Below are 84,561 nucleotides of genomic sequence, written 5' to 3'. Positions count from 1 at the left end.
CGAAAACACCACCTGAACGAGAAGCCCAAAAACGCAAAAACCCACCGACAAAAATCGGCGGGTTTGTCAGCAGTCTGAGCCCCGCTTGCGGGGCTTTTTGGTTGGCGTGTCATTTGCGTGGGAGGACACTTATTTCTGCGCTGACTTGCGGGACTTGGTCTTTGGTTTGGCGGCCTCGGTAGCAAGGGCCAGTTTCACATCTGCCTTTTTGCGGTGTGCTGGCTTGGTGGCCTTCGAGTTCTGCAACAGTGCATATTCCTGCTTGGCCTGCTCCCAATGGTCGGCATCACGCCCATGCTGACGCCCATCTTTTTCCCAGAGGGTGTAGGCGCGTTTGCTGATCCAATCATTTTCTGAAACCGGCATTTCTATCTCCCGTTAGAATGTCATCAGCCATGGGATGGCTGTCTGAATGCGCCGGCTGCAACGCTTAAAAAAAATGAGCGCGCCGGTATTTTACCAAAATATTACATGCCATGATTCTCAGGGGCGTCAAGTTAATTTGCTGCACTGCAAGAGCTCTGGCATTCCTGTTTGTCGAGCAATTTCAAACATTCGATTGCTTCCGGTGTTGCATACCCAACGATAAATGTTGCGTGAAGTTCCTTCGTCCTCCACATTGCTGTTGCAGCGCAATGCTTTTGAGGAGGAGACATGGTGCAGCAGAGCTCAACGACAGATGAGGTCATCGTCGAAACACGCGGTCATGCCGGTCTGATCCGCCTCAACAGACCGAAAGCCATCAACAGTCTCAACCAGGCAATGGTGTCAGGCATGAAGGCTGGGCTTGACGCTTTTGCACGCGATGCCGCCATAACATGCGTGATTTTATCCGGCGAGGGGGAGCGCGGTTTATGTGCTGGCGGCGATGTGCGCCAGATCCATGCCATGAAATCAGCTGGCGAGATGGACCGCACCCGATTCTGGCGGGATGAGTTTCCGCTGAATGACACGATCTCCCATTATCCCAAGCCCTATATCGCGCTGATGGATGGCATCGTCATGGGCGGTGGCGTCGGTATTTCGTCCCATGGCCGGTATCGGATCGTCACGGAACGCACCCGCCTCGCCATGCCGGAAACTGCCATCGGCTATTTCCCCGATGTCGGCGCGACATGGCTTTTGCCCAGGGCACCAGGCGAAGTGGGTTGCTGGCTTGGACTGACCGGGCGCGAGATCGGCGCAGCCGACGCGATCTATGCGGGTCTTGCCGATTATCATGTCGCGTCCCACCGACTGCCGGAGCTGGTGCATGCACTGGCTAAGGTCTCGTTTGCCGCTGATATCGGTGCCGTCATCGAAGGTTTTTCCAGCAGGCCGGAAGAAAACGGTTTTCTGTGTTTTCACCGGAGCGAGATCGATACGGCGTTCGGCTTCGACACGGTTGACGATATCATCGATGCCTTGGCATCGACCAAGAGTGATTTCGCACGAGAGACGCTCAAAGCCCTGCACTCGCGCTCGCCGACCAGCCTCAAGCTGACCTTGCTCCTTTTGCGGCTGGGACGGGAGAGTTCTGGTCTGGTCGAGTGTCTGGAACGTGAATTCGTTGCGGGTTGCGCGGTGTTGCGCAACCATGATTTTTACGAGGGCGTGCGTGCGGCGCTCATCGACAAGGATCGCCAGCCCTCATGGCGTCCCGACACCTTGGCGCAGGTCAGTGATGCGCAGCTTGATCGATATTTTGTTGCCACAGAACCGCCCCTGTTTCGCGATCATCGCCTGTGATTTTTGCGGCGCGAAACATATGTTCGACTTCGACTGTCGCTGCAGCAAAACATTCTAAAATCCACTTGCGGTGCGTAGCGCCATTCCTCGCAGCTTGAATAGCGCTTCCTTATCTTGCCGGTACAATTTGTGCTGTGGGGAATTCCATGAAACGGATCATGCTTATCGGTGCTGCTGTCGCAGCGCTTCTGTCGACCTCTGCCTCGGCGCAGGAGCCGAAAACGCTTCTCAACGCGTCCTATGACGTGGCGCGTGAGGTTTTTGCCGCCGAAAACGAAGCCTTCGTCAAGGTGCATCCGGGCGTAACCGTCGATCAGTCGCATGCGGGAACATCCAAGCAGGCGCGCGCCATCGTCGAGGGTCTGGAAGCCGACGTCGTGACCTTCAACCAGGTGACGGATATCGATTTTCTGGTGAAGCAGGGCTTCGTTTCTGCCGATTGGAAGAAGAGTTTCGCGAATGATGCATCGCCCTTCTACTCGTTTCCGTCCTTCCTCGTTCGTGCTGGAAACCCCAAGAACATCAAGGATTGGGACGATCTTGTCCGGGACGATGTGAAGCTCGTTTTCCCCAACCCCAAGACATCTGGTAACGCCCGTTACACGTACTTGGCAGCGACGGCGTTCGCGAAGGAAAAGTTCAACAACGACGAAGCCAAGGTTGAGGACTTCATCAAGAAGATCTTTGCCAACACGCCTGTCTTCGACACCGGAGGCCGCGCTGCCACCACAACCTTTGTCGAGCGTGAAGTGGGCGACGTGCTGATCACTTTCGAGGCTGAAACACGTGGTATCGCCAAGCAATATGGCAAGGACAAAGTCGAAAGTGTCGTTCCATCGGTGAGCCTTCTCGCGGAATTCCCCGTGGCCGTCGTGGACAAGGTGGTCGACAAGCGGGGTTCGCGTGAACTGGCAAAGACCTATCTCGATTTCCTCTACACCGAGGAAGGCCAGCGCATTGCCGCGCAGTTCGGTCACCGCGTCCACAATGAAAAGGTCGCGGGCGAATTCAAGGATCAGTTTCCACAGATACGCCTCGTCAATGTCAACGATGTCTTTGGCGGTTGGGACAAGATCCAGACAGAGCACTTCGCATCCGGTGCCGTGCTTGATACGCTTTACGGCAGCCGTTAATTGCTGATTTTGGGTTCGCTTGACCCGGTGGGCCTCCCGCCGGGTCGCTTTTGCATGATAGGGGACGGGTTTGAGACGCAATGTTTTGCCGGGGCTGCGATTGTCGCTCGGCGTGACCCTTCTCTATGTCGGCATCATCGTCGTCCTGCCGCTGGCCGCACTGGTGTTCAAGGCGGCCAGTCTGGGCCCTGCCGAATATTGGGCCATCATCTCGTCACCGCGCGCCGTCGCAAGCTACCGCGTCACCGTGCTGTGCGCTCTTGTGGCCACGCTGTTCAATGTCGTCTTCGGCCTCGCATTGGCATGGGTGCTGACCCGCTACCGCTTTCCGGGCTACCGTATCGTCGATGCGATCGTTGATCTGCCGTTTGCGCTGCCCACCGCTGTCGCGGGCATCGCACTGACGGCCCTGTTTGCCGGAAACGGCTGGTTCGGCTCGATCCTTGCCCATGCCGGTATCAAGGTGGCTTACACCCCGCTTGGCATCATCATCGCCATGGCCTTTACCAGCCTTCCTTTCATCGTGCGTACGGTGCAGCCTGTGCTGGAAGATTTGGACCCGGCGCTGGAAGAGGCGGCGCAGTCTCTGGGTGGCTCGGATTTCGAGATTTTCCGAAAGGTTATTCTACCCCTGCTGACACCTGCCATTCTGGCTGGCCTGTCGCTGTCCTTTGCCCGTAGCCTTGGCGAGTTCGGCGCGATCATCTTCATCGCCGGCAATCAGCCGTTTTCAACCGAGATCACGTCGCTTCTCGTCTTCATCCGGCTGGAGGAATATGATTATCAGGCTGCAGCCGCGATCGCCTCGGTGCTGCTGCTCACGGCCTTCGTCATGCTCGCCGTCACCAATGTTCTGCAAACGCGTGCCATGCGTTATACGGGGAGGAGCTAACCCATGAGTGCTCATTCCCTTCGCCGTAAGCCGCCTCGCGTGGGTGACGCACCTCTCGTGCGCCGCTCGCTGATTGCTTTCGTTCTGATCATGGGTGCCTTGCTTGTCGTCGCGCCCTTGCTGATCATCGGCGTCGAAGCCTTCTCTCAGGGGTGGAAGACCTATACGGCGACCATCAATCACCCCGATACGCGCCACGCCATCATGCTGACGGTGATCACGGCGCTGATTGCGGTGCCGGTCAATACCGCCTTCGGCATTGCCGCCGCTTGGGCGATAACCAAATTCGATTTCAGAGGCCGTCGCTTTCTCCTCGTCCTCATCGAAATTCCCTTTTCCATCTCGCCCATCGTGGCAGGCGTCGCCTATCTCTTCGTCTACGGTTTGCAAGGCCTGCTTGGTCCGTTCTTCGCGGCCTATGACATCAAGGTGCTGTTTGCCCTGCCTGGTATCGTGCTGGCCTCCATGTTCGTGACCGCCCCCTTTGTGGCACGCGAACTGATCCCGCTGATGCAGGCGCAGGGACGTGATCTTGAGGAAGCGGCGACATCGCTTGGTGCATCCGGCTGGCGCACCTTCTGGTCTGTTACCCTGCCCAACATCAAATGGGCGCTGCTCTACGGCGTCGTGCTGTGCAACGCGCGTGTGATGGGTGAGTTCGGTGCAGTGTCGATCGTATCCGGCAATATTCGCGGCCAGACCAACACGCTGCCTTTGCATATCGAGCTGCTCTATCACGATTATCAGGCCGCTGGCGCCTTCGCCTCGGCATCCATCCTCGCGGCTCTCGCCGTCGTCACGATCATTGCCAAGGTCGCGCTGGAAAAGCGCGGGGCAGGCCGTGGCGCGAGGAAAACCGCTGCCGCACCGGAGATTAGCGCATGAAAATCCGTCTCGAAAATGTGGTGAAGACCTTCGATCGTTTTCGTGCGGTGCGCGATGTCTCGCTGGATATCGAAAGCGGCGAGTTGCTGGCGCTCCTCGGTCCGTCCGGATCGGGCAAGACGACGATCCTGCGCATGGTCGCCGGGCTCGAATATACCGATGGTGGCCATATCTATTTCGGCGATGAGGACGCCACCAACATTCCGGTGCGCGACCGTGGCGTCGGTTTCGTGTTCCAGCATTACGCGCTCTTCCCGCATATGACGCTCCACGAAAACATCGCCTTCGGGATGAAGGTCTCCAAGGTCAAGCGCGACAGGGCCGCCATCGATGCGCGCGTTGACGAGTTGCTGCGGCTGGTCAAGCTGGATGGGTTGGGTGAACGGTTCCCTTCGCAGATTTCCGGCGGTCAACGCCAGCGCGTCGCACTGGCTCGTGCTCTTTCCGTCGATCCAAAGGTGCTGCTGCTGGATGAACCCTTCGGCGCGCTGGATGCCAATGTGCGGCGCGATCTTCGCCGCTGGCTGCGCGAAATCCACAGAGAACTCGGCATCACCACCATCTTCGTCACCCATGATCAGGAAGAGGCGCTGGATCTGGCCGACCGCGTGGTCATTCTCAACCAGGGAGAGATCGTGCAGCAGGGCACACCGAAAGAGGTCTGCCGCCAGCCGAACTCGTCCTTCGTCATGCGTTTCCTGGGCGATGCCAACCGCATCTCCGGCACCGCCCGCGCGGGCAAGGTTTTCGTCGGTTCAGCCGAAGTGCCCTTCGCCTATAGCCAGGGCGACGGCCCGGTCGACATCTACGCCCGCCCCAATGATCTGGAGTGGGGAAACCTGCATGATGGCATTCCGGCGCAGGTGACCCGCGTGCTGGACCGCGCAGGCGACCGGCGCGTCATCGCCTCGACGACGGAGGGCGATCTGCTGGAATTCGATGTTCCCCCGGAAACGACCGTTGAAGCAGGTGACCACGGCCACATCGTCATTCGCCGCGCCAAGATTTTTCCGGCGGGTTAAGCGCTGAGTTCGAACGTCGTTTCGGCCAACGCCTCGCCATTCACTATCAGCTGTATCAGGTGCAGGCCAGGATAATGCTTGCGGGTTGTGAAATCCCGGATGGCGCGGCTGATGGAGAGTGTGCAACACTCTTCCGGTTGAAGGCTCAGCTCTTTCCATTTGAAAATCTTGGGTGAGGTGCCGCCGCCTTTCTTCACGTAGTGAACGGCGTAGTCGATCACCAGTTTCTGTGGCTGTCCGGATTTCGAGCGAAGCGATGCCGAAATCCGGACAGCGCCGCCAAGTGGTAATGCATCTGGCGTCACCTGAAACGCCTCTATCGCAATCTCCGCTTTTTCATGCGCGCCAAGATGCGCGAGCGCCGAAACGTCGCCCTTCTTCACCAAGGTTCGCAACGCCTGCCGGATGATCCATGCGGTATGCTTGTTGTCCTTGGGCCACGTGGAGATGCGCTCCAGAACCCATTGCGGATTATCCTTGGTGATATCGTTCAGATGGTTGGCCACGGATTTGCGCACATAGAGCGCATCGTCGCTTTTGAGGTTTTCAAGAATGGTGGCGACAGGCGAAGGATCTTCGATCAGCGCCTTGATCTGAAATGACCATGGCAGACGCGGGCGGCAGCCTTCGCTGGCCAATCTCCGCACATGTTCGTTTTCATCTCGCGACCACTCCTCCATGGTCGCCAGCGCACGGGGCATATCGGCGAGGATAAAGTGACGTATAGCGAATTCCGACGAGCCAAAGCGCGTGAAAAATTTCAGCGCTGTCATGGAGGCATCAAAATGCTCCAGGCCGTAGAGTGCCACATATTCCGACAGGGAAATCGAGGTAAAGCCGTGGTTGATGCGCGGTGCCAGTGATGCGAGGATTTCGAGGTTGCGCACATAGTCGCCGCGCAGAGTGGCATGAAGGCTGGTGGCCACCTGGCGCATGCGCTTCATGATACCGAGTGTATCGAGGTTGGCTTCGGCTAGTGCCAGAAACGCCTCTTCATCAAAGGCTGGATAAACGGCTTTTGTTTCAGAAGCGATAGATCGCAGTCGCTCGCGGTTGAAGATTTCCTTCAGTGCTGGCGCTGCCGTATCATTTGCCGCTGCCATGTATCCTCCCCCGAAGTTCCTTCTTTGTTCTTAGTGATATGCGTGAAATTTTGCAAATGAAAAGCCCGGCGTCGTGAAACGCCGGACTTTAAAATTTCAGCTCAAGGCGGCCGAAAATCAGTTCATCTGACTGACGAAGCGTGTTTCCAGATAGGCGCCAACGGCCTCTGAACCACCTTCGGTGCCGTAGCCCGAATCCTTGATGCCGCCGAAGGGGACTTCGGGCAGGGCAAGGCCATTGTGGTTGATGGTCAGCATGCCAGCCTCGACCTGACGGCCAAGCTCGTGGGCAGTCTTGACCGAGCCTGTGAAGGCGAAGGAAGCAAGGCCGAAGGGCAGACGGTTGGCTTCCGAGATCGCGTCATCGAAGGACTTGAACGTGTTGACGATGGCAACAGGACCAAACGGCTCATCGTTCATGATCTTGGCAGATGTCGGAACGTTGGCCAGCACGGTTGGTTCGAAGAAGTTGCCCTTGTTGCCGATGCGCTTGCCGCCGGTCTTCAGTTCCGCGCCATTGGTGACGGCGTCCTGAATGAGCGCTTCCATCGCCGGGATGCGACGCTCGTTGGCGAGGGGGCCCATGGTGACGCCATCTTCCAGACCGTTGCCGACTTTGACAGCTTCAGCGGCTTTGACAAAGCCGTCAAGGAACTGGCTGGCAACGCCCACCTGTACGAGGAAGCGTGTCGGTGCAACGCAGACCTGACCGGCATTGCGAAACTTCGACATCGCCATGATTTCGACGGCCTTTTCAATGTTGGCATCATCGAAGATCATGACAGGCGCGTGGCCGCCCAGTTCCATCGTGGCGCGCTTCATGTGCGTGCCGGCGAGCGCTGCGAGATGCTTGCCGATTGGCGTGGAGCCCGTGAAGGAAATCTTGCGAATGACCGGATGCGGGATCAGGTATTCGGAGATTTCCGAGGGTACGCCATAGACCAGGTTGATAACGCCAGCGGGAACGCCTGCATCCACGAAGGCGCGGATGAGTTCAGCAGGCGATGCCGGTGTTTCCTCAGGAGCCTTGACGATGATCGAGCAACCGGCGGCGAGCGCTGCGGACAGCTTGCGCACGATCTGGTTGATCGGGAAGTTCCACGGTGTAAACGCGGCAACAGGTCCAACCGGAACCTTGATGGCGAGCTGCGAAACGCCGGTTGCGCGGGCAGGAATCACCTGACCATAGGTGCGGCGGGCTTCTTCGGCAAACCAGTCGATCGTGTCGGCGGCGCCCATGACTTCCATGGCGGACTGGGCCAGCGGCTTGCCCTGTTCGCGGGTCATCAGCCAGGCAATCGTGTCCTTGCGCTCACGCAGCAGGTCGGCTGCCTTGCGCATGATCTTGGACCGCTCATAGGCCGATGTTTCGCGCCAGACCTTGAAGCCCTTGTCGGCAGCATCCAGCGCCAGATCAAGATCGGCCTTTTCAGCGTGTGCAATGTTGCCGAGGATTTCGTCTGTCGCCGGGTCGGACACGGCAATGGTCTTGCCGGAAAGCGCGTCGCGCCATTCGCCGTTGATGAGAAGCTTGATGTCGGGATAGCTGTGCATGAGAAATACCTTCGTAACTTGACCCACCGGCAACGTGCCGATGCTTGGCGTTGAACTGCGGTCTCGGAATTTACCGGCGCTGCATGACATGTCTTCCGTGGCGGGACAATCGAAGGCAACGATACCGGATATGGCAAATGGATTTGCCAGAGACGATGAATGACACCCCTATATTAATTCACACGACGGCGGTTTCAACCGTCTAGGGCGGGAAAAGTATGATTTTATCTTCGCAATGCAGCAAAAAACCGGCGATGGGTATCGCCGGTTTGCGTTTTGTCGTCAAATCTCAGAAAAAAGCCTGAATGCCGGTCTGGGCGCGGCCGAGGATCAGCGCATGCACATCATGCGTCCCCTCATAGGTGTTGACCGTTTCCAGATTCTGGGCGTGGCGCATGACGTGGTATTCGATCTGAATGCCATTGCCGCCGTGCATATCACGGGCCTGGCGGGCGATATCCAGTGCCTTGCCGCAATTGTTGCGCTTGACGATAGAGATCATTTCCGGCGCCATCTTATGCTCGTCGAACAGACGACCGACGCGCAGCGACGCCTGTAGCCCGAGCGTGATTTCCGTCTGCATGTCGGCCAGCTTCTTCTGATAAAGCTGCATGCCGGCCAGCGGCTTGCCGAACTGTTTGCGGTCCATGCCGTACTGATGAGCGCGGAACCAGCAATCTTCTGCGGCACCCAGCACGCCCCAGGAAATGCCGTAACGGGCGCGGTTGAGGCAGCCGAACGGACCCTTGAGGCCGGAAACATTCGGCAGCAACGCGTCTTCACCCACTTCGACGCCATCCATGACGATCTCGCCGGTGATCGATGCACGCAGAGACAGCTTGCCGCCGATCTTGGGCGCAGACAGTCCCTTCATGCCCTTCTCCAGCACGAAGCCACGGATCTGGTTGTCATGTGCTTCGGATTTCGCCCAGACAACGAAGACGTCTGCGATGGGCGAATTGGAAATCCACATCTTGGAGCCGCGCAGGCGATATCCGCCTTCGATCTTTTCGGCGCGTGTCTTCATGCCGTTCGGGTCAGAACCGGCGTCGGGCTCGGTCAGGCCAAAGCAGCCGATCAATTCGCCGGACACGAGGCCGGGCAGATATTTGTCCTTCTGCTCTTCCGAGCCATAGGCAAAGATCGGGTAGATGACGAGGGAGGACTGCACGCTCATCATCGAGCGATAGCCGCTATCGATGCGCTCGACTTCGCGGGCCACGAGGCCGTAGGCCACATAGCTTGCTTCGGCAGCACCGTATTTCTCAGGAAGCGTCACGCCCAGAAGACCGGTCTGGCCCATCAGACGGAACAGCTCAGGCTCAGAACTTTCAGAGAGATAGGCTTCGTTGATGCGTGGCAGAAGCTCCGATTGAGCAAAGGCGGCTGCCGTATCGCGGATCATCCGCTCGTCTTCGGTCAGTTGGTCCTCGAGAAGAAACGGGTCCTGCCAATTGAATGCTGTGCGTTCGCTCACGGTAAATCTCCAAAATTGCTGTCGGGATTATTGGCATTTGGCAGCGTCGCGGCAAGCCATGTTTACTCATTTTGCTATTACCGTTAGGAATGCGGCATGACCTCGCTCAGCCGCAAACTTCTACCTTCCACCAGCGCTCTTGCCGCCTTCGATTCCGTGGCGCGGCTGGGCAGTTTTTCGCTGGCGGCTGATGAGTTGTCATTGACGCAAGGGGCGATCAGCAGGCAGGTTCTGTCGCTGGAAGACCAACTTGGCGTGCGTCTGTTCGAGCGTGGCGCGCGCGGCGTTTCGTTGACGGCCGAGGGCCAGACCTATGCCAAGGCCATTAGCACGGCGCTGGGCGATATCCGTTCCGCATCCTTGCAGATTATGACCAAAACGCATGGCAACAGGCTGAACCTTGCCATGCTGCCCACTTTCGGCACGCGGTGGCTTTTGCCACGTATTCCCAAATTTGTGGCGGCGCACCCGGAAATCACGCTCAATTTCGCCACCCGTATCGGCCAATTCGATTTCGAGAAGGAAGGTCTGGATATGGCCATCCATATCGGTCAGCCGGATTGGCCAGCGGCGGAAAGCACGTTTTTGATGGATGAGATGGTGGCGCCGGTGTGCAGCCCGTCCTTTCTGGCGGCGCACCCCATTGTCAAGGCGCAGGATATCTCCACCCTGCCGCTCCTGCATATGGCATCGCGCCCCGGCGCCTGGGATCACTGGTTTCAGAGCCTTGGCCTCGGGGCGCAAAACGCACCCGCCATGCGGTTCGAACAGTTCTCCAGCGTCGCCCAAGGCTGCATCGCCGGGTTGGGCGTGGCGCTCATGCCGCTGTTTCTGATCGATATCGAGCTGAAAGCCGGGCAACTGGTCGCCGCCTTTGATCATCAGGTCAAAAGCCCCAGCTCCTATTATGCCGTCGCGCCGCTTTCCCGCATCAATCACGCGCCCGTCGTGTTGTTCAAACAGTGGCTGCTGGCGGAAGTCGAGGCGTTTCGTGCGCAAGGCGAATTTTAATTTCGCACTCGTTTCCTCGACTTAAGTCTCCAGCCCAAAAATCCCAAGCTTGACGACTCGACAAAAACGCCAATTCAAATTAGCTTGATTAAACGTTTAATCATGGGGATAATCATGACCTCGGGTCGTGCAGGGGCAAATCTGGCGGCAATCGCGTCGGCACTCGGTGTATCAGCGGCGACCGTGTCCAATGCGCTCTCCGGCAAGGGGCGGGTCTCCACAGAGCTTTCCGAGAAAATCCGCGTCAAGGCCGAGGAGCTGGGTTATGTGCCCAGCATCGCCGGTCGCGCGCTTCGCACCGGCAGAAGCGGTGTTGTCGGTCTCGTCCTGCCCGATATTGCCAATCCGCTTTTCCCGCAAATCGCTCAGGCCATCGAAAAGGCCGCCGACGCCGCCGGTTATGGCGTATTGATTGCGGACTCTCATGGTAACGTTGCTAAACAGACACAAGCGATCAACCGTCTGATCGAGCGCGGCGTCGAGGGTATGGTTGTCGTGCCACGACGCGGCACCCGCATCGGCAATGTCGATTGCCCGGTGGCGGTCATCGATTCGCCCTCTACACCCGGGAACACTGTTTCGGCTGATCATTGGGATGGTGGTTTTCAGATCGGCCGTCACCTAGCGGAACTCGGCCACCGCAACGTGGTCATCATTGGCAACAATCCGGATTCCAACGTTCAGAATGACCGTATCGGCGGCATCAGGTCCGGCCTCGGCAGCAGTGCACAGACGCAAACCCTGTGGATCGCGTCTCTGGAAAAGCGGAACGGGGCAGGGTGCCCGCTCGGCGTCGCCCAAAAGGTGATGCAGGGCTCTACCGCCTTTGCGGCTGTGTCGGATCTTCATGCGTTGCGCGCGCTCACCGAATTGCAGCGTGATGGTATCAATGTGCCGGAACAGGCCAGCGTTACGGGCTTTGACGACCTCATCTGGGCACCCGTCGTTACACCAGCTTTGACCACGGTCCGCATGGATATGGCGAAGATCGCCGATCTGGCGATTACGGCGCTGGTGCGCAGTATCGACGCGGAAGATCGCCCCCTGTCAGGAGGCGTTGTCGCCGATATCTCGAAAGTCGCAATGGAGCTCATTGTCAGACGCTCTTGCGGTCCAAACAACAAGAAGCAGGCCGCCAACACAACCTCGACAGCAGGAGAACTCGCATCATGAAAAAGATCATTCTGGCATCCGGCACCGCCCTGATGCTGTCCATGGGCGCGGCCCAGGGGCAGGACAAGACGCTGACCATTTCGGTCTATGCCTTTGCGCAGGACGAATTCAAGGAACTGGTCTATACGCCGTTCGAAGCCAAATGCGGTTGCAAGCTGGTGGTCGAAACCGGCAACAGTGTCGAGCGTCTGGCCAAGATGGAAGCCAACAAGACCAATCCGGTCGTTGATCTCGCTATCGTTTCCATGGCCGATGCGCTGTCCGCTACCCGCAAGGATTTGATCCAGAAGATCGACACGTCCAAGGTGCCGAATGTCGAGAAGCTCTATGACATCGCCAAGGACCCGAATGGCGATGGCATGAGCGTTGGTGTCAATTTCTACGCCACCTCCATCGTCTACCGCACCGACAAGATGAAGATCGAGTCATGGGCCGATCTGTTGAAGGACGGTGTTGTCGACCACGTCGCCTTCCCGAATGTCACCACCAATCAGGGGCCGCCAGCGCTCTACATGCTCGGCAAGGCCATCGGCAAGGACACGCCGGATCTGTCGGGTGCCATCGAAGCCGTGGGGAACAAGAAGGACGAGATCGTCACCTTCTATGTCAAGTCCTCGCAACTCGTGCAGCTTATGCAGCAGGAAGAAATCTGGGCAGCACCCATCGGCCGTTTCTCCTGGGCGCCCTTCACCAAACTTGACCTGCCGCTGGCATGGGCAACGCCGAAGGAAGGCCAGACCGGCGGCATGAATGTGCTTGTTGTTCCGAAGAACGGCAAAAACGAAGATCTGGCGCTCCAGTTCATGGACTTCTGGCTGTCGACGGACGTGCAGAAGGCGCTGGCTGAAAAGCTGGTCGATAGCCCGACCAACAAGGAGGTCAAGGTTTCCGACGAGGTCGCCAACAACATCACCTATGGCGAGGAAACGGCGAAGAGCCTGCAACTCATTCCGTCCGCAACGACGCTGGATAACCGCGACAAGTGGCTGTCGGAGTGGAACGCGAAGGTCGGTCAGTAAGGACGGTTTCAGGTGTGGGGACTACGTGCTGGCGCACGTCGCCCCCCCTCTGTCCTGCCGGACATCTCCCCCACAAGGGGGGAGATCAGCAGGATGCACCGACATCCATCCTGTCTCAACGTATGAGATGGCCTAAACGTGTGCCGCTATCCAATCTCCCCACCTGTGGGGGAGATGCCCGGCAGGGCAGAGGGGGCTGGCACCCGCTGCCGCTCAACGACAAATCCTCTGCCGAGCGAAGGCGGAGACATTTCAACACCGGAGAAGACTCCATGTTTCAAAACCGGGCTGAAGCCCTGGCGCTGGCCTTGCCGGCCGCGATCTTCGCGGCGGTGGTATTCCTTGTGCCCGTGTTCATTCTTCTGTCGGAAGGGTTTCGAACTGCAGACGGATGGACGTTTCAGGCCTATGTGGATTTCTTTTTCGATCCGCTAAACCGTGCTGTCTTTCTGCGCACACTGAAGCTCGGGGCTATCGTGACGGTGGTTTCCGCCATCATTGGTTATGCGGCTGCTTTTTCTATCGTCAACCTGTCGGCCAGCACCAAGGGGCACATGATCAACCTTGTCATTCTGCCGTTGATGATTTCGCCCGTGGCCCGCACCTATGCGTGGATCGTCATTCTCGGGCGCACCGGCATGGTCAACGAGGTGCTGAAACTGGTGGGGCTGACCGATGCGCCGATCCGCATCCTGTTTTCCGAAACGGCGGTCTTCATCGGCCTTTTGCAACTGTTCCTGCCGTTGATGATCATCTCCCTCATCAGCGCGCTGGAAAACATGCCGAAAGATGTCATCGCCGCCTCGCGGGTTCTGGGCGCCAACTGGTTGCAGGTATTCTGGAAGGTCATTCTGCCCTTGACCAGGGAAGGTCTCGTCGTGGGTGGCACATTGGTCTTCACCGGCTCGCTGACGGCCTATATCACGCCCGCCATTCTGGGCGGTTCCAAGGTTCTGATGCTGGAAACGCTGCTCTACCAGCAGGTGACGGTGTCCAACAACTTCGTCGCCGCGAGTGTCATCGCCTTCATTCTGATCGTCATGAGCTTTGCGGCCAACATCCTGCTCAAGCGCATCGCCACGGCAAGGAACAAGACATGACCCGGAACCTCTTCATTCCGCTCACGCTCGCGCTGGTCATCGGCTTTCTGATCGGCCCGTTCCTCATCATCGTCGCGGCCTCGTTTTCGGCAGGCGACACGCTGGCATTCCCGCCGCAGGGCTTTTCGCTGAAATGGATCGCCAAGGTCTTCACCGTCGAAAGTTTTCGCGAAAGCTTTGCCATGTCGATGTTCCTTGCCATTGGCGGCACAGTCGCCGCGCTGATCCTCGGCGTCCCCGCATCCTACGCCATGTCGCGCTACAAGCTGCCGTTTTCGGAAACCATCCGAACCATCGTTTCGGCCCCCATCATCGTTCCCGGCATCATCGTTGGCCTGGCGTTGCTGCGCTACTTCGTCGTGCCCTTTGGCATCGGCATCACGCTGGCGCTGTTTCTGGCTCACACCGCGCTGATCCTGCCCTATGCGGTGCGCGTGGTCTCGGCCAGCCTTACCAATCTGCGCTCCGATATCGAGGAGGCAGCTATTCTCCTCGGCTCATCTCGAACAGGCGCATTCTTCCGTGTCGTGCTGCCGAATATCAGGGGTGGCATTCTCTCGGCCTTCATTCTGGGATTCGTGACCAGCTTCAACCAGGTGCCGGTCTCGCTGTTCCTGTCCGGTCCCGGTGTGCGCACCCTGCCTATCGATATGCTCGGCTACATGGAAATCGTCTTCGACCCATCCGTTGCAGCTCTGTCTTCGCTGCTCGCCTTCCTGTCCATCGGCATTGTTTTCATGGCCGAACGTTTTCTGGGGTTCTCCCGTTATGTCTGACGCAAATTATCTGTCGCTCCAGAACCTGTCGCTGGCCTATGGCAACTCCGTTGCCGTGAAGGACCTCAATCTCGACATCCGCAAGGGTGAGTTGCTGGCGTTGCTCGGCCCGTCCGGCTGCGGCAAGACCACGACGATGCGGGCCATTGCCGGGCTGATGCCGGTGGCTGGTGGCCGGATCGATCTCGATGGTGTCGATATCACCCGCGTGTCCGCCAACAAACGGGCGGTTGGCCTGGTGTTCCAGTCCTACGCGCTGTTTCCGCACCTGACGGTCTATGAGAATGTCGCCTTCGGTTTGAAGCTGAAGGGCATGAGGGGCTCGGCTCTTGAGGGCAAGGTCGCGTCCGGCCTCAAATCCGTCGGTCTTTCGAGCTTTTCTTCCCGCAAACCGGCGGAATTGTCCGGCGGTCAGCAGCAGCGCGTGGCGCTTGCCCGTTCCATGGTCATGGACCCGAAGGTCCTGCTTCTGGACGAGCCGCTGTCCAACCTTGATGCAAGGCTGCGGCTTGACATGCGCACCGAGCTTCAACGCGTGCAGAAGGAAACCGGCGTCACCATGATTTTCGTCACCCATGACCAGATCGAGGCCTTGGCGCTGGCCGATCGGATCGTTGTCATGAAAAACGGCGCCATCGAGCAGATCGGCACGCCGGAGGATATCTACAACGCGCCGATCTCGTCCTTCGTGGCCGATTTCGTCGGCTTTGAAAACATCTTCCGTCTGGAGGCTGGCTTGCTCAAGACCGATAACGGAAGCGTCCCCCTTTCTGGCGCGGTTCCAAATGTGGCCGGACTGGCCTGGAGGCCGCGGATGGTCACCCTCGGGTCAGGACCCTTCGAGGGAACCGTGCGCGGCACATCTTTTGCGGGCAACACCCGGGAGTATCTGCTGGATACGCCCCTCGGGGCCATCAAGGCAGAGGTCGATGCCGCGCTGCCGGTGCAAGATATCGGCACGGCGCTCGCATTCGATCTGCCTGTCAAGAAAGCAGCAAGTTTGAAGGTGTTTCGTTGAGCATGGGTATCTGGATCGATTGCGATATGGGGTTTGATGACATCGCCGCCATCATGGTGGTCACGTCTCATGGGCTTCAGATCGATGGCGTGTCGCTGGTGTTCGGCAATGCCCCGCTTGAGCAGGTCAGCAAAAACGCAGCCGGTGCCGCCGCTGCCTTCGGTTGGCGCTTTCCCATTCACTCAGGTCGGGAGCGACCCGTGCTCGGACAGCTCGAAACCGCGCAAACGATCCTTGGGGATACCGGAATTCCCACTATTGGCGCAGGCTTACCCGACGCCGCCGATCTGCCCTACAGCGATGCTTTCACGGCCCTGTGCACCTGGCTGGCCGACGGTCAAGCCGACAAACGCGCTCTCGCGCTTGGACCGCTCACCAATATCGCCGCCGTCTGTCTTGCAAGACCCGATCTTGCCGCTCGCATCACGCAGCTCGTATGGATGGGTGGTGGCGTGACGGCTGGCAATCATACCGCCTCTGCCGAGTTCAACGCTTTTGCCGATCCCGAAGCGCTTTCTATCGTCATCGCACACGGTCTTCCCTTGCGGATGGTCGATCTCGATCTCTGCCGCAAAGTGACGGCGGATATGTCCGATATCGCGCCCATTCGCGCAGCGGCTGGCCGCAATGTCGGTTTGATCGCCGATATGCTGGAAGGCTTCATCGCCATCGCAACAAGCCGTGGGCGCGATGCGATGGCGCTGTACGATCCCTGTGCGGCGGTGGCTCTTGTGGCGCCCGATTGCATCGGCTGGAAAAATGCGCGCATCAATGTCGAGGTTCACGGCGCATTGACGCGTGGCCGAACCGTGGTCGAAGCGCGCGCCGCCCATGCGTCACGATTCAATGCGCAATACGCAGAGACGGTCGATGCAATCCGTGCGAAATCCATTATTCTTGATGCCCTGCTTCAGGAGGCTAGCCGATGAGAGAGCAAGCCATCATCGTTGATCGTGACGGGATGATCGAAAATACGTTGCGCGCCCGTGCCGTGGCGGCAGCACGCGGCGACCAGCCTTTCGATATATTGATCAGCGGCGGCATACTTGTCGATGTCGTGACGGGCGAGCGTCGCCCCGCTGATATCGGCATTGTCGGGCCGCTGATCGCGAGCGTTCATGAGGCGGGCACCCGCACGGATGCTGCAAAGGTTCTCGATGCGACGGGTGCCTATGTTTCGCCAGGCCTGATCGACACCCATATGCACGTGGAAAGCTCCATGGTGACACCGGCGGCCTATGCCGGTGCCGTCGTGCCGCGTGGCGTCACCACCATCGTCTGGGACCCGCACGAATTCGGCAATGTCCACGGCATCGATGGCGTACGCTGGGCGGCGGAGGCTGCCAAGGGTCTGCCGCTGAGGGCTGTTCTCCTCGCCCCGTCGTCCGTGCCGTCCGCACCGGGGCTGGAGCAGGCAGGTGCGGATTTCGATGCCTCTGCGATGGTCGAAATGCTGTTCTGGCCGGAAATTGGCGGCGTGGCCGAAGTCATGAACATGCGCGGCGTTATCGAACGAGATCCGCGCATGAGCGCCATTCTCCAGGAAGGCCTGTTTTCCGACAAACTGATCTGCGGCCATGCGCGAGGGCTTGAGGGCGCTGATCTCAACGCCTTCATGGCAGCAGGCATCACCTCCGATCACGAGCTGACATCGGCTGCCGATCTGATCGTCAAGCTGCGGGCGGGGCTGGCGATAGAGCTGCGCGGTTCGCACGACCATCTCCTGCCGGAATTCGTGGAAGCCCTGAACGCGCTCGGCCATTTGCCGCAAACCATCACATTGTGCACCGATGATGTTTTTCCGGATGACCTTCTGAAAAGCGGCGGCCTTGATGATGTGGTGCGGCGGCTGGTGCGATATGGCCTGAAGCCCGAATGGGCACTGCGCGCCGCTACGCTCAATGCGGCCACGCGTCTGCAGCGCAACGATCTCGGCCTCATCGCTGCTGGGCGTCGGGCGGATATCGCCGTCTTCGAAGACTTGTCGCAATTCTCCGCACGACATGTGCTGGCCAGCGGTACTCTTGTTGCAGAAGCTGGCAAGATGCTGGTCGATCTCATCGAGATGGACGCCGCACCCCTCCAGCATTCTGTGAAACTGACACCGCGCTCGCCGTCTGATTTCAAGGTCAAATCCGAGGGCAACAGGGTCAGGCTGGCCACCATCGACAAACCGCGTTTCACCCAATGGGGGGAGGCGGAAGCCGCCGTTGAAAATGGTTTCGTGGTGCCGCCCGAGAGCACAACGATGATTTCGGTCACCCACCGCCACGGCAAGGCCGATCCCGTCACCAGAACCGGTTTTCTGACCGGTTGGGGCAAATGGGACGGTGCTTTCGCTACCACGGTTTCCCATGACAGCCACAATCTCACGGTCTTCGGGGGCAATGTGGATGATATGACGGTTGCGGCCAACGCCGTCATCAAGGCAGGCGGTGGCATGGCCGTTGCGTCCGGCGGCAAGGTTACAGCGATGCTGCCGCTACCGCTCTCTGGCCTCGTCTCCGGCGCACCCCTTAGCGACATCGCCGCCGGTTTCGAAACCGTGCGCGACGCGGTTGGCCAGATCGTGGAATGGCAGCCACCCTATCTCGTCTTCAAAGCCTGCTTCGGCGCTACACTCGCCTGCAACATAGGCCCGCACCAGACGGACATGGGCATTGCCGACGTGCTGACGGGGAGGGTGATGGAAACCCCGGTGATCGAGGTTATGGAGTAAGGGCAGTCATTCAGCCGCCAGTTCCTGCTCCACCAATGTGGTCCAGAACGCGACGCCAGACGCAATCGCATCGTCGTTGAAATCATAGGACGTGTTGTGGTGCAGCGCGCCGTCCACGGCGGGGCCGTTGCCAAGCCAGACGTAGCAGCCCGGCACGTGTGCTGCGAAAAACGAGAAGTCGTCGCCGGCGGTGGAAGGCGGAAACGTGGTTCGCGTCCTTTCACCGAAAACACTCTGCGCAGCCTTCAACGCCCGCCGCGTCGTATCGGCATCATTGATAACAGGCGGAATGCGGCGGATGAAGTGGTAATTTGCCTCTATGCCGAACATGGCGGCGGTACCCGTTGCCAACCTGCCGATTTCCTCTTCCAGCTGGTCGCGAACATGTGCCGAATAGGCCCTTGCCGTGCCACCGATTTCGACGAGATCGGGGATGACATTCAGCGCTTTCGGATCACCCGCCTGCACCGAACAGGCACTGACGACGGCCGGTTGCAACGGATCGACCACCCGTCCGACAATGCTTTGCAGGGCTGCCAGAAAGCTTCCCGCTGCTGTAATCGGGTCGCGCCCCAGATGCGGCTTTGCGCCATGGGTGCCCACACCTTGGAACATCACGCGCCAGCTATCGGACGAGGCCAGTTGCGGCCCTTCGACGACGGCCATTTCATCCACATCCAGCCCTGGCATATTGTGCAGGCCGTAGACGGCATCACAGGGGAAAAGATCAAACAGCCCGTCCTCAACCATCCGTTTTGCGCCGCCGCGTCCTTCTTCGGCGGGTTGAAAGATGAAATGCACCGTGCCGGAGAAATCGCGGGTTTCGGCCAGATGGCGGGCGGCACCCAGGAGCATCACCGTGTGGCCATCATGGCCACAGGCATGCATTTTTCCGGGCACGGTCGATTGATAGGGACGGTCAGCGATCTCAGGCATGGCCAGCGCATCCATATCGGCGCGCAGGCCAATGCGGCGCGTGCCATTGCCGACCTGAAGCGTGCCGACGACGCCGGTTTTGCCCAGGCCGCGATGAACCGTTATACCCGCCTCTTCCAGGTGCCTGACGACCAGCGCGCTTGTGCGCTCTTCCTCAAAGCCAAGCTCCGGGTGGGCGTGCAGGTCTCGCCGCAGAGTGGTCAGAAAGGGCAGGTCGTTACCGAACCGGGCAAGCGGGGTCATGGGCGGCATATCCTTGCAATATCGAAACACGCATCTTTTTCTAGTGCAGAAGTCTCTGAAAATTAATAGGAAGCAGCCTGGAAAACAGGAATATTATTGCCGCGAAAGGAATGGTCATGAAGCCGCACGAATTCTGGCAGGATATCCATCCGCCCGGCAGTTTCGACGTTACCAGTCCCCATCCCGGCTTTTTCCCGGTCACGCTCGACGATGGCAGGCAGTTGCGCCTGCCAATCCGTCCGCTGGCGGATGGGGAACACGCGCTTGCATCCCTCATCGTCAATCAGGCGTCGTTTGCCATTGTCGAAGCCTTGGCCGACGATCTGGCGCAAAAGCTTGAAAACTTCGACATCGATGTCGTGGTTGGCCTTCCCACACTCGGTCTAACGCTTGCGGCCGAGGTGGCAAAGCGCCTTGGCCATAGCCGCTATGTGCCGCTCGGAACGTCGCGCAAATTCTGGTATCTGGACGCGCTGTCGGTGCCGATGTCATCTATCACCACACAGCAAGAGAAGCGGCTTTATATCGATCCACGCATGCTGCCGCTTCTGGAGGGCAGGCGGGTTGCGCTGGTGGATGATGTGATTTCCAGCGGCACCTCTATTGTCGCGGGTCTTTCGCTTCTGGCCGCTTCCAGCATCGAGCCCGTGGTCATCGGCGCGGCCATGCTGCAATCCGACAGGTGGGTGGAAAAACTGGCCAGTGCCGACACCCGCTGGCCTGATAAAGTGCGGGGCGTTTTCCGAACGCCGATGCTCAAAAAGACAGGTGACGGGTGGCATTTCTGACTGTTACCAATCGCCGGTAGGCAGCGAATGTTCATTTTTTCATCCTGCATATTTTTTGACTTGCGAAGCCGTGAAGGATGGGCCTAGGATCATCGCCAACCATTTGATACGGCATCAAGCATCCCGCTAAGCCCATGGCTTCAAATATAAAAATACGAACTTTCTGTTTGGAATTCTTGCATGCAACGTGTGTTCGACGGTCATAACGATGTGCTCTTGCGGTTATGGCGCAATGCCAAATCGGGAAGCGATCCCGTCGCGGAATTCGTGCAGGGCACCGTTGAAGGCCATATCGATGCGCCGCGCGCCAAGGCAGGCGGATTGGCGGGTGGCATCTGTGCCATCTACATTCCCTCCGGTGATCTGATCCTCAAGGCGCCAGACGCGTCAGGGCATTATATCACTCCGCTTGCAGCCCCGCTGGAACGTCAGCCATCGCTGGATATCGCATTGGAGAAGGCAGCGATCGCGCTGCGTCTCGATCAGGCCGGCGCCTGGAAGCTTTGCCGGTCAACGACCGAGATCAGCAAAGCCATGGATGACGGCATCTTCGCCGCCGTCTTGCACATGGAAGGCTGTGAGCCGATCGCCGCCGATCTCGATGCGCTGGATGTGTTTTATGCCGCAGGCCTGCGTTCGCTCGGTCCCGTCTGGAGCCGTCACAATATTTTCGGCCACGGCGTGCCCTTCGCCTATCCCATGTCGCCCGATACTGCACCGGGCTTGACCGATGCCGGTTTCGAGCTGGTGAAACGCTGCAACCAGCTCGGCATCCTCATCGATCTCGCGCATATCACCGAAAAGGGTTTCTGGGACGTGGCAAAGACCACCGACCAGCCTTTGATCGCCAGCCACTCCAACGCGCATGCGCTGACGCCGGTCGCGCGCAATCTCACCGATAAGCAGATGGACGCCATCAAGGAGAGCAACGGACTTGTTGGTCTCAACTACGCTGTCACCATGCTGCGCCCGGATGCGCGTGAGGATGCCGATACCCCGCTTTCCGCCATGGTCCAGCATATCGATTATATGGTCGAACGCATGGGCATCGATTGTGTGGCGCTTGGTTCCGACTTCGATGGTGCGACCATTCCAGCGGAAATCCGGGATGCCAAGGGCAACAATAATCTTGTTGCGGCGCTGAAATCTGCGGGCTACGCTGATCAAGACCTTGCTAAAATTTGCCGGGAAAACTGGCTGCGCGTTTTGGCTCAGGCCTGGCACGAACCGGCCTAAGACCGAGTAGACATAAAGATACAAACAGGGGAAGACGATGAACAAATCGCTCAACAAAGCCGCCCGCATTCTTGCCACAAGCGTGGCTCTTTCGATGCTTTCTCTTGCCGCCCCGCAGGCCTTTGCGGCAACGCCTGCCGACACGCTGGTCGAGGGTTTCGCCATTGATGACATCATCTCGCTTGATCCGGGCGAGGCGTTTGAAATCACGACTGCGGAGGTTACCGGCAATACCTATAGCAAGCTCGTCTCCATCGATATCACTGATACGTCGAAGGTGAAGGGCGATCTGGCCGAAAGCTGGACGACGTCCGAAGACGGCCTGACCTATACGTTCAAGCTGAAGCCCGACCTCAAATTTGCCTCCGGCAATCCCGTCACGGCAGACGATGTCGCCTTCTCCATCGAACGCGCCGTCAAGCTGGATAAATCTCCGGCATTTCTTTTGACCCAGTTCGGTCTCACGGGCGATAACGTCACGGAAAAGGCCAAGGCTACGGATGCCAATACCTTCGTTTTGACGGTGGACAAGGCCTATGCGCCCAGCTTCGTTCTCAACGTTTTGACGGCAACGGTTGCCTCCGTCGTTGACAAAAAGCTTGTGATGGAAAAGGCCAAGGCTGTGACGCCAAGCGCCGATTACAAATATGAAAGCGATTTCGGCAACGAATTCCTGAAGACCGGTTACGCCGGTTCCGGCCCTTACAAAATCCTCGGCTGGAAGGCCAATGAAGCGGTTATTCTGGAAGCCAACCCGAATTATTATGCCGAGAAGCCAAAGCTCAAGCGCGTCGTCTATCGCCATATGAAGGAAAGCTCGGGCCAGCGTCTGGCGCTGGAAAATGGCGATATCGATGTGGCCCGTAACCTTGAGCCCGGCGATATGGAAGCCGTCTCCAAAAAAGAAGGCTTCACTGTTATCTCGGCACCGAAGGGCACGGTCTATTATCTCGGCCTGAACCAGAAGAACGAGAACCTGAAAAAGCCCGAGGTCGTGGAAGCCTTTAAATATCTGGTCGATTACGAGGGCATCGGTGCCACCATCATCAAGGGCATTGGTGAGGTTCACCAGACCTTCCTGCCCAAGGGTCAGCTTGGTGCCCTGGATGAAAATCCCTACAAGCTCGATGTGGCCAAGGCCAAGGAATTGCTGGCAAAGGCAGGCCTGAAGGACGGTTTCACCGTAACCATGGATGTGCGCAACACGCAGCCAGTGACTGGTATTGCCGAGAACATCCAGCAGACCCTGGCGCAAGCCGGCATCAAGCTCAGCATCATTCCTGGTGATGGCAAGCAGACGCTGACGAAATATCGTGCCCGTCAGCACGATATCTATATCGGCGACTGGGGTTCGGACTATTTCGACCCCAACTCGAATGCCGAGACCTTCACCATCAACTATGACAATTCGGATGAGGGCAAGACCAAGACGCTTGCATGGCGCAATGCCTGGGACGTTCCTGAGCTGACAAAGCAGACACAGGCAGCGCTTCTTGAAAAGGATAACGCCAAGCGTGCGGCCATGTATCAGGACTTGCAGCGTAAGGTTCTGGAAAGCGGTCCGTTCGTCGTGATCGAACAGAAGACGGAAATTGCCGGTTTCTCCAACAAGGTCAAGGGTCTGAAGCTTGGACCAAGCTTCGACACCAACTATGTCTTCCCGGTCTCCAAGGAATAGTCCGGCAGGATTGATCCAGTGACCATCATTGAAACAGTACCAAGGCCAAGGCGCGGCAAAAGCCGCGCCAACAAGCGCCTGAACGCCATCATCGGCTTCCTTGTCACCGTCATCACCACATTTTTGGGATTGCTGGCGGTTACCTTCTTTATCGGTCGCGTCATCCCCATCGATCCCGCTCTCGCCATCGTGGGCGACCGTGCGCCTGCCCATGTGGTGGAGCGTGTGCGCGAAGAGCTCGGCCTCAACCTGCCGCTCTGGCACCAGTTTTTTCTCTACATCAAACAAGCGCTATCGGGTGACTTTGGCACCTCGGTGCTGACCACCAATCCTGTGATGACCGATATTATCAGGGTCTTCCCTGCGACCATCGAGCTTGCCACCATCGGTACGCTGATCGGCGCTGTCTTCGGCATTCCGCTTGGCGTTCTCGCCGCCGTCAAGCGCGGCAGCATCATCGACCAGATCGTCCGCATCATCGGTCTTGTCGGTTATTCCGTGCCGATTTTCTGGCTGGGCCTCTTGGCGCTTCTGGTGTTTTACGCCAAGCTGAACTGGGTTGCCTATCCCGGACGGATGGATATCGTCTACGAATTCACCTTCACGCCGGGAACAGGCTTTTATCTGCTGGATGCCTTCTGGCAGGGGCAGTGGGATGTGCTGTGGGATCTGTTCCGGCACATCATCCTGCCTGCCGGATTGCTGGGTTATTTCTCGCTCGCCTATATCAGCCGCATGACGCGCTCCTTCATGCTCAATGAACTTGCCCAAGAGTACATCGTCGCCGCCCGCGCCAAGGGTCTGTCGGAAATGCGTATCATCTGGTTCCACGCGTTGCGCAACGCTGCCGTGCCGTTGTTGACAGTCATCGTGCTGTCCTACGCCGGTTTGCTGGAAGGTTCTGTGCTCACGGAAACCATCTTCTCCTGGCCGGGGCTTGGCCTTTACATCACCAATTCCTTGCAGAATGCGGATATGAACGCCGTTCTCGGCGGCACCATCGTCATCGGTGCCGTGTTCATCAGCATCAATCTCCTGTCCGATCTGCTCTACCGGACGCTCGATCCAAGGACGCGCAGCCGATGACGACAGCTTTGACCCCCTTGAAACCTTACAGCCGGGAATGGCTGCTGTCCGACAGACCGGCATCCCGTAGGCAGGCCCGGCTCGGCCGCGCCTATGTCATCTGGCGGCGGTTTTCGGAAAACCGGCTGGCGCTGGCCGGGCTCGGCATCATCGCGGCGCTGGTGCTGGTGGCGATCTTTGCCAATGTGCTGGCCCCGCATTCACCCGTGCAGGGGGATTTGCGCAATGCCCGCCTGCTGCCTCCCGGGAGTGCCGGTTATTGGCTCGGCACGGATGATCAGGGTCGCGATATTCTCTCGCGCCTCATCCACGGTTCGCGGCTGACGCTGTTCGTGGTCATGCTGGTGGCCATCATCGCCGCCCCCGTTGGCCTCATCGTCGGCACCGTCGCCGGTTATGCCGGTGGCTGGGTCGATGCCGTGCTGATGCGCATCACCGATATTTTTCTGGCGTTCCCCAAGCTTGTTCTGGCGCTGGCTCTGGTGGCAGCCTTGGGGCCGGGCATCGAGAATGCGGTGCTGGCCATTGCCGTCACCTCATGGCCGCCCTATGCCCGCATTGCCCGCGCTGAAACCATGACATTCCGCAACTCTGATTTCATCGCGGCTATCAAGCTCATGGGCGCGTCGCCTTGGCGCATCGTGCTCAAACACGTCATGCCACTGTGCATGTCATCGCTCATCGTGCGTGTGACGCTGGATATGGCGGGTATCATTCTGACTGCCGCCGGTCTCGGCTTTCTCGGCCTCGGTGCACAGCCGCCGCTGCCGGAATGGGGTGCCATGATCGCATCCGGTCGCCGCTTTATTCTCGACCAATGGTGGGTCGCCGCCATGCCGGGAATTGCCATTCTCATCGTCAGTCTGGGCTTCAACCTTTTGGGCGATGGGCTGCGCGATGCGCTGGATCCGAAGGAGGCAGGTCAATGACGGCTCCGCTTCTGACCGTTGACAACCTGCGCGTCAGCTTTCCCACCCGCACCGGGTTGGTGGAGGCGGTGCGCGGCGTGTCTTTCACGCTCGGCAGGGAGCGTCTCGGCATCGTCGGCGAATCCGGTTCCGGCAAGTCGCAGACCGGTCGCGCCATCATGGGGCTGACGCCGTCTGCCGCGAAAATCGAGGCGGATGCCCTACGTTTCGGCGATATCGATCTGCTGAAAGCCTCGGCTAAACAGCGCCGCAGCATTCGCGGCAAGCGCATCGGCATGATCCTGCAGGACCCGAAATATTCACTGAACCCGGTCATGCCCATTGGTCGCCAGATTGTCGAAACGTTACGGACGCATGAGCGCATCAGTTCATCGGATGCAAAACAGCGTACGCTCGACATGCTGGAGGCGGTGCAGATCCGCGAGCCGGAACGCGTTTTCGGTCTTTATCCGCACGAAGTATCCGGCGGCATGGGCCAGCGCGTGATGATCGCCATGATGCTGGTCTGCGGACCGGAACTTCTGATTGCCGACGAGCCGACATCAGCGCTCGATGTGACGGTACAACTGGAAGTTCTCGGCATTCTCGACAAGCTTGTGCGCGATCGTGGCATGGGGCTGATTTTCATCTCTCACGATCTGCGGCTGGTTTCCTCCTTCTGCGACCGCGTCCTCGTCATGTATGCGGGCCGCGTGGTGGAGGAGCTTGACGCGGCCAATCTGGACCATGCGCAGCACCCTTACACGCGCGGGCTGCTCAACTGCCTGCCCAAGATCGGCGATAACAGGCATCCCCTGCCGGTTCTGGACCGCCAGCTGGAGTGGCGCCTATGACCTCAGTTCTTTCCGTTTCCGATCTGCTGGTGGATTTCGATGGGCACATTGCGCTTGATGGCGTCAGCATCGACGTGAACAAGGGCCAGTCCTTTGGTCTTGTCGGCGAATCCGGCTCGGGCAAATCCACGCTGCTGCGCGCCATTGCCGGTCTCAACCACTTCGATGAAGGCACTCTCATGGTCGAGGGGCGAACCTACAAGAGCAAGTTCCGGGAAAAGAGCTTTTACCGCGATGTGCAGATGGTGTTTCAAGACCCCTACGGCTCGCTGCATCCGCGCCAGACGGTGGATGCGCTGCTGTTGGAGCCCTTGACGATCCACGGCATTGAGGACAAGGAAGCCCGCATCACTCGCGCGCTGGATGAGGTCGGTCTTGGAAGCGGCTTCCGCTTTCGCTACTCGCACCAACTGTCCGGCGGTCAGCGCCAGCGCATCGCCATTGCCCGCGCGCTCATTCTTGAGCCGAAAATCCTGCTGCTGGACGAACCGACGTCGGCGCTCGATGCTTCCATTCAGGCCGAAATTCTCAATTTGCTGGAACAGGCCCGTAAGGACCGAAACCTCACTTTCCTGATGGTCAGTCACGACCTCGGCGTCATCAGCCACATGTGCGACCGCTTGGCGGTCATGAAAAGCGGCAAGGTGGTGGAAATGCTGGATGTGGACGCGCTTGAAAGCCGGACGTTTGAGGCGGATTACACGCGGCAATTGCTGGTGGCCAGCGAAGGTTTCGTGCGTGATTGAGGCATGGCAGTGATGCTGCTACAACCTCCCTCATTCCTGTGACAGGCACAGGGATGAAAGAGATGGCGTCACCATGAACCTCCGCGCATTGATGTATTTCGATGAGCTTGTCCGCACCAGTTCCATGCGCGCGGCGGCGGAAAATCTGAATGTCGCGCCGACGGCCGTCAGCCGCCAGATCGAAAACCTCGAGGACTATTTCGGTGCGCCGCTGGTGGAGCGATCCAGCCGTGGCGTGACCTTGACGGCAGCGGGGGAGCTTCTGGCAGCACGGGCTGGCAAGACCCTGCGCGAGCTTTGGCATGTCCACCAGCTGATCGATGATCTCAAGGGACTGGAACGCGGCCGTGCCACGATCTATGCCAATGGCGCCACCGTCGCCAGCCTGCTGGCACCGGCGCTGTCGCAGTTCGCCCAAGCCTATCCGAAGCTGCGTTTCGAAGTTCACATTACCAGCGCCCGTCAGGCCATCGATGCGCTGGTTTCTTCACAGGCCGATATTGCCCTCACGCTGTTTGCTCCAAAAACAACGGAGGTCAAAATCCTCGCAAAGCGCGAGATCTGTTACGACGTCATCCTCCCCGCAGACCATCCATTGGCGGCTAAGACGTCGATCGCATTGAAGGACCTAGCGTCTGTGCCTCTGGCTTTGCCGGACAAAACCTTCGCGGCACGGCAGGCTTTCGATGCCCTGTTTGAGCAAGCCGGCATCACGCTCGATCCCGTGTTCACTGTCAGCTCGCTGGAACTGCTGAAAGAACTGGTGCTGGACCGCGCCGCCGTCACCCTTCTGCCGGCTCTGACTGTTGCCCGCGACATCAAGGCTGGCCAGATGGTCGCGGTGCCCATAAGCGGTCCCAAGGGCGTGCGCACGCATATGGAACTTGGCGTTGCGCCACACCGGGAGCTCTCCTTCGCAGCAGCGACGCTGGCGGATTTCATCGGGACTTTCATTGCTAACCTGCCAAAATAGGCAGTTGATTTGCGCCCCTGATATCGTGTAGCGATTTCAGCAACGCGCTGGACACAGAATGTTGGCGCCGCTCGACTGGAGACGATGATGATGCACAGCATGCTTTTGCAATCGGTAACCCTCACACGCCGTTTGGCGCTAGGCCTTGCCGTCGCGACTGCTCTTTCAGCGATGCTGCCCGCCACGGCGGCTTTTGCAGCGGCAAAAAACGCCATCACCATCGGAATGGGCACAGAGCCTGCAGGGCTTGACCCGACAGCCGGTGCTAACGTCTTCATTGGCCAGGTGACATGGCAGAACATCTTCGAAGGCCTCGTCACGATCGACAGGGACGGAAAGATCCAGCCGCAACTGGCGGACAGCTGGGAGATATCCGAAGACGGCAAGACCTACACGTTCAAACTGCGTGAGGGCGTGAAATTCCACGATGGCGAGGCTTTCGATGCCTCTGTTGCCAAGGCGTCGCTGGACCGTGCAAGGGGCGATGCTTCCATCAACCCGCAAAAGCGCTTCTTTGCGGCCATCGATAGCATCGAAACGCCAGACCCGACGACGCTCGTTCTTACGTTGAAGCAGCCGTCCGGCAGCCTGCTCTATTGGCTCGGCTGGCCCGCCTCAGTGATGGTCGGCACCAAATCTTCCGACGGCAACAAGACCACGCCCATCGGCACCGGTCCGTTCAAGTTCGTCAACTGGTCCAAGGGTGAGAAGGTCGAGATGGCCCGCAACACGGATTACTGGGACAAATCCGCGACCATCGCGCTTGAAAAAGCCACGTTCCGTTTCATTCCCGATCCGCAGGCCCAGGCCGCCGCGCTGAAATCCGGCGATATCGATGCTTTCCCCGAATTTGGCGCACCGGAACTGATGGCCTCCTTCGAAGGGCATACCCGGCTCGGCACCTTCATCGGCAACACCGAACTGAAGGTCGTTGCTGGCATGAACAACGCCGTCAAGCCTTTCAACGACAAGCGCGTGCGCCAGGCCCTGATGATGGCGGTGGATCGCGCGACGGTGATCGAAGGCGCATGGTCCGGCTTTGGCACCCCCATCGGCAGCCATTACACCCCCAATGATCGCGGTTACGTCGATACGACAGGCGTTCATCCCTATGATCCCGAAAAAGCCCGGACGTTGCTGGCTGAAGCTGGTTATCCGAACGGTCTTTCCTTCACCATCAAGGCGCCGCAAATGCCCTATGCGCAGCGGACCTCGCAGATCCTGCAAGCCATGTTTGCCGAGATCGGTGTGACGATGACCATCGAGACCACGGAATTCCCGGGCAAATGGGTGTCGGATGTGCTCAAAGGCGCCAATTACGACATGACCATCGTCGCCCATGCGGAGCCGATGGATATCGATATATTCTCGCGTGACCCCTATTATTTCAATTACAAGAACCCGACCTTCAACGAGATCATCAAGAACGTCGAACTGACAGCCGATCCGGTAGAACAAGAGGATCTGTATCAGGACGCGCAGAAGATCCTGGCGCAGGATGTGCCAGCGCTGTTCCTTTTCGTGATGCCGAAGCTCGGCGTTTGGGACAGGAAGATTGAGGGGCTGTGGGAAAACGAGCCTATCCCGTCCAACGTGCTGACAGATGTGCGTTGGGAAGAGTGATGGTGTGTTTGCAGTATAGCCACACCCACCGCCCTACAGGCCGGGCCTCACCATGATCGCCCTCATCCTCAAACGCCTTCTCGGTCTTTTCTTTACGCTGCTCGCCGTATCCTTCCTGATCTACACCGTCATGGGTCTGTTACCAGGGGATCCGGCCGCCATCATGCTCGGCACATCGGCAAGCCCCGATACGCTGGCGGCGCTGCAAAAACAGATGGGTCTCGATCAGCCGCTGGTGCTGCGCTACGTCTCATGGCTGGCAGCCATGGCGCATGGCGATCTCGGGCAATCCTATACCTATGGCGTACCGGTGGCGGGGTTGATCCTTGACAGGCTTGCGGTCACGTTGCCACTGGCGTGCATCGCCATCACCCTTTCCATTCTCATCGCCGTGCCACTTGGTGTCATGGCCGCGCGATACAGGGGAGGGGTGATCGATCGTTTCTGCGGCCTGTTTTCCCATGCGGGCATCGCCGTTCCCGGCTTCTGGGTGGGACTTTTGCTGATCCTCGTTTTTTCCACCACGCTTGGGTGGATGCCAGCGGGCGGTTTTCCCGGCTGGCAGGCGGGGTTCGTTGCCGCATCGAAGGCGCTGGTGCTTCCAGCGGTGGCGCTCGCCTTTTCTCAGGCCGGTGTTCTGACGCGGGTCTGCCGCTCGGCCATGCTGGAGGTGATGAGCGAGGATTTCGTGCGCACCGTCAGGGCCAAGGGCATCGGTGAAACCGCCACACTGTGGAAGCACGTCCTACCCAATGCGCTCATCCCCGTCATCACCATGGTCGGCCTGCAATTCACGTTCCTGATCGCTGGCACGGTTCTGGTGGAAAACGTCTTCAATCTTCCCGGCCTCGGGCGCCTTGCCTTTCAGGCGCTGACGCAGCGCGATATCGTTGTTATGCAATCGGTCGTGCTGTTCTTCTGCGCGCTGGTCATATCCATGAATTTTCTCGTTGATATGGCCTACCTGCTGATCGATCCGCGCTTGCGGGCGCGTGCCGCATGAGACGTTTCAATATCCGCAATGGCACCCTTCTGTCTGGCGCCACCATCACCGGTGCTCTGGTCGCCATCGCGCTGCTATCCCTCGTCTGGACGCCGCAGGTGCCGACGAAAATGCAGATTGCCGCCAAGCTCAGGCCGCCGCTGGCGCATGGTCTGCTGGGAACGGATCAATTCGGCCGCGATCTTCTCTCCATGCTGATGGTCGGGGCGTGGAACTCGCTGTCCACCGCCGTCCTTGCTGTTGCCATCGGGGCCACCATTGGCACGCTGGTCGGCATTTTTGCGGCTGCCCGGCGCGGTGTCGTCGAAGCTTTGCTGATGCGCCTTTGCGATATCATCTTTGCGCTGCCACCCATCCTCTCAGCCATGATGCTCGGCGCCTTCATCGGTTCCGGTCGCTTCACCGCCATCGTCGCCATCGCCACCTTCATGGTGCCGGTCTTTGCGCGCCTGACCTGCGCGGCGGCCCTGCAATTATGGGCGCGGGATTTTGTGCTGGCAGCGGAAAGTCTGGGGCGAAGCAGGGGCGGGATCACGGTTACCCATATCCTGCCGAACCTGACCAACCTCATCATCGTGCAGGTCAGCATCCAGCTGGGGCTTGCGATCCTGACCGAGGCGGGGTTGAGCTTTCTCGGTCTCGGCATGCCACCACCCGCGCCCACCTGGGGGCGGATGTTGTGGGACGCGCAGACCTATCTGTCGCTTGCGCCTTGGCTTGCCATTTTGCCGGGGCTTGCGATCGCGCTGGCGGTTCTCGGCTTCAATCTGCTGGGAGATGGCCTTCGCGATCGGCTCGACCCGAGACTGCGGCACTAGTGGAAACAACGACAATCTCAGCGTCTTGTCGTATTGCTGCCGCCATTGTTCTGTTACAGCGGGACCATAATCCTGGAGTTGAAAACCTATGCTGCGCCTGTCGGATAATCCTGCTCTCTGCGGTTCGGTCGATGATGCCGATCCGGCATTGACGGAACCCGCCACGCCAAAAGTCGGCCTTGTCGATATTCTGCACGCGCTTGCTGGTGATGAAAGCCGCACCCGCATCTCCGTTGGCGATCTCTTGTCCGCCATGGGCGACCGTGCCTTTGGCGCGTTGATGCTGGTCTTTGCTCTCCCCAACATCGTGCCGACACCACCAGGCACATCTGCCATCACAGGCACGCCGCTGGTGTTTCTGGCAGCACAACTGTTTGCCGGTAAGAACCCGTGGCTCCCCCGTGTCATCTCCGAACGGTCATTGGCACGGGAAGATTTTGCCCGCGTCGTCCAAAAGATCGTCCCGGTTCTGCTGCGGGTTCAGAAACTTCTCAAGCCACGCTTGGAGGGTCTGTTATCGCCGGTGTTCGAGCGCGTTATCGGCCTCATTTGCCTGGTTCTCGCCGTCATCCTGGCTTTGCCAATCCCGCTCGGCAACATTTTGCCTGCCATCGCGATCGGCTGTTTTTCCTTCGCTCTTCTGGAGCGGGATGGTCTCTTCGCGCTGATCGGCGGTGTTCTCGCTGTGACCTCGGTGGCTGTCGTCAGTGGCGTGATTTACGGCATTGTCAAAGCCGCGCTTTATTTCGTGGTCGGACCATTGCTGGGGTGAGCGTGCCTTGCCGCGTTTGACATCGGCTCTAGAAAAATGTCAGCACAGTGGAAATGCGACGTGAGGGCAGGCATATGGCCAGACGATCCGAAACCGGTGGACGGCTAGACGACGCGGCGAGAGCCGGGTGGCTTTATTACGTTGCGGGCCGCACGCAAGACGAGATTGCCAGTGCCATGGGCATCTCCCGCCAGTCGGCGCAGCGGCTTGTTTCGCTGGCGGTCACCGAACGGCTGATCAAGGTACGCCTCGACCACCCTATTGCCGCCTGCCTCGAAAAAAGCGAGGCCCTGCGCGAGCGGTTTTCTTTGAAGTATGTGGAAGTGGTGCCGAGCGATCCGGCAGGCACATCCTCCACCGTGGGCATTGCCGAGGCGGGGGCGGCTGAAATCGAACGCTGGCTGCGCAAGTCAGACCCCATCGTTCTCGCTATCGGCACCGGACGAACGCTGAAAGCGGCGGTCGACCAGTTGCCGCCGATGGAATGTCCGCAACACCGCATCGTCTCGCTCACCGGCAATATCGGACCGGACGGTTCTGCCGCCTATTACAACGTCATTTTCAGCATGGCGGATGCCATCAAGGCGCGGCATTTCCCGATGCCGCTGCCGGTTCTCTGTTCGTCGGCAGAAGAACGGGAATTGCTGCACGACCAGTCGATGGTGCGCTCCACATTGGCGCTGGGTGCTGCCGCCAACGTCACTTTCGTCGGTGTCGGTCAACTGGCAGAGGACGCTCCGCTCTGCGTCGATGGTTTTCTCGAGGTTCAGGAGATGCGCGACCTCATCGCCAAGGGTGGTGCGGGTGAGATTTGCGGCTGGTCCTTCGACCGGGATGGCCGGATTCTGGAGACGCCGATCAATGATCGTGTCGCCTCCGTTCCCCTGCCGCCACGCGAGACGAGCACGGTGATCGGTATTGCGCAGGGCAAGCAAAAATCGCCCGCCATTCTCGGTGCTCTTCGGGGTGGCCTGTTGAACGGCATCATTACCGACGAAGTCTCTGCTGAGTATTTGCTCGCGAAGTGAGCAGAAATATCACTTTAAAACCAGTATGTTAGATAATCCTTGTGCATCGCAGCGCAGGTAGGTGCTTGACTTTTGCCTCTCATAAGTGAGTATTTGCCCTAGAGCAAAGCGAATGCTCAATAACTTCTTCTGGGAGGAAGATCATGACTTTGAAGACACTTCTGCTGGGCGCGTGCTCGGCTCTCGCTTTTTCTGGCCTCGCTTCCGCAGAAACGCTGACCATCGCCACCGTCAACAATGGCGACATGATCCGCATGCAGGGACTGACATCCGAATTCACCGCCAAAAATCCTGACATTCAGGTCGAGTGGGTCACGCTGGAAGAAAACGTCCTGCGTGAACGCGTCACCACCGATATCGCCACCAATGGCGGCCAGTACGACATCATGACCATCGGCAACTACGAAGTTCCGATCTGGGCCAAGCAGGGCTGGCTTCTGCCGCTCGAAAAGCTCGGCGACAACTATGATGTCGCTGACATGCTGCCATCCATCAAGGGTGGTCTGACTGTCGACAGCAAGCTGTACGCTGCACCCTTCTATGGCGAATCCGCCATGATCATGTATCGCAAGGATCTGTTTGAAAAAGCAGGTCTGAAGATGCCGGAAAACCCGACATGGGAATTCATTGGCGACGCAGCCCGCAAGATCACCGACCGCAAGGCCGACGTGAACGGCATGTGCCTTCGCGGCAAGGCTGGCTGGGGTGAGAACATGGCCTTCATCACAGCCCTCACCAACTCGTTTGGTGGTCGCTGGTTCGATGAAAACTGGAAGCCCCAGTTCGATCAGCCTGAGTGGAAGAACGCGCTTCAGTTCTACGTGGACCTGATGAAGGATGCCGGTCCTGCCGGTGCCTCCTCCAACGGCTTCAACGAAAACCTGACGCTGTTCCAGCAGGGCAAATGCGGCATGTGGATCGACGCCACGGTGGCTGCATCCTTCGTGTCCAACCCGAAGGACAGCAAGGTTGCCGACCAGGTGGGCTATGCGCTGTTCCCGACGCATGGTGAGATGAAGAACCACGGCAATTGGCTCTGGTCCTGGAACCTTGCCATTCCGAAGAGCTCGCAGAAGGCGGAAGCCGCTGAGAAGTTCATCGCCTGGGCAACCAGCAAGGAATACACGCAGCTCGTCGCTTCCAAGGATGGCTGGGCCAACGTTCCCCCAGGCACCCGCACCTCGCTCTACAAGAATGCGGACTACGAAAAGGCCGCAGGCTTTGCAGCGCCGACGCTGGCTGCCATGAACGCTGCCGACATCACCAAGCCAACCGTCAAGCCGGTGCCTTACACGGGCGGCCAGTTCGTGGCGATCCCCGAGTTTCAGTCTCTGGGCACCACGGTCGGTCAGCTGTTTTCGGCGGTTGTTGCTGGTCAGTCCAGCGTTGATGATGCTCTCGCCAGCGCCCAGTCCACGGCCACGCGCGAAATGACGCGCTCGGGATATATCAAGTAATCCTCCCGAAGATCGCCGTCCGGCTCTGAGGGCCGGGCGGCGCATATATTCAAAGCCGTTATGTTTCTGTGAAATCCCCTCCCCAACCCCTCCCCACAAGGGGGAGGGGCTTTATCCGCCGCACCGTTGTCGCACCGAGTGAACTTCGGCGTTTGCGGCACGGTTTCTCCCCCCTTGTGGGGGAGATGGCCGGCAGGCCAGAGGGGGTCTTCGACACCATGCTCAGAGGGCGGAGGAAGCCATCCGATGGCGACGCAAAACACCAAAAATCTGGCGCGGCTGATGATGGCGCCGTCGGTCATCCTGCTTCTGGTCTGGATGATCGTGCCACTGTCGATGACGCTCTGGTATTCGTTTCAGAACTACAATCTTCTGAACCCGTCCAATGTCAGCTTTGCTGGCCTGTTCAATTATCAGTATTTCTACACCGACCCGGCTTTCTTCCAGTCCATCTGGAACACGCTTGTCATCGTCGGCGGCGTGCTGATGATCACCGTCATCGGTGGGATCGGCATTGCTCTGTTGCTGGATCAGCCGATTTTCGGCCAGGGCATCGTGCGCATTCTGGTCATCTCGCCGTTTTTCGTCATGCCGCCGGTCGCAGCTCTCGTGTGGAAGAACATGATCATGCATCCCGGGTACGGGGTGTTGGCGGACCTGAACCGGTTCTTCGGCTTTCAGCCGATCGACTGGTTCTCGCAGTTTCCGCTGCTGTCCATCGTCATCATCGTGGCATGGCAGTGGTTGCCCTTTGCAACACTGATCCTTTTGACAGCCCTTCAGTCGCTGGATGGCGAACAGAAGGAAGCCGCCGAAATGGATGGCGCGAGCTTCTTCAGCCGCTTCATCTATCTGACGCTGCCGCACCTGGCGCGCGCCATCACGGTCGTCATTCTCATCCAGACCATCTTCCTGCTCGGCGTCTACGCGGAAATCCTCGTCACCACCAATGGTGGACCGGGCTACGCCTCGACCAATCTCGCCTTCCTCATCTACCGCACGGCGCTCTTGGGCTATGATGTGGGTGGAGCATCCGCCGGTGGCATCATCGCCGTCATCCTTGCAAACGTCGTCGCCATCTTCCTGATGCGCGCCGTCGGCAAGAACCTCGATCGATAGGAGACAGGATCATGGCTCGCAAAGTCTCGACACGCTCCCGCATCGGCTTCACCATCGCCGCCTGGGTCATCGCCCTCCTGCTGTTCTTCCCCATCCTCTATGCGTTCCTAACATCGCTGAAGACGGAGCCGGAAGCCATTGCGGGGTTCAGCCTGTGGCCATCGGGCACGTTTGAAAACTACATCACCGTCAATACGCAGCGGGATTATTTCAAGCCGTTCATGAACTCGGTGATCCTGTCGGTCGGTTCGACGATCTTTGCGCTGATCATCGCCATTCCGGCAGCATGGGCCATGGCGTTTTCGCCCACCAAACGGACCAAGGATATTCTGATGTGGATGCTCTCCACCAAGATGATGCCTGCGGTGGCGGTGCTGGTGCCGATCTATCTGATCTTCCGCAATGCCGGTCTGCTCGATACCCGCATCGGCCTCACCATCATGCTCACCTTCATCAATCTGCCGATCGTGGTGTGGATGCTCTACACATATTTTCGGGAAATTCCGGGTGAAATCCTTGAAGCGTCTCGCATGGACGGTGCGTCCCTGTGGAACGAGATCGTCTATGTGCTGACGCCGATGGCGATCCCCGGCATTGCCTCCACTCTGCTTCTCAACATCATTCTGGCGTGGAACGAGTCCTTCTGGACCATTCGTCTCACGACGACCAATGCAGCACCGCTGACGGCCTTCATCGCCTCCTTCTCCAGCCCGCAAGGTCTGTTCTGGGCGAAGCTGTCTGCCGCTTCGATGATGGCGATTGCGCCGATCCTCGTGCTGGGCTGGTTCTCCCAGAAACAACTCGTTCGCGGCCTCACTTTTGGCGCGGTGAAATAAGGAATAAGAAAATGGGCAGCATTTCCCTTAAAAACGTTTCCAAGGTCTTCGGTGAAGCCAAGGTCATTCCCTCCATCAATCTCGATATCGAGAATGGCGAGTTCGTGGTGTTCGTCGGCCCGTCAGGTTGCGGCAAGTCCACGCTTCTGCGCCTCATCGCCGGTCTTGAAGACGTCACCGGCGGCCAGATCATCATCGACGGCAAGGACGCCACCGAAAAGGCACCTGCCGAACGAGGCCTTGCCATGGTGTTCCAGTCCTATGCGCTCTACCCGCATATGAGCGTGCGCAACAATATCGGCTTTCCCTTGAAAATGGCCAAGCTCGACAAGGCCGTGATCGACAAGAAGGTCAACGATGCCGCAAGCGTACTGAACCTCACGGATTACCTCGACCGTCGTCCCTCGCAGCTGTCGGGCGGCCAGCGCCAGCGTGTAGCCATCGGTCGCGCCATCGTGCGTGAACCCTCGGCGTTCCTGTTCGATGAACCCCTGTCGAACCTCGATGCCTCGCTTCGCGGCACCATGCGGTTGGAAATCTCCGAGCTGCACAACACGTTGAAGACGACGATGATCTACGTGACGCATGATCAGGTGGAAGCCATGACCATGGCCGACAAGATCGTCGTGCTCAATCGCGGCAATATCGAGCAGGTCGGCTCGCCGATGGAGCTGTACAAGACGCCGCGCAACCTGTTCGTCGCAGGGTTTATCGGCTCGCCGCGCATGAATTTCGTCAAGGGTGCTTACGCGCAGGCCAAAAGTGCCGACACGGTCGGCGTTCGTCCGGAACATCTGCTTCTGTCGAAGGATAGCGGTCTGTGGCAGGGCAAGGTCACCGTGGCCGAACATCTGGGCTCCGACACCTTCATTCACATCAATGTCGAGGAGATCGGCATGATCACCGCACGTGCGGGCGGCGAGTTCGCCTGCCAGCATGGCGATACCGTTTTCATCACGCCGGATGATACCAAAATCCACAGGTTCGATAGCAACGGTCTGGCCCTCTGAGGGCTGGACCGCATCGCCCAATGCTGGTTGTAACAGCGGTTAGCCAAGGCGACTGCTCCATGACAGGAAATTCGAGGATCGTCTCATGACATCAAAACTCTCGCTCGCCACGCTTGATCAGGTCAAGGCAACGGCCTCCGTTCCGTCCTATTCGCGCGCGGACCTTGTCCCCGGTATCGTGCATTTTGGCGTGGGCAATTTCCACAGGGCGCATCAGGCGATCTATCTGGATGACCTGTTCAACACCGGTGCCGATCACGATTGGGCCATCATCGGCGCAGGCGTTCTGCCGTCTGATGCCGTCATGCGTGAAAAGCTTGCGGCACAGGATTTCCTGACCACGGTGGTGGAGCAGGATAACAACCGCACCGGCGCGCGCGTGACCGGCCCGATGGTCGACATTCTCCAGATCGGTGACACCGCAGCCACCATAGAAAAGCTGGCCGACCCAAAAATCCGCATCGTCTCGATGACCATCACCGAAGGCGGCTATTTCATTGATGCATCCGGTGCGTTCAATCCGCAGCATCCGGCCATTGCCGAAGACGGCAAAAATCCCGCCGCACCAAAGACCGTCTTCGGCCTCATCGTCGCCGGTCTGAGAGCTCGCAAGGACAAGGGCCTCCAGCCCTTTACCGTGATGTCCTGCGACAACATTCCGCATAATGGCAAGGTCACGAAGAACGCCGTCGTTGGCGTGGCGGCGCTGTCCGATCCAGCTTTTGCCAACTGGATCAGCGAAACCGTCGCCTTTCCCAATTCCATGGTGGACCGCATCACGCCTGCCACCGGCCAGCGCGAACGTGATATCGCCCTCGATGATTTCGGCATTGACGACAACTGGCCGGTCTTCTGCGAAGAGTTCAAGCAATGGGTCATGGAAGACAATTTCCCAGCGGGTCGTCCTGCGCTGGAAAAAGTCGGGGTGCAATTCGTGCCCGAAGTCGCGCCCTATGAGCATATGAAGATCCGTATTCTTAATGGCGGCCATGCGGCAATTGCCTATCCTGCAGCCCTTCTCGACATCCATTTCGTGCATGAGGCGATGGAGCATCCGCTGATCCGCGCCTTCCTCGCCAAGCTGGAGAAGGAAGAAATCATCCCGATCATTCCGCCGGTGCCCAACACAGATCTCAACGACTATTTCGACCTCATTGAACGCCGCTTCCTCAACCCCAAGATCGGCGATACCATTCCGCGCTTAGCGCAGGATGGCTCCAACCGTCAGCCAAAATTCATCCTGCCATCTACGTCCGATCGTCTGGCAAAGGGCGATGATATCGTCGGTCTCTCGCTGGTCTCGGCGCTGTGGTGCCGTTACTTCCATGGCACGTCCGATAGCGGTGCAAACATCGTCTTCAACGATGCCAGTGCCGAGCGCCTTCAAGCTGCTGCCACCAAGGCCAAGGACGATCCGATGGCGTTTCTCGCGCTCGACGATATTTTCGGCGAGGTTGCCAAATCCGAGCTGTTCCAGAAACGCTTTGCCCATGCCTTGAAGACGTTGTGGGAGAAGGGTACGGCTGAAACGCTTGAACTTTATCTGCAAAACAAACTCGTCAGCTGACGAAAAGAGATGTGCCATGCAAACCGGGAACGCGCCTCTGCTGATCTTTGATTGCGATGGCGTTCTCGTGGATAGCGAACCGGTTTCGATTGCTGTCCTCATCGATATGGTCGCCCATCAGGGCGTCCAGATCAGCGAAGAGGACGCCTATCAGCGCTTCCTCGGCCGCAGCGTCGCCAGTATGACGGCGACGCTTTGGGACGAATACGGCGTCGAAACCGACATCGACTTTCTGGAACATATGCGCGCCGAGTTGTTTCAGCGCTTTCGTGATGAGCTGAAGGCCATCGATGGCATGGCCGAGACGCTGGACCGCCTGTCGGTTCCGCGCTGCGTCGCCTCTTCCAGTCAGCCGGAGCGCATCCGTTATTCACTCGGGCTGACAGGTCTGCTGGATAAACTGGAGCCGCATATTTTCAGCGCCACCATGGTCAAGAACGGCAAGCCAGCGCCCGATCTCTTCCTGCATGCTGCCAACGAGATGCAGATGGAGCCAGGCGACTGCATCGTCATCGAAGACAGCCCTGCCGGCATAGCTGCGGCGAAAGCTGCGGGAATGCGCGTTTTTGCGTTCACCGGCGGTTCACACGCCCGTTTCCCAGCATTTCGGGAGCATATTGCCAGTCTGGAGCCCGATCTGGTGTTTGACGCCATGCCGGATTTGGTCCAACTTGTGGCGGACCAAACTGCGCGGGTTTAACGCTGCCGGTGCCGTCTGCAGCGATGCGGTCTGGTCGCGATTGAGGAATGGGAATTTAGCCTGATGCGTCAATATCTTGTTGCTGTCGATGTCGGCACGGGCAGCGCTCGCGCTGGCGTTTTCGATGCAAAGGGTAGGCTGATTGCACGCGCAACCCATCCCATCATCATGCAAAGGCCAAGGGAAAACCACGCCGAGCATGATTCAGCCGATATCTGGAATGCCGTTTGTATCGCCGTGCGCCAGGCTATGGCCGATGCCGATATCCCGGCATCCTCGGTTGCGGCCATCGGTTTCGATGCCACCTGTTCGCTGGTCGTGCGCGGGCCGCAGGGCGAGCAGGTCACGGTGTCAACGTCCGGCGAAGACCGCTTCGACACCATCGTCTGGCTGGACCACCGAGCCATCGCCGAAGCTGACTTTCTGAGCATGTCGCGTCATCCCGTGCTGGATTATGCAGGCGGCTCGATGTCTCCGGAGATGGAGATGCCCAAGCTGATGTGGCTGAAAAAACATCTGCCGGATAGTTGGACAAAAGCCGGATATTTCTTCGATCTCGCCGACTTCCTGACCTGGAAAGCCAGCGGCAGCGCCAAGCGTTCCAATTGCACGCTGACGGCCAAGTGGAATTTTTTAGGCCATGAGAGGCAGGGGTGGAGCCAGGATTATCTCGAAATGGCAGGCCTTGGCGATCTCCTGCAACGTGGCAACCTTCCCACTCAGGCTGTCGCCCCCGGCCAAAGCGTCGGCACGCTCTCGCAGCAAGCAGCGGACGAGCTTGGGCTGGATACGGGCTGCGAAGTTGCAGCAGGCATGATCGATGCCTATGCGGGCGCACTCGGAGCGCTCGGCGGTAGTCTGCAATCGGATGTCGGCAGCAATGTCGCGCTGATTGCCGGCACCTCCAGCTGCCTTGTCACGCTGACACCGAAACGCATGCCCGGACACAGCCTCTGGGGTCCGTACTGGGAAGCGATCCTGCCCGGCCACTGGCTGGTGGAGGGTGGACAATCGGCCACCGGCGCGCTTTTAGACCACGTCGTGCGCATGCATGCCGCAGGTGGCGAGCCGACCTCGGCACTCCACGCCCGCATTGTGGAACGGGTGCTGGATTTGCGTCGCATTGAAGGGGAGGGCTTTGCCGATCACCTGTACGTCCTGCCGGATTTCCATGGCAACCGTTCGCCGCTGGCAGATCCGCATGCGCGTGGCGTCATCAGCGGGCTGACGCTCGATACGTCCTTCGATAGCTTGTGCCGCCTCTATTGGCGAACGGCGGTTTCCATTGCGCTCGGCGCGCGGCATGTGCTGGATGCGATGGAAGGGTTCGGTTATGCGGTAGAAACGCTACACGTCACCGGCGGCCATGTGCACAACCCACTCCTGATGGAGCTCTACGCCGATGTCACGGGCAAGCGCATCGTCGTTCCCGCCACGGCGGATGCGGTGCTGCTGGGTACAGCCATGAATGCTGCGTCTGCGGGTGGCGTCCACAAGGGATTGGCGGCTGCTGGTGCGGCCATGTATTCCGGTGGGGAGGAGAGACGCGGCAGCGGGCAGGCTATGGAGCGTTACGAGAGTGACTATCGTCGGTTTCTGGCCATGTACCGCCACCGCGAGGAGCTGGAACGGCTTTGACTTTCGTCACCCCGCACGAATGCGGGGTGAGATTGTGGTTTTGGCGTCTTAGCCGTGCAAAACACGCTGCATGTCGCCGATACGACGATACCGGTCCTTGCGGCCCGTTTCTGTCCTCTGCGGCATGGAATGCAGCATGAATTCGGTGATAGCCACCAATTGCAGCATGCTGTGTCCACCGTTCTGGCTGAGCGGGATCGTCAGGCAGATGTCGGCGCTGTCAGGGCCCCACTCGTAAAAGCGGGTCGTGATCAGCACTGTCTTGTAACCGGCCCTTGTTGCCATTTTCGCCAGACGCTGCAATCCGGCCAGATCGCCACCGCAATCCATCAGAATCAGCAGCGTACCATCGGTAGGCTCGTCCATCAGGGCGATGTAGGTGGCGCCATCGCGTTGCAGGTAGTGAACATGCTCGCGACATTCCAACAGCTTGGTGTAAAAATACCGGCAAATCCCAAAGCTTTCTGCGGAGGAGGCGATGAACACCTGTCTGCTTTCGGCGATGGCGCCCAGAGCCGTCTTCCAGACCGACTGCCCGGCCAGATCGTACACGGCTTGCACGGCCTGAATCTGTTGTAGCATGAGCGAGGACAACGGCGTCTGCGCCACGTCCTGCTTGGCCGCAGGTGCCGGTTCCGCCACGCGTGGCTCTTCGCGAAGATGCTCGCGAATGTCACTCAGTTGACGGTAGCCAAGCGAGCGTAGGAACCGCCCGACAGTCATGGGACTGAGGTTGAGTTTTTCAGCCAGCGTCGCCGCTGTTTCAAACGGCAATTCTGCCAGATGTTCGATGAGGTACTTCGCAATCCGTCGTTCCGACGGCGTTCCGGTTTTCAGCGAACGGGTGAGATCAATCAGCAATTTTTCCAACGACGCCTCGTTTTTCTTGTCTTTAGCGGACGATGGTGATCTAGCGAGTTATCTCGCCGCCAATCGTGTCGACTAGGTTGTAAAAAAAGGCCAATCGTTACCCCACTGATCCCCACTTCCGTAAGAATATACGATTTTTTGCCTGTTTGTTTTTATAGTTTAGTAGTTGCTTTTCTTCAAGCGCAAAATAGTGGGTTGTGTTTTTTTCTTGTATTTAACGGGAAGCGTTTCTTGTGAAGGGTCGTAAAACGCCCTATTTGCCACGCACTGGCGAATGGTTATCCATCGACAAAAAATCCGCCTAAATGGAGGCAAAATAATGATTTTTAGCGCTGCGAGAGATGCTTTCGGCAACCTTTTTGCCTCCGAAACACGCGCCGTGTTCTGGAAGTCGCTCGGACTGACAATTTTGGTGCTTGTAGGCCTCTGGTTCGCCATTCGGAGCGTTTTTATCTGGCTTGCATTGCCGTGGATTGATTCGCTCGTGCCCGGCATGCCGGAATGGGCCGGCTGGATGAGCTTCATCTTTGCCATCCTTGCAGGCATCGGATTGGCACTGGCGCTGGCCCTTTTGATCTCTCCGGTCACGGCCATCATCGCCAGCCTGTTCCTGGATGATGTCGCCGACGTCATCGAAAAGAAGGACTATCCCAACGATTCCCCGGGTACGGCCATGCCGCTGAGCGAGGCCATTCCCTCCTCGCTCAAATTCTTCGGCGTGGTGATCCTCGGCAACGGTGTCGCGCTCCTGTTGCTTCTCGTTCCCGGCATCAATCTCATCGCGTTTTTTCTGGTCAACGGCTATCTGCTGGGCCGGGAATTCTTCGAGTTTGCGGCCATGCGGTTCCGCACCCCTGCCGACGCGCGCGCTTTTCGTGCCAAGCACGGAACGACGGTGTTCATGGCCGGTCTGTTGATCGCGGCGTTTCTCGCCATCCCCTTCCTCAACCTCCTGACCCCGCTGTTTGCCGCATCCTTCATGGTACATCTGCACAAAGCGATCAGTCGGCGCGACCCGTCATTCAGCCAGAAACTGGGCCGGTAGCTCCACCAGAGGTGCTGGAATATCGCAGGTCTTTTCCGGCGATTTGCAGATATCGGCGATCACGCAGCGCTCGCATTCGGGTTTGCGCGCCTTGCAACAGTAACGCCCATGCAGGATCAACCAATGATGTGCATGGAAAAGATACTCGTCGGGAATGATCTTCACCAGCCGCTCTTCCACCTCATCCGGGGTTTTCCCCGGTGCCATGCGCAGCCGGTTGGCGATGCGGAACACATGGGTATCGACCGCCAGCGTCGGAACGCCGAAGGCCATGGACATCACCACATTGGCGGTCTTGCGGCCCACGCCCGGCAGCATCACCAGCTCTTCGCGCGTGCGCGGAACCTCGCCGCCAAAAGTGTCGATCAGCATCTGGGATAGGGCAATGACGTTCTTGGCCTTGTTACGGTAGAGGCCGATGGTCTTGATGTAGCCGATCAGGCGTTCTTCACCCAGTTCCAGCATCTTTTCCGGCGTATCAGCCACCGCAAACAGGCCGCGCGTCGCCCGGTTCACGCCCACATCGGTTGCCTGCGCCGAAAGGGCCACGGCCACCACCAGCGTAAACGGATTGGAATGTTCCAGTTCACCCTTCGGCTCCGGCCGCTGTATGGAGAAACGCCGGAATATTTCCTTGAGTTCGTCCTTGGAGTAGACCGTCCGGACACGCACCGTCTTGCGACGTGTCGTCGCATTTGACTTTTTCAGCGTTTGAGCGCTGGATCGTTTCTTGGCAATTGTCATGGTCTTACTATAATCTGACGCCAGCTTTGGTGAAGCACTGGACGAGGACGACACGGTGGACAGCCTTAATGAGCAGCCGGTTTTTGCAGCGGAACTTGTTCCCTATCGCTCCCTCGGACGCAAGGGGTTTCGCGTTCTCCTAGCGCTCACCGGTGCCGTCTGCCTTCTCTATGGCGTGTTCTTCATGGTCACCGGCGCGTGGCCCATCGGTCTTTTCCTGGGCGTTGATTTTCTGCTGCTCTACGTCGCTTTCCGGGTGAATTACCGTGCTGCAAAAGCCCGTGAGGAGGTCATCGTATCGCGCACCAGCCTTTCCATCCGAAAATTCTCACCAACAGGCCGCATGGTCGAGCATCGGTTCAACCCGTTCTGGGCGCGCTTTTTCGTCAAACGTCACGATGAGATCGGCATTCTCTCGATGCATGTTTCGGGGGAGGGGCGGATGACGGATATCGGCTCGTTCCTCAATCCGGATGACCGCGAAAGCTTCGCGAAGGCCTTTCGCGGTGCTTTGGCCACGGTGCGGCTTCGAATCTAGGTGAGAGCGCAAGAAACGGGTGGAGACAGGGGGCGCATCGTGTTTGTGTCGGCGTTGCAAGGAGACACACCATGAATGCCAGTATCACCTTAAAGGAAGACATCACCCCGGTCGGTTCTGATTACGAAACCGTCCGGCAGGTCATTGAAGTCCTGACGGTGGACTACCGCGATCAGCCGTCGCTCGAAACCATTGCCGCCAGGCTTTCGCAGTCACCCACGCAATTGCAGAAAACCTTCACCCGCTGGGCCGGTCTGTCGCCAAAAGCCTTTCTTCAGGCCGTCACGCTCGATCACGCCAAGCGTCTGCTGCGCGACGAAAGCCTTCCGCTTCTGGAAGCTTCCATCGAAGTCGGCATGTCCGGGCCGGGCCGTCTGCATGATCTCTTCGTGACGCATGAAGCCATGTCGCCGGGGGAGTGGAAAGCCAAGGGTTCGGGCCTCTCCATTCGTTACGGTTTTCACCCATCGCCCTTTGGTCTGGCCTTGATCATGATCACCGACCGGGGTCTTGCGGGCTGTGCCTTTGCCGATGCGGGAGAGGAGACGGCGTGCTTCGAGGATATGGCACGCCGCTGGCCCAACGCTCACTACAGCGAAGACAGTGCGGCAACCGCATCTTATGCCTGCAGAATTTTCGACGCCGATAAATGGAAGAGCGAACAACCCTTGCGCGTGGTCCTCCTCGGCACGGATTTTCAGGTCCGCGTCTGGCAAAGCCTCCTGAAAATCCCGCTCGGAAAAGCCGTGACCTATTCCCACGTCGCCCACGACATCGGCCAGCCTAAAGCGTCGCGCGCCGTGGGTGCCGCCATCGGCGCCAACCCCATCTCCTTCGTCGTGCCCTGCCACCGCGCCGTCGGCAAAAGTGGCGCGCTCACCGGCTACCACTGGGGACTGACGCGCAAACGGGCGATGCTGGGCTGGGAAACGGGTAAGGTTTGATCCAGTTGTGGCACATGTGATATGAGATGTGAAACTCACATCTGCCGTATGAAACCATGGAAAGCATATGAAAAGCACCATCCAACTTTCCGACGATATCGACCGCCGTATCGATCTGGTTGCGGCCAAGAGCAGTTTGACGCGAAGCCAAATCGTTGAGGAAGCTCTTGCCCACGGCCGATCGATCGCTTGGCAGGAGCAGTGGATCACCGGCGTGAAAGAGGGTTTGGACGACGCTGCAAAAGGCAATTTCGCCAGCGAAGAGGATATTGCCGAGGTTTTGAACCGTTACGATCAGGCTTGACCGGTTGTGCGCATTGTTTGGACGAAGCGATATCTGAGAGAACTCGCCACCATCGGCAACTATATTGCCGAACAGAACCCTCGGGCGGCGGCCCGCATTGTCCGCCTGATCCACAAGGCAACACGAGACCTTCTCTCATCCAACCCGTTCATTGGACGGCGGGGGGACATTGATGGCACGCGAGAACTCGTCATATCTGGCACGCCCTACATTGTTGCCTATGTCGTTTCGAGCGATGAAATCCAGGTCTTGTTCGTTCAACACGGCGCCCGCGAATGGCCCACTGCTCTTTCTGACTGATATTGGTTACGGGGCCGTTTCCCCCAGCTCCAGCAGCGCCCGCGCTGCGGCCTCATCGGTAATCAGCGTGTTACATCCGATGCGTTGGATGGTAGCGCGGATGGCGGTGGCGCGGTGGGCGCCGCCTGAGGCCAGGACTATGTGTTTGGCCTTCTTCAGCGTGTCGAGACCGATGGCCATGGCGCGCTGGTTGATGGGGTGGTCGACCGAGTGTCCCTCCGCATCGATGAAATTGAACATGGTGTCGCAGACGCAGCCCGCTGCCACCAGTTCGTCATGCGTCTGTTTGGAAATGAAGCCCTCCGACAGCGATGTGGAATGCGGACCGATATCGCCGCAGCTGACGATGGCGAGGTCGAGATTTTCCGCCAGTTCGAACAGCGTGTTCAGCCCACATTTCTCGATCAGGGAACGGCGTGTTTCTTCGGAATCCACCAGAAGCGGTGCGAGGAACATATAGCATTCAGCACCCAGTGCGCTGGCCAGCCGCCATGTGTAATCCAGCGGATTGGTCTGATGGACCGCCACGATACCGCCCAGCAACGACACCACCTTGCAGTTTTCCCGGCGCGGCGGGCGAAAGCTGGAGAGCGATGCCGTCATGGTGCGGCCCCAGCCCACGCCGATCGTGGCATTGTCTGGAACCGCCTCCGATAGAAATTGACCCAGCGCCAGTCCGACAGCCTTGGCGATATCTTCGGCCTTCGAGGATGCGGAGGGAATGATGATCGCTTCGTCCAGACCGTAAGCGGCCTCCAGCTTAATGGCGAGTTCGACGTAGTCCTCGATGCCCTCGTTGATCCAGATCTGCACCTCGGATCGCTTCATCGCCTCATCCAGAAGGCGGATGACGGTGGAGCGACTGATACCCAGTTTTTCCGCCACGTCCTTCTGCGTCATGCCCTGATTATAATAGAGCCACGCCGCCCGCAGCCGCAGCGATGCGGCTTCGGAATAGGCTGTATGAGTGTCTCTTCGCAGTTTCGCCACTGTTTTCGCCATGCTTGGAGGGGGAGTCCACTATGGCAGGCGTGAAACTTATGTCAATTGCATTGCGCAAATGTCTTGACTTCTGGGTTGGCGCTGCGCGATACTTAACAATGAGAAAACAGCTTGGTTCCGACATCGCGCGCAAGCAGGCGAGGGCAGGAACGAAACCCGGCTGAAACGGTTTTCCAGAGATGACGAGGATCAATCAGCATGACATCGAAACTTGACCAACTTCGCAAAATCACGACGGTTGTCGCCGATACCGGCGATATCGAAGCGGTTGCCCGGCTGAAGCCGGTGGATTGCACCACCAATCCGTCGATTATTCTGAAGGCCTTGGGTACGCCGATGTTTGCCGATACCGTAAAGGAAGCCATCTCCTGGGGTCAGAAACAGGGTGGTGATTCCGATGCTGTGGTTGGCGCGATCGCGGACCGTCTCGCGATCTCTGTCGGTGCAAAGCTTGTCGAGCTCGTACCCGGCCGCGTGTCGACCGAAGTTGATGCCGATCTCTCCTTCGATACGAAGGCGTCCATCGCCAAGGCGCATCAGATCATTGCCGGTTACAAGGATCGTGGCATCGAGCGTGACCGTATTCTCATCAAGCTCGCCTCGACATGGGAAGGCATCAAGGCTGCCGAAGTACTTCAGTCCGAAGGCATTGATTGCAACCTGACACTTCTGTTCTCACAGGCCCAGGCCATCGCCTGCGCAGAAGCCAAAGCCTTCCTCATCTCGCCTTTCGTCGGTCGTATTCTCGACTGGTACAAGAAGTCCACGGGCGAGGATTATACCGCTGAAACCGATCCGGGCGTTGTCTCCGTTCGCAAGATCTACAATTATTACAAGGCTAACGGCATCTCGACGGTTGTCATGGGTGCGTCCTTCCGCAATGTCGGCGAGATCGAAGCGCTGGCCGGTTGTGACCGTTTGACCATCAGCCCGGCGCTTCTGGAAGAGCTGGACAAGGATACCGGCACGCTGGAGCGGAAGCTCTCCGCTGACGATGCAAAGGCCGAGCCCTTGCAGAGCCTGGACGAGAAGGCCTTCCGCTGGCACCTCAACGAAGATGCCATGGCAACGGAAAAGCTGTCCGAAGGTATCCGCCAGTTCGCCAAGGATCTCGAATCTCTTCGCGGCATCATCCGCAAGCAACTGGCAGCTTAAGCTTCCAGAATAATTCTGGAACCTTCGCGATAGTCGCTCGTTATTGAAGTATAATACCTCCAGTCAAGAAAGCGCGATCGGTCCCCTCCCGGTCGCGCTTTTTATTGTCCGGCTGCCACGTTTGAAATCGTCCGGGCTGCTTGCCGGATAAGATCGACGCAGTCATCGGCGCCGGGTGCGTTGCCGCTGAGAGGCGTGATGTAAGGGCAGGTGATGGCCGCCAACGCCGTGCCGTCGAGTGTTAGCACTGGGGCGGATAGGTTCCTGATACCGGCGGTCTGCAAACTGTTCATGCTCTCGAAACCGTTCGCCCGGATCTGTCCCAACCGTGTGATCAGGCCTTCGGGCACGGATGTCTCGTTGCCGCCGCGAAGCTGCTCGGCAATCATGATCTCCCGCTGCGCGTCAGACTGGAAGGCAAGCAGAACGTGGCCGGAGCCGGTGTTGAACAGGCTCATCTGCGCCCCGACGCGGATCGATAGAGCCCAATAGGTCGAGCTATCCTGTTGGGCGATGACAGCCACGACACCGCGATCATAGACGGCCAGATGGCAAGCCTGTCCGGCCTTGTTGGAAAAGTCCCGCATCACGGGCGCGGCAAAAGACACCAGCCTGCGCAAAGGGGCATGGAAATGCGCCAGACCGAAGAGTTTCAAGGTCAGGAAAAATCGGTCGCCATCCTGCCGTTCCACATAGCCCCGGCGGACGAGCCGGTCGAGCATGCGGTAGAATTCATTGGGACTTTTGCCGATGGCCTTGGCGATTTCCGCCTGCGTCAGGCCGCCATCGGTTTGCGCCAGAAGCTCGATAATGTCGAGGCCCTTGTCCAAGGCAGGCGCACGGTATTTTTCACTGTCGTCTTCGATCATCCGACCTCTGCGGTTTCAGGTCGATGGTACGCTGCACCATCTCCAGTTCCAGCTCCCTTGACGTTATATGAATACGCTGTTTACGTATGAATTGTCGATCCATTTCGATTTTCAGGCGCGCCTTGGCGCCAAGAGGAGCAGCGCATGGCGCAGGATTTCACCGGCAAGACAGTGGTTATCACCGCGGCAGGTCAGGGTATTGGCCGTGCCACGGCGGAACGGTTCATCGAACTTGGCGCGCGCGTCATCGCGACTGATATCAACGACGCCGCACTCGCCACGCTGACCGGGGCTGAAACGCGCGTCTTGAACGTGCTGGATGGCGATGCAGTGAAAGCGCTTGCGACGGATATCGGTCGCGCTGATGTGCTGTTCAATTGCGCTGGCTTCGTTCACGCTGGCACTATTCTCGATTGCGAAGAAAAGGACTGGGATTTTTCCTTCGATCTTAACGCCAAGGCCATGTACCGCACGTGCCGCGCATTTCTGCCCGCCATGCTGGAACAGGGCAGGGGTGTCATCGTCAATATGTCGTCGGTTGCATCCAGCGTGAAGGGTGTCCCCAACCGGTTTGCCTATACGGCCTCGAAAGCCGCTGTGATTGGCCTGACCAAATCCATCGCGTCGGACTTCGTCACCAAGGGCATTCGTTGCAATGCCATCTGCCCCGGCACGGTCGATAGCCCCTCGCTGCATGAGCGCCTGCGTGCGACTGGACACTACGAGCAGGCCCTTTCCGACTTCATCGCCCGACAACCCATGGGTCGCATCGCGACGCCGCAGGAGATTGCCGCTCTGGTGACATATCTGGCATCCGATGAGGCTGGATTTACCACGGGACAGATACACGTGATCGACGGCGGCTGGACAGCCTGATGTCGAGACGCCCGCAGCGTCACGGGCGAGGGCTCATCATGTCACAACAAAAAACGGCGGGCCTCTCGACCCGCCGTTTCCCGTCATACCCGTTACGATCAGAGGATCGCCTGACCAGCCATGAGTGCAAGAACCAGGAAGATCAGGAACACGACCACTGCAATGAAGAACAGAATACGGGCGATGCCCGCTGTCGCCGCCGAAATTCCCGTAAAGCCGAAAACACCGGCGATCAGCGAAACTACGAAGAATATAAGAGCCCATTTCAACATGGTCGTACCTCTTTGCGTCAATTGATGCGGTCGAGCCCCTACGCTTCAACCTGTCGATATGACGCGAATCAAGGGCAGGAAGTTCCGAACATTCTGAAATAATGTTTTCAATTGTGGACAATTGACTTTCAGATCGTGCTTTCCGCCCTGTTCACGGCCCGCGCCTTCCATGTTGTCCGCAGGAAGGCGAGGATGAAGAAACCGCTCATGATCAGAACGATCGTCGGGGCCGGAGCGCTATCGATCAGGAAACTGGCCCAGATGCCAATGATCGAAGAGGTAACAGATACGGCGATGGCCGCGATCATCATGCTGGAAAACCGTCGTGTGATCAGGAATGCGATGGCACCGGGGGCCACCAGCATGGCGACGGAAAGAATGATGCCAATGGCCTGCAACGCGCCCACCACCGTCAGCGATAGCACCGCCAGCAAGCCGTAATGCAGCAGGCGAACCGGCAGGCCGATGGCCTTGGCGTGTTGGGCGTCAAAGGCGTGGACCAGAAGGTCCTTGCGCAGCAGCACCAGAAACAGCGTGGCTACCAAGGCAATCAATCCGGTTTCAACAATGTCGCTCACGGCAATGCCCAGCATGTCGCCGAACAGGATATGGTCCAGATGCACATCGCTCTGCACCTTGACATAAAGAACCAAACCGAGCCCAAACATGCCGGAAAAGACGATGCCAAGCACGGTGTCTTCCTTGATGCGACTGTTTTCCTTCAGAAAGCCGGTGCCCAACGCGCAGATCATGCCCGCAACGAAGGCCCCGATGGAAAAGGGAATACCGACGATATAGGCGATGACCACACCGGGTAGCACGGCGTGAGAAACGGCATCGCCCATCAGCGACCAGCCTTTCAGCACCAGAATGCACGACAGCATGGCCATCGGCACCGCAATCATCAGCGTGATGATAAAGGCATATTGCATGAAAGGCAGTTGGAACGGCAGGATCGCAAGCTGCAGGTTTTCGCTCATGGCGCGGCCTCTAGAGCAGCCTTGGCCTTGGCGCGCGAAGCGAGATAGCCGTGCTTGGGCGCAAACACGAAGGCGGTCAGGAAGATCAGCGTTTGCAGGACGACGATGATGCCGCCGGTGGCACCATCGAGGAAATAGCTGAGATAGGCCCCGAGGAAGCTGGTGCCTGCGCCGATGGCAAAGCTCATCCCGATCAGGCGCTCGAACCGGTCCGTCATCAGATAGGCGGTCGCACCCGGCGTCACCACCATGGCAACCACCAGAAACGCGCCGACGGTTTGGAGGGCGGCGACTGTGGACGCCGCCAGGAGGGTGAAGAAGATGATTTTCAGAAGATCCGGGTTGAGGCCCACGGTGCGAGCGTGGTTTTCATCGAAGAACACGACCATGAAATCGCGCCACTTCAACGACAGTACGAGAAGGCTGATGCCGCCGATCAGCGCCAGTTGAAGCGTGTCTTCCGGGGTGATCGCCAGGATATTGCCCAATACGATGGTCTGGATATTGATCGATGTGGGAGACAGCGACACCATGAACAGGCCAAGCCCGAAGAAGGAGGTGAAGATCAGGCCGATGATCGCATCTTCCTTCAACCGCGTCTTCTGGTTCAAAAACAACATGGAGCCTGCCGCCAGCCCGCCGGAAATGAAGGCACCGAGAGAAAAGGGCAGGCCCAGCATATAGGCGCCTGCGACGCCCGGCACGATGGCGTGGGACAGGGCATCGCCGATCAGCGACCAGCCTTTTAGCATCAGATAGGACGACAGAAACCCGCAAACGCCACCCACCAGCGCGCTGACCCAGATGGCGTTCAGCATATAGGAGTAGGTGAAGGGTTCGAGCAGAGTGTCAATCATGGCTCTTGGCTTTCGTGGTCGTCGTGGCCGAACCATCCTTGCTGTAGATCACGAAGGGCCGCTCGTCGTCGGTGATGACCGTCAGGTGGCGCGGATCGGCATCGTCGTGCAGGTCCGTACCGCCCAGAATGAAATGGCGCAGACTGCCACCGAACGCCTTTTGCAGGTTGTCTTCGGTGAACGTATCCTCTGTCCTGCCCGACGCGATGACGGTGCCCTTGACGAAAACCGCGCGGTCGCAAAAATCAGGGACGCTGCCGAGATTGTGGGTGGAAACCAGCATGATGCGGCCTTCGTCGCGCAGCGCCTTGAGCAACGCGACGATCTGTTCTTCGGTGTTCACATCCACGCCGGTAAAGGGCTCGTCCAGCAGAATGACCTGACCTTCCTGCGCCAATGCCCGCGCCAGAAACACCCGCTTTTTCTGCCCGCCGGAGAGCTCGCCGATCTGGCGCTTGCGGTAATCCACCATGTTGACGCGGGAAAGCGCCTCATCGACCATCTGATGGTCGCGCTTTGACGGTATGCGCAGGAAATTCATATGGCCGTAGCGACCCATCATGACAACGTCCTCGACCAGAACCGGAAAGCTCCAATCCACCTCTTCGGCCTGCGGCACATAGGCGACGAGGTTCTTTTTCAGCGCATCGCGGGCGGGCAGATCGAAGATCGAGACGCGACCCGCCGCCAACGGCACGAAGCCCATGACGGCCTTGAAGATGGTGGATTTTCCCGCACCATTGACGCCTACGAGAGCGGTGATGGTGCCGCGGGGAATGGAAAAGCTGGCGCTGCGCAGCGCCGTGTGACCGTTGCGGTAGGTCACCGTCACATCATCGACGGTCAGTCCCGTTTCCACTGTCTTTCGCTTTCCCATCATCATTTGGAAAGGCCTTTCACAATCGTCTCGGTGGTCACGCGCAAGAGGTCGAGATAGGTCGGCACCGGACCATCGACTTCGCTCAAGGAATCCACGTAGAGCACGCCTCCATAGGCAGCTCCAGTTTCCTTGGCCACCTGTTTGGCCGGATCGGGGGAGACGGTGCTTTCGCTGAAAATGACCTGAATCTTATGCTGGCGCATCGCATCGATCACGCCGCGCACCTGCTGGGGCGTGCCCTGACTGTCGGCATTCACAGGCCACAGGAACAGTTCCTTCATGCCGAAATCACGCGCAAGGTATGAAAACGCGCCTTCGCTCGTCACCAGCCAGCGCTTATCCTGCGGCAATGCGGCGATAGCATCGCGCATCGGCTGTATTTCGCGGCTGATCTTGTCGGAATAGGCCTTGGCATTGGCGGCGTAGACGGCGGCATTGCCAGGGTCTATCTGCGTCAAAGCCTTGCGGATATTTTCGACATAGATGAGTGCGTTATCGGGCGACATCCAGGCATGCGGGTTGGGCTTGCCCTGATAGGCGCCGCCGCTGATCGACATCGGCGTCACGCCTTCGCTTACCGTTACATTGGGAACGTCAGCCAGGTTTGCCAGAAACTTCTGGAACCACAGCTCCAGATTGAGCCCGTTCCACAAAACGAGATTGGCATTGCGGGCTTTCAGGATATCGCGCGGTGTCGGCTGGTAATTGTGAATTTCGGCACCCGGCTTGGTGATGCTGTCCACATCGGCGGCATCGCCAGCCACATTGCGCGCCATATCGGCGATGATGGTGAAGGTGGTCACGACCTTCGGCTTCTCCTGCGCCACCGCTGCCAGCGGCAGCAAAAGCACCGCAGCACAGAGCAGATATCGAAGCGATGACAATCTCATGGGCCTATCCAACTCCTGATGCGATTCATTCGCAATATCAATCTGGCCATCTAAATAGGGTTTGTCAACGCTATTGCAAATCATTCGCAATAATTGATTTGTAACACGGATTGTCGTTTTTTTGACGGAGTCCAAAAATGAGCCAGTTTGGTGCCCGGATTCGCTGCCGAATTAAGCCTTCTTCAACGAGAACACGTCAGAATTGATGCATGTATGGTGATAGGCGCAAGCCGCCGTGCCTTCATCGTTTTAGCAGTGACACTGCTTGTGCATTCTGCGGACGATCAGCTTTAACGGGGTAATGCATGTCGGGACGCTCGACGTGAAGGCAGTGTTCAAGAGAATACGGTTTTCTCGCAAGTTCGTATTGTTGAGCGGCATCGTCCTCCTGTTCGGGGGCGCGTCCGGCCTTGCCGCCGTTTTCGTCGGTAAAGACGCCCTGTTCGGTCCCTCCAATGCATCGGTCAACGGACTCGAATGCGAGATGGTGCAGACCGTCAACATCAAAAAAGCCGGTAGCCTGTGGGTCCGCAAGTTCATTCGCACTGATGGTGGCGATGGCGCGGAGCGGGTCAAGACCGCCCTGCGTGTGGCCAAGGCCGTTTATGACAAGCAGAAACCCGACCTCGTGCAGGTCTCCATCCTGGATCAGAACGGGCCGACCATGCGCTCGGATATGCGCGGCCGTGCCATCGCCGCGCAGGTGGTCTATATCCCCGATGTCACAAAGCTGCCGGCGGATGCCGACGCCAAACCCTATTCCGCCTTCTATTACGATGGCCCCCCAAGCGGGGAGGGGATCTTCTATGGTTTGCGGATTGATCTACCTCTGGAAGATACCCAGCATCTTGCGGCCGATCTGAAAGACTTCACGGATTGCATCGATCCGAATGCCGAAGCCGCTGCGGCCGGCGGGCATGGCGCTGCACCAGCGGATCACGCAGCACCGGCGGAGGGCAAAGGCCACGGCGAAGCTGCACCCGCCGAGGGCCATGATGCGCCAGCACCGGAGTCGGTGCATGAAGGCGCGCCAGCCGCTGCCGACGATCCCGCTCTGTTGACCTCCACGCCGGAGCCTGAAAGCGTCAGCATGTTCAGTTTGGCCTATTTGAAATCATTGGTTTTCGGCAAAGGCCAAACGGAAGCTGTCGCAGCCGAGCCTGCCCATGGCGCAACGCCGGTCACGGAAGACGCCCCCGCACATGGCGAGGACGCACCTGCGGAAGAGCCCGCGAAATCCGGCCATTGAGTCTGCGGCCTGCCTCTGTGGTGCGGAGAGGCTTTTTGCGATCGAAGACGTGATCGAAGGAGGGCGGCTTTACCGCCCTGCCAACATCAATCCGCCTTCTGGCGGCGGGCCGGGAACAGGATGACGTCGCGGATGGACGGCGCGTTGGTCAGCAACATCACCAGACGGTCTACACCGATGCCGAGGCCCCCGGCGGGCGGCATGCCCTGATCGATGGCGTCGAGGAATTCGTCGTCCAGCTGCTTGTCCTTTTCGCCACGCGCATGGGCCTGTTCCAACTGCTCCACCATGCGGCGGCGCTGTTCTTCCGGGTCGTTCAACTCGGAGAATGCATTGCCAACTTCCCAGGCGTTGCAATAGCTCTCGAAACGCTCCACCAGACGCGGCTCGCCCGGCACTTCCTTGGCAAAGGGCGAGATGTCTTTTGGAAAATGCGTGACGTGACTTGGCTGGATCAGCGTCGCCTCGACCTTTTCCTCAAAGATGAAGGCCAGGCATTCGCCCCAGGTCCAGTCCTTCTCGACTTCGAAACCGGCAGCCTTCGCGGCAGCGCGGGCTTCTTCGTCGGTCTTGATGGCCAGGAAGTCGATGCCCGTCGCCTCCTTCACCGCATCCGGCATCGGCACGCGCTTGAACGGACCCTTGAAGGAAATGGTCTTGCCCTGGAATTCCAGTTCCGTCGTGCCGTGAATGGCAATCGCCAGCGTTTCGAACATGCGCTCGACCAGACCCATAATGTCTTCGTAGTCGGCATAGGCCCAATAGCATTCCAGCATGGTGAATTCCGGATTGTGCCGGGTTGAAACACCTTCATTGCGGAAGTTGCGGTTGATTTCGAACACCTTGTCGGACAGGCCAGACACCAGCGTGCGCTTCAGGAACAGTTCCGGCGCAATGCGCAGATACATGTCCATCTTCAGCGTGTTGTGGAAGGTCTTGAACGGATCGGCCGTCGCGCCGCCATAGACGGTCTGCAACATCGGCGTTTCAACCTCGAGGAAGGCCTCGTTTTCCATGAAGCGGCGAATGCCGGAAATGATCTTTGAGCGCTGCTGGAAGCGGAGTTTGGACTCTTCGTTGGAGAGAATATCCAGGTGGCGCTTGCGATAGCGGATTTCGATGTCGGAAATCCCGCTCCACTTCTCTGGCATTGGCAGCAGAGACTTGGTCAGCATGGTGATCTCTTCGGCATTGATCGTCAGCTCGCCGCGCTTGGTGCGGCGCACCTTGCCGGTCACGCCGATGATGTCGCCGATATCGATCATCGGCAGAAGGTCGCGCGCAGCTTCCGGCGTCGTATCCTTGTGGGAGAAGATCTGCACCTTGCCGGAGGCGTCATGGATGTCCATGAACATGCCGGAATTGCGCGAGGAATAAACGCGCCCGGCAACCGTTACCGTGTCACCGGTTTCAACGTCCGGCTCGATCTGCGCATATTTCTCGGCCAGTTCCGCATTGGTCAGCGTGCGGTGAAAATGGGCGGGATACACATCGCCGATTTTCTCACGCAGCATTCCCAGCTTCTGGCGGCGCACTTCGGTCACGTCGGACGAGAGGGCAGTTGTTTCGGTTGTCTTGTCGGTCATCGTCTGGGCCTTCTTCGGGCAAGTTATTCTCTATGGTGATGCGGTGGCTTTCTGGTTCGCCCCGTACCTTCCCGTCTCGTCATCCTCGGGCTTGTCCCGAGGATCTGCTGCGTCACCGGCACGTCCGACGTCCAACCCCTGGCACCCAAGGTAGATCCTCGGGACAAGCCCGAGGATGACGACCGTGGCGGCGTCAGCTCACCAGCCGCGTCGCCCGCTTAACTGCCTGCGGCAACCATCGACGCCACAACCGCAATCGCGATCTTCAAACGCTGGCGCACCACGGAACGGCCGAGCAGCGCCATGCTATCAAACAGCGGCAGCGAACGCGACGAGCCCGACATCGCAACGAAGAGCGGCGGTGTCACCACGCGCAGTTTCTTGCCCGTGCGTTCGGCAACATCGCGCAGTTCCTGCTCAATCGATTCCAGCGTCCAGTCCGGCATTTTCTCCAGATCGGCGGCAACCGTGGTCAGGATTTCGTGGGTTTCTTCCGGCTTGGTCTTCAGACCAGCGAAAGAGGCAGGCGTCAGGCCGACATCGCTCGACAGCAGGAAGCCTGCGAGGTTCGGCAGTTCGCCCAGCTTTGAAATGCGGCTCTGCGAAAGCTTCAGGCCTTCCGTCAGGCGGGAGTTTTCCATCGCCCATTCCAGCGTGCGGGCAATGAACTCGTCCTGGCTCAGCTTTTCGCGCAGCCAGCGGCCGTTCAGCCAGTCCAGCTTCTGAATGTCGAAGATGGCACCTGCCTTGGACAGCGCTTCCGGGTCGAATTTCTGCGACAGTTCTTCCATGGTCAAAAGCTCTTCGCCTTCGCCAATCTGGATGAAGAACAGACCGAGGAAGTTCATCAGCGCTTCCGGCAGATAGCCGAGCGCGGAATAATAGGAGATCGAGGTCGGGTTCTTGCGCTTGGAAAGCTTGGATTTGTCGGCATTGCGCATCAGGGAGAGATGCATGAACGTGGGCTGTTCCCAACCGAAATAACGGTAGAGCAGAATGTGCTTTGGCACCGATGCCAGCCACTCTTCGCCGCGTGCGACATGGGTGATCTTCATCAGATGGTCGTCGATGACATTGGCCATGTGGTAGGTCGGCATGCCATCCGCCTTCATCAGAACCTGCATGTCAACGCTGTCCCACGGGATCGATACATCGCCGTAGACGCCATCGTTGAAATCGCAGGAGCCTTCCGTCGGGATTTTCATCCGCACGACAGAAGCTTCGCCCGCGTCCATCTTTGCAGTCACTTCCTCAGCCTTCAGATGCAGGCACAGACCATCATATTTCGGCGGCTTTCCAGCGGCGCGCTGCGCTTCACGCATCTCGGTCAGGCGCTCCGGCGTGCAGAAACAGCGGAAGGCGTGGCCCTTTTCCAGCAGTTCGTCGGCGAATGGCTGGTACATGTCCTTGCGGTCGGACTGGCGGTAGGGGCCATAGGGGCCGCCAACATCAGGGCCTTCGGACCATTTCAGGCCGGTCCATTTCAGCGCTTCCAGCACCTTGTCTTCATATTCGCGCGTGGAGCGCGTCGCATCGGTATCTTCGATGCGCAGAATGAATTCACCACCGTGCTTGAGGGCAAACAGGTAGTTGAAAAGCGCGATGTAAGCGGTGCCGACATGCGGCTCGCCGGTGGGGGAAGGGGCAATACGGACGCGGACGCCGGAAGTGGTCATGAAATTCACTCGTCGTGACTGGCTGTGACATAAAGCTGAAAGTGCCCGATATCACGGGAATTGACGTTGGATGCGGCGGGAATGGCTCAAAACAGGCGCAAAGCGCAGCTTTCATACGTTCCCATTAGGCATGGCCTTAGGCCATATTACGCCGCATGCGTCAAGAAAATTACCGCCGTTGCCCCTCTGCTGGCATTTTGCGCCGACAAGAAAAAGGCCCGCTGTTACACGGGCCCCAAGTTTCTTCAGATCGACAATCGCACCTAGTGCAATGTGCTCTTCTTCTTCCGGCGTGCATTGCGCGATACCATGTTGAGCACTTCCACCAGTGCCGAAAATGCCATGGCGGCATAGACGTAGCCCTTGGGAACGTGGAAGCCCATGCCTTCGGCGATCAGCGTCGTGCCGATCATCAAAAGGAATGCCAGCGCCAGCATGACGACCGTCGGGTTCTTTTCGATGAACTGAGCCAGCGGGTTGGCGGCCAGCAGCATGACGGTCACGGCGAAGACGACGGCGACAACCATGATCGGGACGTGCGGGGTCATGCCAACGGCGGTGATGATGCTGTCCAGCGAAAAGACGAGATCGAGCAGCAGGATCTGGGCGATCGCAGAGGAGAAGCTGGCAACGGCGGTACCGACCATGTCTTCCTTGTGATCTTCCGGGTCCACATTGTGGTGAATTTCCTTCGTGGCCTTCCATACGAGGAAGAGACCGCCGCCGATGAGGATCATGTCCTTCCAGGAGTAGCCGTGACCGAAAAGTTCGAAAACGGGCTCGGTCAGTTGGACGATCCACGCCACGGTGCCGAGCAGACCCAGGCGCATGATCAGCGCCAGACCGATACCGATCTTTCTGGCCTTCTCACGCTGATGCTCTGGCAGCTTGTTGGTCAGGATGGAAATGAAAATCAGGTTGTCGATGCCAAGCACGACCTCCATGACGATAAGAGTGACGAGTGCCACCCATGCGGCGGGGTCTGACAATAGAGGGACAATGGAGTCCATCGGGCCTGTTTTCCTTCTCAGCTATCCAGGTTCGACAATTCGAAACACCGTAGTTTTATATTCGAATGCGCGAGAAACAAGCGTATGACAGATGTGTTAAGCTCTATTTTCCCGATAATTCGCGCATTGCGAGAAACTCGGATGATGAATGGGGCTAAATTGTCCTGGTTCCATAGGCCGACATAAAAACCTCGATAGCGCTTTTGAGGACACGGTCCGCGTCATCTGGCGGCGTGTCGCCCGTCAATTCGCCGAACAGCCGCATTTTGAAGAATGTTCCGGTCGCAAGCTCGATGAACTGGCGTGCGGCAAGGTCCACGTCGTCGATGACGAGCGTTCCCTGTTCGACATGGTGCCTCAGGAAGTCACGCAGAACGACGCGAACATTGTTCGGTGCTGCCACGAAAAAACGTTGCGAGAGTTTGGGCATGCGGTCGATCACGCCAAGCGCTGAGCGCATGGCAGGTATCATGTCCGTGCATGTCACCTTATGAATAAACGCAGCGCCGAACTGCCATAGACCGTCTCGTACCTCTTCCGTGCCCGCCAAAATATCGCGCATGGAAAGGGCGAATTCAGCGCGGTGACGGTCGATCAGGGCGGCAAAAAGCTCATCCTTGTTTTCAAAGTAAACATAGATTGTCCCCTTGGAAACAGCGGCTTCGCGGGTGATGTCATTCATGCTGGCGGCATCGAAACCCTTCTGCTTGAACACGCGCCATGCACCATCGAGGATTTGCTCGCGCTTTGCCGGGTCTTCGCCCGCCGCAAACCGGCCTGCAGGAGATGCTGTGGAGATGTCCTCCATGGATGTCTCGTCGGTCACGCTGCAATCCGCCAATCGTTTTTAAATCTCATCTCATATATCGAACCAATCGGTTCGATATGACTTGATATGTGTCAGAAAAGAGATTAAGTCAATCGAACCGAACGGTTCAGTTCGACAATTCTTATCTCGCTTACAGTGAATGGTGTTACCATGTCGGCCCAGAAGAACGGTGCAGTCCGCGCAGTCAATTCGTCAGATGAAACCGAAGCTCGTGTCGAAGAGGCAAAGGCAGCCGACGCTCAGCCAGCTGCGGCACCCGCTGAAGCCGCCGCGCCTGAAAAGAAGAAGCGCAAATCTTTCGTTTTGCCGATCGTCGCCATTGCCATTCTGGCTGCCGGTGGCTGGTACGGCTATCAATACTGGACGGATGGCCGCTTCCTCATTTCCACGGATGATGCCTATGTGCAGGGCGATATCGCCGTCATCGCGCCGAAGGTCTCCGGCTATGTCGCCAAGGTCGAGGTCGTCGATAACCAAACGGTGAAGGCTGGCGATACACTCGTGACCCTTGACGATGGCGATTATCGCAATGCGCTGGAACAGGCGCAGGCCCAGCTTCAGACACAGCAGCTCTCGCTCAACCGCATCGATGCGCAGATTGCAGGCGCTGAGGCGTCTTTGCAGCAGGCCATTGCCCAAAAGGGCTCTCTGGATGCCGCATTGCGGGGTGCCGACATCAACCTGAAACGCGCCAGCGAACTTCAGGCCAAGGACGTCGGCACGGCTGCATCGTCTGATAACGCGCAGATCGCCATGGAACAGGCCAAGGCCAATCTGGTTGCCGGTGAGGCAGGCGTCGTGTCCGCTCAGGCAAATATCGATCTCCTCAGAGCCCAGCGAAAAGAAGCCGAAGGTTCGGTGAAGTCGCTGGAACTGTCTCGTGACAAGGCCGCGCGTGACCTGTCCTTCACGGTTCTTCGTGCGCCTTATGATGGCGTCATCGGCAACCTCTCGGTTCAGACGGGCGACCTTCTGTCAGTGGGCAAGCGCCTAGCGTCTCTGGTGCCGATGGACGATCTCTATATCGATGCCAATTTCAAGGAAACGCAGCTTGCCGATATCGAGCCCGGCTCCAAGGTGCGCGTGCATGTGGACGCCTTTGGCAAACATGATATCGAAGCCACGGTGCAGTCGATTTCGCCTGCGTCCGGCTCGGTCTTCTCCATGCTTCCGCCGGAAAATGCCACGGGCAACTTTACCAAGGTCATCCAGCGCGTGCCGGTTCGCATCGTCTTTTCCAAGGAAGATCTGGCCAAGCACAAGTTGCGTGCCGGTTTGAGCGTGGTGGTCGATGTCGATACCCGTACGGCACCCGACAAGACCCGCACAGCAGACAATCAGTCGAAGTAATCTTCGATAAGGACCAAGATCATGGCGGCAACAGCCAGTATGGCAGGCGGCAACGTCGCGGCGATCGATCCCCCCATGGATCGCCGACGCCTCATCGCGTTCTTTGCAATGGTGTTCGGCATGTTCATGTCGATCCTCGACATCCAGATCGTCTCGGCGTCGCTTGCGGAAATTCAGGCTGGTCTCGGTGCCGGGTCGGATGAAATCGCCTGGGTTCAGACCTCCTATCTGATCGCGGAAGTCATCATGATTCCGCTGTCGGGAACGCTTGCGCGCATCTTGTCGACGCGGGTGCTGTTTGCCACCTGCGCCGCAGGCTTCACCATTTCCAGCGCCCTGTGTGCGACGGCCACCAACATCGACCAGATGATCGTCTACCGATGCATTCAGGGCTTCATAGGCGGCGGCATGATCCCCTCCGTATTTGCCGCCGCCTTCACCATTTTCCCGGCTTCCAAGCGCTCGGTGGTGTCCCCCATCATCGGCCTTGTGGCAACGCTTGCACCCACCATCGGCCCCACGGTCGGCGGTTATCTGTCGAATGCCTTTTCCTGGCACTGGCTGTTCCTCGTCAACATCATTCCCGGCATCATCGTGACCCTGGTCACGTGGAATTTCATCGATTTCGACAAGCCGGAACTCTCTTTGTGGAAGAGGTTCGACTGGTGGGGACTGCTGTCGATGGGCGTCTTCCTCGGCTCGATGGAATATGTGCTGGAAGAGGGCAACAACAACGACTGGTTCAACGACACCCACATCGTCATCGGTGCTGTCGCCATGACAATCGGCGGCATCGCGTTCTTCTGGCGCGCCTTCAATGTCGATTTTCCGGTGGTGGACCTCAAAGCCTTTGCCGACCGAAATTTCTCCATCGGCTCGCTGTTTTCGTTCGTCATGGGCATCGGTCTTTACGGTTTGACCTATATGTATCCGCTCTATCTGGGGCGGGTGCGCGGCTACGATGCGCTGATGATCGGCGAGACAATGTTCGTCTCCGGCCTGGCCATGTTCTTTACGGCGCCGGTTGCGGGCAAGCTCTCCACCAAGCTCGATCCACGTGTCATGATGGCCATCGGTTTCATCAGCTTCGGTTCGGGAACGTGGATCATGACCCATGTGACGGCAGACTGGGACTTTTACGAGTTGCTGATCCCGCAGATCCTGCGCGGCTTCGGCCTGATGATGTGCATGGTGCCGATCAACAACATCGCGCTCGGCACGCTGCCGCCGGCCCGCATGAAAAACGCCTCCGGCCTCTTTAACCTCACCCGTAACCTCGGTGGCGCGGTGGGTCTTGCCATCATCAACACCATGCTCAGCCAGCGCACAGACGACCATTATTTCCGCATTGCCGAACACGTGAACTACGGCAATCCAGCCGCGTTGGAGTGGTTGAACAATGTCGGTGCAAACTACGATTCCTACGGTCTGGATGGATCATCCGTTGCCATCAAGAAGCTCGTCGGCGTGGTCTCGCAACAGGCATGGCTTCAGGCGTTTGCCGATGTCTTCCTGGCGCTGACAGTGCTGTTCAGCGCGCTGATTTTCCTGACGCTGCTCATCAACAAACCCAAAGCCGCGCCGCCGCCAGACGCCGCTCACTGATTTCCCCCATCCACCGCAGCGCTGAAGGGTCGCCAGAAATGGCGGCCCTTTTCGTTTGGGTTATCCAGCGTCGCGTGTGTGGTTCACCCCCCTCTGCCTTGCCAGGCATCTCCCCCTCAAGGGGGGAGATCAGGTAGACGCGCGCTCGTCACCCCATCCGCACCGTTAAAGGTGGCCAAGACATTGCCACGAGTCGATCTTCCCACCTGAGGGGGAGATGTCCGGCAGGACAGAGAGGGGTAAGCCACACACTCGAGCTTGAAACAAGGCCACTTCACTCTTCATGAGGTACGTACGTCATTTTCTGATTTACGGACGTCAGAATCTCGGCTAAGGACGGCTTGGGGAGAAACCATGAAGCCGACCGTTCACGATATCGCATCCAAGGCAGGCGTCAGTCTGGCAACCGTCGACCGGGTCATCAACCTGCGTCCGGGGGTGCATGCGGTCACACGTGCCAAGGTCGAGACGGCGATTTTGGAGCTGGGTTACGTCCGCGATATGGCGGCCGCCAATCTGGCAAAGGGTCGCTCTTACGCGCTGGTTTTCATCCTGCCCAACAACGACAATTCCTTCATGGCCGGTCTGCGCGCCGAGGTCAGGGCCGCCGCTTCCCGCTCTTATGTCGATCGCACATCCATCCGCATCATCGAGGTGCCACCCTTCGATGCGGCGGCCCTCGCCCAGGCGCTGGATGTGGCGCGGTTGGAGAAACCATCCGGCGTTGCCTTTGTCGCCATCGATGCTGAAGATGTGGTGGAGGCGGTAGACCGGCTGACCGATAGCGGCATTGCCGCCGTCACGCTCGTTTCCGATCTTACCGGTTCGCGACGCGACCATTTCGCAGGCGTCGACAATGTTGCCGCCGGTCGTACCGCCGCCAGCCTGATGGGCCGTTTCCTGCCGGAGAAGGGTGGAGATGTCGCTGTGCTGGCAGGCTCCATGCTGGTGAAGGACCACCGCGAGCGGCTCGCCGGTTTCAAGGCGGTGATGGAAGAGGAATTTCCCGACCTGCGCCTTCTGCCGGTTCTGGAAGGCCGCGACGACCCTGACACCGTCCAGCGATTGGTGGCGGAGTGTCTTGAGACCAATCCGCAGCTCCTGGGGCTTTACAGCCTGGGTGCGGGCAATCGCGGCCTCATCAAGGCGCTCAAATCATCGCGCCAGCTATCGTCGCCCTGCGTTATCGCCCACGAGTTGACCGAAAATACCACCAACGCGCTGGCGGAAGGTGTGCTGGATGCGGTGCTCAACCAGAATGCCGGTCACGAGGTGCGCAGCGCGATCAGGGTGCTGAAAGCTAGGGCCGATGGCCTTGCCGTTATCGAAGCGCAGGAACGCATTCGTATCGACATATTCTTGCGGGACAATCTCCCCTGAAACGACATAGGGAATGGAGGAAACATGTATCTCGGTCTCGATTTGGGAACATCCGGCGTCAAGGCGCTGCTGATCGACGGTGATCAGAATGTCATCGGTTCGGCCAATGGCGCGCTCGACGTTTCACGCCTCCACCATGGCTGGTCCGAGCAGAACCCGGCGGACTGGATCACCGCCACGCAAACAGCGATTGCTGGCCTGAAGGCGAAGCACCCAAAAGAGCTGGCCGCAGTCAAGGGCATCGGCCTGTCAGGGCATATGCACGGCGCGACGCTGGTGGATGCGGCGGGCGATGTCCTGCGTCCCTGCATTCTATGGAACGACACGCGCTCTCACGCCGAAGCGGCAAAGCTCGATGCCGATCCACGTTTCCGCACGATTACCGGCAACATCGTGTTTCCCGGCTTCACCGCACCCAAGCTTGTCTGGGTTGCCAATAACGAGCCGGACGTTTTCGCCAAGGTCGCGAAGGTCCTTTTGCCGAAAGATTATCTGCGGCTTTGGCTGACGGGCGAGTATATGTCCGACATGTCGGACTCGGCGGGCACCTCATGGCTCGATACCGGCGCGCGCAAGTGGTCGTCCGACTTGCTGGAGGCCACCGGCCTGACTGAAGACCATATGCCATCTCTTGTGGAAGGAACCGAGGAAGCCGGCACGCTGCGCCCTGATCTTGCCTCCTCATGGGGCATTTCTGCCAAGGTCGTGGTTGCGGGTGGAGCAGGCGACAATGCCGCGTCCGCCTGCGGCATGGGCACGGTGTCCGAAGGCCACGCCTTCGTTTCGCTCGGGACATCCGGCGTGTTGTTTGCCGCCAACGCCTCCTATCTGCCCAAGCCGGAAAGCGCCGTTCACGCCTTCTGCCACGCGCTGCCCGACACTTGGCACCAGATGGGCGTCATTCTCTCAGCCACCGATGCGCTGAACTGGTATTCCGGTATCACGGGCAAATCCGCTGGCGATCTTTCAACGGAACTGGGCGACCAGCTGAAGGCACCCACAGGCGTCACCTTCGCGCCGTATCTTTCGGGCGAACGCACGCCTCACAATGACGCAGCCATTCGCGGCTCCTTCGTCGGCCTATCTCACGAAAGCGACCGCAAGGCGCTGACGCAGGCTGTCATGGAAGGCGTGACCTTCGCCATCAGAGACAATCTCGAAGCCTTGAAATCCGCAGGCACCTCGATTTCCCGCGTCACCGCCATCGGCGGTGGCTCGCGCTCGCGCTACTGGCTGGCCTCGATTGCCACATCGCTTGGGGTGCCCGTGGATATTCCGGCGGAGGGCGACTTTGGCGCCGCCTTTGGCGCGGCGCGTCTGGGCCTGATTGCCGCGACCGGGGTGGACCCCGTTGTCGTGTGTTCTCAGCCGGAAACGGAGGAGACGATCGAGCCGGTTTCGGCGCTGGGCGATGCCTATGAGGAGGCTTATGAGCGATATCGAGCGCTTTATCCGGCAATCCGCAACATCTGATTTGAGAAAGAACCCCTCCCCAACCCCTCCCCACAAGGGGGAGGGGCTTATCTGCCCCGATCAAGCTTTGCGGCAAGGGTGGAACTGGTGCCTCGAATTCTCTCCCCCTTGTGGGGGAGATGCCGGCAGGCAGAGGGGGCTTTTGCAACAACAACGAGTTCAAAAGGGAGAAACCAACCATGACCACAGGCTTTTTCGGCGACATCCAGAAAATCAAATATGAAGGCCCTGACAGCACCAATCCGCTGGCCTTTCGGCATTACAACCCCGATGAGATCGTCGGCGGGAAACGGATGGAAGACCACTTGCGCTTTGCGGTGGCCTATTGGCACACCTTCACATGGCCGGGCGGCGACCCTTTCGGTGGCCAGACTTTCGAGCGTCCGTGGTTCGAAGATACGATGCAGGCCGCCAAGCTGAAGGCCGATGTCGCGTTCGAATTCTTTTCGCTGCTCGGATCGCCGTTTTATTGTTTCCACGATGCCGACGTGCGCCCCGAAGGCAAGACATTTGCGGAAAACACGAAGAACCTCAACGAGATCGTCGATTATTTCGGCCAGAAGCAGGCAGACACCGGCGTCAAGCTTCTGTGGGGTACGGCCAACCTCTTCTCCAACCGCCGCTTCATGTCGGGTGCCGCCACCAACCCGGACCCTGACGTTTTTGCCTATTCCGCAGCGACCGTCAAAACCTGCATGGACGCCACCAAGACGCTGGGCGGCGCCAATTATGTTCTGTGGGGCGGTCGTGAAGGCTATGAAACCCTGCTCAACACCGATGTGAAGCGCGAGCTGGACCAGCTTGGCCGCTTCCTCAATCTGGTGGTCGAATACAAGTACAAGATCGGCTTTGAAGGCACGATCCTGATCGAGCCCAAGCCGCAGGAGCCCACCAAGCACCAATACGACTACGACGTCGCGACCGTTTACGCCTTCCTGCAAAAACACGGTCTGGACAAGGAAGTGAAGGTCAACATCGAGCAGGGCCACGCCATTCTGGCCGGCCACTCTTTCGAGCATGAGCTGGCCATGGCCAATGCCTTCGGCATTTTCGGCTCCATCGACATGAACCGCAACGATTACCAGTCCGGTTGGGATACCGACCAGTTTCCAAACAACGTGCCGGAAATGGCGCTGGCCTATTACCACGTGCTGGCGGGCGGCGGCTTCAAGAATGGCGGCACCAACTTCGACAGCAAGCTGCGCCGTCAGTCGCTCGACCCGGCCGACCTGCTGATCGGCCATATCGGCGGCATGGATTGCTGCGCCCGTGGCCTCAAGGCTGCGGCGAAGATGATCGAGGACAAGGCCCTGTCGCAGCCACTGGCAGACCGCTATGCCAAGTGGGATTCGCCAGATGCTCAAAAGCTTTTGCGCGGTGAGCTGAAGCTGGATGAGATCGCGGCGATGGTCGAGCGCGACAACATCAATCCTGAGCCAAAATCGGGGCGTCAGGAATATCTTGAGAACGTGGTCAACCGCTACGTTTGATGGTGTCGCCTGCCCTTGTGGCAGGCACGGCCCGTCACCCCGCACCTGGTGCGGGGTGAGGACGGCAAGGCATGGTCTCGCGTTGTCCGGATCGTTTGAGCCTGTTGCTCTCGCGAAGCTGCCAAAAAATAAAATTATTTTTTTCTCCACACGCTCTAAACCCACCGCATACTGCCCGTGCTTTCGAAGCAAAGGGGTGCGACGCGCGGCGCCCTCACGGTTTGAAAGCCGGTACCGACAAGCGGCAGCTCTAAAAAAGAGGGCCGTTTCCGTGGACCCACCTCTTGCCACTGGCCAGGCAAGGGACCGGGCGTTCCGATAGGTATCGTGAAAGTCGCTTTGTTACCGGGTCCGGCAAATGCCAAGACCTCTACCATACCTGCCAATGCAACATGCATTTGCCGGACATTCATCATCCCTCCGGTTCGCCTTTCATAAGGCGAACCGGAGACGATTTCGTATGGTTGTGCGTCCGTGCCGTCTTGTGTGCAGCGCAACATGACCTATCTGTGTTGGGTTTACGGAGATCCCGGTCGGGCGCAGGCGCGCCACATCGCGAGGTCCCCCAAGGAGATTTTTATGCTGATCGAAAAATTGAACTGGCGTTATGCCACCAAGAAGATGGACCCTGCCAAGTCCGTTTCGCAGGACAAGGTCGACCGCATCATCGAGGCTGCGCGGTTGGCGCCGACATCGAGTGGCTTGCAGCCTTTCGAAATCATCGTTGTCACCAACCCGGAAACCCGTGCCAAGATTCAGGAAATTTCCTGGAACCAGGCACAGGTGACCGAAGGCTCGCACCTTCTGGTGTTCGCGGCGTGGGACACCTACACCGCAGACCGCATCAACCACATGTTCGATCTTACCAATGACGAGCGCGGTTTCAAAAACGAAGGCTGGGAAAAATATCGTCAGTCCCTGCTGTCGTCCTATCCACAGCGTGATGCCGAAGTAAACTTTCAGCACGCCGCGCGTCAGGCTTACATCGCTTTCGCCATGGCCGTTGCGCAGGCTGCATTCGAGGGTGTGGATTCCACGCCGATGGAAGGTTTCGACCCCGACAAGCTGGACGAAATTCTCGGCCTTCGTGAGAAGGGCCTGCGTTCTGCAGTCATTCTCCCGCTCGGCTATCGTCAGGAAGAGGGTGACTGGCTCGTCAATCTGAAGAAGGTCCGCCGTCCGCTGGACGAGCTCGTCACGACGATCAAGTGATCAACTGATGGTGAAATAAGGTCAATTTTTTCAGCAATCGCTCATAATTGAAAAATCATGCCTATAAAATGGTATCGCAGACAGGCATGTTTGCGATACACACAGCCGATCCCGGCTCGTCTAGGCTCCGGCTTGTTCAAGGAAAGTCCATTGTAATGCTCAGGAATGTCTTGCCTGGTCGAATGTGCCTCACGGCAGCATGAAAGCGGCTTTCCCTGCCGCCGGGTTTCGACACAACAGATTTCGTTCGAAGAGCATTTTATGACACCTCACACTTCATCTGCCGGTTCCGCGCCATCCGGTCCTGTGCACAGCGACCCGATGGTCGCATTCGAGGCGGTTACCAAGACCTTTGGTGATCCCCGCAGACAGACATCCTTCACCGCTCTTGCGGGTGTTGATTATATCGTGCCCAGAGGTTCTATTTCCGGCATCATCGGCCGTTCCGGTGCGGGCAAGTCCACCCTCATCCGCCTGGTCAATGGTCTGGAGCGTCCAAGTTCCGGCAGGGTTGCGGTCGATGGCGTGGACGTTGGCGCGCTTGATGAGCCTGGTCTGCGTACCCTTCGCCGGTCTGTGGGGATGATCTTCCAGCACTTCAATCTTCTCTCCTCGCGCACGGCCTATGATAACGTCGCTCTACCCCTGGAAATCGCCGGTGTGTCGCGCGCCGAGATCAGCCGCAAGGTCGGGCCGCTGCTCGATCTGGTCGGGCTTGGCGACAAGGCCAAGCGCTATCCGGCAGAGCTTTCGGGCGGTCAGAAGCAGCGCGTTGGCATTGCCCGTGCGCTGGCGACCGAGCCGAAGCTTCTTCTGTCGGATGAAGCGACCTCCGCGCTCGACCCGGAGACGACGCAATCCATTCTGGAACTGCTCAAAAAGATCAATGCCGAGCTCGGCCTCACCGTCCTTCTCATCACCCATGAGATGGAGGTGGTGAAGACCATCGCCTCACAGGTGGCGGTCATCGACAAGGGTCTGATCGTGGAAGCGGGCAGCACTTTCGACATCTTCACCAATCCGCGCCATGAGACGACCCGCAGCCTGCTATCATCCGCCGTCGGGGTGAAGCTGCCCCATTGGGTCACGTCTGGTTTGAAGCCGGATGCTGCGCCCGGCGACCGCGTGCTGGTGCGTCTCGTCTTCTTCGGCGATACGGCCTTTCAGCCGCTGACGGCGCGGCTGGTCGCGGAAATCGGCCCTGACGTGAATATTCTTGCTGGTACCATCGAGGAAATATCCGGCCAGCCTTACGGCTCGCTGGTGGTGTCCTATCCGGCAACGCCTGACGTGACAGCGCGTGCCGGACGTTTTTATGCCGAAACTGGCCTTGCGACGGAGGTGCTCGGTTATGTCGCCTGATATGCTGTTTACCGTTCTCTGGAAGGGGTTGATCCAGACACTGCACATGGTGGCGGTGTCCGGTCTCGTCGGCTCTTTGCTCGGCTTGCCCATCGGCATCTTTCTGGCCACCAGTGGCAAGGGAGAGCTGTTTGAAGCACCCATGATCAACCGGATCATCGGGCTCATCGTCAATGCCGCCCGCTCAACGCCCTTCATTATTCTGGTGGTGGCCATCATTCCGTTCACACGCCTTGTGGCGGGAACCTCCATTGGCACCTCTGCCGCCATTGTTCCGCTGACGGTCGCGACCGTGCCGTTTGTGGCGCGTCTGGTGGAAGCCGCCATCCGTGAAGTGGACAAGGGCCTGATCGAGGCAGCCCGCGCCATGGGTGCAACGCCGCTTCAGATCGTCACCAAGGTGCTGCTGGCGGAAGCAAGGCCCGGCATCACACTGGCGCTGACGCTCACGCTCGTCAGTCTCATCGGCTACTCGGCCATGGTCGGCGCTGTCGGCGGCGGTGGTCTGGGTGACCTGGGTATTCGCTATGGCTACCAGCGGTTCATGCCGGATGTGATGCTGGTCGTCGTCGTCGTTCTCATCGTGCTTGTCCAGATCGTGCAAAGCGCCGGTGACGCGCTGGCCCGCAGCTTCGACAAGCGCAATCGCAAAAACTAAAACACGTCTAGGTAAAGGAGACATCCACATGAAAAAACTCATCATCGCTGCTTCGCTCGCGGCCCTGTTTGCGGGTAGCGCGCTGGCCGAAACCATCAAGATCGGTGTGACACCAGCGGAACACGCGCAGATCATGGAGCAGGTCAAGAAGGTCGCGGCCGCCAAGGGTCTCGATATAGAAATCCTGGAATTCTCTGACTATGTCGTCCCCAACCAGGCGCTGGCCGATGGAGAGCTCCAGGCCAATTCCTTCCAGCACCAGCCCTACCTCGACAATCAGGTCGCAGATCGCAAGTTCGATCTCGTCAGCGTCGGCACCACCATCACGACACCGATGGGCGTCTATTCCAAGAAGGTGAAGAGCCTTGACGAGCTGAAAGACGGCGCGACCATCGGTATTCCGAACGATCCGACCAATGGTGGCCGCGCCATTCTGGTTCTGGCCTCCAAGGGTCTGATCAAGGTCAACCCTGACGTGGGGCTCAAGGTGACGCCTGCCGACATCACCGAAAACCCGAAGAACATCCAGCTCGTGGAACTCGATGCCGCCCAGCTGCCGCGTTCGCTTGACGATACCGACGCATCGGTCATCAACACCAATTATGCGACAGCTGCCGGTCTCAACCCGAAGAAGGATTCCATCGCCATCGAAAGCGAGAAATCCCCTTACGCCAATGTCATCGCCGTGCGCTCGCAGGACAAGGATGCACCGTGGGTCAAGACGCTCGTGGAATCCTACCAGAGCCCTGAAGTGAAGAGCTTCATCGTTGAGAAATACAACGGCACGGTCATTCCGTCCTGGTAATCGGCTCTTTCATCGACCTTTCTTACGACCTCTCCCATGCTTGTGGGGGAGGTCTTTTTACGATTGGTTATCCCTAACAACAAACGTTGTCATGTTTGCCACCAGCGTGTGGCGATTGGTGCGGCCTCGGGCGGTATTTTAATACCTTTTGAAGACTTGATGCGGAATATGCAGCCTTCAGGGGAAAAAAGATGCTGCCAGATGTCGCGTAAGCACGCCAGAACACTGTCGATCGGCCGGAGCACCGCCGTGGCTGGTGTTTTGTCTGCGCTTGCCATTGTCGTCGTCATCGTCACCGTCCTCATTCTGTCCGCTCTGGGCGATGTCGCCAAGAACACCAATGCGCTGGATGAACAGCGTTCGCTGGAAACGACATCCGGTGCCCTTTCCACCTTCCTCAACCAGCTGACCGCGACCCTCAACGATTACGCGGCCTGGGACGACGCTGCACGGTTTGCCTATGCTCCCGATGGTCTGGAATGGCTCATCAGCAATTACGGTGACATGACCGTCAACAGCGAGCTTTTCGACACGGCTGTCCTCATCGACGTCAATGATCAGGTGTTGATGTCCTACCGCAAGGGCATGCCAACGGAATGGTCTCTTTCAGACTACTTCGGAGATGGCCTGACGGGCTTGATCCACAAGGTGCGTTCGGTTCCGCTGGGGCAGGATCCCGAAGTCGCGGGTTTTCTGCGCACCAAGGACGGTATCGCCGCCGTGGGTATCGCCTTGGTGCGCAATAAATCCGGCCTGCTTGACGTGCCTGAGGCCGCGCGGCGGTATCTGATCTTCGCGCGCCATTTGACGACGGAAACGGTCGAGAAGCTGGCGCATACCTACGTCCTCAACGGGCTTTCCCTGCAGCCCGCCGACACGCAACCGGATTACTTCGTCAGTATCGTGGATCCCCGTGGGCAGGTTCTGGGCAATCTGACATGGAAGTCGCAAATGCCGGGTGACATCAGCATGCGTGAGGTAAAACCGCGCATTCTCGCCGCCAATGCCATCACGCTCCTGTTTTTCCTCGCGCTGATCGCCATTGGCAGTGCGGCGCTCAAAAAGCTCAAAAGCGACGAGCGGTCTGCCCGTCTCGAGCTGTTGAGCGATCGGCTGACCGGTCTCTACAACCGCACCGGATTGTTCCAAGGCCTGAGGAAGCACCTGCTGCAATCGGCTGAGGACAACAGCTACGTCAATCTCATCTATCTCGATCTGGATGGCTTCAAGGAGGTCAACGATTCCTTCGGCCACGGTGCAGGGGACCTGCTGATCAAGGGTGTTGCCGCGGCCTTGAAGGTGCTCGTGCCAGACGGGACCTTGCTCGCGCGGCTGGGCGGAGACGAATTCGCTGTCGTCCTGCAAGGCCCGGATGCCCGCATCGAAGGCCGCAAGCTTTGCGATGACATTCTCACGCTGTTTTCTGAACCCTTCATGATCGGCGAGCGGGTGGCGGCCATTGGCTGCAGCATCGGTACCGCCGTTGCAAAGAGTGGCGATATCGACGGCGAGGAACTGCTGCGCCGCGCCGATATGGCAATGTACGAGGCCAAGGAAAACGGCCGCGGTCGCTATATGGCCTACGAGCCGTACATGGATACGCGCCGTGAGGAAAAGAACCAGCTCGAGGCCGACCTCAAATATGCCATCGAGCAGGACGAGATCAAGGTCGTGTTCCAGCCCGTGGTCAACACACTCACCCGCCGCATTACCGGTGTCGAGGCGTTGGCCCGCTGGAACCGCGCGGGTTACGGCCCGGTGTCGCCGGATGTTTTTATTGCTGCAGCCGAAAGCAGCGGGCTCATTGATCAGCTGGGCCTTGCCGTTTTGCGCAAGGCCTGCCACGAGGCCGTCGCGTGGCCGGGCGTGAAGCTTGCCGTCAACGTGTCGCCTGTCCAGTTCAGAAACCCGCTCTTTGCCGCCCAGGTTCTGGCCATTCTAAACCAAAACAGTATCGCGCCGACGCGGGTCATGCTGGAAATGACAGAAGGCTATTTCATTCACCAGCCCGAGCGGGCAGGGACTGCCATCGAAAAGCTCAAGCAGATCGGCGTGAGCATCGCGCTGGATGATTTCGGCTCCGGCTTTGCCAGCATCGGCTATCTGCGCCGCTTCGGCTTTAACCGCATGAAGATCGACAAGTCGCTGGTGGTGGCCCTGGACGAGGGTGGTCGCTCGCTGGAAATGCTGACAGCCACCGTCGCGCTCGCCCGTTCGCTCGGCATCCCTGTGACCGCAGAGGGCATCGAAACGGAAGACCAGGCCGCCATCCTGCAACTGTGTGGCTGCGATGAATTGCAGGGCTATCTGTTCTCGCGCCCTGTTCCGGCGGAAGAGATATTGCCGCTGCTGGACGCCCAGGATGCGCCGGTGGAGCATCGGAAGGTTTCGTGAGGTTTCAGGCGGCGCGGTTGGTTACCTCTCCCTGAAACACGCCGCCATCCTCGGGCTTGACCCGAGGATCTAACGAACCTCACCATCGAACGTGATCAGATCCTCGGGTCAAGTCCGGGAATGACGCAGGAGATGGCAGAAAAGCCCGCCACCTACCGACCAATATGCTTCTCGCCGCGCGTCTTCGCCAGATCGATCTGTTTCTGGCGGTTGCGGAAGCGGGTGCGATCTTCTTCGGTGCGGTCGTCGTAGCAGCTAGGGCAGGAGACGCCTTCCTCGAACTTTGGTGACAGGCGAACCTCCGGCGTGATCGGGTTGCGGCAGGCGTGGCAGAGCTGGTGGTCACCTTCTGCCAGGCCGTGAACGACGGAGACGCGCTCGTCGAAGACGAAGCAGGCGCCTTCCCAAAGGCTTTCCTCTTCCGGTACCTCTTCCAGATATTTCAGAATGCCGCCCTTGAGGTGATACACCTCGTCAAAGCCCTGATCCTTCATGAAGGCGGTCGCCTTTTCGCAGCGAATGCCGCCGGTGCAGTACATGGCGATCTTCGGCTTGTCGTGCAGGCCGGGATTGTTCTTCACCCAGTCGGGGAACTCGCGGAACGTCTTGGTCTGCGGATCGACCGCGCCCTTGAAGAGGCCGATGGCGGTCTCGTAATCGTTGCGGGTATCGATGAGGATGGTATCGGGATCGGAAATCAACGCATTCCAGTCCTTCGGATCGACATAGGTGCCGACGATCTGGTTGGGATCGATGTCGGCCACGCCCATGGTAACGATTTCCTGCTTCAGCTTCACCTTCATGCGCACGAAGGGCATCTTGGAAGCGCGGCTTTCCTTGTGCTCCAGCGCGGCGAACTCCGGCTGGGCGCGCAGAAAGGCCAGAATGTTTCCAACACCCTCATCTGTTCCGGCAATCGTGCCGTTGATGCCTTCGGCAGCCAAAAGCAGCGTGCCCTTGACGGCGTTTTGCTGGCACAGCGTAAACAGCGGTTCGCGCATGGTTTCAAACCGCGCAAAGCGGGCGAAATGATACAGCGCAGCCACAAGAAAATCCTCCGCTGCTGGCTGCGCGGCGTCCAGGCGGGGCAGGGTAGAGGTCTTGGTCATGGCGGCTGAAATACAGCCAGACGCGCTTTTGCGCAATCATATTTCGCGTGTCTGCTGTGTGGCCAGGGCGAATTGAATTGGGCAAAACCGTGCGATACCGGTCAGGCCGCCGCGTATTCCCACAAAAGACTGACGATGTCGCTTTCTGTCTTGGCGGATTCGGCAAACACATGGTCTGCCAGATCGAGGCACTCCTTCCGCAGCGCCTGCTGGCGGTGGATGATCGCCTCTCGCAGCAGCGCAAGCGTATCGCCCTCTGCAAAGCGCTCCGGCTCATCATCGGCAAGCGCTGCCAGCACCGACAGGTCGTGCTCGTGGCCAAGCAGATCGACCAGCCGTTTGGCATCGATTTTCTTGGCGCGCATGGCCGAAGGCCAGATTTTGCGCATCAGCGCCAGATGCATCCAGTAGACCTGCCCGCTCTTGCGCAGATCGTGAAAATCCTCGTCCTCGGCCTTGTCGTGACAGTGGCGCATAGCATCCCGCGCGTTCCGACGCTGTTTCAGCCACGTCTGCCGGATGCGCTTTGCCGCCGTCTTCTTGCCCGAGGGCAGGGACAGTTGCAGCAAGGCGTGCTTGCCCTTTTCGCATTCGGTCAACGCCGCATCGATGCGTGCGGGCAGATCGCCGTCATCGCGGGTCATCGCATCGCGCCGTTCAGCCAGCGCATCGTGGGCAGAGGCAAGCGCCTGGGTTTCGGCGTCCGAGCGGCTGAATTGCTGGAGGTGGTGGATGGTTTCCACGAGTGCCGCTGCCTCGCGCGCCTGCGACAACGAGCGGGCAATATCGCGAAAGCGAATGTTTTCGGCCTTGCGGAATTTCGGGTCTTCATCTGCCACGAACCGATAGAGGGCGCGCAGGCGCTTGAACTTCTTGCGGGCATCATGCACGGCGGCATGCGGGCCATCGGGCTGAAGCGACAGGGCCGCCATGGCCTCGTCGATCAGTTCCACGCCTGTCCGGCGCAGTTCTTCAGCGAAGGGTTTTTTCGGATCAATCCGGAATGACATGGCATAGCTCGGTGCTGAGATCATCTGTCGCCAGATGCTGGTTGGAATAACGGTGGTCGCCGGTGACCTCCTCACCGATCCATGCGGGCAGCGCAGGCTGGTCGGTCTCGGTGCTCAACTCCACCTCGGCCACGACGAGACCCCGATAGAGACCATCGAACACGTCGATTTCCCAGACGAAACCCTCATGTTCGACGGTGTAGCGAATCTTTTCGAGGATGAAGCCGGGGGCCGAATTTAACAGTTCCTCCGCGTCTGCGACGGGAATGTCGTATTCATATTCGTCGCGCACCAGACTGTCGGTGCCGACCTTGATGGTCAGCTTCGCGGCGTCCTCACCCATGACCCGGACCCGAACCGAGCGGTCTTCCAGCGAGACGATATAGCCCTGGCGAAACCGCGTGCGTGTGGCGATATCCTCGTGCCAGCTATCATCTTTCACCAGAAACTTGCGTTCGATTTCTTTTGCCATTCAAGGTCCTGCCTGATTTTCAGGCACCCTAGAGCGTTTCCTTGTTAAATGGAAACAGTTCTGTTGGTTCAAACGGGATCGACTGCTTGTCCGGAGGGCGCGTGGCGTAGCCTTAGCATACGGCCAAGCCGTCCGGGCAGGCAGATGGCCCGTTTCAACCAACCCGGGGGGCCGGGCATATTTCCGCCAGGACAAAGGCGATCGGCTCGACCGTACCTTAGGGTATGACCTTCGCCAATCGCCTTTGTCCTGACGAAAATATGCTCCGGCAGAACGTTTCCATTTAACAAGGAAACGCTCTGGCGCAAGCCACTGTCATGAAAAAGCAATGAAACTGAAATATTTCATTTTGCCTCGACAGGTCAGGCTTTGCGCGGTAATTGATTGCGCAATTCAATCGATTCAATAGAGGAGATACCGTCGTGGCCCAGGATTATGAAAAGCTGCTTTCCATCCTGAAACTCCAGCCGGTCGTGCCTGTTCTCATCGTCGAAGACGCAGCCTCTGCCGTGCCGCTTGCGCGTGCGCTGGTTGCCGGTGGCCTGAAGGCTATCGAAATCACCATGCGCACTCCGGCCGCTCTGGACGCGATCCGCGCGGTGGCCGATGAGGTCGAGGGTGCCCATGTGGGTGCCGGTACCATTCTCAACGGCAAGGATTTCGATGCCGCCGTCAAGGCAGGCTCCACCTTCATCGTCAGCCCCGGCGTCAACAAGAGCGTCATGGAAGCCGCCAAGGGTTCCAAGGTTCCGCTTTTGCCGGGTGCCGCGACCGCCAGCGAAGTCATGCATCTGCGTGACAAGGGCTACAAGGTTCTGAAATTCTTTCCCGCCGAACAGGCCGGGGGTGCGCCTTACCTGAAGGCACTGTCCTCACCGCTGGCGGACATCATGTTCTGCCCCACGGGCAGCGTATCGTTGAAGAACGCCAAGGATTATCTGTCACTGCCGAACGTCGTCTGCGTCGGCGGTTCCTGGGTTGCGCCGAAGGACCTCATCGCTGCCGGTGACTGGGACGGCATCACCAAACTGGCGGCCGAGGCTTTCGCTCTTCGCGGCTGACCCGGACGTGTTCACGACGGCGTGAACGTCACAGCCATTTGTATTCCGGGTTCGACTTCCTATCTCCTGCTTATATTCAACAAACAGGAGATCTGAATGTTCGACGCGAAAAAGCTTCTAGACCAGTTTCTGGGCTCCAACGTACCGGGCCTGTCGGGAAGCGTGCGGGACAAGGCCGGGATGGCCACCCAGATCGCGAAGAACAATCCGATGAAGGCCGGTGCCATTGCTGCTGCCATCTTCGGCACCAAGACAGGACGCAAGCTGGCGGGTAACGCCGCGGCCGTGGGCGGCATCGCAGCCATCGCCGGGCTTGGCTATCTCGCCTACAGGAATTACCAGTCTGGCCAGAAGCCACAGGCTATACAGCAACCTTTGCCGACGCAGGAACTGCTGCCGCCACCGGTCGATTCGCCCTTTCATCCGCAGTCTCCGACGCTTTCCAACAATTTTGCGCTGACGCTGGTGCAGGCCATGATTGCCGCCGCCAAGGCTGACGGCCATATCGATGCTGCCGAACGCGCGCGGATCATGGAAAAGTTGCAGGTTTCGGAACTGGACCGCGAGGCGGAAGCCTTCATCGAAAAGGAACTGGCCGACCCTCTGGATATCGACGCATTGGTATCGGCGGCGCAGACCGAAGAGCAAAAGGTCGAGATCTACACGGCCTCGCGCCTGACCATCGAACCCGACAGTCGTGCCGAGCGCGGCTATCTCGACCTGCTGGCGGGCCGCCTTGGCCTGCCGGATGCGCTGGTGGAGCATATCGAGGCGACGGTTTCGGCCGCAAAAGTCTGATCACGCGGGAGGGCTCGGCTTAGGCCGCAAGCCCTCTCTGCCCGTTCTTTGTGCTGCCTCTACCCTTCTCAGGAAAGCTTGCGACCGCTGGCGACCAGCATGCCGGCGGCGCCATCGAGCCAGCCCTTCTTCAGTTCCAACGCCAGAAAACGTGACCGCTCGAACGGGCCGGGAATGACGAGGTGCTGGGTTTGGTTGGCGAAGAAGCCGAAGCGCTCGTAGTAGGGGGCGTCGCCCACCAGCAGGATCGCGCCGTGGTCGCGCTTGGCCGCTTCAGTGATGGCCGCACGCATCAGGGCAGAGCCGATGCCCTTGCCCTCGTGGGAGCAATCGACAGCCAGCGGTCCAAGCAGAAGCGCAGAGACGGGCCGCCCCTCGCGGGTGACGCCTGCTTCGACATTCCACAGGCGAACGGTGCCGATCACGTGGCCATCGGCATCGCGGGCGACCAGTGCCAGGCCCTGCGCGGGGACACGACCAGCGCGCAGCTTCTCTGACGACTTGCGACGACGACCAGCGCCCATGACGCGGTCCAGAAGGTTTTCGCGGGCAACGGTATCGCCGGGATTTTCGGCATCGATATGAAATGTCTGTGGTGTGAAGAATGCACGTACAGAATTGAGAACAGCGGCCATCCCGGCCTCCCGTTACCAAGCCGCCCACGAAAGCGGCACCCTAAAGTAAAAGCATGTCGCGCAAAAGTGTTGAGCGGTTTTGCGATAACGACATGCGATAAACGAAAAATGTGAAACCGTTCCGACCCGCCAGACCACGCCTATCCTCGGCTGGGCAGAGGTGCGGCAAACTTTCCTTGCGCCCGAAGGCGGGCAGGGTTTGCGACTGAGCGTGGATGGCCAAGCCGGAACGGGAGGATCCTAAAGATTGACGCCTGCCCCCAGACAGGCGTCGCTCACTCAGATCACATAGGACTTCAGTGGCTCGAAGCCATTGAAAGCGACCGCCGAATAGGTGGTCGTGTAGGCGCCCGTGCCTTCGATCAGAACATCGTCGCCAATGGTCAGAGACACTGGCAGCGGGTACATGTTCTTCTCGTACAGCACATCGGCGCTGTCGCAGGTCGGGCCGGCCAGAACGCAAAGTTCCATCGCGTCTTCGTCCCGCTCCGTGCGGATCGGATAGCGAATGGCCTCGTCCATGGTTTCGGCCAGACCACCGAACTTGCCGATATCGAGGAACACCCAGCGGTGGTTGTCATTGTCGGACTTGCGCGACACAAGCACGACTTCCGCCTTGATGACGCCGGCATTGCCGACCATGCCGCGACCGGGCTCGATGATGGTGCGCGGAATCTGGTTGCCGAAGTGCTTGCGCAGCGCGGTGTCGATGGCATGGCCGTATTCTTCGGCAGCAGGCACGTCACGCAGGTACTTCGTCGGGAAGCCGCCGCCCATGTTGACCATCTGCAGGTGGATACCCTGCTTGGACAGCGAGGCGAAGACGCGCTTTGCATCGCCAAGGGCTGCATCCCACGCGTCGAGGTTCATCATCTGCGAACCGACGTGGAAGGACACACCGTAGGATTCCAGACCCAGCTGATGGGCATAGACCAGAACGTCGACAGCCATCTGCGGAACGCAGCCGAACTTGCGCGACAACGGCCACTCGGCGCCTTCGCCATCGGTCAGAACGCGGCAGAATACGCGGGCGCCAGGAGCTGCGCGGGCAACCTTTTCCACTTCTTCATGGCTGTCCACGGCGAAGAGATCGATGCCCAGCGCAAAGGCTCGCGCTACGTCGCGTTCCTTCTTGATGGTGTTGCCGTAGGAGATGCGGTCGGAGGTCGCGCCTGCGTCGAGCGCCATCTGGATTTCAGCCACGGAGGCGCAATCGAAGTTGGAGCCCATATCGGCGAGCAGCTTGAGAATCTCAGGAGCCGGGTTTGCCTTGACAGCATAATAGATCGCACTGTTTGGCAGAGCATGCCGGAACGCATGGAAATTATCGCGCACAACCTCAAGATCGACCACGAGGCATGGGCCTTCGGGGCGGCGTGTCTTGATGAAGTCAATGATGCGTGCAGTCGTCATCGTTGTATTCCCTAAAATGTTCCGGCTCTGGATGGAATCCAGAGGACAAAGGGCGCTCAAGATATGCAGAACGATCCGCCGGTGGAGACGCGGAATCAATTGCATACGCTCAAGGCGCAAATGTGAACAACGCCCTGCCAAGAGCATTATTCGGCTTTGTCTGCCATGGGATTGGCGGGAATCATCCCCAACCGCACTTACGGCAATGATGGTGTGCCTCTTTAGTACCCCGGCTGATGGAAAGCCGGCAGAGAACCAGAAAGGCCCGCACCGTCGTTGCTTCATATGTCCTCGCATTTCCCGGTTGGCCGGAATAGCGACTGGAGGGGTTAATTCCAGGTACCTTACCGAACTCCTCACCACATCGAGGGTCCGGCGGACACACATGGGCACGTGCGACTTTGGGCAACCGGGAGATAAGAATATTCGCAGTCATAATCAAGGGAAATTTTCATCATCTTGCGGATTTTTTCGGCAGGTCATTTTATTCTTGAACGCTAAAGGTCGATCGTTCAACTATATGGAACAAGCTGGAGTCTTTGATGGACACTCTCACCCGTATCCGGGCCTTTATCGATGTTGTCGAAGCGGAAGGATTTTCCGCCGCCGCCCGCAAGACAGGGCGGTCCAAGGCGCTGTTGTCCAAATATGTCCGCGAGCTGGAAGATGATCTCGGTGCGCTGCTTTTGAACCGTACAACACGGCAGTTTTCCATGACCGAGGCGGGACATACCTATTATCGCACCGCAGCCGACATCCTAAAGGAGATCGACAATCTCGCCGACCTGGTGCGCGAAAACAATGCGGACTTGAAAGGCAAGCTGCGGCTTTCGGTGCCCCGTACCTTCATCGATGCCGATATTGGCCAGAGCCTGATCGATTTTGCCAAGGAAAACCCGGAGCTTTCGCTGGAGATTGTCGCCGAAGATCGATTTGTCGATCTGATCGAGGAAAACTTCGATATGGCGATCCGCATCACCAAGCTCGAAGATTCCGGCATGATTGCCAAGAAGCTCGCCGATTTTCGAGTCTATGCTGTGGCCACCCCCGCATTTGTCGAGCAGTACGGTCCGCTGAATTCGCCACAGGATCTCGGCAAGGTGCCGTGCATCGTGGATACGAACTCCCGTTTCCACAATCATATCCGTTATTTCGAGCCCGGCGGCGGCACGAATTCGGTGGCAATTACCGGCCCCATCGAAGTCAACAGTCCGCAGGCGACGCTGCGTGCGGCCCGATCGGGCCTCGGTCTGGCGATCGTGCCGGATTTCATCGCCAAGCCCTATATACTCTCGGGCGAGCTCGTGACCCTGTTCGATGATTATATTTCGCGCGACCGTGGCATCTACGCGGTCTACCCGCATCGCCGTTATCTACCCGCCAAAGTACGCAGTTTCGTGGACTATCTGACCGGCTGGTTCAAAAAGAACATGTGAGCCTTGGTACGGTCCTGACCGAGGGGTCGAAATTCGGTCCCAATTTGCGCTAGGGTCGGGCAACAGATTCTTTCATCGGACAGACGGACATTCATGAAAAACGCGATTTTGCCACTGGCTGCATGCCTGGCCGCCTGTCTTGCCCCGGCTGCGGCCACGGCCCATCCGCATGTGTTTGCCGAAGCGCGGCTCGAAGTCATCGAGGGTGCTGACGGCAACGTGCAGGAAGTGCGCAACATCTGGCGTTTCGACGAAATGTTTTCATCCAGCGTCGTGCTCGACTACGACAAGAACAGCGATGCGAAGCTCGACAAGGAGGAGCTAGCGGAAATCGGCAAGACGGTGATCGAATCTCTGGCCGAGTTTTCCTACTACACCTTCCTTTCCGTCAACGGAAAGAGCGTCGATGTCGACAAGCCCGAAGCCATTCATGTCGATTACAAGGACAATCAGATCCTGATGTTCTTTTCCGTCAGGCCGAAGATGCCCATGCCGATCAAAGGCAAGCTATCATTCGGAGCGTGGGACCCGACCATGTACACGGCGATCGATTTTGCCAAGGACAGCGATATCGTGGTCAAGGGCGCGCATCTGGCGGCGTGCAAGCACACGGTGGTGCGTCCTAACCCCGATGAAATCATTGCCCAGAACCAGAACAATCTGACGGATGCCTTCTTCAACGATCCCACGGGCACGGATATGACCAAACTCTTTGCGACCCGGCTGGAGCTGACATGCTGAGGAAGTATTCCAGCCTCGTGATCGCATGCGGGCTGTTGGCCGCTGCCATGACCGTGGCCCATGCCCAATCTCCGCTGGGGATCGGGTCTGCCGAACCATCGATCTCGGTGGGTGGGCCGCTTGGTCCGTTCTTCCAGTGGATCAACGTGCACCAGCAAAGCTTCTACCGGGCGCTGACAGGGGCTTTGAAAGCGATGCGGGAAGACCCGTGGGCGCTGACATCGCTGATCGGGCTTTCCTTTGCCTATGGCGTCTTCCACGCGGCAGGCCCCGGCCACGGCAAGGCGGTCATCTCGTCTTACATGATCGCCAATGAAATCCAGCTCAGGCGCGGTATCCTCATTTCCTTCATCTCGGCATTGCTGCAGGGTGCCGTCGCCATCGCGCTGGTCGGTGCCGCCTATCTGGTCTTGCGCGGTACCTCCATCACCATGACCAAGGCCACCCAGGCCATGGAAATCGCCAGCTTCGCCATGGTCGCGCTGTTTGGCGCTTGGCTGTTGTTTCGCAAGCTGCGCAGCTTCTTGAGAGGTCGCGAGCCCGCTTCGGTTGTTGCCGTTCAACAGCCCGCTCCGGCACCCGCAATGGCGCTCAACTCCAGCCGCTTTTCCTCGGTCGAGGAGAAAGCAGGACCGGTCAGAACCGGTATGGGAACAGGCCTGCGGTTTCAGGGCCAACCGGTCTTTGCCGATCACGCCCCAAGCGGCAATGGCGAGATTTGCACCACCTGCGGGAACGCCCATGCGCCGGACCCGTCGCTTTTGCAATCGCGCGACTTCAGCTTGCAGGAGGCATGGTCGGCCATCATCGCCGTCGGCTTGCGCCCCTGTTCCGGCGCCATCATCGTCATGAGCTTCTCTGTGCTGAACGGCCTGCTGCTGGGCGGCATTCTCTCCGTGCTCGCCATGTCGCTCGGCACCGCCATCACCGTCACGGCTCTTGCAAGCCTTGCCGTCAAGGCCAAGGATATCGCCGTGCGCTACGCCGGTTCCGGCAGCACCAGAGCCATGCGGCTCGCCAACGGCATCGAGATTGCAGGCGCACTCGTCGTGCTGCTGATGGGCCTGGCCTTGCTTGGCGCTTCGCTTCAGGCGTAGCCCATGTTTTACGCTATCACTCTTGTCCGTTAAGCTCTAGGTTGTGCCTGAGTGAAGAGGCGAGGTGTCTGTGGTTAGCTAGGGCTCGGTGAAACAATATGCTTTCAAATTCGGCGCAATTGCCAGCACCGCGCTTGGCATTGTCTTGGGTTTATCCATTTTCGGTAAGAGTCTTCCCTTACCGGACTATGCAAAATTCTGGCTTTTGACGACGGTATGCTTGTGGACGGCCTTTGTTTTGGGCCTGATCGGCGATCATCTCCTATCCAGATTGATCAACGCGCCCATCTTTCCGAAATTCGGTTCCGCTATCAAAAAAGTCCGCTTTTCTCTCCAGCGTCGTTTGAAAAGAGACCGCACCGACGAGGAATATCGACGGATCGAGAATGGGCTATTTGTGCCAATAGTGCTGATAGTTTTAGTCGCGATGCTATTTCTCGTAGGGGAATGGACCGTGCAAGCTTTCATTGTCCTGTTGTTTCTCTGGTTAGCCAAAAGTGTTTTCACTGCCTTCAACGCAAGCACAAGATACGACGTTGGATCGTTGATTGGCTG

Annotated in this window: 80 protein-coding genes (1 of these 80 running past the window's edge); 57 read left to right on the top strand and 23 right to left on the bottom strand. The window is 58.6% G+C overall.

Annotated elements, in window-relative coordinates:
- Positions 1–129: 129 nt before the first annotated feature.
- On the bottom strand, positions 130–366 hold the full coding sequence (locus EKM04_RS18370; RefSeq protein WP_183896131.1) for a DUF2934 domain-containing protein: 237 nt from the start codon (positions 364–366) through the stop codon (positions 130–132).
- Between the two features lie 288 nt (positions 367–654).
- On the opposite strand from EKM04_RS18370, the gene EKM04_RS18365 reads away from it, so the two are divergent.
- From EKM04_RS18365 to EKM04_RS18345, 5 genes are all read left to right on the top strand, one after another.
- Positions 655–1,728, top strand: coding sequence for an enoyl-CoA hydratase/isomerase family protein (locus EKM04_RS18365; RefSeq protein WP_183896129.1), 1,074 nt, complete (start codon positions 655–657; stop codon positions 1,726–1,728).
- A 146-nt stretch (positions 1,729–1,874) separates the two neighbouring features.
- Positions 1,875–2,861: a thiosulfate ABC transporter substrate-binding protein CysP gene (gene cysP / locus EKM04_RS18360; RefSeq protein WP_183896127.1), complete on the top strand. Its 987-nt coding sequence runs from the start codon at positions 1,875–1,877 to the stop codon at positions 2,859–2,861.
- Positions 2,862–2,931: 70 nt separating this feature from the next.
- A complete protein-coding gene (cysT, locus tag EKM04_RS18355; RefSeq protein WP_183896125.1) occupies positions 2,932–3,753 on the top strand; it encodes a sulfate ABC transporter permease subunit CysT in 822 nt (273 codons plus the stop codon).
- 3 nt (positions 3,754–3,756) lie between these two features.
- Complete coding sequence (gene cysW / locus EKM04_RS18350; RefSeq protein WP_183896123.1) at positions 3,757–4,638, top strand: sulfate ABC transporter permease subunit CysW; 882 nt, start codon at positions 3,757–3,759, stop codon at positions 4,636–4,638.
- Positions 4,635–5,660 carry a sulfate/molybdate ABC transporter ATP-binding protein gene (locus EKM04_RS18345; RefSeq protein ID WP_183896121.1) on the top strand — a complete coding sequence of 342 codons (1,026 nt, stop codon included), beginning with the start codon at positions 4,635–4,637 and terminating at the stop codon, positions 5,658–5,660. Before cysW ends, EKM04_RS18345 begins: the two co-directional genes overlap by 4 nt.
- On the opposite strand, the gene EKM04_RS18340 is transcribed toward EKM04_RS18345, so the two are convergent.
- The 3 genes from EKM04_RS18340 to EKM04_RS18330 form a co-directional block, all read right to left on the bottom strand.
- The gene (locus EKM04_RS18340) at positions 5,657–6,763 is read right to left on the bottom strand and encodes a DNA alkylation repair protein (protein WP_183896119.1); all 1,107 of its coding nucleotides are present in this window, start codon (positions 6,761–6,763) and stop codon (positions 5,657–5,659) included. The two genes, EKM04_RS18345 and EKM04_RS18340, sit on opposite strands and share 4 nt — an antisense overlap.
- 117 nt (positions 6,764–6,880) lie before the next feature.
- Entirely contained in the window at positions 6,881–8,317 is a 1,437-nt protein-coding gene (locus EKM04_RS18335; protein WP_183896117.1) for an NAD-dependent succinate-semialdehyde dehydrogenase, read from the bottom strand.
- A 289-nt stretch (positions 8,318–8,606) separates the two neighbouring features.
- Complete coding sequence (locus tag EKM04_RS18330) at positions 8,607–9,794, bottom strand: acyl-CoA dehydrogenase (protein ID WP_113495062.1); 1,188 nt, start codon at positions 9,792–9,794, stop codon at positions 8,607–8,609.
- A gap of 96 nt (positions 9,795–9,890) precedes the next feature.
- On the opposite strand from EKM04_RS18330, the gene EKM04_RS18325 reads away from it, so the two are divergent.
- From EKM04_RS18325 to EKM04_RS18290, 8 genes are all read left to right on the top strand, one after another.
- Positions 9,891–10,805 (top strand): LysR family transcriptional regulator, encoded by a 915-nt coding sequence (locus EKM04_RS18325; RefSeq protein WP_174154038.1) that lies wholly within the window; start codon positions 9,891–9,893, stop codon positions 10,803–10,805.
- A gap of 114 nt (positions 10,806–10,919) precedes the next feature.
- Complete coding sequence (locus tag EKM04_RS18320; RefSeq protein WP_183896115.1) at positions 10,920–11,978, top strand: LacI family DNA-binding transcriptional regulator; 1,059 nt, start codon at positions 10,920–10,922, stop codon at positions 11,976–11,978.
- Positions 11,975–12,997, top strand: a complete 1,023-nt coding sequence (locus EKM04_RS18315) for an ABC transporter substrate-binding protein (RefSeq protein ID WP_183896113.1) — start codon at positions 11,975–11,977, stop codon at positions 12,995–12,997. Before EKM04_RS18320 ends, EKM04_RS18315 begins: the two co-directional genes overlap by 4 nt.
- A 272-nt stretch (positions 12,998–13,269) precedes the next feature.
- The gene (locus EKM04_RS18310) at positions 13,270–14,097 is read left to right on the top strand and encodes an ABC transporter permease (protein WP_174154035.1); all 828 of its coding nucleotides are present in this window, start codon (positions 13,270–13,272) and stop codon (positions 14,095–14,097) included.
- The gene (locus tag EKM04_RS18305) at positions 14,094–14,873 is read left to right on the top strand and encodes an ABC transporter permease (protein WP_183896111.1); all 780 of its coding nucleotides are present in this window, start codon (positions 14,094–14,096) and stop codon (positions 14,871–14,873) included. Before EKM04_RS18310 ends, EKM04_RS18305 begins: the two co-directional genes overlap by 4 nt.
- Complete coding sequence (locus EKM04_RS18300) at positions 14,866–15,891, top strand: ABC transporter ATP-binding protein (protein ID WP_183896109.1); 1,026 nt, start codon at positions 14,866–14,868, stop codon at positions 15,889–15,891. The genes EKM04_RS18305 and EKM04_RS18300 overlap by 8 nt, the downstream gene beginning before the upstream one ends.
- A 2-nt stretch (positions 15,892–15,893) precedes the next feature.
- A complete protein-coding gene (locus tag EKM04_RS18295; RefSeq protein ID WP_183896161.1) occupies positions 15,894–16,820 on the top strand; it encodes a nucleoside hydrolase in 927 nt (308 codons plus the stop codon).
- Complete coding sequence (locus EKM04_RS18290; RefSeq protein ID WP_183896107.1) at positions 16,817–18,610, top strand: adenine deaminase; 1,794 nt, start codon at positions 16,817–16,819, stop codon at positions 18,608–18,610. Before EKM04_RS18295 ends, EKM04_RS18290 begins: the two co-directional genes overlap by 4 nt.
- A 6-nt stretch (positions 18,611–18,616) precedes the next feature.
- On the opposite strand, the gene EKM04_RS18285 is transcribed toward EKM04_RS18290, so the two are convergent.
- Complete coding sequence (locus EKM04_RS18285) at positions 18,617–19,789, bottom strand: M20 aminoacylase family protein (RefSeq protein ID WP_183896105.1); 1,173 nt, start codon at positions 19,787–19,789, stop codon at positions 18,617–18,619.
- 116 nt (positions 19,790–19,905) lie between these two features.
- On the opposite strand from EKM04_RS18285, the gene EKM04_RS18280 reads away from it, so the two are divergent.
- The 20 genes from EKM04_RS18280 (at position 19,906) to EKM04_RS18185 (ending at position 41,629) form a co-directional block, all read left to right on the top strand.
- Positions 19,906–20,577, top strand: coding sequence for a phosphoribosyltransferase (locus tag EKM04_RS18280; protein WP_234910935.1), 672 nt, complete (start codon positions 19,906–19,908; stop codon positions 20,575–20,577).
- Between the two features lie 180 nt (positions 20,578–20,757).
- Positions 20,758–21,813 carry a dipeptidase gene (locus EKM04_RS18275; protein WP_183896101.1) on the top strand — a complete coding sequence of 352 codons (1,056 nt, stop codon included), beginning with the start codon at positions 20,758–20,760 and terminating at the stop codon, positions 21,811–21,813.
- Between the two features lie 37 nt (positions 21,814–21,850).
- The gene (locus tag EKM04_RS18270; RefSeq protein WP_183896099.1) at positions 21,851–23,491 is read left to right on the top strand and encodes an ABC transporter substrate-binding protein; all 1,641 of its coding nucleotides are present in this window, start codon (positions 21,851–21,853) and stop codon (positions 23,489–23,491) included.
- Positions 23,492–23,509: 18 nt separating this feature from the next.
- Positions 23,510–24,577, top strand: a complete 1,068-nt coding sequence (locus tag EKM04_RS18265) for an ABC transporter permease (RefSeq protein WP_183896097.1) — start codon at positions 23,510–23,512, stop codon at positions 24,575–24,577.
- Positions 24,574–25,506: a nickel transporter permease gene (gene nikC, locus EKM04_RS18260; protein WP_183896095.1), complete on the top strand. Its 933-nt coding sequence runs from the start codon at positions 24,574–24,576 to the stop codon at positions 25,504–25,506. Before EKM04_RS18265 ends, nikC begins: the two co-directional genes overlap by 4 nt.
- Complete coding sequence (locus EKM04_RS18255; RefSeq protein WP_183896093.1) at positions 25,503–26,339, top strand: ABC transporter ATP-binding protein; 837 nt, start codon at positions 25,503–25,505, stop codon at positions 26,337–26,339. The genes nikC and EKM04_RS18255 overlap by 4 nt, the downstream gene beginning before the upstream one ends.
- On the top strand, positions 26,336–27,085 hold the full coding sequence (locus EKM04_RS18250; RefSeq protein WP_183896091.1) for an ABC transporter ATP-binding protein: 750 nt from the start codon (positions 26,336–26,338) through the stop codon (positions 27,083–27,085). Before EKM04_RS18255 ends, EKM04_RS18250 begins: the two co-directional genes overlap by 4 nt.
- A gap of 73 nt (positions 27,086–27,158) precedes the next feature.
- Positions 27,159–28,058 carry a LysR family transcriptional regulator gene (locus tag EKM04_RS18245; protein ID WP_183896089.1) on the top strand — a complete coding sequence of 300 codons (900 nt, stop codon included), beginning with the start codon at positions 27,159–27,161 and terminating at the stop codon, positions 28,056–28,058.
- Positions 28,059–28,145: 87 nt separating this feature from the next.
- Positions 28,146–29,681 carry an ABC transporter substrate-binding protein gene (locus tag EKM04_RS18240; RefSeq protein ID WP_412762969.1) on the top strand — a complete coding sequence of 512 codons (1,536 nt, stop codon included), beginning with the start codon at positions 28,146–28,148 and terminating at the stop codon, positions 29,679–29,681.
- A gap of 52 nt (positions 29,682–29,733) precedes the next feature.
- Positions 29,734–30,684, top strand: coding sequence for an ABC transporter permease (locus EKM04_RS18235; protein WP_183896085.1), 951 nt, complete (start codon positions 29,734–29,736; stop codon positions 30,682–30,684).
- On the top strand, positions 30,681–31,502 hold the full coding sequence (locus tag EKM04_RS18230; protein ID WP_183896083.1) for an ABC transporter permease: 822 nt from the start codon (positions 30,681–30,683) through the stop codon (positions 31,500–31,502). Before EKM04_RS18235 ends, EKM04_RS18230 begins: the two co-directional genes overlap by 4 nt.
- Before the next feature lie 190 nt (positions 31,503–31,692).
- The gene (locus EKM04_RS18225) at positions 31,693–32,274 is read left to right on the top strand and encodes an exopolysaccharide biosynthesis protein (protein ID WP_210290095.1); all 582 of its coding nucleotides are present in this window, start codon (positions 31,693–31,695) and stop codon (positions 32,272–32,274) included.
- 74 nt (positions 32,275–32,348) lie between these two features.
- Positions 32,349–33,302: a sugar-binding transcriptional regulator gene (locus tag EKM04_RS18220; RefSeq protein ID WP_183896079.1), complete on the top strand. Its 954-nt coding sequence runs from the start codon at positions 32,349–32,351 to the stop codon at positions 33,300–33,302.
- Positions 33,303–33,445: 143 nt separating this feature from the next.
- Positions 33,446–34,759 (top strand): ABC transporter substrate-binding protein, encoded by a 1,314-nt coding sequence (locus EKM04_RS18215; RefSeq protein WP_174154017.1) that lies wholly within the window; start codon positions 33,446–33,448, stop codon positions 34,757–34,759.
- Between the two features lie 246 nt (positions 34,760–35,005).
- Positions 35,006–35,878 carry a carbohydrate ABC transporter permease gene (locus tag EKM04_RS18210; protein ID WP_174154016.1) on the top strand — a complete coding sequence of 291 codons (873 nt, stop codon included), beginning with the start codon at positions 35,006–35,008 and terminating at the stop codon, positions 35,876–35,878.
- Positions 35,879–35,889: 11 nt separating this feature from the next.
- The gene (locus EKM04_RS18205; RefSeq protein WP_174154015.1) at positions 35,890–36,714 is read left to right on the top strand and encodes a carbohydrate ABC transporter permease; all 825 of its coding nucleotides are present in this window, start codon (positions 35,890–35,892) and stop codon (positions 36,712–36,714) included.
- 11 nt (positions 36,715–36,725) lie between these two features.
- Positions 36,726–37,724, top strand: coding sequence for an ABC transporter ATP-binding protein (locus EKM04_RS18200; protein ID WP_174154014.1), 999 nt, complete (start codon positions 36,726–36,728; stop codon positions 37,722–37,724).
- Between the two features lie 85 nt (positions 37,725–37,809).
- Positions 37,810–39,291 (top strand): mannitol dehydrogenase family protein, encoded by a 1,482-nt coding sequence (locus EKM04_RS18195; RefSeq protein ID WP_183896077.1) that lies wholly within the window; start codon positions 37,810–37,812, stop codon positions 39,289–39,291.
- 16 nt (positions 39,292–39,307) lie between these two features.
- A complete protein-coding gene (locus EKM04_RS18190; RefSeq protein WP_183896075.1) occupies positions 39,308–39,991 on the top strand; it encodes an HAD family hydrolase in 684 nt (227 codons plus the stop codon).
- A gap of 63 nt (positions 39,992–40,054) precedes the next feature.
- Complete coding sequence (locus EKM04_RS18185; RefSeq protein ID WP_183896073.1) at positions 40,055–41,629, top strand: FGGY-family carbohydrate kinase; 1,575 nt, start codon at positions 40,055–40,057, stop codon at positions 41,627–41,629.
- Positions 41,630–41,677: 48 nt separating this feature from the next.
- On the opposite strand, the gene EKM04_RS18180 is transcribed toward EKM04_RS18185, so the two are convergent.
- Complete coding sequence (locus tag EKM04_RS18180) at positions 41,678–42,499, bottom strand: MurR/RpiR family transcriptional regulator (RefSeq protein WP_174154010.1); 822 nt, start codon at positions 42,497–42,499, stop codon at positions 41,678–41,680.
- A gap of 319 nt (positions 42,500–42,818) precedes the next feature.
- Between EKM04_RS18180 and EKM04_RS18175 the strand changes: the two genes are divergently transcribed.
- Positions 42,819–43,544: a sulfate transporter family protein gene (locus tag EKM04_RS18175; protein ID WP_174154009.1), complete on the top strand. Its 726-nt coding sequence runs from the start codon at positions 42,819–42,821 to the stop codon at positions 43,542–43,544.
- On the opposite strand, the gene nth is transcribed toward EKM04_RS18175, so the two are convergent.
- A complete protein-coding gene (gene nth / locus EKM04_RS18170; RefSeq protein ID WP_183896071.1) occupies positions 43,518–44,288 on the bottom strand; it encodes an endonuclease III in 771 nt (256 codons plus the stop codon). The two genes, EKM04_RS18175 and nth, sit on opposite strands and share 27 nt — an antisense overlap.
- Positions 44,289–44,343: 55 nt before the next feature.
- On the opposite strand from nth, the gene EKM04_RS18165 reads away from it, so the two are divergent.
- From EKM04_RS18165 to EKM04_RS18150, 4 genes are all read left to right on the top strand, one after another.
- The gene (locus EKM04_RS18165; RefSeq protein ID WP_183896069.1) at positions 44,344–44,826 is read left to right on the top strand and encodes a DUF2244 domain-containing protein; all 483 of its coding nucleotides are present in this window, start codon (positions 44,344–44,346) and stop codon (positions 44,824–44,826) included.
- Between the two features lie 71 nt (positions 44,827–44,897).
- Positions 44,898–45,770 (top strand): methylated-DNA--[protein]-cysteine S-methyltransferase, encoded by an 873-nt coding sequence (locus tag EKM04_RS18160; protein WP_174154006.1) that lies wholly within the window; start codon positions 44,898–44,900, stop codon positions 45,768–45,770.
- Between the two features lie 67 nt (positions 45,771–45,837).
- Positions 45,838–46,074 carry a CopG family ribbon-helix-helix protein gene (locus tag EKM04_RS18155; RefSeq protein WP_183896067.1) on the top strand — a complete coding sequence of 79 codons (237 nt, stop codon included), beginning with the start codon at positions 45,838–45,840 and terminating at the stop codon, positions 46,072–46,074.
- A gap of 6 nt (positions 46,075–46,080) precedes the next feature.
- The gene (locus tag EKM04_RS18150; RefSeq protein ID WP_183896065.1) at positions 46,081–46,374 is read left to right on the top strand and encodes a type II toxin-antitoxin system RelE/ParE family toxin; all 294 of its coding nucleotides are present in this window, start codon (positions 46,081–46,083) and stop codon (positions 46,372–46,374) included.
- A gap of 6 nt (positions 46,375–46,380) precedes the next feature.
- Here the strand turns inward: EKM04_RS18150 and EKM04_RS18145 are convergent, their stop codons facing one another.
- On the bottom strand, positions 46,381–47,364 hold the full coding sequence (locus EKM04_RS18145) for a sugar-binding transcriptional regulator (RefSeq protein ID WP_183896159.1): 984 nt from the start codon (positions 47,362–47,364) through the stop codon (positions 46,381–46,383).
- A gap of 210 nt (positions 47,365–47,574) precedes the next feature.
- Here EKM04_RS18145 and tal point away from each other — a divergent pair, with 210 nt between their 5' ends.
- Positions 47,575–48,531 carry a transaldolase gene (tal, locus tag EKM04_RS18140; RefSeq protein WP_174154003.1) on the top strand — a complete coding sequence of 319 codons (957 nt, stop codon included), beginning with the start codon at positions 47,575–47,577 and terminating at the stop codon, positions 48,529–48,531.
- Between the two features lie 101 nt (positions 48,532–48,632).
- Here tal and EKM04_RS18135 read toward each other — a convergent pair whose 3' ends face one another.
- A complete protein-coding gene (locus tag EKM04_RS18135) occupies positions 48,633–49,400 on the bottom strand; it encodes an IclR family transcriptional regulator (protein ID WP_183896064.1) in 768 nt (255 codons plus the stop codon).
- Positions 49,401–49,544: 144 nt separating this feature from the next.
- Between EKM04_RS18135 and EKM04_RS18130 the strand changes: the two genes are divergently transcribed.
- Positions 49,545–50,276, top strand: a complete 732-nt coding sequence (locus EKM04_RS18130; protein ID WP_183896062.1) for an SDR family oxidoreductase — start codon at positions 49,545–49,547, stop codon at positions 50,274–50,276.
- 98 nt (positions 50,277–50,374) lie between these two features.
- On the opposite strand, the gene EKM04_RS18125 is transcribed toward EKM04_RS18130, so the two are convergent.
- From EKM04_RS18125 to EKM04_RS18105, 5 genes are all read right to left on the bottom strand, one after another.
- Positions 50,375–50,548, bottom strand: a complete 174-nt coding sequence (locus EKM04_RS18125; protein WP_174154000.1) for a DUF1328 domain-containing protein — start codon at positions 50,546–50,548, stop codon at positions 50,375–50,377.
- Between the two features lie 128 nt (positions 50,549–50,676).
- Entirely contained in the window at positions 50,677–51,528 is an 852-nt protein-coding gene (locus tag EKM04_RS18120) for a metal ABC transporter permease (RefSeq protein ID WP_183896061.1), read from the bottom strand.
- A complete protein-coding gene (locus EKM04_RS18115) occupies positions 51,525–52,385 on the bottom strand; it encodes a metal ABC transporter permease (protein ID WP_183896059.1) in 861 nt (286 codons plus the stop codon). Before EKM04_RS18115 ends, EKM04_RS18120 begins: the two co-directional genes overlap by 4 nt.
- Positions 52,378–53,265: a manganese/iron ABC transporter ATP-binding protein gene (locus EKM04_RS18110; protein WP_412762970.1), complete on the bottom strand. Its 888-nt coding sequence runs from the start codon at positions 53,263–53,265 to the stop codon at positions 52,378–52,380. The genes EKM04_RS18115 and EKM04_RS18110 overlap by 8 nt, the downstream gene beginning before the upstream one ends.
- On the bottom strand, positions 53,265–54,155 hold the full coding sequence (locus tag EKM04_RS18105; RefSeq protein WP_183896057.1) for a metal ABC transporter substrate-binding protein: 891 nt from the start codon (positions 54,153–54,155) through the stop codon (positions 53,265–53,267). The genes EKM04_RS18110 and EKM04_RS18105 overlap by 1 nt, the downstream gene beginning before the upstream one ends.
- A 343-nt stretch (positions 54,156–54,498) precedes the next feature.
- Here EKM04_RS18105 and EKM04_RS18100 point away from each other — a divergent pair, with 343 nt between their 5' ends.
- On the top strand, positions 54,499–55,404 hold the full coding sequence (locus tag EKM04_RS18100; RefSeq protein ID WP_183896157.1) for a hypothetical protein: 906 nt from the start codon (positions 54,499–54,501) through the stop codon (positions 55,402–55,404).
- Positions 55,405–55,490: 86 nt separating this feature from the next.
- On the opposite strand, the gene lysS is transcribed toward EKM04_RS18100, so the two are convergent.
- The 4 genes from lysS to EKM04_RS18080 all read right to left on the bottom strand — a co-directional run bounded on the left by lysS (position 55,491) and on the right by EKM04_RS18080 (position 60,484).
- On the bottom strand, positions 55,491–56,990 hold the full coding sequence (lysS, locus tag EKM04_RS18095) for a lysine--tRNA ligase (RefSeq protein ID WP_183896055.1): 1,500 nt from the start codon (positions 56,988–56,990) through the stop codon (positions 55,491–55,493).
- Between the two features lie 218 nt (positions 56,991–57,208).
- Positions 57,209–58,666 carry a glutamate--tRNA ligase gene (gene gltX, locus EKM04_RS18090; RefSeq protein WP_183896053.1) on the bottom strand — a complete coding sequence of 486 codons (1,458 nt, stop codon included), beginning with the start codon at positions 58,664–58,666 and terminating at the stop codon, positions 57,209–57,211.
- A gap of 263 nt (positions 58,667–58,929) precedes the next feature.
- The gene (locus EKM04_RS18085; protein WP_174153992.1) at positions 58,930–59,676 is read right to left on the bottom strand and encodes a TerC family protein; all 747 of its coding nucleotides are present in this window, start codon (positions 59,674–59,676) and stop codon (positions 58,930–58,932) included.
- Positions 59,677–59,830: 154 nt separating this feature from the next.
- Positions 59,831–60,484, bottom strand: a complete 654-nt coding sequence (locus tag EKM04_RS18080; protein WP_174154102.1) for a TetR/AcrR family transcriptional regulator — start codon at positions 60,482–60,484, stop codon at positions 59,831–59,833.
- A gap of 171 nt (positions 60,485–60,655) precedes the next feature.
- Between EKM04_RS18080 and EKM04_RS18075 the strand changes: the two genes are divergently transcribed.
- From EKM04_RS18075 to EKM04_RS18030, 10 genes are all read left to right on the top strand, one after another.
- A complete protein-coding gene (locus EKM04_RS18075; protein ID WP_174153991.1) occupies positions 60,656–61,855 on the top strand; it encodes an HlyD family secretion protein in 1,200 nt (399 codons plus the stop codon).
- 21 nt (positions 61,856–61,876) lie between these two features.
- Entirely contained in the window at positions 61,877–63,460 is a 1,584-nt protein-coding gene (locus EKM04_RS18070; protein WP_174153990.1) for a DHA2 family efflux MFS transporter permease subunit, read from the top strand.
- Positions 63,461–63,814: 354 nt separating this feature from the next.
- The gene (locus EKM04_RS18065) at positions 63,815–64,840 is read left to right on the top strand and encodes a LacI family DNA-binding transcriptional regulator (RefSeq protein WP_174153989.1); all 1,026 of its coding nucleotides are present in this window, start codon (positions 63,815–63,817) and stop codon (positions 64,838–64,840) included.
- A 24-nt stretch (positions 64,841–64,864) separates the two neighbouring features.
- Positions 64,865–66,313: a xylulokinase gene (gene xylB / locus EKM04_RS18060; RefSeq protein WP_183896051.1), complete on the top strand. Its 1,449-nt coding sequence runs from the start codon at positions 64,865–64,867 to the stop codon at positions 66,311–66,313.
- A 179-nt stretch (positions 66,314–66,492) separates the two neighbouring features.
- Positions 66,493–67,803: a xylose isomerase gene (gene xylA / locus EKM04_RS18055; RefSeq protein ID WP_183896049.1), complete on the top strand. Its 1,311-nt coding sequence runs from the start codon at positions 66,493–66,495 to the stop codon at positions 67,801–67,803.
- Positions 67,804–68,382: 579 nt separating this feature from the next.
- Complete coding sequence (locus tag EKM04_RS18050) at positions 68,383–69,015, top strand: NAD(P)H-dependent oxidoreductase (RefSeq protein ID WP_183896047.1); 633 nt, start codon at positions 68,383–68,385, stop codon at positions 69,013–69,015.
- A 321-nt stretch (positions 69,016–69,336) separates the two neighbouring features.
- Positions 69,337–70,377 carry a methionine ABC transporter ATP-binding protein gene (locus EKM04_RS18045; protein WP_183896155.1) on the top strand — a complete coding sequence of 347 codons (1,041 nt, stop codon included), beginning with the start codon at positions 69,337–69,339 and terminating at the stop codon, positions 70,375–70,377.
- Positions 70,367–71,035 (top strand): methionine ABC transporter permease, encoded by a 669-nt coding sequence (locus tag EKM04_RS18040; protein ID WP_183896045.1) that lies wholly within the window; start codon positions 70,367–70,369, stop codon positions 71,033–71,035. Before EKM04_RS18045 ends, EKM04_RS18040 begins: the two co-directional genes overlap by 11 nt.
- A 28-nt stretch (positions 71,036–71,063) precedes the next feature.
- Positions 71,064–71,840 (top strand): MetQ/NlpA family ABC transporter substrate-binding protein, encoded by a 777-nt coding sequence (locus EKM04_RS18035; RefSeq protein WP_183896043.1) that lies wholly within the window; start codon positions 71,064–71,066, stop codon positions 71,838–71,840.
- Positions 71,841–72,041: 201 nt separating this feature from the next.
- Positions 72,042–74,234, top strand: a complete 2,193-nt coding sequence (locus EKM04_RS18030) for a putative bifunctional diguanylate cyclase/phosphodiesterase (protein ID WP_183896041.1) — start codon at positions 72,042–72,044, stop codon at positions 74,232–74,234.
- A gap of 152 nt (positions 74,235–74,386) precedes the next feature.
- Here the strand turns inward: EKM04_RS18030 and trhO are convergent, their stop codons facing one another.
- The 3 genes from trhO to EKM04_RS18015 form a co-directional block, all read right to left on the bottom strand.
- Positions 74,387–75,343: an oxygen-dependent tRNA uridine(34) hydroxylase TrhO gene (gene trhO / locus EKM04_RS18025; protein WP_183896153.1), complete on the bottom strand. Its 957-nt coding sequence runs from the start codon at positions 75,341–75,343 to the stop codon at positions 74,387–74,389.
- Between the two features lie 101 nt (positions 75,344–75,444).
- The gene (locus EKM04_RS18020; RefSeq protein WP_183896039.1) at positions 75,445–76,353 is read right to left on the bottom strand and encodes a CHAD domain-containing protein; all 909 of its coding nucleotides are present in this window, start codon (positions 76,351–76,353) and stop codon (positions 75,445–75,447) included.
- Positions 76,337–76,825 (bottom strand): CYTH domain-containing protein, encoded by a 489-nt coding sequence (locus EKM04_RS18015; RefSeq protein ID WP_183896037.1) that lies wholly within the window; start codon positions 76,823–76,825, stop codon positions 76,337–76,339. Before EKM04_RS18015 ends, EKM04_RS18020 begins: the two co-directional genes overlap by 17 nt.
- 422 nt (positions 76,826–77,247) lie before the next feature.
- On the opposite strand from EKM04_RS18015, the gene EKM04_RS18010 reads away from it, so the two are divergent.
- Both EKM04_RS18010 and EKM04_RS18005 read left to right on the top strand, forming a co-directional pair.
- On the top strand, positions 77,248–77,886 hold the full coding sequence (locus EKM04_RS18010) for a 2-dehydro-3-deoxy-phosphogluconate aldolase (RefSeq protein ID WP_174153980.1): 639 nt from the start codon (positions 77,248–77,250) through the stop codon (positions 77,884–77,886).
- Between the two features lie 96 nt (positions 77,887–77,982).
- The gene (locus tag EKM04_RS18005; protein ID WP_174153979.1) at positions 77,983–78,684 is read left to right on the top strand and encodes a tellurite resistance TerB family protein; all 702 of its coding nucleotides are present in this window, start codon (positions 77,983–77,985) and stop codon (positions 78,682–78,684) included.
- Between the two features lie 68 nt (positions 78,685–78,752).
- On the opposite strand, the gene EKM04_RS18000 is transcribed toward EKM04_RS18005, so the two are convergent.
- Both EKM04_RS18000 and odc2 read right to left on the bottom strand, forming a co-directional pair.
- Positions 78,753–79,319 (bottom strand): GNAT family N-acetyltransferase, encoded by a 567-nt coding sequence (locus EKM04_RS18000; protein ID WP_183896035.1) that lies wholly within the window; start codon positions 79,317–79,319, stop codon positions 78,753–78,755.
- A gap of 279 nt (positions 79,320–79,598) precedes the next feature.
- Positions 79,599–80,732: an ornithine/lysine decarboxylase gene (gene odc2, locus EKM04_RS17995; RefSeq protein ID WP_174153977.1), complete on the bottom strand. Its 1,134-nt coding sequence runs from the start codon at positions 80,730–80,732 to the stop codon at positions 79,599–79,601.
- Between the two features lie 542 nt (positions 80,733–81,274).
- Between odc2 and EKM04_RS17990 the strand changes: the two genes are divergently transcribed.
- From EKM04_RS17990 to EKM04_RS17975, 4 genes are all read left to right on the top strand, one after another.
- Positions 81,275–82,168 (top strand): LysR family transcriptional regulator, encoded by an 894-nt coding sequence (locus tag EKM04_RS17990; protein WP_174153976.1) that lies wholly within the window; start codon positions 81,275–81,277, stop codon positions 82,166–82,168.
- Between the two features lie 93 nt (positions 82,169–82,261).
- Positions 82,262–82,909 (top strand): DUF1007 family protein, encoded by a 648-nt coding sequence (locus tag EKM04_RS17985; protein WP_183896033.1) that lies wholly within the window; start codon positions 82,262–82,264, stop codon positions 82,907–82,909.
- Complete coding sequence (locus tag EKM04_RS17980) at positions 82,903–84,006, top strand: nickel/cobalt transporter (protein WP_183896031.1); 1,104 nt, start codon at positions 82,903–82,905, stop codon at positions 84,004–84,006. The genes EKM04_RS17985 and EKM04_RS17980 overlap by 7 nt, the downstream gene beginning before the upstream one ends.
- 88 nt (positions 84,007–84,094) lie before the next feature.
- Positions 84,095–84,561, top strand: the 5' portion of a protein-coding gene (locus tag EKM04_RS17975; protein WP_183896030.1) for a hypothetical protein. 49 nt of this gene lie beyond the right edge of the window; the window shows 467 of its 516 coding nt (coding positions 1–467); the start codon lies at positions 84,095–84,097; its stop codon lies beyond the right edge, outside the window.

The organism is Rhizobium skierniewicense Ch11, assembly GCF_023757665.1.
Classification (GTDB): domain Bacteria; phylum Pseudomonadota; class Alphaproteobacteria; order Rhizobiales; family Rhizobiaceae; genus Agrobacterium; species Agrobacterium skierniewicense.
This window is presented reverse-complemented; position numbering and strand designations above follow the sequence as displayed.

What these genes read in the sequence shown, in the direction of transcription:
- EKM04_RS18230 (WP_183896083.1), top strand. Translation starts at nt 30,681, where the DNA reads ATGAGACGTTTCAATATCCGCAATGGCACCCTTCTGTCTGGCGCCACC.
- EKM04_RS18305 (WP_183896111.1), top strand. Translation starts at nt 14,094, where the DNA reads ATGACCCGGAACCTCTTCATTCCGCTCACGCTCGCGCTGGTCATCGGC.
- odc2 (WP_174153977.1), bottom strand. Translation starts at nt 80,732, where the DNA reads ATGACGACTGCACGCATCATTGACTTCATCAAGACACGCCGCCCCGAA.
- EKM04_RS18255 (WP_183896093.1), top strand. Translation starts at nt 25,503, where the DNA reads ATGACGGCTCCGCTTCTGACCGTTGACAACCTGCGCGTCAGCTTTCCC.
- EKM04_RS18035 (WP_183896043.1), top strand. Translation starts at nt 71,064, where the DNA reads ATGAAAAAACTCATCATCGCTGCTTCGCTCGCGGCCCTGTTTGCGGGT.
- EKM04_RS18030 (WP_183896041.1), top strand. Translation starts at nt 72,042, where the DNA reads ATGTCGCGTAAGCACGCCAGAACACTGTCGATCGGCCGGAGCACCGCC.
- tal (WP_174154003.1), top strand. Translation starts at nt 47,575, where the DNA reads ATGACATCGAAACTTGACCAACTTCGCAAAATCACGACGGTTGTCGCC.
- EKM04_RS18345 (WP_183896121.1), top strand. Translation starts at nt 4,635, where the DNA reads ATGAAAATCCGTCTCGAAAATGTGGTGAAGACCTTCGATCGTTTTCGT.
- trhO (WP_183896153.1), bottom strand. Translation starts at nt 75,343, where the DNA reads ATGACCAAGACCTCTACCCTGCCCCGCCTGGACGCCGCGCAGCCAGCA.
- EKM04_RS18185 (WP_183896073.1), top strand. Translation starts at nt 40,055, where the DNA reads ATGCGTCAATATCTTGTTGCTGTCGATGTCGGCACGGGCAGCGCTCGC.
- EKM04_RS18335 (WP_183896117.1), bottom strand. Translation starts at nt 8,317, where the DNA reads ATGCACAGCTATCCCGACATCAAGCTTCTCATCAACGGCGAATGGCGC.
- EKM04_RS18155 (WP_183896067.1), top strand. Translation starts at nt 45,838, where the DNA reads ATGAAAAGCACCATCCAACTTTCCGACGATATCGACCGCCGTATCGAT.
- EKM04_RS18235 (WP_183896085.1), top strand. Translation starts at nt 29,734, where the DNA reads ATGATCGCCCTCATCCTCAAACGCCTTCTCGGTCTTTTCTTTACGCTG.
- EKM04_RS18245 (WP_183896089.1), top strand. Translation starts at nt 27,159, where the DNA reads ATGAACCTCCGCGCATTGATGTATTTCGATGAGCTTGTCCGCACCAGT.
- EKM04_RS18220 (WP_183896079.1), top strand. Translation starts at nt 32,349, where the DNA reads ATGGCCAGACGATCCGAAACCGGTGGACGGCTAGACGACGCGGCGAGA.
- EKM04_RS18135 (WP_183896064.1), bottom strand. Translation starts at nt 49,400, where the DNA reads ATGATCGAAGACGACAGTGAAAAATACCGTGCGCCTGCCTTGGACAAG.
- cysP (WP_183896127.1), top strand. Translation starts at nt 1,875, where the DNA reads ATGAAACGGATCATGCTTATCGGTGCTGCTGTCGCAGCGCTTCTGTCG.
- EKM04_RS18110 (WP_412762970.1), bottom strand. Translation starts at nt 53,265, where the DNA reads ATGATGGGAAAGCGAAAGACAGTGGAAACGGGACTGACCGTCGATGAT.
- EKM04_RS18125 (WP_174154000.1), bottom strand. Translation starts at nt 50,548, where the DNA reads ATGTTGAAATGGGCTCTTATATTCTTCGTAGTTTCGCTGATCGCCGGT.
- EKM04_RS18210 (WP_174154016.1), top strand. Translation starts at nt 35,006, where the DNA reads ATGGCGACGCAAAACACCAAAAATCTGGCGCGGCTGATGATGGCGCCG.
- EKM04_RS18040 (WP_183896045.1), top strand. Translation starts at nt 70,367, where the DNA reads ATGTCGCCTGATATGCTGTTTACCGTTCTCTGGAAGGGGTTGATCCAG.
- EKM04_RS18295 (WP_183896161.1), top strand. Translation starts at nt 15,894, where the DNA reads ATGGGTATCTGGATCGATTGCGATATGGGGTTTGATGACATCGCCGCC.
- EKM04_RS18075 (WP_174153991.1), top strand. Translation starts at nt 60,656, where the DNA reads ATGTCGGCCCAGAAGAACGGTGCAGTCCGCGCAGTCAATTCGTCAGAT.
- EKM04_RS18190 (WP_183896075.1), top strand. Translation starts at nt 39,308, where the DNA reads ATGCAAACCGGGAACGCGCCTCTGCTGATCTTTGATTGCGATGGCGTT.
- EKM04_RS18315 (WP_183896113.1), top strand. Translation starts at nt 11,975, where the DNA reads ATGAAAAAGATCATTCTGGCATCCGGCACCGCCCTGATGCTGTCCATG.
- EKM04_RS18050 (WP_183896047.1), top strand. Translation starts at nt 68,383, where the DNA reads ATGCTGATCGAAAAATTGAACTGGCGTTATGCCACCAAGAAGATGGAC.
- nth (WP_183896071.1), bottom strand. Translation starts at nt 44,288, where the DNA reads ATGACAATTGCCAAGAAACGATCCAGCGCTCAAACGCTGAAAAAGTCA.
- EKM04_RS18340 (WP_183896119.1), bottom strand. Translation starts at nt 6,763, where the DNA reads ATGGCAGCGGCAAATGATACGGCAGCGCCAGCACTGAAGGAAATCTTC.
- EKM04_RS18365 (WP_183896129.1), top strand. Translation starts at nt 655, where the DNA reads ATGGTGCAGCAGAGCTCAACGACAGATGAGGTCATCGTCGAAACACGC.
- EKM04_RS18175 (WP_174154009.1), top strand. Translation starts at nt 42,819, where the DNA reads ATGATTTTTAGCGCTGCGAGAGATGCTTTCGGCAACCTTTTTGCCTCC.
- EKM04_RS18015 (WP_183896037.1), bottom strand. Translation starts at nt 76,825, where the DNA reads ATGGCAAAAGAAATCGAACGCAAGTTTCTGGTGAAAGATGATAGCTGG.
- nikC (WP_183896095.1), top strand. Translation starts at nt 24,574, where the DNA reads ATGACGACAGCTTTGACCCCCTTGAAACCTTACAGCCGGGAATGGCTG.
- EKM04_RS17990 (WP_174153976.1), top strand. Translation starts at nt 81,275, where the DNA reads ATGGACACTCTCACCCGTATCCGGGCCTTTATCGATGTTGTCGAAGCG.
- EKM04_RS18270 (WP_183896099.1), top strand. Translation starts at nt 21,851, where the DNA reads ATGAACAAATCGCTCAACAAAGCCGCCCGCATTCTTGCCACAAGCGTG.
- EKM04_RS18195 (WP_183896077.1), top strand. Translation starts at nt 37,810, where the DNA reads ATGACATCAAAACTCTCGCTCGCCACGCTTGATCAGGTCAAGGCAACG.
- EKM04_RS18130 (WP_183896062.1), top strand. Translation starts at nt 49,545, where the DNA reads ATGGCGCAGGATTTCACCGGCAAGACAGTGGTTATCACCGCGGCAGGT.
- EKM04_RS18370 (WP_183896131.1), bottom strand. Translation starts at nt 366, where the DNA reads ATGCCGGTTTCAGAAAATGATTGGATCAGCAAACGCGCCTACACCCTC.
- EKM04_RS18240 (WP_412762969.1), top strand. Translation starts at nt 28,146, where the DNA reads ATGATGCACAGCATGCTTTTGCAATCGGTAACCCTCACACGCCGTTTG.
- EKM04_RS18310 (WP_174154035.1), top strand. Translation starts at nt 13,270, where the DNA reads ATGTTTCAAAACCGGGCTGAAGCCCTGGCGCTGGCCTTGCCGGCCGCG.
- EKM04_RS18205 (WP_174154015.1), top strand. Translation starts at nt 35,890, where the DNA reads ATGGCTCGCAAAGTCTCGACACGCTCCCGCATCGGCTTCACCATCGCC.
- EKM04_RS18070 (WP_174153990.1), top strand. Translation starts at nt 61,877, where the DNA reads ATGGCGGCAACAGCCAGTATGGCAGGCGGCAACGTCGCGGCGATCGAT.
- xylA (WP_183896049.1), top strand. Translation starts at nt 66,493, where the DNA reads ATGACCACAGGCTTTTTCGGCGACATCCAGAAAATCAAATATGAAGGC.
- EKM04_RS18020 (WP_183896039.1), bottom strand. Translation starts at nt 76,353, where the DNA reads ATGTCATTCCGGATTGATCCGAAAAAACCCTTCGCTGAAGAACTGCGC.
- EKM04_RS18065 (WP_174153989.1), top strand. Translation starts at nt 63,815, where the DNA reads ATGAAGCCGACCGTTCACGATATCGCATCCAAGGCAGGCGTCAGTCTG.
- EKM04_RS18200 (WP_174154014.1), top strand. Translation starts at nt 36,726, where the DNA reads ATGGGCAGCATTTCCCTTAAAAACGTTTCCAAGGTCTTCGGTGAAGCC.
- EKM04_RS18160 (WP_174154006.1), top strand. Translation starts at nt 44,898, where the DNA reads ATGAATGCCAGTATCACCTTAAAGGAAGACATCACCCCGGTCGGTTCT.
- EKM04_RS18280 (WP_234910935.1), top strand. Translation starts at nt 19,906, where the DNA reads ATGAAGCCGCACGAATTCTGGCAGGATATCCATCCGCCCGGCAGTTTC.
- EKM04_RS18290 (WP_183896107.1), top strand. Translation starts at nt 16,817, where the DNA reads ATGAGAGAGCAAGCCATCATCGTTGATCGTGACGGGATGATCGAAAAT.
- EKM04_RS18005 (WP_174153979.1), top strand. Translation starts at nt 77,983, where the DNA reads ATGTTCGACGCGAAAAAGCTTCTAGACCAGTTTCTGGGCTCCAACGTA.
- xylB (WP_183896051.1), top strand. Translation starts at nt 64,865, where the DNA reads ATGTATCTCGGTCTCGATTTGGGAACATCCGGCGTCAAGGCGCTGCTG.
- EKM04_RS18320 (WP_183896115.1), top strand. Translation starts at nt 10,920, where the DNA reads ATGACCTCGGGTCGTGCAGGGGCAAATCTGGCGGCAATCGCGTCGGCA.
- EKM04_RS18085 (WP_174153992.1), bottom strand. Translation starts at nt 59,676, where the DNA reads ATGGACTCCATTGTCCCTCTATTGTCAGACCCCGCCGCATGGGTGGCA.
- gltX (WP_183896053.1), bottom strand. Translation starts at nt 58,666, where the DNA reads ATGACCACTTCCGGCGTCCGCGTCCGTATTGCCCCTTCCCCCACCGGC.
- EKM04_RS18045 (WP_183896155.1), top strand. Translation starts at nt 69,337, where the DNA reads ATGGTCGCATTCGAGGCGGTTACCAAGACCTTTGGTGATCCCCGCAGA.
- EKM04_RS17980 (WP_183896031.1), top strand. Translation starts at nt 82,903, where the DNA reads ATGCTGAGGAAGTATTCCAGCCTCGTGATCGCATGCGGGCTGTTGGCC.
- EKM04_RS18215 (WP_174154017.1), top strand. Translation starts at nt 33,446, where the DNA reads ATGACTTTGAAGACACTTCTGCTGGGCGCGTGCTCGGCTCTCGCTTTT.
- EKM04_RS18250 (WP_183896091.1), top strand. Translation starts at nt 26,336, where the DNA reads ATGACCTCAGTTCTTTCCGTTTCCGATCTGCTGGTGGATTTCGATGGG.
- EKM04_RS18275 (WP_183896101.1), top strand. Translation starts at nt 20,758, where the DNA reads ATGCAACGTGTGTTCGACGGTCATAACGATGTGCTCTTGCGGTTATGG.
- EKM04_RS18300 (WP_183896109.1), top strand. Translation starts at nt 14,866, where the DNA reads ATGTCTGACGCAAATTATCTGTCGCTCCAGAACCTGTCGCTGGCCTAT.
- EKM04_RS18115 (WP_183896059.1), bottom strand. Translation starts at nt 52,385, where the DNA reads ATGATTGACACTCTGCTCGAACCCTTCACCTACTCCTATATGCTGAAC.
- EKM04_RS18105 (WP_183896057.1), bottom strand. Translation starts at nt 54,155, where the DNA reads ATGAGATTGTCATCGCTTCGATATCTGCTCTGTGCTGCGGTGCTTTTG.
- cysW (WP_183896123.1), top strand. Translation starts at nt 3,757, where the DNA reads ATGAGTGCTCATTCCCTTCGCCGTAAGCCGCCTCGCGTGGGTGACGCA.
- EKM04_RS18325 (WP_174154038.1), top strand. Translation starts at nt 9,891, where the DNA reads ATGACCTCGCTCAGCCGCAAACTTCTACCTTCCACCAGCGCTCTTGCC.
- lysS (WP_183896055.1), bottom strand. Translation starts at nt 56,990, where the DNA reads ATGACCGACAAGACAACCGAAACAACTGCCCTCTCGTCCGACGTGACC.
- EKM04_RS17985 (WP_183896033.1), top strand. Translation starts at nt 82,262, where the DNA reads ATGAAAAACGCGATTTTGCCACTGGCTGCATGCCTGGCCGCCTGTCTT.
- EKM04_RS18080 (WP_174154102.1), bottom strand. Translation starts at nt 60,484, where the DNA reads ATGGAGGACATCTCCACAGCATCTCCTGCAGGCCGGTTTGCGGCGGGC.
- EKM04_RS18285 (WP_183896105.1), bottom strand. Translation starts at nt 19,789, where the DNA reads ATGACCCCGCTTGCCCGGTTCGGTAACGACCTGCCCTTTCTGACCACT.
- EKM04_RS18000 (WP_183896035.1), bottom strand. Translation starts at nt 79,319, where the DNA reads ATGGCCGCTGTTCTCAATTCTGTACGTGCATTCTTCACACCACAGACA.
- EKM04_RS18120 (WP_183896061.1), bottom strand. Translation starts at nt 51,528, where the DNA reads ATGAGCGAAAACCTGCAGCTTGCGATCCTGCCGTTCCAACTGCCTTTC.